The 115,343-nt window shown below is 54.4% G+C and carries 89 protein-coding genes and 1 tRNA gene (1 of these 90 running past the window's edge); 67 read left to right on the top strand and 23 right to left on the bottom strand.

The window, feature by feature from the left end:
- The 13 genes from JSS75_12835 to JSS75_12775 all read left to right on the top strand — a co-directional run.
- Positions 1 to 429, top strand: partial view of a T9SS type A sorting domain-containing protein gene (locus JSS75_12835; GenBank protein MBS1904586.1) — the 3' end only. Its footprint begins 2,262 nt before the window's first position; 429 of the gene's 2,691 nt are visible here — the last part of the coding sequence; the start codon falls outside the window, past its left edge; its stop codon occupies positions 427 to 429.
- Between the two features lie 36 nt (positions 430 to 465).
- Positions 466 to 1,140: an SDR family oxidoreductase gene (locus tag JSS75_12830; protein MBS1904585.1), complete on the top strand. Its 675-nt coding sequence runs from the start codon at positions 466 to 468 to the stop codon at positions 1,138 to 1,140.
- A gap of 38 nt (positions 1,141 to 1,178) precedes the next feature.
- The gene (locus JSS75_12825; protein ID MBS1904584.1) at positions 1,179 to 1,637 is read left to right on the top strand and encodes a GatB/YqeY domain-containing protein; all 459 of its coding nucleotides are present in this window, start codon (positions 1,179 to 1,181) and stop codon (positions 1,635 to 1,637) included.
- Positions 1,638 to 2,153, top strand: a complete 516-nt coding sequence (locus tag JSS75_12820; protein ID MBS1904583.1) for a CvpA family protein — start codon at positions 1,638 to 1,640, stop codon at positions 2,151 to 2,153.
- On the top strand, positions 2,143 to 4,632 hold the full coding sequence (locus JSS75_12815) for an endonuclease MutS2 (GenBank protein ID MBS1904582.1): 2,490 nt from the start codon (positions 2,143 to 2,145) through the stop codon (positions 4,630 to 4,632). The genes JSS75_12820 and JSS75_12815 overlap by 11 nt, the downstream gene beginning before the upstream one ends.
- Positions 4,633 to 4,638: 6 nt before the next feature.
- Positions 4,639 to 6,405, top strand: coding sequence for a prolyl oligopeptidase family serine peptidase (locus JSS75_12810; protein ID MBS1904581.1), 1,767 nt, complete (start codon positions 4,639 to 4,641; stop codon positions 6,403 to 6,405).
- Complete coding sequence (locus JSS75_12805) at positions 6,402 to 7,874, top strand: acetyl-CoA carboxylase biotin carboxylase subunit (GenBank protein ID MBS1904580.1); 1,473 nt, start codon at positions 6,402 to 6,404, stop codon at positions 7,872 to 7,874. Before JSS75_12810 ends, JSS75_12805 begins: the two co-directional genes overlap by 4 nt.
- The gene (locus tag JSS75_12800; GenBank protein ID MBS1904579.1) at positions 7,864 to 8,283 is read left to right on the top strand and encodes an OsmC family protein; all 420 of its coding nucleotides are present in this window, start codon (positions 7,864 to 7,866) and stop codon (positions 8,281 to 8,283) included. The genes JSS75_12805 and JSS75_12800 overlap by 11 nt, the downstream gene beginning before the upstream one ends.
- A gap of 66 nt (positions 8,284 to 8,349) precedes the next feature.
- The gene (locus JSS75_12795; protein MBS1904578.1) at positions 8,350 to 9,129 is read left to right on the top strand and encodes an outer membrane lipoprotein-sorting protein; all 780 of its coding nucleotides are present in this window, start codon (positions 8,350 to 8,352) and stop codon (positions 9,127 to 9,129) included.
- Complete coding sequence (locus tag JSS75_12790) at positions 9,126 to 10,340, top strand: ABC transporter permease (GenBank protein ID MBS1904577.1); 1,215 nt, start codon at positions 9,126 to 9,128, stop codon at positions 10,338 to 10,340. The genes JSS75_12795 and JSS75_12790 overlap by 4 nt, the downstream gene beginning before the upstream one ends.
- Entirely contained in the window at positions 10,337 to 11,554 is a 1,218-nt protein-coding gene (locus JSS75_12785) for an ABC transporter permease (protein ID MBS1904576.1), read from the top strand. Before JSS75_12790 ends, JSS75_12785 begins: the two co-directional genes overlap by 4 nt.
- Positions 11,555 to 11,557: 3 nt before the next feature.
- Positions 11,558 to 12,247 (top strand): ABC transporter ATP-binding protein, encoded by a 690-nt coding sequence (locus JSS75_12780; protein MBS1904575.1) that lies wholly within the window; start codon positions 11,558 to 11,560, stop codon positions 12,245 to 12,247.
- Positions 12,244 to 13,392 carry a hypothetical protein gene (locus JSS75_12775; protein MBS1904574.1) on the top strand — a complete coding sequence of 383 codons (1,149 nt, stop codon included), beginning with the start codon at positions 12,244 to 12,246 and terminating at the stop codon, positions 13,390 to 13,392. The genes JSS75_12780 and JSS75_12775 overlap by 4 nt, the downstream gene beginning before the upstream one ends.
- Before the next feature lie 6 nt (positions 13,393 to 13,398).
- Here the strand turns inward: JSS75_12775 and JSS75_12770 are convergent, their stop codons facing one another.
- On the bottom strand, positions 13,399 to 13,950 hold the full coding sequence (locus JSS75_12770) for a glycoside hydrolase family 108 protein (GenBank protein ID MBS1904573.1): 552 nt from the start codon (positions 13,948 to 13,950) through the stop codon (positions 13,399 to 13,401).
- 197 nt (positions 13,951 to 14,147) lie between these two features.
- Here JSS75_12770 and JSS75_12765 point away from each other — a divergent pair, with 197 nt between their 5' ends.
- The 15 genes from JSS75_12765 to JSS75_12695 all read left to right on the top strand — a co-directional run bounded on the left by JSS75_12765 (position 14,148) and on the right by JSS75_12695 (position 32,775).
- On the top strand, positions 14,148 to 14,984 hold the full coding sequence (locus tag JSS75_12765) for a hypothetical protein (protein ID MBS1904572.1): 837 nt from the start codon (positions 14,148 to 14,150) through the stop codon (positions 14,982 to 14,984).
- Between the two features lie 310 nt (positions 14,985 to 15,294).
- Complete coding sequence (locus JSS75_12760) at positions 15,295 to 18,183, top strand: valine--tRNA ligase (GenBank protein MBS1904571.1); 2,889 nt, start codon at positions 15,295 to 15,297, stop codon at positions 18,181 to 18,183.
- Entirely contained in the window at positions 18,183 to 18,593 is a 411-nt protein-coding gene (locus JSS75_12755; protein MBS1904570.1) for an HIT family protein, read from the top strand. Before JSS75_12760 ends, JSS75_12755 begins: the two co-directional genes overlap by 1 nt.
- Entirely contained in the window at positions 18,580 to 19,239 is a 660-nt protein-coding gene (locus tag JSS75_12750; protein MBS1904569.1) for an HAD-IA family hydrolase, read from the top strand. Before JSS75_12755 ends, JSS75_12750 begins: the two co-directional genes overlap by 14 nt.
- Before the next feature lie 135 nt (positions 19,240 to 19,374).
- Positions 19,375 to 19,863, top strand: coding sequence for a hypothetical protein (locus JSS75_12745; protein MBS1904568.1), 489 nt, complete (start codon positions 19,375 to 19,377; stop codon positions 19,861 to 19,863).
- An 86-nt stretch (positions 19,864 to 19,949) separates the two neighbouring features.
- The gene (locus JSS75_12740; GenBank protein ID MBS1904567.1) at positions 19,950 to 20,447 is read left to right on the top strand and encodes a hypothetical protein; all 498 of its coding nucleotides are present in this window, start codon (positions 19,950 to 19,952) and stop codon (positions 20,445 to 20,447) included.
- 178 nt (positions 20,448 to 20,625) lie between these two features.
- Positions 20,626 to 20,997, top strand: coding sequence for a 30S ribosomal protein S12 (locus JSS75_12735; protein ID MBS1904566.1), 372 nt, complete (start codon positions 20,626 to 20,628; stop codon positions 20,995 to 20,997).
- Between the two features lie 120 nt (positions 20,998 to 21,117).
- Positions 21,118 to 21,588 carry a 30S ribosomal protein S7 gene (gene rpsG / locus JSS75_12730; protein ID MBS1904565.1) on the top strand — a complete coding sequence of 157 codons (471 nt, stop codon included), beginning with the start codon at positions 21,118 to 21,120 and terminating at the stop codon, positions 21,586 to 21,588.
- A gap of 146 nt (positions 21,589 to 21,734) precedes the next feature.
- On the top strand, positions 21,735 to 22,145 hold the full coding sequence (locus JSS75_12725; GenBank protein MBS1904564.1) for a hypothetical protein: 411 nt from the start codon (positions 21,735 to 21,737) through the stop codon (positions 22,143 to 22,145).
- A 9-nt stretch (positions 22,146 to 22,154) separates the two neighbouring features.
- Entirely contained in the window at positions 22,155 to 24,578 is a 2,424-nt protein-coding gene (locus tag JSS75_12720) for a hypothetical protein (GenBank protein ID MBS1904563.1), read from the top strand.
- Between the two features lie 87 nt (positions 24,579 to 24,665).
- Complete coding sequence (locus tag JSS75_12715; protein MBS1904562.1) at positions 24,666 to 25,988, top strand: AAA family ATPase; 1,323 nt, start codon at positions 24,666 to 24,668, stop codon at positions 25,986 to 25,988.
- Between the two features lie 69 nt (positions 25,989 to 26,057).
- Positions 26,058 to 27,473, top strand: a complete 1,416-nt coding sequence (locus tag JSS75_12710) for an aldehyde dehydrogenase family protein (GenBank protein ID MBS1904561.1) — start codon at positions 26,058 to 26,060, stop codon at positions 27,471 to 27,473.
- 288 nt (positions 27,474 to 27,761) lie between these two features.
- On the top strand, positions 27,762 to 30,281 hold the full coding sequence (gyrA, locus tag JSS75_12705; protein ID MBS1904560.1) for a DNA gyrase subunit A: 2,520 nt from the start codon (positions 27,762 to 27,764) through the stop codon (positions 30,279 to 30,281).
- 322 nt (positions 30,282 to 30,603) lie between these two features.
- Complete coding sequence (lipA, locus tag JSS75_12700; GenBank protein MBS1904559.1) at positions 30,604 to 31,479, top strand: lipoyl synthase; 876 nt, start codon at positions 30,604 to 30,606, stop codon at positions 31,477 to 31,479.
- Positions 31,480 to 31,500: 21 nt separating this feature from the next.
- Positions 31,501 to 32,775, top strand: a complete 1,275-nt coding sequence (locus JSS75_12695) for a hypothetical protein (GenBank protein ID MBS1904558.1) — start codon at positions 31,501 to 31,503, stop codon at positions 32,773 to 32,775.
- Here JSS75_12695 and JSS75_12690 read toward each other — a convergent pair.
- The 3 genes from JSS75_12690 to JSS75_12680 form a co-directional block, all read right to left on the bottom strand.
- Positions 32,760 to 33,548 (bottom strand): N-acetylmuramoyl-L-alanine amidase, encoded by a 789-nt coding sequence (locus tag JSS75_12690; protein ID MBS1904557.1) that lies wholly within the window; start codon positions 33,546 to 33,548, stop codon positions 32,760 to 32,762. The genes JSS75_12695 and JSS75_12690 overlap by 16 nt on opposite strands.
- A gap of 67 nt (positions 33,549 to 33,615) precedes the next feature.
- Positions 33,616 to 34,113 (bottom strand): YajQ family cyclic di-GMP-binding protein, encoded by a 498-nt coding sequence (locus JSS75_12685; protein MBS1904556.1) that lies wholly within the window; start codon positions 34,111 to 34,113, stop codon positions 33,616 to 33,618.
- A 48-nt stretch (positions 34,114 to 34,161) separates the two neighbouring features.
- On the bottom strand, positions 34,162 to 34,830 hold the full coding sequence (locus JSS75_12680) for a phospholipase (GenBank protein MBS1904555.1): 669 nt from the start codon (positions 34,828 to 34,830) through the stop codon (positions 34,162 to 34,164).
- 219 nt (positions 34,831 to 35,049) lie between these two features.
- Here JSS75_12680 and mtaB point away from each other — a divergent pair, with 219 nt between their 5' ends.
- Genes mtaB through JSS75_12660 form a run of 4 tightly spaced genes read left to right on the top strand, consistent with a single transcriptional unit; the run spans position 35,050 to position 39,106 of the window.
- A complete protein-coding gene (gene mtaB, locus JSS75_12675) occupies positions 35,050 to 36,408 on the top strand; it encodes a tRNA (N(6)-L-threonylcarbamoyladenosine(37)-C(2))-methylthiotransferase MtaB (GenBank protein MBS1904554.1) in 1,359 nt (452 codons plus the stop codon).
- A gap of 2 nt (positions 36,409 to 36,410) precedes the next feature.
- Entirely contained in the window at positions 36,411 to 37,685 is a 1,275-nt protein-coding gene (locus JSS75_12670) for a glycosyltransferase family 39 protein (GenBank protein MBS1904553.1), read from the top strand.
- Positions 37,678 to 38,445 (top strand): exodeoxyribonuclease III, encoded by a 768-nt coding sequence (gene xth, locus JSS75_12665; GenBank protein ID MBS1904552.1) that lies wholly within the window; start codon positions 37,678 to 37,680, stop codon positions 38,443 to 38,445. Before JSS75_12670 ends, xth begins: the two co-directional genes overlap by 8 nt.
- A gap of 58 nt (positions 38,446 to 38,503) precedes the next feature.
- Complete coding sequence (locus tag JSS75_12660) at positions 38,504 to 39,106, top strand: hypothetical protein (GenBank protein MBS1904551.1); 603 nt, start codon at positions 38,504 to 38,506, stop codon at positions 39,104 to 39,106.
- On the opposite strand, the gene JSS75_12655 is transcribed toward JSS75_12660, so the two are convergent.
- Positions 39,045 to 40,310, bottom strand: coding sequence for a M28 family peptidase (locus JSS75_12655; protein ID MBS1904550.1), 1,266 nt, complete (start codon positions 40,308 to 40,310; stop codon positions 39,045 to 39,047). The genes JSS75_12660 and JSS75_12655 overlap by 62 nt on opposite strands.
- Before the next feature lie 264 nt (positions 40,311 to 40,574).
- On the opposite strand from JSS75_12655, the gene JSS75_12650 reads away from it, so the two are divergent.
- The 7 genes from JSS75_12650 to JSS75_12620 all read left to right on the top strand — a co-directional run bounded on the left by JSS75_12650 (position 40,575) and on the right by JSS75_12620 (position 46,411).
- Positions 40,575 to 41,279 carry a Bax inhibitor-1/YccA family protein gene (locus JSS75_12650; GenBank protein ID MBS1904549.1) on the top strand — a complete coding sequence of 235 codons (705 nt, stop codon included), beginning with the start codon at positions 40,575 to 40,577 and terminating at the stop codon, positions 41,277 to 41,279.
- 91 nt (positions 41,280 to 41,370) lie between these two features.
- Positions 41,371 to 42,147 (top strand): enoyl-CoA hydratase/isomerase family protein, encoded by a 777-nt coding sequence (locus tag JSS75_12645; protein MBS1904548.1) that lies wholly within the window; start codon positions 41,371 to 41,373, stop codon positions 42,145 to 42,147.
- Between the two features lie 172 nt (positions 42,148 to 42,319).
- Positions 42,320 to 43,108: an enoyl-CoA hydratase/isomerase family protein gene (locus JSS75_12640; protein ID MBS1904547.1), complete on the top strand. Its 789-nt coding sequence runs from the start codon at positions 42,320 to 42,322 to the stop codon at positions 43,106 to 43,108.
- Positions 43,109 to 43,116: 8 nt separating this feature from the next.
- Positions 43,117 to 44,358: a hypothetical protein gene (locus JSS75_12635; protein ID MBS1904546.1), complete on the top strand. Its 1,242-nt coding sequence runs from the start codon at positions 43,117 to 43,119 to the stop codon at positions 44,356 to 44,358.
- A 61-nt stretch (positions 44,359 to 44,419) separates the two neighbouring features.
- Positions 44,420 to 45,274, top strand: coding sequence for a 3-hydroxybutyryl-CoA dehydrogenase (locus JSS75_12630; GenBank protein ID MBS1904545.1), 855 nt, complete (start codon positions 44,420 to 44,422; stop codon positions 45,272 to 45,274).
- A 3-nt stretch (positions 45,275 to 45,277) separates the two neighbouring features.
- Entirely contained in the window at positions 45,278 to 45,838 is a 561-nt protein-coding gene (locus JSS75_12625; GenBank protein MBS1904544.1) for an NAD(P)H-dependent oxidoreductase, read from the top strand.
- A gap of 120 nt (positions 45,839 to 45,958) precedes the next feature.
- A complete protein-coding gene (locus JSS75_12620) occupies positions 45,959 to 46,411 on the top strand; it encodes a peroxiredoxin (GenBank protein MBS1904543.1) in 453 nt (150 codons plus the stop codon).
- 75 nt (positions 46,412 to 46,486) lie between these two features.
- Here JSS75_12620 and JSS75_12615 read toward each other — a convergent pair whose 3' ends face one another.
- The 9 genes from JSS75_12615 to msrA all read right to left on the bottom strand — a co-directional run bounded on the left by JSS75_12615 (position 46,487) and on the right by msrA (position 56,037).
- The gene (locus JSS75_12615; GenBank protein MBS1904542.1) at positions 46,487 to 47,344 is read right to left on the bottom strand and encodes an enoyl-CoA hydratase/isomerase family protein; all 858 of its coding nucleotides are present in this window, start codon (positions 47,342 to 47,344) and stop codon (positions 46,487 to 46,489) included.
- A gap of 22 nt (positions 47,345 to 47,366) precedes the next feature.
- The gene (locus JSS75_12610) at positions 47,367 to 47,693 is read right to left on the bottom strand and encodes an EthD family reductase (protein ID MBS1904541.1); all 327 of its coding nucleotides are present in this window, start codon (positions 47,691 to 47,693) and stop codon (positions 47,367 to 47,369) included.
- Positions 47,694 to 47,787: 94 nt separating this feature from the next.
- Positions 47,788 to 48,117 carry a DUF3467 domain-containing protein gene (locus JSS75_12605; GenBank protein MBS1904540.1) on the bottom strand — a complete coding sequence of 110 codons (330 nt, stop codon included), beginning with the start codon at positions 48,115 to 48,117 and terminating at the stop codon, positions 47,788 to 47,790.
- A 52-nt stretch (positions 48,118 to 48,169) separates the two neighbouring features.
- Positions 48,170 to 49,651, bottom strand: coding sequence for a tetratricopeptide repeat protein (locus JSS75_12600; GenBank protein MBS1904539.1), 1,482 nt, complete (start codon positions 49,649 to 49,651; stop codon positions 48,170 to 48,172).
- A gap of 75 nt (positions 49,652 to 49,726) precedes the next feature.
- The gene (locus tag JSS75_12595; protein ID MBS1904538.1) at positions 49,727 to 51,850 is read right to left on the bottom strand and encodes an OmpA family protein; all 2,124 of its coding nucleotides are present in this window, start codon (positions 51,848 to 51,850) and stop codon (positions 49,727 to 49,729) included.
- On the bottom strand, positions 51,847 to 53,874 hold the full coding sequence (locus tag JSS75_12590; GenBank protein MBS1904537.1) for a WD40 repeat domain-containing protein: 2,028 nt from the start codon (positions 53,872 to 53,874) through the stop codon (positions 51,847 to 51,849). Before JSS75_12590 ends, JSS75_12595 begins: the two co-directional genes overlap by 4 nt.
- Positions 53,875 to 53,939: 65 nt before the next feature.
- Positions 53,940 to 54,713 (bottom strand): hypothetical protein, encoded by a 774-nt coding sequence (locus JSS75_12585; GenBank protein ID MBS1904536.1) that lies wholly within the window; start codon positions 54,711 to 54,713, stop codon positions 53,940 to 53,942.
- A gap of 47 nt (positions 54,714 to 54,760) precedes the next feature.
- Complete coding sequence (locus JSS75_12580) at positions 54,761 to 55,273, bottom strand: hypothetical protein (protein MBS1904535.1); 513 nt, start codon at positions 55,271 to 55,273, stop codon at positions 54,761 to 54,763.
- A 71-nt stretch (positions 55,274 to 55,344) separates the two neighbouring features.
- A complete protein-coding gene (msrA, locus tag JSS75_12575; GenBank protein ID MBS1904534.1) occupies positions 55,345 to 56,037 on the bottom strand; it encodes a peptide-methionine (S)-S-oxide reductase MsrA in 693 nt (230 codons plus the stop codon).
- 93 nt (positions 56,038 to 56,130) lie between these two features.
- Here msrA and JSS75_12570 point away from each other — a divergent pair, with 93 nt between their 5' ends.
- Entirely contained in the window at positions 56,131 to 58,239 is a 2,109-nt protein-coding gene (locus tag JSS75_12570) for a WG repeat-containing protein (GenBank protein ID MBS1904533.1), read from the top strand.
- A 2-nt stretch (positions 58,240 to 58,241) separates the two neighbouring features.
- A complete protein-coding gene (locus JSS75_12565) occupies positions 58,242 to 59,708 on the top strand; it encodes a WG repeat-containing protein (GenBank protein MBS1904532.1) in 1,467 nt (488 codons plus the stop codon).
- A gap of 59 nt (positions 59,709 to 59,767) precedes the next feature.
- Here the strand turns inward: JSS75_12565 and JSS75_12560 are convergent, their stop codons facing one another.
- Positions 59,768 to 61,285, bottom strand: a complete 1,518-nt coding sequence (locus JSS75_12560; GenBank protein ID MBS1904531.1) for a leucyl aminopeptidase — start codon at positions 61,283 to 61,285, stop codon at positions 59,768 to 59,770.
- 131 nt (positions 61,286 to 61,416) lie between these two features.
- Between JSS75_12560 and JSS75_12555 the strand changes: the two genes are divergently transcribed.
- Positions 61,417 to 62,283, top strand: a complete 867-nt coding sequence (locus JSS75_12555) for an alpha/beta fold hydrolase (GenBank protein MBS1904530.1) — start codon at positions 61,417 to 61,419, stop codon at positions 62,281 to 62,283.
- Here JSS75_12555 and JSS75_12550 read toward each other — a convergent pair.
- Both JSS75_12550 and JSS75_12545 read right to left on the bottom strand, forming a co-directional pair.
- Positions 62,270 to 62,728, bottom strand: a complete 459-nt coding sequence (locus JSS75_12550; protein MBS1904529.1) for a hypothetical protein — start codon at positions 62,726 to 62,728, stop codon at positions 62,270 to 62,272. The two genes, JSS75_12555 and JSS75_12550, sit on opposite strands and share 14 nt — an antisense overlap.
- Complete coding sequence (locus JSS75_12545; GenBank protein MBS1904528.1) at positions 62,725 to 64,251, bottom strand: T9SS type A sorting domain-containing protein; 1,527 nt, start codon at positions 64,249 to 64,251, stop codon at positions 62,725 to 62,727. The genes JSS75_12550 and JSS75_12545 overlap by 4 nt, the downstream gene beginning before the upstream one ends.
- A 368-nt stretch (positions 64,252 to 64,619) precedes the next feature.
- On the opposite strand from JSS75_12545, the gene JSS75_12540 reads away from it, so the two are divergent.
- From JSS75_12540 to JSS75_12510, 7 genes are all read left to right on the top strand, one after another.
- The gene (locus JSS75_12540; protein MBS1904527.1) at positions 64,620 to 65,960 is read left to right on the top strand and encodes an insulinase family protein; all 1,341 of its coding nucleotides are present in this window, start codon (positions 64,620 to 64,622) and stop codon (positions 65,958 to 65,960) included.
- 35 nt (positions 65,961 to 65,995) lie between these two features.
- Positions 65,996 to 68,083 carry an insulinase family protein gene (locus tag JSS75_12535; protein ID MBS1904526.1) on the top strand — a complete coding sequence of 696 codons (2,088 nt, stop codon included), beginning with the start codon at positions 65,996 to 65,998 and terminating at the stop codon, positions 68,081 to 68,083.
- A 238-nt stretch (positions 68,084 to 68,321) separates the two neighbouring features.
- Positions 68,322 to 71,228, top strand: coding sequence for a hypothetical protein (locus tag JSS75_12530; protein ID MBS1904525.1), 2,907 nt, complete (start codon positions 68,322 to 68,324; stop codon positions 71,226 to 71,228).
- Between the two features lie 1,409 nt (positions 71,229 to 72,637).
- Positions 72,638 to 73,480, top strand: coding sequence for a T9SS type A sorting domain-containing protein (locus tag JSS75_12525; GenBank protein ID MBS1904524.1), 843 nt, complete (start codon positions 72,638 to 72,640; stop codon positions 73,478 to 73,480).
- A gap of 154 nt (positions 73,481 to 73,634) precedes the next feature.
- A complete protein-coding gene (locus JSS75_12520; protein ID MBS1904523.1) occupies positions 73,635 to 74,468 on the top strand; it encodes a M48 family metalloprotease in 834 nt (277 codons plus the stop codon).
- Between the two features lie 93 nt (positions 74,469 to 74,561).
- On the top strand, positions 74,562 to 76,631 hold the full coding sequence (locus tag JSS75_12515) for a hypothetical protein (protein MBS1904522.1): 2,070 nt from the start codon (positions 74,562 to 74,564) through the stop codon (positions 76,629 to 76,631).
- A gap of 6 nt (positions 76,632 to 76,637) precedes the next feature.
- On the top strand, positions 76,638 to 77,216 hold the full coding sequence (locus tag JSS75_12510) for a 5-formyltetrahydrofolate cyclo-ligase (protein MBS1904521.1): 579 nt from the start codon (positions 76,638 to 76,640) through the stop codon (positions 77,214 to 77,216).
- Here the strand turns inward: JSS75_12510 and polA are convergent.
- Positions 77,213 to 80,080 (bottom strand): DNA polymerase I, encoded by a 2,868-nt coding sequence (polA, locus tag JSS75_12505; GenBank protein ID MBS1904520.1) that lies wholly within the window; start codon positions 80,078 to 80,080, stop codon positions 77,213 to 77,215. The two genes, JSS75_12510 and polA, sit on opposite strands and share 4 nt — an antisense overlap.
- A 314-nt stretch (positions 80,081 to 80,394) precedes the next feature.
- Positions 80,395 to 80,616 (bottom strand): hypothetical protein, encoded by a 222-nt coding sequence (locus JSS75_12500; GenBank protein MBS1904519.1) that lies wholly within the window; start codon positions 80,614 to 80,616, stop codon positions 80,395 to 80,397.
- A gap of 122 nt (positions 80,617 to 80,738) precedes the next feature.
- On the opposite strand from JSS75_12500, the gene JSS75_12495 reads away from it, so the two are divergent.
- Positions 80,739 to 81,443, top strand: coding sequence for an MtnX-like HAD-IB family phosphatase (locus JSS75_12495; GenBank protein MBS1904518.1), 705 nt, complete (start codon positions 80,739 to 80,741; stop codon positions 81,441 to 81,443).
- Positions 81,430 to 82,176 carry a peptidoglycan editing factor PgeF gene (gene pgeF, locus JSS75_12490; protein MBS1904517.1) on the top strand — a complete coding sequence of 249 codons (747 nt, stop codon included), beginning with the start codon at positions 81,430 to 81,432 and terminating at the stop codon, positions 82,174 to 82,176. Before JSS75_12495 ends, pgeF begins: the two co-directional genes overlap by 14 nt.
- Before the next feature lie 109 nt (positions 82,177 to 82,285).
- Here pgeF and JSS75_12485 read toward each other — a convergent pair whose 3' ends face one another.
- Complete coding sequence (locus tag JSS75_12485) at positions 82,286 to 84,157, bottom strand: hypothetical protein (GenBank protein MBS1904516.1); 1,872 nt, start codon at positions 84,155 to 84,157, stop codon at positions 82,286 to 82,288.
- Positions 84,141 to 85,859 carry a hypothetical protein gene (locus JSS75_12480; protein MBS1904515.1) on the bottom strand — a complete coding sequence of 573 codons (1,719 nt, stop codon included), beginning with the start codon at positions 85,857 to 85,859 and terminating at the stop codon, positions 84,141 to 84,143. The genes JSS75_12485 and JSS75_12480 overlap by 17 nt, the downstream gene beginning before the upstream one ends.
- Positions 85,860 to 86,245: 386 nt before the next feature.
- Here JSS75_12480 and JSS75_12475 point away from each other — a divergent pair, with 386 nt between their 5' ends.
- The 15 genes from JSS75_12475 to JSS75_12405 all read left to right on the top strand — a co-directional run bounded on the left by JSS75_12475 (position 86,246) and on the right by JSS75_12405 (position 112,500).
- Positions 86,246 to 86,695 carry a hypothetical protein gene (locus tag JSS75_12475; GenBank protein MBS1904514.1) on the top strand — a complete coding sequence of 150 codons (450 nt, stop codon included), beginning with the start codon at positions 86,246 to 86,248 and terminating at the stop codon, positions 86,693 to 86,695.
- Positions 86,696 to 87,013: 318 nt separating this feature from the next.
- On the top strand, positions 87,014 to 87,910 hold the full coding sequence (locus tag JSS75_12470) for a hypothetical protein (protein ID MBS1904513.1): 897 nt from the start codon (positions 87,014 to 87,016) through the stop codon (positions 87,908 to 87,910).
- A 438-nt stretch (positions 87,911 to 88,348) separates the two neighbouring features.
- Complete coding sequence (locus JSS75_12465; GenBank protein MBS1904512.1) at positions 88,349 to 89,491, top strand: metallophosphoesterase; 1,143 nt, start codon at positions 88,349 to 88,351, stop codon at positions 89,489 to 89,491.
- A 112-nt stretch (positions 89,492 to 89,603) separates the two neighbouring features.
- A complete protein-coding gene (locus JSS75_12460) occupies positions 89,604 to 92,759 on the top strand; it encodes a VWA domain-containing protein (protein MBS1904511.1) in 3,156 nt (1,051 codons plus the stop codon).
- A gap of 36 nt (positions 92,760 to 92,795) precedes the next feature.
- Positions 92,796 to 94,160, top strand: coding sequence for a DNA repair protein RadA (radA, locus tag JSS75_12455; GenBank protein ID MBS1904510.1), 1,365 nt, complete (start codon positions 92,796 to 92,798; stop codon positions 94,158 to 94,160).
- Complete coding sequence (rdgB, locus tag JSS75_12450; GenBank protein ID MBS1904509.1) at positions 94,157 to 94,756, top strand: RdgB/HAM1 family non-canonical purine NTP pyrophosphatase; 600 nt, start codon at positions 94,157 to 94,159, stop codon at positions 94,754 to 94,756. Before radA ends, rdgB begins: the two co-directional genes overlap by 4 nt.
- Positions 94,757 to 94,800: 44 nt before the next feature.
- Positions 94,801 to 94,872, top strand: a tRNA-Glu gene (locus JSS75_12445).
- Positions 94,873 to 95,206: 334 nt separating this feature from the next.
- A complete protein-coding gene (locus tag JSS75_12440; protein ID MBS1904508.1) occupies positions 95,207 to 95,758 on the top strand; it encodes an RNA polymerase sigma factor in 552 nt (183 codons plus the stop codon).
- A complete protein-coding gene (locus JSS75_12435) occupies positions 95,755 to 96,813 on the top strand; it encodes a hypothetical protein (GenBank protein MBS1904507.1) in 1,059 nt (352 codons plus the stop codon). Before JSS75_12440 ends, JSS75_12435 begins: the two co-directional genes overlap by 4 nt.
- Before the next feature lie 193 nt (positions 96,814 to 97,006).
- Positions 97,007 to 99,916, top strand: coding sequence for a hypothetical protein (locus JSS75_12430; protein MBS1904506.1), 2,910 nt, complete (start codon positions 97,007 to 97,009; stop codon positions 99,914 to 99,916).
- A 24-nt stretch (positions 99,917 to 99,940) separates the two neighbouring features.
- A complete protein-coding gene (locus tag JSS75_12425) occupies positions 99,941 to 102,022 on the top strand; it encodes an OmpA family protein (GenBank protein ID MBS1904505.1) in 2,082 nt (693 codons plus the stop codon).
- A gap of 542 nt (positions 102,023 to 102,564) precedes the next feature.
- Positions 102,565 to 103,980, top strand: a complete 1,416-nt coding sequence (locus JSS75_12420) for a hypothetical protein (protein ID MBS1904504.1) — start codon at positions 102,565 to 102,567, stop codon at positions 103,978 to 103,980.
- Between the two features lie 60 nt (positions 103,981 to 104,040).
- Complete coding sequence (locus tag JSS75_12415; GenBank protein ID MBS1904503.1) at positions 104,041 to 106,803, top strand: hypothetical protein; 2,763 nt, start codon at positions 104,041 to 104,043, stop codon at positions 106,801 to 106,803.
- 25 nt (positions 106,804 to 106,828) lie between these two features.
- The gene (locus JSS75_12410; GenBank protein ID MBS1904502.1) at positions 106,829 to 107,674 is read left to right on the top strand and encodes a hypothetical protein; all 846 of its coding nucleotides are present in this window, start codon (positions 106,829 to 106,831) and stop codon (positions 107,672 to 107,674) included.
- 89 nt (positions 107,675 to 107,763) lie between these two features.
- Positions 107,764 to 112,500: a hypothetical protein gene (locus tag JSS75_12405; protein MBS1904501.1), complete on the top strand. Its 4,737-nt coding sequence runs from the start codon at positions 107,764 to 107,766 to the stop codon at positions 112,498 to 112,500.
- On the opposite strand, the gene JSS75_12400 is transcribed toward JSS75_12405, so the two are convergent.
- On the bottom strand, positions 112,497 to 113,630 hold the full coding sequence (locus tag JSS75_12400; GenBank protein ID MBS1904500.1) for an FAD-dependent monooxygenase: 1,134 nt from the start codon (positions 113,628 to 113,630) through the stop codon (positions 112,497 to 112,499). The two genes, JSS75_12405 and JSS75_12400, sit on opposite strands and share 4 nt — an antisense overlap.
- Positions 113,631 to 113,636: 6 nt before the next feature.
- A complete protein-coding gene (locus tag JSS75_12395; GenBank protein ID MBS1904499.1) occupies positions 113,637 to 114,701 on the bottom strand; it encodes an ATP-grasp domain-containing protein in 1,065 nt (354 codons plus the stop codon).
- 93 nt (positions 114,702 to 114,794) lie between these two features.
- On the opposite strand from JSS75_12395, the gene JSS75_12390 reads away from it, so the two are divergent.
- Positions 114,795 to 115,142, top strand: coding sequence for a tRNA-binding protein (locus JSS75_12390; protein ID MBS1904498.1), 348 nt, complete (start codon positions 114,795 to 114,797; stop codon positions 115,140 to 115,142).
- The last annotated feature ends 201 nt before the right edge of the window (positions 115,143 to 115,343 follow it).

The raw sequence follows: 115,343 nt of genomic DNA, 5'->3' as shown, positions 1-115,343 counted from the left end.
GGCGCAAGCGCATATATTTCTGTGCGGTTCACACCCACGCAAACCGGTAATGACAGCTCGTTCTTCACTGTCCACTTTACCGACGGCACGACGCTAACGTTGCTGGTGTATGGTTGCGGTCTCGAAAGCGGAGTAACGCCGGAATATGGCTCGGGGAATTCGCTTGCCATTCGTGAGGTCTCGCCGAACCCGGCGCATCGCGGACAATCGCTCGAATTCTCGTACACACTGCCGACGAGCGGCGTGATGGAACTTCAACTTCTGAACGCACTCGGACAAGTAGTTGCAACTCCGATCATGCAGCACCTCGAGCAGGCAGGCGAACACCAGGTGCGATACCAACTGCCTGCGTCATTAGCGGCCGGTGTGTATTATTACCGCTTCGTCTTTGGCAACGAACATCGTAGCGGCATGGTCGTCATTGAGTGACGAATGGGCGCGGACGCCGCAACGCATATACACCATATGGACACGCTTTTTCTGACGGGCTCTTCCGGCGGTCTCGGTCGCGGTATCCGCGAGTCATATCTCGCAGCGGGATGGAATGTCGCGGGCTTCGATGTGCTCGACGACGGTTTCACGCACGAGCGCTTCGCATTCGCGAAGATCAATAGTACGGACGAGCAATCCGTTCGCGAGGCGTATGGTGTGCTTGCCGCGAAACTCGGCGCACCGATGCAACTGATTGCAACCATTGGCGGCCTGAAGCCCTGGGCGGCGCACGAAGAGATGCCGATCGAGGATTTCCGTTTTGTGCTTGATCTCAATATTGTTTCCACATTCGTCACCGTCAAAGAGGCAACCAAACTCATGAAGCCGCTCGGTCGTGGTTCGATCGTCACGATCGGCGCCGAGACGGCGCTGCATCCCGATCCGAAGAAGTCGGCGTATGTCGCGGCAAAATCCGCAGTGATCGCATTTACCCAGACGATCGCTCTCGAAACAAAGGAATACGGCGTCACTGCGAATTGTATCATACCGACCGTTATCAACACCCCTGCCAATCTCTCGTGGGGTTCACCCGAAGATATTCCGCGATGGACAACGCCGGAGGACATCGCGGCCCTTTGCCAGTTCCTTGCCAGGGATGCCGGACGAGCGGTAAACGGTGCGCAATTGCGGGTACCTAACAAGATGTGATCTTGTTATAGGGCTCTCAATACCATTCTGCAATCGTTATGTCGCTGAAGGAACGTATCACGACCGAACTCACGGCCGCCATGAAATCGGGCGAGAAGCTTCGCACCGAAACACTGCGCAGTCTGCGCGCACTCATCCTCGAGTTTGAAAAAAGCGGCGCAGACCGCGAGATGAACGCCGACGATGAGATGAAGCTCTTGATGTCGGCCGCAAAGAAGCGCAAGGACGCCATCGAGATCTATCAGACAAATAACCGTCCGGAGCTTGCCGAGAAGGAGCAACACGAGCTCGTTATTATCCAGGAGTTTCTGCCGAAGCAGCTTTCGCGCGAGGAGATCGCTGCGAAAGTGGAGGCGATGATCGCAAGCACCGGTGCCGCAGGCCCTGCCGATACGAACAAGGTCATCGGTCCGCTGATGAAAGAACTCAAAGGACAGGCTGACGGCAAGACCGTACAGGAAGTCGTCAAAGAGAAGCTTGCAGCGCTGGCGTCGTAAATGACGATCGACATCGTGATCGGTATCTTGCTCGCCTTGGCGATCTACAAAGGCTACCGCCGCGGTGCGGTGGATATCGTAGCATCCTTCATTCTCTTTGTCGCGGCATTGTTCGTGGCTTCGGCCATCGGGACTGTCGTCGGCAAGGCACTGCTGGGCTCGTCGTATCTGCACCCTGTGATCGGCTTCTTCATCGTGTTTCTGGTGTTGATGGTGATCGGCTCGTCCATCATTAAGCGCATCAAACCGAAGAAAGGTGTGATCTCTGGGCTCGACCGGATCGCCGGGGCCGGCCTCGGCGGACTTCGGATGCTGCTTGTGATCGGCTTGGTCGCCGCATTCTTCCGTCTGTTCCACGTGCCGTCGAGCAGCACGATGAAAGGTGCGGTACTTTATCCGGCCGCACTACATACTACTTCACTTGTCGTTGCACAGATCAAACCGCTGGCAACGAGCACATCGGACGAGTTCTTCAACGACCGTCCTGTTCAGCCTTCCACCCAGAATGACCACTGACGTTTCTCCCGAGACGATCGCACAAAGCGAATCTACAGAGTTGCACAGCGCATTCTTGCGCCGCATTCCGCCGTCGTTCCGCCATGCCGCCGAGAAGTTGGAATTCCAACTAATCCTCGACGCGCATCTGCGCCACTCTTCTACAGTGTTCGGACGTCTTGCACTTTCTAATGAACTCGTGCCGTCGCTCGACCGTGAGAAGATCGAGCGGTCGTTCTCCGAGATCTCGGAATTCCGCGGACTCATCGAAGCAGGGGAGATGCCGTCGTTCGCCGGGCTGAGCGATATCCGAACGACACTGCACAAGGTGGATATCGAAGGCAGTACGATCTATCAGGACGAGGGATTGCCGCTCGTGCAGTCGATGAAGACGATGCGACTGCTGCGCGAGTTCTTCGCAAAACGCAATGCAGGTGTCCCGACGCTCTGGCGTTCGGCTATTCATCTCTTCGAAGACCGCCTGCTCGAGATGGCCTTCGATGCCGTCTTCGACGAGAATGGGAATGTGCGCGACAATGCGAGCTCAGAGCTGCATTCGATCCGCCGCGAGATCGTCGCGACGAGCGAGCGGTTGCGCAACAGGCTTGCCGCGCTCATCAAGAAATATAGCGAAGAGGATATTCTGCAGGAGCAGATCATCACGCAGCGCGACGGAAGAGCCGTCATTCCGGTCAAGGCCGAGAATAAGCGCAAGGTGCAGGGGATGATCCACTCCGTTTCGCAGACGGGGCAGACGATCTACATCGAGCCTTCGGAGACCATCGACCTCAACAACGAGATGCGCTCGCTCGAGTTTACCGAGCAGCGCGAGATCGACCGGATCCTCAGAGAATTGACCGAACGGCTCCGTAACTCGGTGCGTCCGTTGATGAAGTCCACCGAACTCTGCGGCCATCTCGAAGCAGTGTACGCAAAAGCTCGCTATGCGAACAGTATCTGGGCATCCACGCCCGCATTACCCGAGCAGAAGCGACCGAACGATCTGCGACTCGTGCTCAAAGAAGCGCGTCACCCGTTCCTGATCGCGAAACTTGGTAAGGAGAAGACCGTCCCGTTCTCGATCGAACTTGATAACGAGAAGCATACGCTGGTGCTCACCGGCCCGAATGCCGGTGGTAAGACAGTGCTGCTCAAGACGACCGGGCTGGCGCTCTTGATGGCGCAGGCTGGGTTGCCGATCCCGGTGGAAGGACCGTCCGAAGTGCCGAGCCTCGACGGGCTCTATGTTGATATCGGTGACTCGCAGTCTATTGCGGACGATCTCTCAACCTTCAGCTCGCATGTGAAGTCGCTCAAAGAGATCCTTTCACGAGTGAACGAACACAGCGTTGTGTTGCTCGATGAAATAGGATCGGGTACAGCACCGGAAGAGGGTGGCCCGCTTGCTGAGAGCATCCTCGAGCATCTGACGCGTGCTGCAGGTTTTACGATCGCAACGACGCACTACGGCCGTTTGGCCGGTTTTGCGGAGTCGGTCGAAGGAGCGGTCAACGGCTCAATGGAATTCTCCGCAGAGACACTACAGCCGACGTACCGCTTCCGTATGGGCGTGCCGGGGTCGTCGCATGCGTTCGACATTGCCGAACGCTACGAACTTCCGAAGAAAATCATCGCCCGCGCTCGCGAGCTTGCAGGCGGCAAGACGAATCGTCTCCAACAACTCATCGATTCGCTCAGCGAGAAGGAGCAAGAGCTTGCGGGGCGAAATATCGAACTTGATAAAGAACTTGGCAAAGCTCGCTTTGAACGACTGGAGTTCGAGCGACGCAATGACGAGATCTCATCGGAGCGAAAAAAGATACTCTCGACCGCATCCCGTCAAGCCGACGAAATCTTATCGAAGGCGAACAGCTATGTCGAGCGCGCCATCCGCGAAGCGCGCGAAGCTGCCACGCCGAGCGGGCCGACGCAGTCCGAGCAGGATCTGGCGACACTGCGGGTGAAGCAGAAGACAGAACTGAAGGCACTTGCGGATTCGCTCGAAGAACACATTGACAAGAGCGTCGCGAAGACAAACGCCGACCTGAAGCTCGAGGTTGGTGCGAAAGTCAGGATGCTCTCGAACCCGTCGCAAGCGGGCGAGGTGCTCTCGATCGATGGGAAGGATATCGAAGTGCTGTTCGGTTCGCTCAAGATGCGCACGAAGGCGTCGCAATTGGAAGTTGTCTCGAATGCCGATGCACGGCGCGAGGAACGGAAGCAGATCGCAAAGGTCGGTACCTACTTCGACGAGATGTTCAAACCTCGTATCGATCTGCGCGGGAAATATGGCGACGAAGGTGTGATGGAGGTCGAGAAGTTCATTCACGATGCGAACGCGCGTGGGTTGAATAAGGTGGAGATCCTCCATGGCACCGGAAGCGGCGCACTCGGACGCCGCATTCAGCAGTATCTTCGTACCGAGCCCATCGTCGCCTCGTTCCGATTTGGCGAACGCACCGAAGGCGGTATGGGCGTGACCATCGTTGAGCTGAAATAGCACCGCGTGAGACGAATACTCATACTTCTGTGCTTGCTCTGGAGTGCCGACGCCGCATTCGCATCGCGCATTGATACCGTATTCGTTACGAGCGATTCCGTCTCGCTCGCACTGAGCTACTACGTGCCGGCGAGCGCCATGCCCGCGAGTGGGTATCCGGCGATCCTGTGTGTGCATGGCTTCGGTGGCTCGAAAGCCGACTACGATGCTGTTGCGACGGTCTACGCGAATGCAGGCTACTTCGTCGTTGCCTATACCGTGCGAGGCGAGGGTATTGGCGCGCCTGCAGGCAATCAGTCTGGTGGACAGTTTAATTGGTTCACCGGCGACAGAGAGCTTCAAGATGTGGCGGAGATCATCGACTGGATGCGCCGTCTTCCGGACGTTGATAGTACTCGTGTTGGCATGGAAGGCGCATCGCAGGGCGGCCTCACGACGTGGGGTGCGATCGCAAAGCACGTGCCGGTGAAGTGTGCGGTGCCGATCATCGCCGTGCCGAACTACGCCGAGACCTTCACGTTCAACGGCTGCATGAACTATGCGTTCGTGGCTGCGGTGAACGGGGCGCAACAGTTGGGGCGCGTCAATCTGGGGAAGTATATCACCGACACCATCATCCCGACGATCAGCGCGGATAATTATTCGAGCCTGACCCAACTGCTCGGTAAGCGCGACCTCGGCGCAAAGATCCGCTCGGTGAATATTCCGATCTTTCTGCAATGCAGTTGGTATGATCAACTATTCGGGACGGGAGCAGTACTTCATGCATACGATTCTATCCGTACACCGAAGAAGCTCCTCATTTGGGCAGGAGACCACTCCGTACCAGGCGGAGCGATCGGCGATGAACGTCTGGCGCTGACACTTCGCTTCTATAACAGGTGGCTTCGGGGCGATACGACGGAGAACATCATGAACCCCGACTCCGCCGTCACGTTCTACGAGACGGATAATTCCTCATCGTTTGCGACATCGAACGCACAGCTGCACGCGAACCTTGAGCCACAGACATTCACGAAGCGTTATTTCTTCGGACCCGGCGGGTCGCTGATGGAGCAGCCGCAGTCACAGCCGCTAGTGGCATCGTCTGCGTACATCCAAAATCTGACGAATGATCTTACCTACTATTTCACGACCCCACCGCTCGATTCCGACCGGACCTTCATGAACGCCGGTGCGTATCTTCAACTCGGTTCGAGTGGATTGCGATATCAGGCAAACATACTTCTGTGGGATGTTGACGATACAGGACATACTGTGATGTTCACGCGGGGCGCATCGGAAGTACGAACGGATAAGGCCGGGCGTGCGACGATCGCGTATCGGTTGAACCCGGTCGTACACACCATACGCAAAGGCCACCGACTTCGCGCATCGCTCAAGTTCGGGATGCCGCTGCTGGTATCGTCCGATGAATTCGGGCAATCGGCGTTCGCGCCGCAGGAGAGTGCGTTCGATACGCTCTTCAGCCAGAGCCAGCAGTACAGTTATCTCGTCTTCTCGGCGTTTCAACTCCCCGATCCTGCCGCTGTGCGGCCTGAAACTGTGGGGGTGACGCAGCCGACGAGTTCGATCGTTGTCTTGCTGGGCGAACCGATACTGGCCGCGAGCAGCGAAACGGTGTTATATGATCTTCGTGGTGTGTGCGTGTCGCATGCCGATGTGAATCTTCTTATTCCTACCGAGCATCTAACTCCCGGATTGTACTTCCTGCGTGACAGACGCAGTAGCGGGGTTGTGATGCGGAAGGTACTGATCCTACGAGACCATTGAAACAATTCAAGACGATCTTAGTCGCCAATCGTTCGGAGATCGCGCGTCGCGTGATCCGTTCGGCACATGAGTGCGGGTACCGTGCTGCAGCAATCTGTTCGCCGCATGACGAAACGGCGCTCTATGTCCGAGAGGCCGACGCGTACACGCGCCTCGCCGGAAACACCCCGCGCGAATCGTATCTCGATATTGAGCAAGTACTCGATGCTGCCTTGAAGATGAAGGCCGATGCGGTGCATCCCGGTTATGGCTTCCTCTCAGAGAACGCGGCGTTCTCGCAGGCATGTGTAGACCGCGGGATCGTGTTTATCGGCCCCACGCCCGAAGCGATCGACCTGCTCGGCGATAAGACGAAGGCCCGCGTGATCGCGCAGAAGCTTGGGGTCCCGACGCCGGGCGGTACGACGGAAGCGCTCAACGACGCCAGCGAAGCAAAGGCGGTCGCGAAGCGCGTCGGATATCCCGTCCTGCTCAAAGCCGCAGCAGGCGGTGGCGGCAAAGGAATGCGCGTGGTCGAGAAGGAAGAGGACATCGAAAGCTCGCTCGCTCGTGCACAGGGCGAAGCGCTGAGTGCATTCGGTGATGACAGAGTGTACGTCGAGAAGTATATCACGAGGCCGCGACATATCGAATTTCAAGTGCTCGCAGACACTCACGGCAACGCCGTCTATCTCGGCGAGCGCGAGTGCTCGATCCAACGTCGGCATCAGAAGCTTGTTGAAGAAGCGCCGTCGGTCGTCCTGACGCCCGAACTTCGCAAGGAGATGGGCGAAGCAGCGATCTCACTGGTGCGAGAAGCGAAGTATGAAGGCGCCGGGACTGTTGAGTTTCTTGTCGATGAGAACGGGAAATACTACTTCCTTGAGGTGAACACTCGTCTGCAGGTGGAGCATCCGATCACGGAGTTCATCACCGGGTACGATCTGGTGCGCGAGCAATTCCGTATTGCCGAAGGCGCGAAGCTGCCATTCAAGCAGAAGGATATTGTCCTTCGCGGGCATGCGATCGAAGTACGCATTCAGGCAGAGGATGTTTGGAACGAGTTCTTGCCGAGTCTCGGGACGATCTCGCATGTTCGCCACCCTAGCGGCGCATTCGTTCGCAACGACAGTGCGATGTATCCGGGCCTCGAAGTATCGGGATACTACGACTCGCTGCTCTCGAAGCTCATCGTCTGGGACATGACCCGCGACGGGGCGATCGCCCGCATGAAGCGCGCACTCGAGGAGATGCGTGTGGCCGGCGTGTCGACGACGATCCCGTTCCACCGCTTTGTGATGGGTAACGACACATTCAAGAGCGGAGCTCTCTCGACAAAGTTTGTAGAAGAAGAATTTACCGCTGAGCGCAAGGATGCGATCTATGGCGCATTGCTCCAGGAGCAAACGCCTGCGTTGCTTGCCGCCGCTCAGCATGCACAGATGAACAGGCAACGACAACTATTTGTAGGAGTGAACAATGCATCATGAAGCGACATGTGAATGGAAGGGCGGCTTCGAGTTCGACGGCACCATAGAGGGATTTCACATCACCCTGGACGGCGCCCATAAGGACGGCAGCCCCATGAAGGGTCCGACACCGAAACCATTACTACTGCTTGCGACCGCAGGCTGCACGGGAATGGACGTGGTGCTCATGCTCGAGAAGATGCAGGTCAAGCCGGACTCGTTCTCCATTGACGTCAAAGCCGACGGAGGCGATGAGCATCCGAAGGTCTATACGGATATGAAGATCATCTACCGTTTCACCGGCGAAGGGCTCGAGGCCTCGCGCGACAAGATCGAGCGTGCGGTCTCGCTTTCGCAGGAGAAGTACTGTGGGGTTTCGACGATGTTGCGCAAAGCAATGGAAGTCTCAACCGAAATCCTGATCAATTAGCATCATCGGCGTGCCCACCGGAGCAAGTTTGCCACAGCGTCGGCTCGATTGCCGTAAGTTTGTGCTATGTTCCAGTCAAAACACAGACGCCAGTCATTGGTAACGGCGATCGGTGGCGCACTGCTGATGCTTCTCTCCTCCGCATCGGGTCTTATTGCCCAGAACGCCACAGAGATCGTCCGGCAAGCCGACCAAAAACAGCGCGGCAAAAGCTCGGAGGCCACCCTCACGATCCGTATCGTCCGCCCAAGCTATTCTCGGGAGATGATGATGCACACCTGGTCGAAGGGAAGCGACCTTGCGCTGGTGCTGGTCACCGCCCCGGCCCGCGAAAAGGGGACGGTCTTTCTCAAGCGTAAACGTGAAGTGTGGAATTGGCTACCGAGCATTGAGCGCACGGTGAAGCTCCCGCCTTCGATGATGAGCGAGTCGTGGATGGGTACCGATTTCACGAATGACGATCTCGTCCGCGAAGCGAGCGTTGTGGACGACTACACGCACACGCTGCTCGGTGAAGCGTCCATCGAGGGTGAGTCTTGCTATAAGGTTCAGCTGATCCCCAAGAAGGAAGCGGCAGTCGTGTGGGGGAAGGTCATTCTTTGGATCGAGAAGAAAGAACTACTGATCCTCCGAGCCGAGTACTACGATGAAGACGGTTCGCTTGTGAATACGCTCTCCGGTTCGGATGTGAAGAAGATCGGCGGCAGAATGGTCGTCACACGGCTGGAAATGGTCCCGGCCGACAAACCCGGCAACAAGACGATTCTGAGCTACACGGATTTGAAGTTCGACCTGCCCCTCAAGGACGAACTATTCCGCACTGAGTCAATGCAAACGGTGAAATGATCGGCCGTCTGGTATGGCGAAACATCTGGAGGAACAAACGCCGTGCGTTCATCACGATGGCGTCGGTACTCTTCGCCGTCCTTCTTGCGATCGTCATGCGTTCGTTGCAGCAGGGGGCGTTCGAACAACTGATCCGAAATGTCGTGAGCTTTCACTCCGGTTGGATACAGGTGCACCGTGCCGGCTACTGGGACGAGCAAACGATCGATCATAGCTTCGCACTCGATAGCAACGTAACCCGTGCGATCCGCCAAGACGCCCGCGTGAAGGTAGTACTGCCGAGGTTGGAGTCGTTCGTGCTTGCGACCGGCACCGGCGATACCAAAGGATGTTTGTGCGTGGGTACCGATCCCACGGGTGAGGACCAGCTTACCGGTCTTCGCAGTCGGGTCGTCGAGGGACGGTATTTCACCGTCGATGATCGCGGCGCACTCGTCGCTGCCGGGCTTGCAAAGAAGTTATCGCTGCATGTCGGTGATACCGTGGTGATGCTGAGCCAAGGATATCAGGGTGTGCAAGCAGCCGCAAAGTATCCGGTGATCGGGATCGTGTCCTTCGCGTCCCCGCCGCTGAATGCGTCAACGTTGTTCCTGCCGCTTCCCGCGATGCAAGATTTTCTCGGAGCAGATGGCCGGGTCACAGCACTCGCGTTGTCTCTGAGCGATGAGCGAGAACTATATGAAATCGACTCCTCGCTGCAGCATACGCTCGGAAGCTCGTACGAGGTGATGACGTGGGAGACGCTCATGCCGGAGATCAAGACCCACATGGAAGCCGATGGTATGTTCTATTGGATCATGATCGGTATCCTGTATTGTGTGATCGCCTTCGGCATCTTCGGTACCGCCCTCATGATGATGAACGAGCGGACATACGAGCTTGGGATGCTTGTTGCAGTCGGGATGAAGCGACGGGCGATCGCGATGATGCTCTTTGGCGAGACGCTTGCGACTTCGTTGCTCGGTGCGCTCGCCGGAGCGATCGTTAGCTTACCGGTCGTGTGGTTCATGCACGACCACCCGATCCGCTTCACCGGGCGGATCGCCGAGGTGTACGCACAATTCGGCTTCGAGCCGGTCATGCCGACGACCGTCGAACTTCGGATCTTCACCGAGCAGGCGTCGATCGTGTTCGTCGTGTCGATCCTCATCGGGCTCTACCCGCTGTTCAAAGCACGCCGTATTGACCCTGTATTGAGCATGAAGCGATGACGAGGCTCCTGACCATAGCGTGGCGCAACGTGTGGCGGCATCCTGCCCGGAGCATGGTCATTATCATGTCGGTCGCGCTCGGACTCTGGGCCGGGATGTTCGTTATGAGCTTCTATGTCGGGTTCGGGGAGGAGCGCGTTGCCAGCGCGATCGAGACCGAGATCTCCCATATCCAGATCCATCATCCGAAGTTCAAGGACGATGAGGATGTTCGCTTCAGTATCCCGAATGCTGCTCGGGTGACGTCCGTCGTTCGATCGTTGCCACAAGTGGCGGCGATCTCTCCGCGGCTGATCGCGCGTGGAATGATCGGCTCGGCCAACGGAAGCACCGGCGTGGAAGTGAATGGGGTAGACCCGCAGGACGAAGCGCGGGTGACGAAGCTGCCGACCAAACTCATCGACGGGAAATATTTCCCGGGGCAGAAACACAACGAACTGCTCGTCGGGCAGAAGCTTGCACAGAAACTGAAGGCGCGGATCGGTTCGAAGCTGGTGGTAACGCTGCTCGACACGAGCGGGAACATCGTCGCGGGTGCGTTTCGCGTTGCGGGCATCTTCCGAACGAAAAACGAACCGTACGACGAGCGAAATGTCTTTGCGCTTTCGAGCGATCTGGACGGACTTTTCGGCGTCGATTCTCTGTGCACGGAGATCGCGGTCTTACTACACACTTCGACGCAAGTGGATACGGTCGCGCCCGAGCTCGCCAAGAAATTCCCGCAGTTGCTCGTGCAAGACTGGCGGAGCATTTCGCCGGAGCTCGACCTGGTCGTTTCGTCGATCGATATGACGATGTATATCTTCATGGGTATCGTGCTGCTGGCGATGGCGTTCGGGATCGTGAACACAATGCTCATGGCGGTGCTCGAGCGCACCCGCGAGATCGGGATGCTGATTGCGCTCGGAATGAACCGTCGGCGCGTGTTCGGGATGATCGTCTCCGAGACGTTCTTTCTTGTGCTCGTCGGGTGTCCGGTCGGGATGCTAATGACGTTCGCGACGGTCAGTTATTTCGGCAAGTATGGGATCGACATCAGCGCATTTCAGCAATCGTTGCGTGCGTTCGGGTATGAGGACGTCGTGTACCCGAAGCTCGGGGCGGAGCATTATGTTCTGGTGCTGGTGCTCGTGGCCGTCACCGCATTTCTGTCGGCGATGTTCCCAGCGCGAAAAGCGTTGAAACTTCAACCGGCGGAAGCAATTCGGAAATGAACTATGCAAACAGTCATTGATACGCACAACGTCTCGAAGGTCTATCAGGAGGCTGTGCCGGTGCATGCGGTGAACAACGTGCATCTGCATATTGAGAAGGGAGAGTTTGTTGCGTTGGTCGGTCCGTCGGGTAGCGGGAAGACGACGCTGCTGAACATGATTGGAGGACTTGACAAGCCTACCACTGGACATGTGGAAGTCGGTGGGGTGAACATCACGGGGCTCAAGGATAATGAGCTGATCGATTTCCGCCTCAAGAACATCGGCTTTGTGTTCCAGTCGTACAATCTTATTCCTGTCCTGACCGCAGGGGAAAACATCGAATTTATCATGTTACTGCAAGGCCGCGGGAAGAGCGAGCGTACGGCGCGTGTGGTGGAGCTATTGCGAGAAGTAGGTATTGAGGACAAGCGGGACACACGACCTTCGGATCTGAGCGGAGGACAGCAACAACGCGTTGCGGTCGCCCGGGCGCTCGCCTCGAAACCACAGTTCGTGCTTGCCGACGAGCCGACAGCGAATCTCGATTCGAAATCCGCCTCGACGCTCCTGGACATGATGCTCACGCTCAACCGTGAGGAGCAAATGACGTTCGTGTTCTCGACGCACGATGCACGGGTGATCGAACGGGCCCGGAGGGTAATCACGCTCGAGGACGGACGTGTGGTCTCCGATGTCCCGAACGCAGCATGATCCGACGGTTCGGAGTTCTCGCATTCATCTTGCTGTCACTGAGCGGCGTTGCTCGGGCGCAGGATGATAGTTCGCGACGGGATATTTCGGTCCATGATTTCCGCGGCTATCTCAAGCAACTGACGATCTTCCAGTTCGCGAGAAGCATCGATACCGTTGTCACACTCGGCGAACTACATAATCGTCTTGGGCTCTCGGTCTCGATCGGGTCGAGACTTGAGTTACACGCCGAAGCGCGCACCAGACTTTACTACGGTGAGGGAGTTCGCTATGTCAGCGATGCGTCGCAGTTGGTCGGCTCATCGAATGAATCGATCATGTGGGCACATAACCGCTCGTTGATTCTTCATACGATGCTAGATCGATTGTATTTGGACGAAACGGATGGCGATCTTTCCGTTCGTGCCGGTATTCAGAGGTTGAACTGGGGGATCAATACCATTTGGACACCAAACGACATTTTCAATTCGTACAATGTCTTCGACTTCGATTACGAAGAAGGGCCGGGGGCCGAGGCCGTGCGAGCCCGCTATACGATCGAGCCAGGCTTGTCAGTCGAAGGGGCGTTCGAGAACAGAGCGTGGAGAGATATGACGGCAGCGGTTCGAGCGATGTGGAATGTCGGCGGATACGATCTGCAGGCACTTGCAGGGGCCTTTCGCGGAAGCCCTGTTGCGGGTGTCGGCTTTGCGGGCAATATAGGCGATGCAGGTTGGAAGGGGGAGGCAAGCTACTTCGGCGCCAGTTCCGGGCACACTTCGGCGGTGACGGCATCCATGACGTTCGATCATGTGATCGGCGGTTACTTCCTCACACTTTCAGGTCTGTATTGCAGCGACGTGCCTGCATCGGCGGCTTCCGGGGGGGAGCTCTTCGACGCGACCCGCACCGCACGGCAGTTGATGCCGTTTCGATACACGGGGTATCTATCGGCTTCGAAGGCCTTCACACCGCTCTTCACCGCGACGGCTGCGGTTCTCTACTCGCCGACCAACGGATCGCTCATCCTGTTCCCAAGCATTGCGTATTCGCTCGCGGAGAACGTCGATGCCGATCTTACGCTCGAATCCTTCTTCAATAATGCGACGGGGCCATACGCCGCCGCGGCAAACGCGTTCTTCCTTCGTCTGCGCTGGAGCTTTTAAGCGGGGTTACGCCGGTTGGGATGGCTGATAGTTGGCCAGATACGTTTTCAATGCTTCGACACGGTTGAGCCAGCCTTTGAGGAAGACTTGCAGTTTCGGGTTCTGTGTCGCGAGCGTTCGGTAGTAGTTCTCTCGGGCATTGAGATAGTTCGTTACGAACGCAGATGTATCGGCGGCATTCGATGTTTGCGCATTGAGTGCTCCAAGACTGCCTGGACCGAAGATCCCGTCGGCAGTGACGCCGAGCGTGCTCTGCAACATCTTCACTGCGCGACCGACGCCGCCGTTGACGGCAAGGTCGAACACGGCAACTCCGACCGGTGCGGGCATCGACTGGCAATGCGACGGAGACCAATACTCGGATGCATAAATGTCGTTGAGCTGGTCGTCGGTGATGTTGCGCACGTCGGTATTCGGTAACCCGTGTGATTGCAGGTATGCCGTATATACTCGCTGTGTGACGCCCTTCATCGTCGCCCCACCCGGATCGTTCGGATTGTTGGAATAGCCGCCCTCCCACTTCAGGGTAAAGGCAAGTGCATCGTTGAATGCTGACATTATGTAGGTTCCTTTCTGTCAGCAAAGATACGAAACGATCGAGGCATTTACGTATGGTCATTACCAGCCTCACTGTTTCAACATGATTGCCGGTTGCCGGTGCAGTAGAATGAATCCTATTTCATAATTCGCTGCCCATCTCGCTTGTAACTATGCACCGTTGTGAGTGTTTCCTATCAAAGAAGCTACAAGATCTCGTGAAACTTACGCTCGTACTCATATTCCTTGCATCGCTTGTTGTTGGCAGCTCCGTTGCACAAACTAAGCATGGTACTTGGAGCCTCAGAGTGACCGATATCCCACTCAGCCATTCCTGGACCGAAAAGACCGATTACGGCGAAACAGGAAACTGGACTGTTACTACAGGCAGCGATACTGTGAATGAAAGCACGTCCTACTGGCAATTGTTCAGCACGGTTACCGTCAACGATACAGTAGCGATGTTCGATCGTTTGCGCGGCGGCTCTATCATTACCCTTGGACTCGATCGTCTGACGCACACCATCGTCTCAGTCTCACTCTTCGACAGGGGCAACGGACCCGCCAGCGAAATTGCGATCAATCTCGAAGGGCTGCACATGCAAACGACCGACTCGACGTATGTTCTCTCGCTCACCGGCGATGCTCTCAGAGGTCATATAACGCGGCTGGATTCTTCGTATAGCGACCACAGTGGCTCCGGCTATCAGATCGATGTGACCGACACGATGCTTGGCACGTTCCTGCCGAGCAGCGCCGTCGAATTCGAGATATCAAGGGTTCTGTTCGATTCATTAGATGTAAGCGGCGCCACGACGTCCGATGCAACGTTCCCACTAAGAACATCGCTTGACGGAAACCGTCTCGATGTTACATTCCCAGCAGTCGAGACGCAGTGTCATCTTCTTTTTTCCGATCTACTCGGACGCACGATCGCCGATGAGGTTGTTCCTGGGGGTGCGTCGCATACCGAGATAAGCCTCGCGACGATCCCCAACGGCTGCTACCGTTGCCGTATAGAGAACCGATCGACAAAAGTCCTGGTCATCCGATAGCACAGGTCGACCCTCCGTCTCTTAGTCGTTTCTGAGCCGATGATGGTCGAAATAAGTCATTACTTCATTCCGAGGTACTGTCATTTTGAGCACATTCGCTGTGCTCAGTGTAAACTCCGCGAAAAATCCCTCGATGAAACACAGTGAGGCTCCGCCGCAGGGATTCTTCGCTCTGCGCAGAATGACCGTTGGGTAAATATCTTTCTCGCTCAATTCAGAGTCGTACTGGCCTGTAATTTCTCCGCTACGCCGTCGAACTTCCCACCCGTATATGCGTTATCGTTTGACAATTACTACGTTACGATACTGAATGTCTGAATCCGCAAAGCGAGAGTTAGCGAAGGCCTATGCCCCGCAGGAAGTAGAGAAGCAATGGTACTCGAACTGGGAGTCGGGCGGGCTCTTCTATGCCTACCGTCCCGACCAGGCACCGCAGGACCCGACCGGTCGCCGCGCGATCGATAAGTCGCCGTTCGTCATCTGCATGCCGCCGCCGAACGTGACGGGTATTCTGCACATGGGTCACGCTCTCAATAATACGATCCAGGATACCTATATCCGCTATCACCGCATGCTTGGCCATGAATCCCTCTGGATGCCCGGGACGGACCATGCCGGTATCGCGACGCAGACGAAAGTAGAAAAGCAACTCCGCGAGCAGGGCAAGACCCGTTACGATCTCGGCCGCGAGGATTTCATCGCCGAGGTCTGGAAGTGGAAGCACAAGCACAACGACTTTATCGAGAAGCAGCTTCGCGCGCTCGGCTGCGGACCCGATTGGCGCCGCTTCGTCTTTACGATGGACTCAGGCTATTACAAGGCCGTGACCGAGGCCTTCGTGCGCCTCTACAAGAAGGGTCTGATCTATAAAGGCAAGCGCATCATCAACTGGTCGCCACTCGCACAGTCGGCCCTCAGTGACGAAGAGGTGATCTATAAGGAGACGCAAGGCAAGCTGCACTTCTTCCGCTATCCGCTCATTGATCGCAACGCAGGGGAGCCGGAGTGGATCATCATCGCGACCACGCGCCCCGAGACGATGCTCGGCGACGTGGCGGTCGCCGTGAATCCGTCGGACGAACGCTACAAGAATCTCGTCGGACGAAAGCTTCGCCTTCCTCTGATGGACCGCGAGATCCCGATCATCGCCGATGACTATGTTGACAAGGAGTTCGGTACCGGCTGCGTGAAGATCACGCCGGCGCACGATCCGAACGACTTTGAAATTGGCTTGCGTCACAACCTCGAGCAGCTCAATGTGATGCATCCGAACGCAACGATCAACGAGAACGGCGGGAAGTATGCCGGTCTCGACCGTTTCGTTGCGCGCAAGAAAATCATCGAGGACCTGACGGAGCTTGGGCTTGTCGAAAAGATCGAGGACTACACGAATTCCGTCGGATACTCAGAGCGCGGCGGCGAGATGATCGAGCCGTATCTAAGCGATCAGTGGTTCGTCAAGATGAAGCCGCTTGCTGAGCCTGCGTTGAACGTTGTCGAGGATGGACTGATCAAATTTCATCCGGAGCGGTGGATCAATACCTACCGTCACTGGATGACCAATATAAAGGATTGGTGTATCTCACGCCAGTTGTGGTGGGGGCAACGCATTCCCGCGTGGTACGGCGAGAACGGCGAGATATTCGTCGGTCGCGACCTCGGCGAGGTCGAAGCTGAGGCGAAGACGGCCGGTTATACCGGACCGCTCACGCAAGACCCCGATGTCGTTGACACGTGGTTCTCGTCGTGGCTCTGGCCGTTCGCCACGTTCGGATGGCCGGAGAATACGGTCGATCTTCAGACCTTCTATCCGGGCAATTTGCTCTCGACTGCGCCTGACATCATTTTTTTCTGGGTTGCCAGAATGATCATGGGCGGCATCGAATTCACGGAGGGGATGCCGAAGGCAGACGGTTCGCCGCGCGTGTCGATGGAAGACCGCATCCCGTTCCGTGATGTGTACTTCCATAATATCATCCGCGACCAGCAGGGACGCAAGATGTCGAAGTCGCTCGGCAATTCGCCCGACCCGATCGACTTGGTGCAGAAGTACGGCACCGACGCCGTCCGCTTCACGCTACTCTATCTCGCGCCGCTCGGACAGGACGTTCGCTTCGGCGAAGAAAGCTGCGAGATCGGCCGCAACTTCGCGAACAAACTCTGGAATGCCACGCGTTTCGTCATCATGAAGCGCGACGAGTATCGTTCGACGCATCCGGAACCGAAGTTCGAGTCTTCCGATACAGAGCTTCAAAATGTCATTGCGAGCGAAGCGAAGCAATCTGGAATGATTGGGAAAACCGAGAGTTCTCAGATTGCCGCGTCATCCGCTTCGCGGACTCCTCGCAATGACACCAAAGGTTTTGCCTCTGCACCGGCTTCATCCCTCGCCGACAAGTGGATCCTCTCGCGCGCCAATCGCGCCGCGAAGGAAATCCGCAAGTCACTCGACGGCTACCTCATCAACGACGCAACGAAAATCCTCTACGACTTCATCTGGAAAGATTACTGCGATTGGTATCTCGAGATCGTCAAGCTGCAGCCGGAATCCACTCCGCTTGCCGTCGAGATCCTCGAGGGCATCCTGCGGATGCTGCATCCGGTGATGCCGTTCGTGACCGAAGAACTCTGGCATGCGCTCACGGGTACGGACGATGCGATTCTCATCGGCAAAGACGACTACATCAGCGCCGATGAAGGAAAGATCGACGACGCTGCCGAAGCGAACTTCGAGTTTATTCAGAAGATCGTCGAAGCAGGCCGCTTGCTTCGCGCGAATGCGAAACTCGCACCGAGCAAGCCGGCGGAGTTCGTGCTGCGCATGAAGTCGGACGCCGATCTGAAACTTGCTGATTCTGCACGAACGATCATTGATAGGCTGTGTCGCGCTGAAGGGCTGGCGATCGAACTCGACGGAGGCGCGGAGCTTTCTCCGAAAGAATATTCGACCGAGCTCATCGGTGGCCGAGGTCAGCTTTTCATGAAGCTCGAGACGCTCAATGCCGAAGAAGCAGCCAAGGAGAAAGACCGACTGAAAAAGGAGATCGAACGCCTGGCCAAGAGCGTCGAGCAGATCACGAACAAGCTCGGCGACGCCAATTTCATCGCTCGCGCACCGGACCACATTGTCGCAAAAGAGAAAGAGAAGCTCGAAAGCTTCAAAGCGCAAATGGTGAAGTTGGAGCAGCAGGTATGCTGATGGACGATTGTATCTTTTGCAAAATCATCCGTGATGAGGCGCCCTCCCACAAATTGTGGGAGAATGACGAGTTTCTGGCATTCCTCTCAAATGGACCCATCAATCCCGGTCACGTCCTGCTCGTCCCAAAGCAACACATTGACTATGTGTTTGACATGGAAGAGCCGCAATACTCTACAATTTTCCGGCATGCTCAGAAATTATCTGCCGTCATCAAGAAGACATTCGATGCTCCGCGAGTTGGATTAGTGATTGAAGGGTTTAGTGTTCGTCATGTTCACTTACATCTCGTGCCCGTATATAACGTCGCGGAGCTTGACCCGAATCGCCTTCGTCCGGCCACACTAGATGATCTGGCACCTATTGCAGAGCGATTGGTCTTAGCAATGAACGATCTTGAAACGGACTGACTACACTGCCATCCTCTTCGACTTCGACTTCACCCTTGGCGATTCGTCGGTTGGGATTTGCGAGAGTGTGAACCATGCGCTCCGTTCGCTGGGGCATGATTCGGTTGCCGATGACGCAATTCGCGCGCTGATCGGTCTTCCGTTGCAGGTGATCTGCAAGTCGTTTACTGACCGCGACGATGACGAATACGTCCGGCGGTTTCGGACGCACTTTTACGAAGTAGCATCCACCCGGGTAGTTGAAAGCAGCAGCCTCTATTCAGGGGTGGCCGATATGTTGGAGCGGTTTGTGAACAATGGTGTACTTCTTGGCATCGTCTCGACCAAATCGCGCCAGCCGCTTCTCGAGATTGTTCGCAAGCATAACGTGGAGCGTCATTTTAGCGTCATCGTCGGCGGCGACGATGTCGTTGTCCATAAGCCGCACCCGGAAGGCCTCCTGAAGGCGATTGCGCAATTGGGTATTGCCCCGCAACACGCACTCTATACCGGAGATACGATCCACGACGCTCAAGCGGCCCAGGCCGCAGCGATTGATTTTATTGCGGTAACGAGTGGCCCGACCCTGGCTGGCGCATTTGCACAACACCCACATCGAGCGGTTATCCCTACCGTTTCACAACTCGATACAGTAATCTTGCAGTAAGGAAACAGGAGCCAGGGAGTTTGTACTGAGAATCAAAATTCCGAAATAGGTTTCTAAATTGTTATATCTTTGCATATTGATTCGGGAGCTACCCGGTCAAATCGTTTTTGTTCATCATCACTAATTTCAATCAGTATGACAAAGAATCTCAAACTGCTCGCCATTGTCTTCATTCTTGCAGGCTTCATCGGCGGCTGTACCCAGCGTATCGGTGACTTCACCGTGATCTCGACGAAGAACTGTAATGTCGAGACGGGCGGCAAGTTCGTCAAGAAGGGCTCCTTCGAAGGCGACGATATCGCATGGATCATCATCTTCATTCCGACGGGCTCACCGAATCTGAAGACGGCTGTCGATCGTTGCATCGAAGCCGGCGACGGCGATCTGATCACGAACGTCGTGCTTTCGGCTACTAATTGGTATTTCTTGGTCGGTCAGGTCGGCTACACCGTAAAGGGAGACGTGTGGAGAGCCGCCAGCCGCAGCGATATCGATAATCCGAACGTCGAGAAGTTCACGCTCGTCAATACGAACGATGGCAAGCAGCTTGTCAGCGATAAGGATCCGTCGGTCCATTGCATGGTCGCGGATGCCTCGAATCCGAAGTCGATTCGCTACGAGTAAGCAAATCGTATTTCCATTTCTCGTATTTCGATTCTATGAAGGCGGCAGGGAATTCTTGCCGCCTTCTTCAGTTATAGTGGGTACCTATGACACCGAAGGAATTCCTCGAAACCCTGCCGCCGGAACGGCGCGCCGTGATCGCCAAGCTCCGGACGATGATCCTCAAGGGTGATCCGCTGGTCCGCGAGGTCGTCAGCGTGTTCATGGGTCGCGAGGCACTCGTATATTTGCAGGGCGATATCTTCAAGTATGCCCTCGCCGTTGGCAAAGAGCACATGAGCTTGCATTCGATGGTCCTCTACGGCAGCAAGACACTGCACGAGAACTTCCGGAAGATGATGCCGAAGGTCAAATTCCAGAAAGGCTGCCTGAACTTCAAGAGCACATCGCAGCTATCTCTGCCGCTGGCCGAGAAGCTGATCAAAGAAATGGCCGCCTGCGAATTCCCACCGGCTCAGTTCAAAGAGCGCATGGAAAAGCTCGCCGTTCAAGCGAAGAAGCGAAGAACTGCCGAAGAGGCGGAAGAGGGGAATCTTGCCAAGCCTGAGAAACCTACGTTGCGTACGAGCACTAAACGCAAGTAAAACAAACGCTTAGATTGGATCATGTGCGTATGCTCCCTCGCATGCTCGTTCCGAAGAATGCCTGGCCAGCGCATGCGTTATTGCCCCCAAGACCCCATTTTCGTTGAACCTAAATAGTGGGGTACTCGTTTACACCTCGCTTAAAAATAATTGCATCCAGCAAGAAAACAGTTATTCGATGCCAACGATCAATCAATTGGTACGCCTCGGTCGCGAGGAATTGGTGTTCAAGAGCAAGTCGCCCGCGCTGAAAAATTCACCACAGCGTCGCGGCGTTTGCACACGTGTCTATACGACCACTCCGAAGAAGCCGAATTCGGCGCTTCGTAAGGTTGCTCGTGTGAAGTTGACGAGCGGGATCGAGGTTACGGCCTATATCCCGGGCGAAGGACACAACCTGCAGGAACACTCCATCGTGATGATCCGCGGCGGCCGCGTGAAGGATCTTCCTGGTGTTCGCTACCACATCATCCGTGGTACGCTCGATACGCAGGGAGTCCAGAACCGCAAGCAGGCTCGTTCGAAGTACGGCGCAAAGCGTCCGAAATAACCTGCACGAAGTAGTTTAACGGAGTTCGTCCGGGGGCGATCCTTGGGCGAACGGTGACAAGAGGGCTCCGCGCCGATCTTGTTCGTTCACACAAAGAACTAAAAATCGCATCAAAATCCAATGAGAAGAAAATCCGCACTAAAGCGCGAACGCGTTCCCGATCCGAAGTTCAACGATACACTCGTCGCTCAGTTCATCAACGTGCTGATGTACGACGGTAAGAAGGCAGTCGCTCAGCGCATCGTTTACGATGCCATCGATGCAATCCAGGAGAAGAGCGGCCAGAACGGTCTCGAAGTTTTCAAGAAGGCTATTTCGAATGCATCGCCTGCAGTCGAAGTCCGCAGCCGCCGCGTCGGTGGTGCGACCTACCAGGTTCCGACGGAAGTCCGTCCGGAGCGTCGCACGGCGCTCGCGCTTCGCTGGCTCATCGGCTATAGCCGTGCCCGCGGAGAGAAGTCGATGGCCGGCCGCCTTGCCGCCGAGCTCTTGGCTGCAAGCAACAACGAAGGCACGACCATCAAGAAGCGTGACGACACGCACCGTATGGCCGAAGCGAACAAGGCATTCGCTCACTTCAGCCGCTTCTAAGCGCCCGAAGGCCAATCGAAGTTATCGCTCATCAAAGCCGTCAGCAATGACGGCTTTGTTGTTTTGTGGATAGTCCACGGCTTTTTCCTGAATCAAATCGCGTACGGATGCCGTTCTATAATGGCTTTTACTATCATAGGTTTAGGATGGTAAGAAGAAGCATTGTACTCTTCGTGTTTGCTCTCTGTGCGCTCCCGCAGATGCTCCAGGCGCAGCCGACATCCGGGACGCAGGACTCTGTACTCGGTGGTCCGTTGCGTCCTCGTCGCGATACATATATCATTGTTCCGTTTCCGTCGCCCGCTCGTCAGGGCGTGACGATGACGATCCAATACTATAATCACAACGCAGAACGTACTTCGCTGCGTATCGTCGATATTAACGACCGAACCGTCGTCGAACTGCAACCCGACGAAACCGCACCGAACGGCATTCATTCGTTTCCGTTCAATACGGCCACCGTGGCGACCGGCACGTACTTCATACGGCTGACTCGGTACGGAGTGGACGGCTCGCAGGTCGAAGTTCAGGACGAGCGATTTATTATCATCCACTAAGCGTCCCCGATGCAGATCGTCCGACCCGCCGGAGTACTTCGTTTACTGTTGCTCACACTGCTGACCGTGTCGGCTGCGATGGCGCAGCCCGATGCCGGCCGAGTGATCTCTCAGGAATCGCGAGGGAAGGATTTCTGGGTGTGCTTCCCGCAGAACGCGCGGTTCGAACGCTTTGCCGGATTGAATTTCAGGCTCTTCATTACCGGCGACAAAGCCACGACCGGACAGATTACGGTACCTGGGCTCGGGATTACAAAACGTTTTGCCATCGGACCGTCTGAGATCCTTCCGATCGATATTGACTCCGTCGTTCAGGTCCTTGGCAGCGATCAGATCCAGAAGGTGGGTATCCACGTCGAAGCCGATAACCCGATTGCAGTGTATGGGCTGTCGCATCGTCCCGCGAGCACGGATACATACCTTGCATTGCCGACGAATACACTCGGGAAGGTGTATCGCGGCGTCGGATACTATCCGCTCAGCGAGCAGGATATGTACTCATCGCAGATGACGTGGGTTGCCACCGAAGACGGTACACTCGTGACGATCACGCTTAGCGGGGAAACGCGCGGAGGACATCGCGCCGGAGAGACCTATACGGTCAAGATGCAGAAAGGCGATGTCTATCAGATCCAAAGCATCAATAATACCGCGAAACGCAGCGACCTCACCGGCACGCTCGTCGTATCGAATAAGCCGATTGCGTTTTTTGCCGGTCACACGTGTGCCCAGGTGCCGACCGATGTGTTCTATTGCAACCAGCTCTTGGAGCAAGAGCCGCCGGTGCCAAGCTGGGGGCGTCAGTTCTATGTAGGGCGTTTGGAAGGAAAAGCGCAATACGTGATTCGTGTCGTTGCCAGCGAACCGAATACGCAGGTGTTCGTGGACAATCACGTGGTTGCCAAGCTGAAGAATGCCGGAGAGTTCTATGAGAACAATCATCTCAAAGAGAATACGTTCATCACGGCCAATAAGCCGGTGATCGTCGCGGAGTATGCGCAGGGATCCGATGCTGATTCGATCAAGATAGGCGATCCGAACATGTTCTTCATTACACCGACCGAGCAGTTCCTAAACTACTATCGGTTTGCGACGCCGATCAAGGGTTCGTGGCACCACTTTATCAATCTGGTCGTGCCGACCGATGCCTTAAGTTCGTTGCGCCTCGATGGGCTGACGTTGTCACCAAAGTATTTCAAGACAATCGGCATCTCGCGCTATGCGATTGCCCAGATTGAGGTTGGCTACGGTTCGCACAGCATCCGGTGCGAGCAACCATTCGGACTCTACTCCTACGGCTTTGGTGTGGCGGAGGACAATTTCGATTCGTATGGCAATAACGGCGGTCAATTGGTACAAACTATCCCGGACGTACCCGATACGTTGCATCCGGTCCTCGACCTCGTCTCGGACGATGCGAACGGCCCGCTGGCAATGATTGCGCGAGACGACCGGCTCTTCGATGCGGGCCTCGAGTCGATTACGGTGATCGATAGTTCGAATTTCAAATCTCCGGTAATGATCCCGCCATTCGATGCCGGGACGCCCGAATTGCCGCTCTATTTCAAGGTGCGCGATACCGCACAATGCGGGTTTATGAGTTTGAAGGTTGTCGATGTGGCGAAGAACGAGGGGTATTATGTGATCTGTCGCACGCAGGTCAACAACGTCTGGACATACCAAGTCTACGAAGGGAAGGGCTTGCTTTGTCCGAGCTGCAAGTCATGGACGATCCAGCTCACGGCGACTCCGTCGGCGACAATTTCGAACGTGACGTTCAATCCGCCCAGCTATTTGAAGGGTGGCGATGTGTTCAACGATTTTACGTCGCAGATCTCCGGCAGTATCGCATTGAGCTATATCTACCCGTTCAGCAAGAAGTTTATGCTCTCGGGCGGTATCGGCTTCAGTAACTATAACGGAACGGCGAACGCCTTACATAGCTCGTTCGCAAACGATTCGATCTACTATGGCGGCGACACCGCCGGTGCACGGAAGATCAAAGTGGTCGAGCAGTTCTCGACGAATATTTCGCTGAGCTATCTCTCGCTCAAAGGCGGGTTCTACCATTATTTCATCCCCGAGAAGCTGTATTTTTATGGCGGACTGTCGGCGGATATTTTGCTCAGCGCTTCCTACACGGAGACTAGCGAGATACTCTACCCGGCGACTCTCGATTACAACACGAGTATCGACCCGGAGCGCAAAAGCACCGGCGTTCGCTCACTCACAGTTGCAAGCGGATCGCTGCCAAATCCGACGCATTTCCAGCTTGCGCTCGAACTCTCGCCGGGTGCCCAGTTTAAGCTGAACAAGAATTTCTCGTTACTTACCGGACTGTATCTGAATATGCCCCTCTTCGATGCCGTGACCGATCTAAACTGGCATCTTTCCACCTTCGGGGCGCGGATCGGTTTGATCTATCGAAATTAAGTCCCGTTCGGCAGCCGGCATCGCCCGCGAGGGCGGAAACTGACTGTCGGCAACTTCGTATATCGTAGTCAGTAAGGAATACGGACTATGCCATCATTGATCGAATCCACAAAACTCCGTCTCGCCGAGATCGAGAAGGAGCTCGCAAGCCTCGTCGAGGAGCGCTCGCAACTTCGTACACACTGGGAGCTCGAGAAGAACCTCATCAAAGATATTCGCGCCCATAAGCAGGAGATCGAACAAGCACGACTCGATGCCGAGCGCTACGAGCGCGAAGGCGACCTCGCCAAAGTCGCCGAGATCCGCTATGGCCGCATCGTCGAGCTCGAGAAATCCATCCGCCAAAAGCAGGAAGAACTGGAGAAGATCCAGAAGGACGAGCAGCTTCTCAAGGAAGAAGTTGGCGCAGAGGACATCGCTGAAGTCGTTTCGAAATGGACGGGCATACCGGTCTCGAAAATGCTCGAAAGTGAGCGTGTAAAGCTATTAAAAATGGAGGATAACCTCCATGAGCGTGTCGTCGGTCAGGACGAAGCGGTCATCGCAGTCTCGAACGCGATCCGACGCTCGCGAGCCGGTTTGCAGGACCGCAACCGCCCCATCGGGAGCTTCATTTTCCTCGGCAGCACCGGTGTCGGCAAGACGGAGTTGGCACGAGCTCTTGCCGAATTTCTTTTCGACGACGAACGTGCGATGGTCCGCATTGATATGAGCGAGTACATGGAGAAATTTTCCGTCTCGCGTCTTGTCGGTGCGCCTCCGGGATATGTCGGCTATGAAGAAGGTGGGCAACTCACAGAAGCGGTTCGTCGCCGACCGTACAGTGTCGTCCTGCTCGACGAGATCGAGAAAGCACACCCCGACGTATTCAATATCCTCCTTCAGGTACTCGACGACGGGCGGCTGACCGACTCGCAGGGTCGGACGGTGGATTTCAAGAACACGATCATCATCATGACCTCGAATATCGGTTCGCAGCTCATCACCCAGCAGATCCAGGGGATGACGGAGTCGAGTCGCGAGCAGATCATGGCTGGGCTGCGTACCACGCTCATCGGAGAACTACGAAAAGTGATGCGTCCGGAGTTTTTGAACCGAGTGGACGATATCGTGATGTTCCAGCCGTTGATGCAAAGCGACATTCGCCGCATTGTCGATCTGCAGCTTGCTTCGGTCATCGCGATGAGCGAGAAAGAAGGTCTGAAGATCGAAGTGACGGACAACGCCCGCGATTGGCTCGCAAAAACGGGCTACGACCCGATCTATGGTGCCCGCCCGCTCAAGCGCGTCATCCAAAAGCACATCGTGGATAATTTGGCGCTGAAGATACTCGCAGGCGATTTCATGAGCGGTGACACGATCATGGTTGACCATACCGATGCGGGACAGTACACCTTCACGAAGCGCTGACGCCCTTCGTTCGCGGCAATGCCTTTGTGCCATTTCTTGTTTGACTCTGCAAGAAATGGCACTTCTGTTATGAACAGGCACCCCCTTATCGGAGACAGCGAGATCATTGGCAATGCCGGTGAACGGGCTGTTATTAACCCCTACGATTCCTCTACAATCGGCAGCGTTACCTACGCAGACTCTGCGCAGATGAGTGCGGCAATCGGTGTTGCCGCCGACGCACCGAAGCAGTACTCGCTCACCGCCCAACAGCGAGCAGATATCCTCACGAAGGCCGCACGCCTGCTCCAAGAACGCAAAGAGGAATTCGCGCGACTCATCACCCTCGAGGCAGGGAAGCCCATCACGTATTCGCGGGTCGAAGTGGACCGAGCTGTGTTCACGATGTCCGCTTCGGCTACGGCAGCGAGCACGTGGGACGATGATCGTCCGGTCGATACAATGGGTGCGCCAAATGCAGCCGGTCGAAGCGTAACGATGCGCTATTTCCCCGCAGGTCCCGTCGCTGCGATCACTCCCTTCAATTTCCCGCTGAATCTGGTGATGCACAAGGTTGCCCCGGCAATCGCGTGTGGGTGCTCGGTCGTTCTCAAGCCTGCCCCGCAGACGCCGCTGACGGCCTTTCTTCTTGCCGATACTCTCACGGAGGCCGGCTTGCCGCCCGGATGGCTCAATATAGTGCCGTGCGAGAACGATGTCGCCGAAGAACTCGTCACGGATGATCGGATCAAAGTGGTGTCATTCACGGGCAGCGCAGCCGTTGGTTGGAAGCTCAAGTCACTGGCGCCGAAGAAGAAGGTGACGCTCGAACTTGGTGGCAACGGTGCAGTCATTGTGGATGAAGTAACCGATTGGGAGAAGCTGATCCCCACGCTAGCCTCGTCTGCTTTCTACTACGCAGGCCAGGTGTGCATCAGCCTACAACGCCTATTCGTTCGCAGAGAGCTCTACGGTGAGCTTGTAAAGCGCATCGTGCGCTACGCTGGAACTGTGACGGTTGGCGATCCGATCGACGCCGCAACAGTCGTCGGGCCTCTCATCAGCGAAGCCGCAGCATCGAAAGCCTGGACGTGGGTGGAACGCGCAGTTGCCGCAGGGGCAAAGAAGCATACGGGGGAGAGACTGTCGCCGCGGATGATCTCGCCGACGGTCTTGACCGACGTCCCAACCGATTGCGAGATATCCTGCGAAGAAGCGTTTGCACCCGTGGTAATCGTCGAACCCTACGACGACTTCGACGCGATGTTATCCCGGGTGAATTCGAGCAGATACGGTCTGCAAGCAGGTCTCTTCACAACCGACCAAACAAAGACCCGTCACGCCTATGAAACACTTGAACTCGGCGGCCTAATCATCAATGATACCAATACCTTCCGAATCGACACGATGCCCTATGGCGGCGTGAAAGATTCCGGCTTCGGTCGCGAAGGGGTCACGTGGGCAATGCAGGAAATGTGCGAAGTGAAGGTGTTGGTAAAGCCATGATGCTGGAGGCTCACGGCTTGCCTTGCAGATAGCAACAGATGGTAATCCTATCCAGGGTAGTGTTCGGAGTGAGGAGGCAGAGGTCATGGGTGGAATCAGCGCCGAATGCCTTGAAAAACTACCTACGGAATACGCTCGAAATCCGCATGATCCGGTAGTCTCTAAAACGCTTTCCCAGAGGGGCAATTTTACCAAAAAAGGCCTTGCAAATCGGACTTTTTGGGTGGGAAATTGTGTTGTATGCGTACTTCAAGAATCGCTGTATTTTCAAGCGTTTAGGACCCCTGAATGTCAACTATCACTGAGAAGATTCAACCTCGCGGACTCGAAGACGAGATGCGCGAGAGTTACATCGATTATTCGATGTCGGTCATCGTCAGCCGTGCGCTGCCGGATGTACGAGATGGCCTGAAGCCCGTACATCGTCGCGTGCTCTATGGCATGAACGAACTCGGTATGGGCCCGAACCGGCCATACAAGAAAAGCGCGCGTGTTGTGGGTGAGGTACTCGGTAAGTACCATCCGCACGGCGATTCGGCGGTGTACGATACGATCGTCCGCATGGCACAGGATTTCTCGATGCGCGTGCCGCTGGTTGACGGTCAGGGTAACTTCGGCTCGATGGACGGCGACTCCGCAGCCGCCATGCGTTATACCGAAGTCCGGATGACGGCGCTGGCGACCGAAATGTTGAAGGACCTCGACAAAAACACGGTCAACTTCGGTCCGAACTTCGACGATACGCTGCAGCAACCGCTCGTGTTGCCGGCCGCATTCCCGAATTTACTCGTCAACGGCGCAACCGGCATCGCCGTCGGTATGGCGACGAACATCCCGCCTCATAATCTTGGGGAAGTGATTCAGGGATGCCTGGCATATATTGAGAACCCGAAGATTACCAGCGAAGAACTCGCAAAGATCATCATTGCCCCCGATTTCCCGACGGGCGGGCTGATCTACGGCTACGACGGCGTGCGCGATGCCTATGCCACGGGTCGTGGTCGCGTGATCGTCCGTGCGCGTGCGACGATCGAAACGCAGAAGAACGACCGCGAGTCGATCATTGTCACCGAGATTCCGTACATGGTCAATAAGGCGACACTGCAAGAGAAGATCGCCGAGCTGATCCGCGACAAAAAGATCGAAGGCATTTCCGATATCCGCGATGAGTCGGACAAAGAGGGCGTCCGAATCGTGTTCGACCTCAAGCGCGATGCCGTTGCAAAAGTGGTACTGAACAACCTGTACAAGCACACGCAGATGCAGACGACGTTCGGCGTCATCATGCTTGCGCTTGTCAACGGCGTGCCGAAGGTGCTGAACCTTCGCGAGATCATCCATCACTACGTGACGCATCGCAACGAGGTCGTGCGTCGTCGTACGCAGTTCGACCTCGATGCTGCCGAGAAGCGTGCGCATATCCTCGAAGGCTACATCATCGCGCTCGATAATATCGACGAGGTGATCCAGGTCATTAAGAAGTCGAAGGATACCGAGACGGCGTCGACGAATTTGCAGAAGCGATTCAAGCTTTCGGAGATCCAGGCGAAGTCTATCCTCGAGATGCGACTGCAACGTCTGACGGGTCTCGAACGCTCGAAGATCGAAGCGGAATACCGCGAGGTCATTCAGTTGATCGAAAAGCTCAAAGCAATTTTGGCATCCCAGACGCTTCAGCTCAAGATCATTGCCGACGAGCTGAAAGAAGTGATGGAGCGCTTCGCCGACAAGCGCCGCACCGAGGTGATCTACGACACCAAAGACTTCACGATCGAAGACATGATCGCCGAAGAAGATGTCGTGGTCACGATCTCGCACACCGGCTTTATCAAGCGATTCCCGGTATCGGGCTATCGTCGACAGGGCAGAGGTGGCAAAGGCGTGACCGGTGCGGGAACGAAAGAGGACGATTTTATCGAACATATGTTCATCGCCTCGACGCACCACTACATCATGTTCTTCACGAATAAGGGCAGATGTTATTGGCTGAAAGTGCATGAGATCCCCGAGGCAGGCCGCGCATCGAAGGGGCGTTCGATTGCAAATCTGCTCGAGAAGCCGGCGGATGAACACATCACGGCGTTCATTACCGTGAAGGAATTCGACGACAAGCATTACGTCAGTATGGTCACCGAACACGGTACGATCAAAAAGACGGTGCTCTCGGCCTATGGCAACGTCCGCCGCACGGGTATTCAGGCGATCACGCTCGACGAGAAAGATACGCTCGTCGACGTTCGCATGACCGACGGTACGCAGGAAATTATTATCGGCACGCGAGAAGGTATGGCCTGTCGCTTCAACGAGCGCGACGTCCGCGACATGGGCCGTACAGCCGGTGGTGTTCGCGGTATTACGCTTGAAGAGGGTGACCGCGTCATCGGTATGATCTCGCCGAAGCGCACCGGCACGACAGTGCTTGTCGTGAGCGAACAGGGCTATGGCAAGCGCAGCGACGTCAGCGATTATCGCCTGACCAAGCGCGGCGGCAAAGGCGTCATCACGCTGAAAGCAACCGAGAAGACGGGCAAGCTCGTCTCGATGCGCGAAGTCGTCGATAATGACGATCTGATCGTCGTGACGAAAGAAGGCCTCGTAATTCGTGCGCACGTCAGCGAACTTCGAGTGATGGGGCGCAATACGCAAGGCGTGCGCGTCGTTCGACTCAACGATGGCGACCGCGTTGCAGCCGTTGCAAACGTCCCGGCTGACGAGGACGAAGAACTCGAAAAGCTGGAGGCCACAACTCCGCCGAAAACCCCGAAGGGTCCGCCGCCGCCGAAGCAGACGGGCATCTTCGAGGCGTAAGAGCAGTACCAAGCTCATGAATGAACGGGACGCATCCAAACGGATGCGTCCCGTTTTTTTTTTCACATTCGCATGAGGGGAAGCCCACACTCAAGTCCCGTCGCTGATGAATGGGGCAGTTACTTAGTATCGTTTTCTTAGAATGCTAGTCATTTCGTCATTCTGAGCAACGCGAAGAATCCCTGCGGCGGAGCCTCACTGCGTTTCATCAAGGGATTCTTCGCTTCGCTCAGAATGACGTTGGTGTAAAAGTCCGTAGGGATTCACTATGTACAGAGAGCTCCCAAACCGAACCTTCCTGCCGACTGTTTACAGCCCCAGTATGGAATTCGATCTGCCGGTACTGGAAACGTCGCAAGCGCGCAGCCCTCGGCCCGAGTGGCTGAAGGTGCGCATGCCTTCGGGTGAAAATTATTCTCGCCTATCGCACATCATGCGCGACAACGGTCTGCACACGGTATGCGAGGAAGCGCGATGTCCGAACGTGGCCGAATGTTGGAATAGCGGCACGGCGACGTTTATGATTCTCGGCGATACGTGCACACGTTCGTGCGGCTTCTGTGCTGTCAAAACGGGCCGCCCGATGACACTCGATACCGACGAACCGAACCGAGTGGCCGAAGCGACACGTCTGATGAATCTGCGGCATATCGTCATTACAAGTGTCAACCGCGACGAGCTTCCCGATGGCGGAGCCGGTGTGTTTGCCGAGACGATCCGCAAAGTCCGCGAGGTCAACCCGCAGACACGCATCGAGGTATTGATCCCCGACTTCAAGGCTCGTCCCGAGTCGCTGCGTGTACTCTTCGACGCGAAGCCCGACATCTTGAACCATAATACCGAGACTGTGCCGTCGATGTATCGTCAGGTACGTCCGCAGGCCAAATATCACTGGACGCTTGGCGTGCTCTCGCAGGCGAAGCAGGAAGGCTTTGTGACGAAGACCGGCATCATGCTCGGTCTTGGCGAATCTCGCGAAGAGCTCCTCACGGTGATGGCCGACCTCTGCGAAATCAAGGTCGATATTCTCACGCTCGGTCAATATCTCCAACCGACGAAGAACCACTTACCGATCGCACGGTATGTGTCGCCCGACGAGTTCAACGAGCTGCACGATATCGGCATGGAAATGGGCTTCCGCAACGTCGAGGCGGGTCCGCTGGTACGAAGTTCGTACCATGCCGCCGACCATATTTAGGACGTCCGAAGTCAGAAGACCATGCTCGCGCTGTATGGATTGTTGATGCGATTCGTTACGGCGCTGCTGCCGCTCGTTGCGCTGTTCGATCAGAAACTCAAACGATCGGTTGACGGTAGAAGAGGGCTTCTTGAAACCTTGCGTTCTCACTACCGGGCGGTCGATGCAGGTCGCAAACGGATTGTCATCCACGTCTCATCCTTCGGCGAACTCGAACAGGCAAAGCCGATTATCAAACGTCTGAAGAACGAGCATCCGGAGTTTCATATTCATCTCACATTCTTCTCGGCAAGCGGATATGACAATGCAAAAGGGAAGTATGCCGAGCCCGATCTTATCTCATATCTGCCCTTCGATACGCGCCGCGCCATGCGGTCATTCGTCGAGATCGTACGGCCCGATCTGTTCATCTTTGTACGCTACGATGTCTGGCATACGCTGGTCGATGAACTACGCAAGCAGCGGATCAGGACACTGCTGATCTGCGCGACGTTTGACGAACGGAAGGTACACACAACAGGCATTTCGTCGCTCTACCGAGTAACGTACTCGAAACTGGATGCGATACTTGCTATCCGCGCGAGCGATGCTGCTGCGATCAAAGCGCTGGGTGTGAACGAAGGGCGTGTTCGTGTTGCCGGCGATACACGCTTCGACCAGGTGATCGAGCGCAAGGATTTAGCTGCCCAGACAGAACAAGCGATTCCATCGAGGATCATCGAATCGTGGCGCTCCCGGGGCAAGACGATCGTCGTTGCAGGAAGCACGTGGGAGCCGGATGAAGAACTCATTCGGTCAGCATTCGCATCGGATGGGCTTGGGGAGAGGTTGGCGCTGATCGTGGTGCCGCATGAAATTGGCGCCGAGCATATCGCGTCGCTGCAACGAAGCTTCGTCAATCGAGCGGTATTGTTGTCGAATATCGAAGCATTCGCAACCCACGATGTTATCATTGTCGATAGCATCGGAAAATTATTTGCACTGTACCGATCTGCAGACATTGCATACGTCGGTGGTGGCTTCGGCGCCGGAGTACATAATACCCTCGAAGCGGCAGTGTGGGGTGTGCCGGTGCTGTGCGGACCGCGTATCGAACGCTCGCGCGAGATTGCAGAAATGATTCACGCCGGCGGTGCGATGGTTGTTCGCACAGCGACCGACCTCACGAGCGCATTGCGTGATTGGGTCAGTCATTCGGATCAACGGCAGGATGTCGGAGCTGCCGCAGCAGAGTATGTGTCGGCGAGCCGAGGCGCGATCACCCGAGTAATGGAGGCGATCTACGAGGCTTCGTAGATCACTTTATATTGTTTGATAGCTTCGAGGATTGCTTGCGCGAATTTCTTCTGCCCGTCTTCACTCTTTAAGAGCGCTTCTTCCTTCGGGTTCGAGATGTACGCAGTCTCGATCAGTGCATTCGGCATCGACGCGCCGACAAGCACGAAGAAGCCGGCCTGTTCGACGCCGTTACTTTTGAGGCCGACGCCGCTCTTCAACGACTTCTGAACCTGAGAGGCGAATTTTTCGGAGAAGCGAACGTCCTGCGCGCGTGACATCGAGGTTAGAATGAAGTCGATATCGGAGAGCGCATCGTAGCGCGACTTATCTTTCTCGAACGAGATCACTGCATTTTCTCTGGCGGCAACACGAATCGCAGCATCGGTTTTTCCGGGTCGGAGAATGTAGGTTGCCATCCCTCCGGCCTTGGTCGGTTTTTCCGGGGTCGAGTTGCAGTGAATGCTGACGAAGAGTTTGCCCTTATGCTCGTTGGCGATTTCACCACGACGATAGAGCTCGATGAACTTGTCTGTCGCACGGGTATAGACGACCTTCGTGTCCGGCAATTCCTTCTCGATCAGTTTCCCGAGTTGAAGAACGATCGCAAGCGTCGCTTGCTTTTCTTTGTAGCCGTTGGTGCCGATCGCGCCGGGGTCTTTGCCGCCATGCCCTGCGTCGAGGACGATCACATCGAGCTTCGGGTGCTTCTTCTTCGCAGGTTTCGCGGCCTGAAGGTCGTCATCCGACGTCGTGAGCCGAACGCTTCCCACGAACAATACCAGTGAGATCATACTGCCCGCAAGCAAGAGCCAGCGGTCGTACGGGGTGCCTCGTCTGAACGCGGGGAGCTGCAGAGGATTACCGATAGTTCGTGAACTGGATCGGGAACGGGAAGTCCTGCGACTTCAGCAACGCGATCGCAGCCTGGAGGTCGTCCTTGCTCTTCCCGGTGATGCGGACGGCATCGCCCTGAATCTGCGCCTGGACCTTCATCTTCGTATCTTTCACATACTTCGTGATCAGCTTCGCCTGGTCGCTCTCGAGCCCGCTCTTGAGCTTGATGACCTGGCGCAGCGACCCGCCGCTTGCGGCCTCGGCCTTGCCGTAGTCGAGCGATTTCAGCGAGACGTTACGTTTGATCATCTTGCCGTTGATGATCTCTGTGAGCGCCCGGAGCTTCATGTCGTCCGAGGTTTGGATCGTAATCGTCTTGTCCTTGAGGTTCAGATCGATCGTCGTGTTCGATCCCTTGAAGTCGTACCGCTGTTCGACTTCTTTCTTTGCCTGATTGATCGCATTATCGACTTCCTGTTCGTCGAACTCGGAAACGACATCGAATGAAAACTGACTTGCCATGATCGAAGATCGATTGGTGTAGTGATTCGTGCAAAAATACGCTGCCCGTTACTTCTTGGCGAGCAGTTGTGCTTTGAATGCGACGAGTGCAGCCGACGGAATGGCGTGGCCGCCCTCAAAATCGAATCGCGTCGTCGCGAGGCCCTTGTCGGCGATCAGCTTGATGCTGAGGTCGTTGACGGGTTTCGCGATGACCTCGTCCGAGCTCCCGATCGCGAGATACGTCGTACGATCCTTCATCTTCTCGGTGTATCCCTCGAAGTCGAGATCGGTCGGCGTATCGCCGCACCACAGCACCACCTCGTCGGGCTGCACCGAGCCAAGCGCCGTCCAGCGTGTGATCGTTGGACACCCCTGCGAAAAACCGAATGCCGTAATCCTCGCTGGAGGTGCTTCCATCCGTTCGATAATTCCTTCGGCAATCCGATCGAGATACTCGACATAATCGTAGATCTCGAATTCGCGGTCTTCTTTCGTCATCCACGACGCGCCGACCCCGCCGGCAAAACCCTTCGTGTAAAAACGCGAGAGTCCTTCCGGAGCGACGACGAGCGTGCGGTCGTCGACGATGGGTTCGAAACAGGTGATGAAATCTCGGGCTAAGCTCGCATACCCATGGGTCGCGATCCACAAATGCTTGCCTTTCCCTTCGAACGAGCCGAGTGTGTAGAGACGGGCGGTTCGAACGGACTTGATGTGATGCTCTTTTGGGGTCATGCGAGGCTAACAGCAATAGGGCGGCTCTGGTGTCCCAACAACATATTCGTGTCATGGTTATAGAGTAGGACGGACTCTTCGTTCGTCCTCTTTGGGGTGACAGGATGCCGAAGGAGTGCTCGCTACGCTCGCGGACGGACTAAGTGTCCGTCCTACTACCGCCAAAGAAGGCATCTGGCCGACGGGACAAAACGTGCTACAACACTGTTTTCCCGCCTTATGCAGATATCCGCTCACACGCTGGGATGCAAGCTCAATAGCGCCGAGACCTCGACGATCGTCGAGCAGTTTCGCGTGCGCGGCTGGCAAACGGCGGGTTCGACCCGCGAAGCGGACGTCTATCTGCTCAATACCTGTTCGGTGACATCGAACGCCGAACGCGAGTGCCGTCAGATTGTACGGCGTGTATTGCGAGAAAACCCGGATGCGTTCATTGCCGTAACAGGCTGCTATGCGCAGCTTCGCCCGGAAGAGATCGCGAGTATCGAGGGCGTCGATGTCGTGCTCGGCGCAAAGGAAAAATTCGATCTTTTCTCGTTCGTGCAATCGTTCGAGAAGCAACAGACGGCGAAGATCTTTTCGTCGCCGATCGATGAGGCAACCGACTTCCATCTTGCAGCGACCGCCGATACCTCGGAGCGCACCCGTGCATTCCTGAAGGTGCAGGACGGGTGTGACTATACGTGTTCGTACTGCACGATCCCAATGGCTCGCGGCGCTTCGCGTTCGACCCCGATCGAGAATATTCTCGCCGAAACTCGTCGCCTCTGCGCCGACGGGTTCCGCGAGATCGTGCTGTCCGGGGTGAATGTCGGAGACTATGGCAAGGCGCTGGGTCTGGAGTTTGTCGATCTCGTTCGCGCCATCGACGCCGACCCCGAGATCACAGCCCGTATCCGAATCTCGTCGATCGAACCGAATCTGCTCACCGACGAGATCATTGCCATCGTTGCGGCCAGCTCGAAGTTCTGCCCGCATTTTCATATTCCGCTGCAATCGGGATCCGACGCGGTGCTTCGGATGATGCAACGCCGTTATACCACGGCGATGTATCGCGAACGGATCGAACGGGTGAAGACGATGATGCCGCATTGCGGAATCGGGGTGGACGTGATTGTCGGTTTCCCGGGCGAGACGGACGAGCTGTTCGCCGAGACACACCGATTCCTCTCCGAGTTGAATATCAGTTATTTGCACGTATTCTCGTATAGCGAACGGCCCGATACGAAGGCTGTAGCGCTTTCGGGCCGCGTTGCAAACGATATCCGCAAGGAGCGAAATGCCGCGCTTCGGATCTTATCCGAAAAGAAACGTCGCGCATTTTACGAACACCAGATCGGGCAGCTCCGCACCGCACTCATTGAAGACGAAACAGCCTGCGGCAGAGACGGAAGTCTTGTTGCAGAAGGATTCACCGAGAATTACGTCCGTGTCGCGATCGCGCGCAGCGAGATCGGGCCGGATGCGATCGCCGCGAAGGTGCGGCTCGATGCGGTGGGCGATGAACAGGTCACCGCATCGATCGTCGAAGTACTGGAACGACGTTCCGAACCCACACTCTTACCCATTCTGCGATAGCATTGTCGGCAGACTTCTTTCACTTTCTGCACTCACCGAAGACCGAACGCCGGACGCTCGCAGTCATTGCTGTCGTCGTGCTGTTGGTGCAGATCCTGACGATGCGCAGCACGGTTGTCTATGGCGAACCCTATGCTATCGCAGAGTACATGCACAAGGGCATGGGCTTTGTGTATATCTTTCCGTGGGACCTCACGCCTTCGCCCACGTGCTTCATCCCGCCACTCTACGCCTATTTCTTGTACGCACTGCTACAAGCGGGCATCGGGACATTCGGGATGCGTATCGCGGGGTTGCTCTTTTTCCAGATATCCGGTTTCTTCCTCTACTACTTCTTTAAGCGCTACACGAAGCCGTCGCTCGCGCTCTATGGCTACTTGCTCTATGTCGCGTATGTCCCGTTGTGGCTCCTATCCGAGAAGATCGACCCGGACGGGTTGAATATCTTATTGGTGACGGCAACCGTGTTCATCCTGGACCAATTGCGCGAAGCGCCGAGTTGGAAGCGGTGGATTACCCTCGGACTGTTACTCGGCATTCAGATCCTCACGCGGCCGGATATCCTCGTCGGCATCGTGATCTTCGGCGTATGGTTGTACTATAATCTCAGCGACCGTCGCGCCTTTGTCAAAGGCTATGCGGCCGCGATCGCGATTGCGCTCGTGATGGTCGCACCCTGGACGATCAGAAACTATCGACAGTTCGGACGCTTCGTCCTCGTCAGCTCGAACTCGGGTTATAATCTGTTTCTCGGCAACAATCCTGCCGCAACCGGAGAATTTCAACAGGCCGATGAAACGCCCGAAAGCAAGGCGATCGACTCTGCACGTGCCGCATATTTCAACTTGCACCCCTCCGGCGTTGAACGCGATTCGTATCTGTTTCATGTTGCTGTCGATTGGGCATTGGCCCATCCGTGGGAGGTGGTGAAGCTCTCGGTAAAGAAGTTCTATTTCCACTGGTGGCTGCGCGAATCGGCTGGGGTGTATATTCAGGCTCCGGAATGGATGATCGCCGCGTATAATATCGGCAGTTTGCTGCTCGTCTTGCTTGGGATGATCGGGCTGTGGTCGATCCCGCGCGAGGCACGGAGCCTGCTTGTCGCATTGTTCGTGTATTCGACGGCGATCGCGATGATCTTTTTCGTACAATCGCGTCATCGCGCATTGAAGGTCGATCCGTACCTGATCATGCTGTCGGTCATTGGAATCCATCGAATTGTGTCGCCGAAGCGGCATGAGCTACATCATTCGCGCAAAGGAGAACTCCATGCTTAAGATCACATCGTGGAATGTTAACGGCATTCGTGCCGCAGAACGCAAAGGCCTGCTCGAGTACATGAAAGCAGAGAGCCCGGATATCCTCTGTCTGCAGGAGACAAAGGCACAGGTGGACCAGCTCCCGAAATCGCTGATCGATGTCGATGGATACTCTTCACATTTTGTCAGCGGGGAGAAGAAGGGGTATTCCGGCGTCGCGATTTATACGAAAAAGGAGCCGAAGGATGTGGTCGTCGGCTGCGGACATCCGAAGTTCGATGTCGAAGGCCGCGTCGTCCGCGCCGACTATGACGAGTTCACGCTCTATAATATCTACTATCCGAATGGCGGCCGTGGGCCGGAGCGTGTGCAGTACAAGCTCGAGTTTTACGAGATGATCCTCGAACAATGGCAGGCGCTTCGCGAAGAAGGGAAGAGGCTGATCCTGACCGGGGATTTCAATACGGCTCATAAAGAAAACGATCTTGCGAGACCGGACGAAAACTCGAATGTCACCGGCTTCCTCCCGATTGAGCGTGCATGGCTCGACAAGATCGAAGCGCTTGGGTATGTCGATACTTTCAGAGCATTCAACCGCGATCCCGAGTGGTACACATACTGGGACCAGATCACACGTGCCCGCGAACGCAACGTCGGCTGGCGCATCGATTATTTCTGGGTTACACCGGATGTGATGCCGTTCGTCGTCGATTCACCGATCAAAATGGATGTCATGGGCAGCGATCATTGCCCAATCGAGCTGCATTTGGAGCTGTGACGACCTGGAACCTCCGAGCCTTCAGCGCGTTAGATACTGCAAGAAAGGAACCTCATGCATGAATAAGATTACACAGTGGACGGTGAATCTTCTGACCGTTCTGATCCTCGTCTTTCTTCCGTCGTATTCCAACAGCGATTCCGCACTCTTCTCCAATGTAGCTGACGATGTCACGCTCCAGTGGCACGAGGGCTATCGGTATGTCGGCCAGCATATCCTGTTTCAGCAATCATTCGACCGACTTGATGTCGAAACGCTGCTGCTTGAACTCATCGTCGTCGGCTGTGTGATGTACTGGCTGAACGGAGCCATGGGATCTGCAACCAAGCGGCGACAGATCGTAGCGACTGCCGTGCCGGTGCTGCTCACTGCGCTCATGGTGTTCTTTGCACCCATGCAGCGATTCGCAGCGTTCGATCTCACCCACGGAGGGATGGTGTCGGTAGGGTATGGAATCCTCAGCCCAAATGCGATTGTGGATATGCGGATCCTGTGCGTCGAATTCTGCGGGCTCTTCCTGATTGCAGGCTTCGCAATCAGACGATATGACCGGCTGTTCACGATGCCGCAAACCGACGTGCCGAGTAGCGCGCCGGTCGTTAATGCGCCGGACGATTCCCGAGCGTCACATTCAACGCTACGGTATCTCGGCCTCGCTTGACGGTAAAGAGAACGGTTTCGCCCGCGTTGTGCTTCGAGAGGGCCTTCGTGTAGTCGTAAATATTTTTGATCTGCATATCGCCGAACTGGATGACGATGTCTTCGGCCTTCAATCCGGCCGCAGCAGCAGGTGAGCCGGGCGTGATGTCGCTGATCTTCAACCCCTCGCCGTCATACCCGTAATCGGGGACGCCGCCGACGTATGCGTGAAACGTTGTCGTCTTCTTCGATGTGTCAATCGGCACGATAGTGTAGGGGAGACGCGTGGCAAGATTGGCGGTCTTTACCACGATCTTTTTTATGATCGAGAGTACCTGCTCCTCGCCGTTGTAATTGATCTTATCCCGGGTATCGCTTGCCTTGTGGTAATCTTTGTGCAGCCCTGTAAAGAAGAACAGGACCGGAATATTCTTGCGGTAGAACGACGCATGATCGCTCGGACCTTCGCCGTCGGGCTTCAGGTGAAACGCGATGGGGAGCTTCTTCGTCAGCGACGGATCTACGATCTTCTTCCATTCGGGTGACGTCCCCATTCCCTCGACGATCAAGACGCTATCCTTGAGACGGCCAATCATATCCATGTTGATCATCGCCTGTGTTTGATCGAGCGAGTAGAGCGGATGCTTGACGTAGTTCGCACTCCCAAAGAGTCCTTCTTCTTCTCCGCTAAAGCCGATAAAGATGACCGAGCGCTTGAGCTCTTTGCGATGTTTGGAAAAATACTCGGCGAGCTCGAGCATGCCTGCTGTGCCGCTGGCATTGTCGTCGGCGCCGTAGTGAAAACTTTTGACGGTATCGAGCGCATTATGTCCGCCCATACCGAGGTGGTCGTAATGTGCGCCGATAATCACAACCTCGCGGGAGAGATTCTTGTCCGATCCTTTGAGAAATCCGACGACATTGGCAGCCTTCGTCGGCGTCGTTTTTGTCGAGTCGAATTGGTGTTCGGAAAATTCGTACTCCTGCAAGTACGTCTGGGTCGGATCGAGGACTTCGAGACCAAAGCGTTTGAATTCTCCCGCGATGTAGCGCGCCGCTTTATCGCAGCCGGGTTCGCCGGTTCTGCGCCCGGCAAGCGAGTCGCTGGCAAGAATATTGAGCCGTGCGCGAAGGTCGGCTGCTGTGATCGCCGGCGTTGTTTTTTGAGCAAAGGTCGTGCCTGCACATGCAAGCAGAAGACAGAGAGTGGCGAGTCGGTTCTTCATTGATCGGTACGTGTAGGCTTATACAATACCCCTGTTAGATGGATTGTTCCACAATTTGGGGGTGGTCTGCTTACGAGTTCAACCCGACGTCATTCTGAGCGAAGCGAAGAATCCCTGGAGGGAGCCTCACGGGGTTTCATCAAGGGATTCTTCGCTTCGCTCAGAATGACAGCCGACACCATCCAACCGGAGCTAGTATCAACCGTATGCTTCCGAAACCAAAGCATACGTCAATTCGTATCATAAGGTCGAAAACCAATACTCATGTCACAATTCGCTCAAGCATTTCAATTTACCCCCGATGCACTCGCTCTTGTCGGCAAAGCCCGGCTTGCGTATGTGCGTAAGGTGTACTCGTATTTCACGGCAGGTATTCTTGCTGCGATTGGCGGTTCGATCCTGGCGATGAATTCCAGTCTCGTATTCATAGCCGCTCAACACCGGATTATTCTCTTCATCGTCTATATCGGTGCGTTTTTCCTCGCGCAAAGCAGCGCGGACAAACCGGCACGTGCGGTGCCGACGATGATTCTCTTCACGTTTATCAGCGGGGTAGTGCTCTCGCCGCTACTGTATGCGATTGCGCATTCGCTGATTCCGGGTACAGGCCCGGGCGTGATCTATAATGCGCTCATCCTGACCGGGACCGTTTTTGCCGGCCTGACGGCGTATGTATTCGTCACGAAGAAGGATTTCAGCTACCTCGGCGCGACCCTGACGGTAGGCTTGTTCGTGATCATGGGGGCGATCCTGCTGAATATCTTCATGCACTCGTCGAGTCTCGACTTCGCGATCTCGATCGTCGGGACGATCATCTTCGCAGGGTTCGTGCTCGTCGATACGTCACTGATCCTTAAACGAGCCATCGAGATTCCGCCGACATCGGCTGCATTGAAGTTGTATCTTGATTTTCTGAACCTGTTCCTGTTTATCCTGCGTATCCTGATGGGTTCGCGCAGCCGCGACTGACCGACGTCGTTCGTTCGGAATTTCACGCCCCTGTTCCTTCGCGGAGTAGGGGCGTCGTTGTTTGGTATCTTTGTAGTCTATTTGTTATTCTATGGCTGAACTGAAGAATTTGATTCTGGAGCGTGACGGCTTCGTAGCGATCGTCCGCCTGAACCGACCTGCGGTGCTCAATGCACTCAATCTTGAAACGATGAACGAGCTCGTCTCGACGTTCGACGAACTCGATCAGGACACCGATTGCCGTGCCATCGTGCTCACCGGCAACGAGAAGGCGTTTGCGGCCGGCGCCGACATCAAGGAAATGGCGAACGCAAGCGCAGTCGATATGCTCTACCGAGATCAGTTCGCGAAGTGGGATCGCATCCGCAAGTGCAAGACCCCGATCATTGCGGCAGTCAGTGGTTTCGCCCTGGGCGGCGGGTGCGAACTCGTGATGCATTGCGATATCGTCATCGCAAGCGAGACGGCGAAATTCGGGCAGCCGGAGATTAACATCGGCGTCATGCCTGGCGCCGGCGGCACGCAGCGTCTGACACGCGCGATCGGTAAGGTGAAGGCAATGGAGATTGTGCTGACGGGACGCCCGATCACAGCCGAAGAGGCGGTCGCCGCCGGACTTGCGAACAAGGTAGTGCCGGTCGAGTTCTATCTCGAAGAAGCGATCAAACTCGCCAAAGAGATTGCGTCCAAGCCACCCGTCGCGGTGCGATTGGCGAAAGAGGCGGTGCTCAAGTCGTTCGATACGACGATCGAGATGGGGCTTGAGTTCGAACGGAAGAATTTTTACCTCCTCTTCGCCAGCGAGGATATGAAAGAAGGAATGGCAGCGTTCGTCGAGAAGCGCAAACCGGAGTGGAAAGGGAAGTAGGAGTTGAGGAGAAATAGATGTCATTGCGAGGAAGTCGCGTAGCGACGACGAAGCAATCTTAGAAGTTGATCATGTATTCATCTTCACAATTTCAAATTGCTTCGTCGTCCGCCAAAATGGACTTCTCGCAATTACCCTGTAGATTGAGCGGATTACTTTTATAACGATTTCAATGGCAGAGTATCAAACGATCCAATATAGTGTAGCAGACGGTATTTGCACCATCGCGCTGAATCGCCCGGAAGTCTATAACGCGTTCAACGAGCAGATGACGACCGATCTGCAGGCAGCCTTCAAAGAGATTGCGAAAGACGATGCAGTCCGCGCTGTGATCCTGACGGGGAATGGCAAAGCATTCTGCTCGGGGCAGGATCTCAAAGATGCGCCAACCGGCGGCGGCAAGCGCTCGCTACGCGATTCGCTCGAGCGCAGATACAATCCGCTCATCCGCGCAATGCGCAACCTGCCGAAACCGATTATAGCCGCTATTAACGGTGTCGCAGCAGGTGCGGGTTGTTCGCTCGTGCTGGCATGCGACTACCGCATCATGGCAGAGCAGGCAAAGCTCATCGAAGTATTCGTGCGGATCGGCTTGGTGCCGGATTCCGGTTCAAGCTGGTTTCTGGTACATAATATCGGTGTTGCACGCGCATTCGAACTGGCCGCGACGGGCGAGGATGTCACCTCGGCAAAGGCGTTGCAGATTGGGCTTGTCAATGCGGTCGTTCCGGCAGAGGGACTGATGACCGAAGCGATCAAAACGGCAACAACGTTCGCAACAGGTCCCACGAAGGCATACGGATACATCAAGAAAATGATGGACCGTGCCGCATCGACCTCGCTCGACGAAGCGCTCGATTACGAAGTCTATATGCAGGAAGCCGCGGGCCGCACGGAGGATTATACCAACGCCGTCGCTGCATTCCGCGAGAAACGCAAGGCTGAGTTTACGGGCAAGTAACGTTCTCCATGAAACGGTCCTGGTTCGTAGTGTTGGTTGTGCTTCTTACAAGCACCTCTGCGGTTGCGCAGTATGATTACGGGATCATCTATGATCCGGTTCTTTCCATGCGAATGGGTACAACCGATCTGGTCACAGCGCACAAATTGATTTTCTCAGCGGAAGATCTGCTGCTCCCGGCGAAGCTGTTCAACGAACGAGGAGTGCTCAACAAGGCCGGAGGCATCGCCTACCGTCTTGCCAAACTGGTGCTTATCGATATGCCAACCGACAATTTGATCGGTGTGGTCAATCATGAAGTATTCGGCCACGGATGGCGTCTGCGTGAGTATGGTGCCACGAGGTTGACATACCAAATCAATATGCCGCCACCCTACGGAAATGGGGGAGGATCGACCAATTGGAAACAAGGCGAGATATCGTACACCGACGATGAAGACATCGCCATGCGGATCGCCGGCATGGGCGCCAACATTACGATCTCGGACGAACTCCGGAATGTGTTTCTCGAGACGGGGATGATTCACTACCGCCAGGCGTATGCCTACATGGGTGGAATTCTGGATGAGACACTCTATATCCTCGGTACCGATAAAGCGGAGTACACATCGAACGATGCAGCGTACTATATTGCCGCGATACAGGACAGATCGAACCGTATCGATCTGCACACACTGAAACAGTACGCACTGCTGAACTTTGTGAATCCCGCCTTTTGGCTCTCGGCCAACTCGTTCTTTAATCGGTATCTTGTCGGTGGCACCGAGGAAGTGAGTTTCCCGATGCTGGAGTTGTTCGGAGTACATTACATGCCGTCACTGAGGCTCGATCTTACCCCGTTTGGTGCGGAGGTACGGTTCACCAATCTTGTGCATACCGGAAAGCGCATTTGGAATGTGTACGTTTGTTACGACGGATTCGGGGGCTATACGTCGTCGAGAGTAGGGGTGGATATTTCGCATCTCTATCGAACATCGTTTCTCGATCTCGGCGGCCTTGTAGAACTCTGGGACCAGCCCGAGATTGAGTTGGGCGATCACGCCCCGGGAGTGATCTATAACGATGTTTGGGCTCATCGGAAGATGGCCGGAGGAAGGGGAGCGATGCTGCTACTCAGCGCCAAGCTCCATCCCATCGCCGACACATGGGGCCTCAGAGTGGATGCAGGATTGAAGTCGGCCGGATTCACCCAATCGGAACAGCTTGACAACGGCCCGATCATTCGGGGTGGACTCTTCATCCGGATGTAGTCTCCGAACTTAGCCGAATCAACCGCCGTTTTCTTATTCTCAATTTTCCTATTACTACGTAATGAAATCGATCGGAGTGATCGGGGCGGGGACGATGGGCAGCGGCATAGCGCTTGCGTCGGCGCTCGCCGGATATGATGTCGTCCTCAACGACTTGCATGATAAATACCTGCAACTTGCTTACCGCAATATCGGCGAGATCATGCAAAAGATGAGCGACCGAGGGAAGATCACGGTTGCAGAATCGAACGCTGCCGCCCTTCGCATTCGCACCACCTCGCACTTCGAGCACTTGAAGACCTGCGACCTCGTGATCGAAGCCGCGGTCGAGAACCTGAAGATCAAACAGGAAATCTTTTCGCGGCTGGACGAGCTCTGCGGTGAAGAAACGATCTTTGCGAGCAACACTTCCTCACTCGCGGTCACGGCGATTGCCAGCGCCTGTAAGAAGCCGCACCGTGTCGTCGGGTTGCACTTCTTTAATCCGGCCCACATCATGAAGCTCGTCGAGATCGTTCGCGGCTCGGAAACGACCGACGACGTCATGTACCGTGCGGAAAGTTATGTCAAGCAAATCGGCAAGACGCCGGTGCTCGCGAAGGATACGCCCGGCTTTATTGTCAACCGCGTGGCGCGCAATTTTTATGGCGAAGCATTCCGAATCGTTGGCGACGGGATCAGCACAGTCGAGCAAACGGATCGGATCATGAAGGCGAACGGCTTCGCGATGGGGCCGTATCAGTTGATGGACCTCATCGGGATTGATGTCAACTTGGCCGTGACGCAATCGGTCTATGACCAATTCTTCGGCGAGCCACGCTTCCGCCCGCATTTGTTGCAACAAAAGATGGTCGAAGCAAACCGGTTGGGCCGCAAAACTGGTAAAGGATTTTACGACTACATGGAGACGAAGTAACGAATGCGCGTACTCGGAATCTGTGGCAATATGAGACCGCACAGCGGGACGGCGGCCGTCTTGCGGCTGGCGCTGGCTTCCGCCGAGCGTATGGGCGCGCAGACGACGCTCTATGATATTGCTGCCGAACCGTTGCCGTGGTGCGACGCACGACCTGACGATACAACGTATCCGCCGTCGGTGCACCGATTTCGCTCGCTCGTGCGCGAAGCACAGGGGATAATCCTGGCGACGCCCGATTATCATAATAGTTTTAGCGGGTCGCTCAAGAACGCACTCGACCTTTGCAATTCGGACGATTTCGATCATAAGATCGTCGGGATCATCGGGGTTTCGGGCGGCTCGACCGGAGCGATCAACGCGATTACCCAATTACGCACGGTGATGCGCAGCCTCGGAGCCTGGGCGATTCCGCATCAGGTCTCGATCGCCAGCAGTGGGAAGCTCTTCGCAGGGCCGGATGTGATTGCCGATCCGGCTGTGGCGCAGCGGATCGAAAAGCTCGGTACCGACGTGGTAAAATATGCCACGCTCTTCGCGAATGGGTTGTTGCAGGAATTGTAGTTTGTTTTCGTGACTCCACCGCCGGGCTCAGTTGCGCCTGGCGCGTACTGTGATAGAGGGATCTGCACTAATCGCTCATGTGCTATGCTGACATTTTTACTATCCGTATTAACGACACTCATGGTTACACTGCATGTCGGAGATGTTGCTCCGAATTTCTCGACGATCTCGACCGATGGCTCGAAGATCTCGCTCGCTGATTACAAAGGCAAGTCGAATGTCATTCTCTATTTCTATCCGGAGGATATGACGAGCGGCTGCACGATAGAAGCGTGTAATTTCCGCGACGATAAGTCGCTCTTCGACGGACTGAACACCGTAATTCTCGGTGTCTCGCTCGATTCGCAGGAAAAACATAAACAATTCACCGAGAAAGACCATCTAAACTTTCCGTTGTTAGTGGACACCGACGGCAAGATCTGTGCGGAATATGGTGTGCCGGTGGATGACAAATGGCCGGCACGCTGGACGTTCCTGATCGACAAGAACGGCAAGATTGCAAAGATTTATCACAAGGTCGCTGTCAGGGAGCACAGCGCCGAATTGCAAGCAGACATTAAGGCTCTGAAGTAGCCAGTAGTTTGTAGTCAGTAGTCAGTACCAGCCTTTCTGGCTACTGGCTACTAACTACTGACTACGAACAAAGAACTACGCTTTCTTCCGCCTGATCTTCTTATAATTCACTCCGCGCTTTTCGTTGAATGCCGAGATGCCTTCGGTGACCTCGTCGGAGAGGTTATGGATCGAGAGCCAATCGCGCGCATGTCCGATCGTCGTATGCCAGCTCAAGTCCTTCCAGAAGTTCAGGTTCTGCTTCGTGTAGCGTAGGCACTCAGGCAGCTTGTTATACAGCTTTTCGCACAAGATGGCAGTAGCCTCGTCGAGCTGTTCTTTCGGAACGACCTGATTCACCAACCCCCAATCGAGCGCTTTGGCGGCCGGAATCTCCTCGCAGAGGAAAAGAATCTCGCGTGCACGACGGTCGCCCACCATCAGCGGCAGCCACTGCGTTGCGCCCGCTGCGGCAACCGAGCCACGGGCGGCACCGACCTGGCGGATATGGATGTGGTCGGCAGCAATGGCAAGGTCGCATGAAATATTGAGTTCGTTGCCACCGCCGACGACGATCCCGTTGAGCTTGGCGATCGTCGGCTTGCCGATATTACGCAGACGCTCGTGCATCTCGATAAAGACGCGCATCCATTTGTAGTAGTCGTTCGGATTGCCGAGAAAGAACTCCTCCTGCTCGCGCAGATCTGCTCCGGTGCAGAAAGCACGGTCGCCGGCACCGGTGATCACGAGCACCGCAATGTCGTCGTCCCACGAGACGTCCTCGAAGGCGATCAAGAGCTCCTGCAGCGTCGTGAGGTTCAAGCAGTTGAGTACCTCTGGGCGGTTGAGCGTTACGGTTGCGACGTAATCTTTCTTCTCGTAGATGATATGCGAGAAGTCGAACGATCGCTTCTCCTGGTACGGATTTAATTCATTTGTGTCTTTCTTCGGCATGATCGTACGGGGTGGTGGAGTATTAGAGCGCGATGTCGTCGTGCTTGGCGACACACATCGAAACAAGCGGAGCCGCAAAACTCATCAGGTCTTTACCGGCCGCTTTGTTCTCGTCGGATGCCATGGCGGCCTTGAAGGCGTCCATGTCGGCAAAGTACATATTGCACTGCAAGTACGGCTGCTCGGCAAGCAACGCCGTTGCCGGTGTGAGCATTTTAGAAAACTTCAAGACTTCGAGTTTTTTGAGTCCCGGGATCTTCTTGACGAGCGGGGTATGCACATCGTTGTAGTGTGCATCGAATTCTGTCGGATTCTCGGGCGTCTTATAGAGTGCGGTCAGAACTACCATTGGAAGAACGGATGAAGGATAAATACAAAAGGATGAAGGTCATGATGAAGGAGTTCGTCCATCATCGCCGATCCTTCATCCTTTTACCGATTAATTAGTGTACTTTTTCGCCGCCGGTCGGGCCGGTACGGAAGCCGAAGGGGTGTTCGTTGCCGCCTTCGACACGGATCTCGCCGTATTGCGATTCATATCGCTCGACATTTTCGCGCATGGCATTGACGAGCAGCTTCATGTGCTGCGGCGTCATGATAATGCGCGAAAGCACGCGTGCCTTCGGGACGCCCGGCGTCACGCGCGTGTAATCGATAATGAACTCGGCGGGCGAGTGGGTGATGATCGCAAGATTCGAGTAAATGCCTTCGGCTTCTTTCTCGCCGAGCTCGATCTGGAGTTGCTGACCCTGTGGTTCGTTATTGGTATCCATGGAAGATTAGTGATTAAGAGTAGCGTGCGCGGCGCGATGCCGCGCAGCGCGGTTATTTGTTCAAGCTATCGTAATGCTTCATTGCGTCGTCGGCCTCTTTGGCTTTCTTCGCGGTCGCGTAGAGCTTCATCATGGTATTCCAGTACCATTTATCATTCGCGACGTCGGTGGACTTGAGCGATTCCAGCGCAGAAAGCGTCTTCGCCTGCTGATCTTTGTTGCCAAGCACATCGTATAATTGGTACAGGTTCGAGAGCGTGTTGTACTCTTTAGGGTTGACCGAATGTACGCGCTCGTAATACCCGACGGACTTCTCGAGTTTGTCCTTCACGTCCGCCTTCTTGTCTTTCTTTTGAATTTCGGCTGCCCAGTTCTGGTACGCGACGCCGAGATTATAAAGCGCGTTCTCGAATGCGGGGTCCATGCTCAGTGCCTTCTCGTACTGTTCGATGCCGCCGGGGAAGTCCTGCGACTTCAGGAGCACCGCACCGTACGCAGCATACAGCACCTTCGACGGATGTTCGTTGAGCATGCGCTTGTACATTGCCTTTGCCTTCTCAGGCGCATCGAGCTTGGAGTAGATGTCCGGGATAATGTTCGTTGCGTTCTCGTCGCTCGGATCCAGACGCTGCACCGAGATCAAGAGCGGCACCACTTTATTATACATATCCTCTGCGCCAGACTTGTTGCCAGCGGCCAGAAGAGTATTGCCCTTTGCGTAGTAATAGCCCGCGAGGTTCAGGTATGTATTGATCGAAATGCGCATTGGCTGCAACCCAACCGCATCGTAGGGCGTGAAGCGCCAGCCGGTAAGCTGCCAGTTATGCGGGGCTTTCTCGGCCTTCTCGAAATAGAAGTAGCCTTCGTTCGAGGTGTATTTATAGATCATCGCAGAATCCGTCTCGGTGGTCGGCTCCATGATCTTCTTGCTCGGATCGCCGCCGATTGCCTTGACGACCGACTCCGGCGACATGCGAAGTGTCAGACCGAGTGACGTACCCTGATCGTGCGACGTGCGAACCTGTGCAAGCGCATCCTCGTACGTCGAGATTGCCTTAGCGGTATCCGACGTAGCCGAATACACATCGCCGAGCAACTCGTACGTCTCCGGCTGTTCCGGTGCCAAACGCTTTGCCGCTTCGAGATACTGGATTGCGAACTGTTGCTGCTCTTTGCTGTCCGGATTGTCGCGGTAGGATTTCAGTCCGGCATTATAGAGTTGAATCCACGTTTCGTGGCGGATATTCTCGACCGTCGCGCGATTCTTGATTGCGTAGAGCTTCGCCGAGTCGATGACGCTGGCGATCTTCTCGTACTGGTTCAGATCATAGAGGTTCGTGACGTAGAGCGCCCAGCCTTCGTCGCTATGCGGGTCGTTCTTGAGCGCTTGCAGCAAAAGCTCGTTCGCTTTATTGTAATTGCGCTGCTGGCGATAGAGCTTTGCGCTCGAGAGTTCGGCGCCACCGCAACCGATGTACTGGATCGAAAGGGCGAGAGCCGCGACTACGATCGCTACGCGAGTCCGATTTTTCATAGGGGTCAAAGAAGTCATGAATTACGAGCAGGGTACAACAGTTTTTCCCGTAGTTGAATTTCGACCCACTCATGCTTATTCTATCGGTGTTCGGACGGTGATCTGGACCGTCCGGCATAGGAATCGCCCCTCCGGGGTATCGTTGGGGTACAATAGACGATCCTCGCCAATTCCCTTGACGGTCGCATCTCTGCGGCCAAGACCGGTCGACGTGGAGGTTGCACGGTCAGTCGCCAGCCGCTTATTCGATTGCGCAGATCCTGACCGGTCCGTATAGCCTTCGATCGCAATCGCCGAAGTCGGTTTGAGCTTCGAGCGCACAAGTGTGAGCACTCGTTCTTGCGCAGGCGTCATCGCCGACGTGCCGAATGCAAACAGCACAAGGTTGTACCGATCGATGATCACGTCGCCTGCATGGCGAGACTTCTTTTGCTCCACAGTGAGTACTTCCGTTGGGAGAGTAGCGGAGTCGATCGCAACGTCGCCTTTGGTATTGGCAGTTCGCAGGAATATTCTCAGTGGCTCGCCGTAGCGGGGGATCGATGCTTGATCGTGTTCGAGGTCCCAGTCATGGTAGGCCGGGACTGCGCCTGTGCCCTCGGCATGATGGAGTCGCCGGTTGCCCTGAAGAACATCGAGTTGCCATGATGCCACGCCAACGGACGAGGAAGATTGCATTTTGATCCGAAGTTGTGGCGGGTTTGGAGTCCGAACGGTGTCATTCGCGAGGAATACATCCAGTACCTCAGGGACATCGCAACTCAACTCAACCCGACGATTCTCTTCCTGTCCGTCCGGTGTTCGAGGGTTCGAAGGATGGTCGGGCAAATTTCTATGTTGCACGATCAACCGGTTCTCCGAGATGCCCCAAACCGTGCGGAAATATTCGAACACTGTTTTCGCACGAGCAGCAGATAATGCAATGTTTTGCGATTCAACCGACTGGTCCGAGTTGCAACCGAGGATCGTAAGGTGTGCATTCGGATATTGCTGCAATCGTTTTCCGATGATATTCAATCCCTCGTGGTGGATTCCGAGCGCATCGAGCGAGAACAGCGACCGCAATTCATAGTGGGCCGCTTCGTCCCGTCTGAGCGTGTGATAGCGTGTCGGGAGAACACTATCGCCTTCCGAGAAGAAGACGAACCCAAGGAGTGGATGAGCATTCGTCGTTAGAAATTCTTCGATCCGAAGTGTTGCGACCGGATGTTCCGCATTATTCTCGTCCAGTCCCACCGCCTGTGCACTGCAAGTGATATCGTGTCGATCGGGGATCTGCAAGAGATAGTGCTCGCGGTGGACCGTCGTGGTCAAGATTATATTCCCATTCGTCGTCACCGATCGCGAGTGATCGGTCGTGACAAGTGAGAGTTGCTCTTGTGCGAGCGTACGTTCGTAGCGCACCGACGTGTCTCGGAGTATCGTCGTATCAAACTCATACTGCCGTCTATCCGGGACGGGGGAGAAGGTCAGCCCGATCCCGGCACGAAGTCCGCTCGGCTTCCACGTAACGGTGGTCAGATTGTTCAGCGCAAACGCGTACGATACTTGCGGCGCAAGGAAGATGGAGTGTTGGCTATTGAGGGGAAGCTCATACCCGACTCCAACGGTTGCAGCGAACAATACTGATGCAGCGTCGGGGATCTGTCCTGCGTTCTGATTGCGAACTTGGCTGTGCGTGTCATTGCCAAGCGAATCAAGGAACGTCCCCGTGCCTGCGGGCTGGACGATACGTTCATCTTGCGAATAGTTTTTCGATATAGCAAATCCGGCCCGCACTCCGACCGAGAGCATCAGACTTCCGATTGCATTCCATGACAGTGTTGGTTCGAGCCCGACGGTACCGATGGTCGCGCTCACCGTATGGCGATCAACGCCGTCCTGCCCGACACCGTCCGAGATGATATAGAGCGGTTGGTCATTGGTCAGCGTTGCACTCTGATCCCAGTACGATGCTGCGACTCCGAAGAGAAGTGAATTCGACAACGGCCAGGCCGCGAACACGCCTCCCTGGATCCCGCCACCCGATCCGTTGGTGAATTGCGGGCAACAGTTCGGTACTCCGGGCAATGCCCGAAAATCGGCGGTATGCAGATTAGCCCCCCACCCGGCTTCGAAGCCATAGCGCATCCTGAGCGAATCCTGCGCAAACGAGGATGTGGCCAGAAGCAACATGCACAGAAGAAGGAGTTGCTTCATCGCTGGACCTCCACTTGCGTTACGATCTGATTATTCGGAGTCTGGAGGACCAGGTAGTAACGTCCGCTTGAGAGCGACGACCCGGACAGCCGCAGGCGCCTCGTCCCATGTCGAACGTCGGCATTGAGCAGGACTGCAACAGTTCGGCCGAGTGGATCGCATAGGGTGAGCGTTGTTCGTCCGTCTTCGATCAGCGACAGATCTGCGACAATATCGTCTGTCGCCGGGTTCTGTACGACGTTCATCGATACCGTCCCATTAGGATTGAGCAGTCGGGTACCTGCGGCATAGCAGAGATCGAGCAGCTTGAAGACTCCGTCTGCGTTGGTCGCTGTCACCGCAGGTGCGTCTGTCGCCGGCGAGATCACGGCCATTGTTGTTTGCGAATCATTCCCAAGAGCGACTTTGAAGTGAAGTGTCGTCAATACCGTATCGGTCGCGACGATCGGCAAGTTGAAGTTCATAACCCGCGTCCCGGCAGCAACGCTTCCTGCCGGTGTAGAACCGACCGGCCCCAGCATGGTGGCATTGAACGCGAGAGAAAAGGAAACGTGGGTCGCCCCGCCTGCAATTGCGCTGCCGGGATCGTCGATGAGCACAGGGACGTCGATGAGATCGTTGACACGGCCGCCCCGATCAGGAGTATAGACGACGACGTTGCCACCGGTATTCGGGTTGATGGTGAACGGTGCATCGGACACATCGCTTTCGATGCCGCCGACCGGGTTCTGAAAGATAGTATTCGCTGCATTGCCCGAGACCAGGATCCGGGCGTCGTCGGGACTGAATTCGATTGTCTTACTGGCAAAACCGACCGAACCAACCCAGCGGATGAACGCGCCTGTAGCAGCATCCCAGAGTTTGACGTTGTAGGAATTCGAACCGAGGGAATCGTACCCGACAGTGACGACGGTTTTTCCATCGTGTGAGAACACTGCATCCACAGAGCCACGCAGCCCGGGCTGAATACGCCAGAGGATGGCGCCAGAAGCAATATCCCAGACACGCACCGCAGTATCGTCGCTCGAAACAACGAACTTCGACCCATCGGGGGAGTAGTGGATCATTCTGTTCTCGCTGAAGAACGGCAGTTTCGTATCGAGTTTGAATGTCTTAATGGTATCGCCGAGCGCAGCGTTCGCGATCACATAGCTTGGCAGCGAATCCTGGCGAATACCCTCGGCGCCGATGATCTGCGTGCCATCGAATTTCCAATCGAGCGAAGTCGGGATCCCGTAGACTGAGCCAAACGCATACGATCTCGCAAAGCCTGAAAGTCGGGTGACAAGCGAACCGGAAGCGATATCGAAGACGTAAATCGAATCCTGACCGGTGGTCGCGATGCGCGTGCCATCCGGACTGAAACGGCTCATCGCGTTCGTGTGAGAGCTGTCTGGCAAGCTGGTCAGATGCCACTCCTTGAGCTTGGATCCTGATGATACATCCCAGATGCGGATCATGTTGCCGAACGGCTTAACATCGGTTGACGGCGATGCGGTGACGAACGTCTTCATGTCGGGACTGAACTCGGCCCACCAGTTCAGCGCCTGAGAACCCGGCACGCCGACTCCGGATTCTGTCGGATAGGTCCTCGTCAATGTTGCGCTATGCGAGTCCCACACATACACGTTTCCGTCGGAGCCGGCGCTGATCACCTGGTTGCCATCCGAACTGAAGCTCGCATTCATGATGCCGTTCCCGCCGAACAGCAGCAGCGTCCCAGGCGTGACTGTGACCGATCGGCTGGCGCGGATCAGACAGGTCGTGCTCGGCGAGTTGGGAATGCCGACCCACGTGTACGTGAGTCCGGTGGCAGCAGTCGTGATGGTAGACCATGTGCTTCCGTTGTCACTGGAGAATTCGAGTGTGACGACATCGGCGGCGGCCACGCCTGCCCACTGGATCGTGATCTTTGAACCGGCTTTGAACGATTCGCCGCCGTTTGGGTAGGTGACTCGCAATTGTGCATCCGCACGCCCAGCAACGCAGGCACATAGTAGCAGCAGAATGATCCGTGGCTTCATAGCGATTCGGCTCGGAATGAATCAACAAGTAACCGAATCGCACTTCAAGAAAGTGCCGAGAGGTGTCACACCGGGGTAGCCGGCAAGGAGTCCAGGCTGCGTTTTCGCAAGAGAAAGACCACCACTGCAAAACCGAGCACTATGATCGAGCCGATGGTGTACCCAAGGTCCAGCCCGTCCGGTTTAGTCAGGAAGTCCCCGCTCGTCGCGCCGATGGTGCTGGCGGCCACGAGCGCAAGCCAGTAAAAGACCATGCCGGCTGCGCTGCGGCGGTAATCGAGCAGCACCAACACGGTAAAAAGACTCAGAAGGAAGATCGACCCGCCTGCGAACCCGAGACCAAGGGCATCAGCTACGAAATCACCCATGGTAGTGCCGAACGTGCTGGTGATCATGATCGTCGCCCAATAGAAGATGTCGGTGTTGGGTACACTACCTGTCGCTGTATCGCTTTTGGTGTAGTTCAAGATTTCCACCCCGGCGCGCCGCAGCCTCCCGTGATAGAAATGCCGCACGACATAGACAACGCCAAACAGCCCCGTCAGGAAAAGCGAGCCATACCCGTACCCAAGGCCCATCGTGCGGGTGATGTAGTCGGCGAATGCGGTACCCGCTGTGCTCATGATGACGATCTTCGACCAGTACCGAACCTCGCTTCTCTTGCTCAGACGGGAGTCGATTACCAGCGAAATAGCCAGTGTGCCGCCGAGGATCAGCGAAGTCCAGCCGTAGCCCCAGTTCAGTCCGAACGAGAAGTAGTCTCCGGCAGTCTCGCCCATCGTACATGCGCCGATGATGGCCGCCCAGTAGAGTATGTAAGGACTACGCTTGGCAGACATAGGCTTCGTTGGTTGGTGATCGAATGAGCGTGTGAGAGTTCGATCGGTCAATGTTCGCAGACCATCGAGCCATCCTGAGCAAACGTGGCTTCCTTCGTTTGTTTGCCCTTGGAAAGGTCGAAAAGATACTGGATGCTGCCCGAGGCCAGTGTGATCCGCTCAACAGTTCGAGCGATGTGGTAGTTGTGGTATTTGGACGTGGCGGCAGTTTGCACTACCGACGGTGCGGAAGGGAAGGGGATATCCTCTTCGAGCTGGACAAACATACCTTGCGGTGTGAAGATCAGTGCAAGTGGTTCGTGCTTGTGTCGTGAAAGTACTACCTCGAGCGCGGGTGTGCCGTCACACATCGGGTCCGGAGAAATTCGTTTGATGCGCCAGCCTGCGTAATGGGTATTCGTGTAGTCGTTGATTCGGGTGCGAACACTATCGGGCGTCTTGTGTGCAAGAGCAGAAGCAGGTGTTGAACCGAACAAGCAGACAAGGCTTCCAAGAACGATCAGAGTCGTGATCCATTTCTTGAGAGTGAGCGAGCTTGGTGAGATAGGCTGGAAATTCATATAAACTCGGTACGCGCCGCACATGCACATGTTTCAGCAGAGACATTTGTCACGTGGCCGGCGTAAGCAGATTAATCCTTTCGTAACAGGTTCGCAAACCTGTTTCGGAACGATAATATTTCGGGCAACGTAACATGCCTGATGTACGAGTGGTCCGGATGATTACGGAAATACCGCAGATGATACTCCTCCGCGCGATAGAATTTTCTAAACGGCGCCACTTGCGTGACGATAGGCGAACTGTATTTATGTGAGGATGTAAGGGTAGCAATGTATTCATCGATCTGCTTCTTCTGCTCGGCGTTACGATAAAAGACAGCGGAGCGATATTGCGGACCGGAGTCGGGTCCCTGACGATTCAGTGAGGTGGGGTCGTGCTCGGCGAAGAACACTTCCAATAGTTGGCGGTAGGTGATGATGGTCGGGTCGAACGTGACGTTTACCGACTCCGCGTATCCCGTCGTCCCGCTGCTAACGGTTTCGTAGTCAGGCGACGGTTCCGAGCCGCCACAATAACCTGGAATTACGTCAGTTACACCCTTTAGCTCAAGGAACATCTCTTCGCTGTGCCAGAAGCAGCCCATGGCAAAGGTGGCGTGTTGCAGACCCGAAGGCTGCGTAGGCTCGGCAATTTCGACGACACCCGCGTGGGTGGCACCGTTCTTGATTGAAGTGGTATTGTGACCGACAAGGGTGTATGCTCCGGCAAACACTGCGGCGACCACTGCGATCAGCAGGAGGCTTTGGTTCGATAGGCGTTGCATATGGACGTATTTTCGTTCTGTACTCATATACGTAACCACCCCCCGGTTGGATTCGCCGAAAAACAAGTTCGTTGTTGTGGTGTTGACTCTACTATGAAGGTGTACCCCAACATAGCATTGCTTCTGTTTCTAACGTTACTCGTTTCGGTATCGGCTGCCCGGACGAATGGTGGAAACGATCTACTTCGCATCCAGGTCCACGGCAAGATCGGCTTCATCGACACGACGGGGAAGGTGGTGATCGAGCCGAGGTTCGCGAATGTGGGGGCCTTTCATGAGGGGCTTGCGCCGGCGCGAGAAGGTGGGTTGTTTGGCTATATCGACCAGACGGGGAAATTTGTCATCGCACCGATCTATGATTTTGCGACGGAGTTTCACGAAGGGTTTGGGATCACCTATGTTGATGGCAAGCCCTCATATATCGCGCATGACGGGCAGAGGCCCTTCGAGTGTTCTTTCGAATGGCTAAATCCCTTCGAACACGGACGCGCTATTGTAAGAACTACCGGCAAGCATGAAGGTGTCATCGACCGAACCGGCCGCCTGGTTGCGGATACCATCTACAATACGATTCATCCGTTTGAAAATGGGCTAACGATCGCGATCGTTAACGGTCCGACACCCGAGGATGAGCAGCAGTCGCTGATCGACCGCAATGGTCGCGTGATTCGCGCACTCCCGATAACACAGTACTTCGAGGATGTGGGCCCGAACTGGATGGTAATCGCAGAGCCAGCCAAGAATGATACGGATTCGGGGTACGTAGGAATCTATGATCTCAAGGGCAACTGTAAGCGCAGGCTCGCGGATCGCGGATCGAACTACCCGCCTCTGCACTTTACTCAAGGACTCTCGAACATCCCTCTCTCCCCGTACAACGGTTATGAGGACTACAAAGGACTAATCGATACGGAAGGGCACATTGTCCTCAGCGAAGAGCGCTATGTAGTGATCTCGCCATTTCATGAAGGGCATGCCATCGCAATGAGACCGGATGGTGTGAATGAGATCATCGATCGCAAAGGGAGAATCGTTGCTGAGTTGCCAAGCCCGGTAAGGTTGTGGAAGCCCGATGTCTCATTGTTGGCATTCGACCACGGCACGTTGATCGTGTTTGATGGGGTGGCGACTTGGCGGGGCGCAAGCAGGTGCGGGTTGTTGGATACGACCGGCAAGTTCGTCATACCACTCTCCGATGACTATTTGAGGAGGACTCCGAATCCGCGCTACCTGTGCGTTTCACACAATCCAACCGTTGAGAGCGTCTTTCCCTCAAAGAGCATACTCCACGGAAGTATTCTCGACTTAGCCACGGGAAAGGAGACTCAACCGTTCATGGACCAAGACCCTGACGATGAGCTGAGTACTCCGGATGCGCTTTACGTTGAACTCGGCAGCCGGGTACATTACGCTCGATACGACGGCACGATTATTTGGAGCGGGGAAGCACCGCGAACGCGTCCTGACGAGACCGCGGATATTGACTACGTCGAGAACGCCCATTATGAACATGTATGCGCTCGAGAACCTGCTCGCATAGTCGCCACAATCCGAGATACATCGAAAAACACACTGATCCAGAGCGCAGTGAAGCCGCTGCCGATCTCGGAGGTCAGTATCACCGACGCTGGCGTGTTTCACGACGAGGCGGCGGAAGCGGAGACCGAACCGGTCGCTGACAGGTCGTGTCAGGGCGTTGCGTTGGTCGTTGATCCGAGCGACACCGTAGTTTGCCGCTCCGCGTTCCCCTCCGCAGACGGATCGGATTCGTCGATCCGCATCGACGACAAACGCCTTCGGATCACCCTCTCGAATTGTACGGCCGATACTCTTCGGCTATCTTCCCTCTGGGGACGCACACCCCAAGGGATACCTCGGCCGTGGATGGAGGCGCTCGACAGACATGGAGTGTGGCGGCCGATCGACGGGGGTGGCCCTGGGTACGATTATCAAAAGAACCTGGATCTTCGAATGCATCCGTTCACGAAGTTTGAATTGATGGGGCCATTGTATCGCGGATCGTTTGCTACGAAGCTTCGAATCTGCGTGCAGATAGACGACCGCGACGGCAGTTCTCACGTTCTCCACAGCAATGAATTCAGTGGCTCGATCAATCCCGCACAATTCTGGCGGAGGAAGAACTGGGGAGTATATGAGTATCCAATGCTGGAAACCGAACCGCGGGAGCCCGGGGTCTATTGATGATGAAGCGGTATCTGATTATCCTCGCTCTACTGTTTGCGCGGGCCACACTCGCGCAAGAGTCGCCCCTGCTTCGCATCAAACTCCACGGCAAGATCGGCTTTATCGACACGACAGGGAAGGTGGTGATCGAGCCGAGATTTGCGAATGTGGGGAAGTTGCATGAGGGGCTGGCTGTCGCCCGCGAGCCGCGAGGGCTCTATGGGTATATCGATATGAGCGGGAGGTTTGTTGTCAGACCTACATTCGAATTTGCATTGCCATTTAGTGAGGGGTTCGCAATTGGCTATCAGCACGGCAGGGGGCATTTCATCCGTCGCGATGGCTCCGATGCATTCGGCTTTACGTTCGTACGGGCTTCCAGCTTCGAGTTCGGAAGGAGCAGGGTTGAACTTGAGAAGGATAGATGGAATCTGATAGATAGCGGCGGGAAAACACTCATAGACTCGAATGTAGAATATATCCACGAGTTTCACAACGGGTATGCCGTTGTTGGTCGTGATGACTTTCGTACTCAATTTACGAGAAAAGGAGTAGTAGATCGAAATGGCCGCATCCGTTTCTATTTGGATAGCGTCGAGGAATTAGGGCCATTTAAAGAAGGATTCTTTTCTTGCATTTTTATAAAAGTGGCACGCGATGCAAAGGGGAGAGTCAAGTCTACAGTATCGGCCGCAGACGTTGACCCAGACGGGCACATGTTTCCGATCCCCGATGATCAAATTGATAGGTATATCGCTCTGCATGATGTGCATGTGGTAGATGATCCACGTGCATACGCACATCCAAATGGGAGCGTAAACTTGAAAGGAGGGGACGAGTCTGCAAGTGCGCAAGCGAACGGACGCGATATTACATACAAGGAGATCGCGGACTATAAACCGATTACTGTCGACGCTCAACCAATTAACCCGATATTGAGACGAATTGGCGAAGAGAGCTACGGAGACTCGTTTCCCATTGACCCTGGCTCCGGCAGCTCTTTCTCGGGCATAAGAATTATTGTTGATGCCTCCGATACCATTCGTGGTGCGGTACCGGATGCTTATCGACCTTCTGTCACAGAGTCGTTTATGGGACTACGTGTTACGTTAGAGAATCGCAGCAAGGATACGATACTACTCTCGGGTCCTTCTAAGGACGAGTTGTTTATCCTCCAAGCGAGAGACAGTTCGGGGGAGTGGAAAGATATAGAGCAGATCATCGAAGGAGATGTTTCCGACGCAATACGTATCGCTCCGAATAGAATGCATCTCACTGCCTGTCCGGTGATGCATGGCTACTTCAACACGACACTGCGAGTGCGCTGCGATATCTATACGATTTCCAATGGAAAAGAAGATGCAAGCTATCCCTACCGTGAGTGTCATCCCACCTGCATTTACAGCAATGAATTCGGTGGATCTGTAAACCCGGCGCAGTTCTGGAGAGATAGGTTTGAAGAATTTATAGCAGGGGACGACGACTAAATCAAAAAGGGCAGCCTCTCGGCCGCCCTTTTACATGTTACATCTTACATTTTACATTCTCACTTCCCGGCTTCTTCCATCAACATGTGGGTCAGCAGTCGGACGCAAACGCCGGTGCCGCCTTTGTTGATGTAGTCGAGCTGTGCTTCGCCGCGCGCGGTGCCGGCGATGTCGAGGTGGATCCACGGGTAGTTCGTGAAACGCTTGAGGAACATCGCCGCCGTGATGGCGCCGCCCCAGCGTCCGCCGACGTTCTTGATGTCGGCAACGTCGCTCTTGATGAGCTCGTCGTACTCGTCGTAGATCGGCAGTTCGCACACGCGCTCGTAGACCTTGTCGCCGATGCGCTTGAGCGTTGACTTCATCTTCTCGTCGTTGCCCATCATGCCGGTCGTGACGTGACCAAGCGCGACGACGCATGCTCCGGTGAGCGTTGCGAGATCGATGACGTGCTTCGGATCGTACTGCTGCGCCCAGATGAGAGCGTCGGCAAGCACGAGGCGGCCTTCGGCGTCGGTATTGTCGATCTCGGCCGATACGCCGTTCGGGTAGGTAATGATATCGCCCGGACGCGTTGCCGTGCCGGACGGCATGTTCTCGGCGCAGGAGCAGAGACCGATGACATTGACCGGAAGCTTCAGATCGGCGACCGTCTTGAGCACGGCGATCACCGTTGCGGCGCCCGACATATCGCTGATCATATCGCCCATGCCGGCACCCGGCTTGAGCGAGATACCGCCCGTGTCGAACGTGATGCCCTTACCGACCAACACGATCGGCTTTGCGCTCTTGTTCTTTGCGCCCTTGTACTCCATGATGATGAAGCGTCCGTCGCGCGCCGAACCTTGTCCGACCGCCTGAATGCCGACCATCTTGTGCTTCTTCAGCTCTGCACCGGCGAATGCGGTGACCTTGATGCCATTGCCCTTGGCCGCACCTTGCGCCCACTTGACCATGACCTCGGGGTACTTGTTGTTCGACGGCTCGTTCTCCATGTTGCGAGCGAAGATCACGTTCTCGCAGATGGTCTCGGTCTGCTCGACGGCCTTGCGGATCTCCGGATGCTTCGATCCGCCGATCTCGGTCTCGTCCGAAAGGATCGTGAGCGTATCGAGCGAAACGCCGTTGTCGTCCTTCTTCTTATACTTGTCCCACTTGTAGAGTCCGAGCATCACACCTTCGACCATCGCAGCGGCAACATCGGCGCCTTTGGCACCTTTGACGCTCGGAAGATACATCGCAAGCGAACGGCCTTTGAGCGCGACCGTCTTCTTCGCGGCCTTTGCTGCGGAGCGGCGTACGGTTTCGAGCGTCGTGCTCTCGGGCTTACCCAAGCCGACGAGGAGCATGCGCTTCGGGCGAGCTTCACCCTTCGCAGGGTAGATCACGATCAACTCGTCTTTCTTGCCGGTCATATCGCCGGTGGCAAGCAAATTCGCAGCGGTCTGTCCCATCTGCGATCCTTTCGGATACCAGCGCATACTCTGGTCCAGCCATTTCTTATCTTCCGGCTGAAAAAATGCGACCGCGTCGCATTGAAAGGTCTCCCAATTACCCTTTACAACATTGATGTTCATCGTTGGAGTGGATTTGTGATAGTGCAACGTATTCTTTCGTGGCTGAGGAATGTTACACTCCTCGAATACACCGCATCGGAACTACGCGCTGATTTCGGTTAAATTAGTATGCAAAATTACGGAAAATGAGCGTGACCCACACAGAAATCATTTTACGCAGTCGCGACGGCGAGCCGTTGCGCTGCGACATCCGCTACCGTCCGACAGGCAAAGCCAAACCGGTGGTGCTCTTCGTGCACGGCTTCAAAGGGTTTAAGGATTGGGGACCGTTTCCGTATGTGCGCGAACGCCTTGCCGAGGCAGGCTTCGTTGCCGTCGGATTCAACTTCTCGCATAACGGCGTCGGCGAGGATTTGCACACATTCTCCGAGCTGGACCGGTTTGCACGCAATACGTTCACCCGCGATCTGCACGAGATCGAAGACATACTGGAGATCGTCAGTGCAAAAGACGAACTTCCGATCGAGGCATGCGAGATCGATAGCAACCGAATCATCCTCTTCGGCCATTCTCGCGGCGCATCGGAAGCGATCCTCTCCGGCGCAGATACCAGCGATATTCGTGCCGTCGTTGCCTGGGCTCCGGTCGCGACATTCCACCGCTATAGCGAGCGGCAAAAACAAATCTGGCGCGAGCAAGGATACTTCGAAATCGAGAATGCCCGCACCGGGCAGATCATGCGCTTGAACGTCTCGCTGCTCGATGACATCGAACAGCATGCCGAACGGCTGGATATTCCGGCCCATGCAACACATCTCGGCGAACTGGGGAAACCGCTACTCGTGATCGCAGGCAGTGAGGACCTCACGGCGCCGGTAAAAGAATCGCAGGAGATCGCTGCAGCATACGGACCAAGCGTGAAGCTCACGATCATCGAACGCACCGGCCACACATTCGGCGCCGAACAGCCCTACCGAGGTTCGACACTTCAACTCGAACAAGCGATCGACGAGACGATCGCGTTTATGCAGCATTCGCTCGGCATCATGGCTGCTTGACAAACCACGATTCGAAACCGTCGGCAACGTTGCGGTCCCAGGTGAAGAGCGTATCGTTCGAACGGCCGACGCCGATCTCGAAGGAGGTGTTTGCCAACACGACATTCGGCAGCACCAGTTGCACGACTCTGGCCAGAGTATCCGGTCTGACGGATAGATTCGTCGTGCTGTCGGTAGCTCCGACGATCGGGTAGGGCATGTTGCACACAACCGAGTCGTTACGAAGAATAGAGGAGAACGCGTCGTCTGCATCGATCCTTAGTGTGCAGGTATACCCAACCCTTTCGGGCGTATAGGTCATGCCTGCAATGCCGCCGTAGGTGCGAATCCATTTCCATTCGCCTTCCCATTTCGTCGGAATGCGTCCTTCGGTCGGCGTCGTGTTGCTCGAAGCGCAGCCGATGGCGAGTATTGAGAGAACCAGAACGATCGAAATATATCTCACCGTTGAATCAGAAGAGTAGAGCGGAAGATCCCGTTCGGTGTTGTACATGCGATGATGTAGCTTCCGCGTTCGAGAGTGTGAACGTCGAGCGACGCGGTCGTCTGGAGCACGTCAGAACCTGCGAGCCGCATTCGAATCCTTCCCAACTCGTCGGCAACGACGAGTTCTTTGCATTCTTGCGGCAGAGAGACACGTGTCGAAGTCGATGCGGGATTGGGGAAAAGGCGGAGCTCTTGGCGGCTCGCATCGGATTTCGCAACGCCACCTCCCATCGGGCCGTAATAGATCACAAAGTTCGGGCTTGGTTTGCCGCCTGCGTTGGTGAATGTTCCCCCAATGTACACAGGATTGCCATAACCTTGCAACAAAAGCCAGATCCAATCACCTGCGAGTACATATGCGGGGCCGTCAAGCGTTGGCAACGTTACAGGATAGAGTGGGGCAACCGAGGCAAAATATGGGGAAATGAACGTGTCGATCATGGTAAATTCACCTACGACATAGCCGAGCTGTGCGTCTCCTTTGGCAAAGTGCGTGGTCCCATTGAAGTGAGGATGATTCGGATCCCACGAACTACCGGTACTGCGCCACAGCGCGAAATTCCCGGCGGGTTCACCCCCGGCGTCGGAGAAGTTGCCACAGACACTATACGTGGAGGAGGAGTAGTATGGTTGGATGGCAGTCACGAACGAGTTCGTGCCTTTAAGACCCGAGCCGAGTGCGAGCCATGACGTGCTGCTGCTCTGCGAGAGTAACGCGATCTTATTCGCGCCGACGGTGCCCGCATGTTCGAATCCGCCTCCGACATATAGGCCTTCATCCGTCGCAAGCAGTGCAGCAACACCTCCGTCCACGCCGTTCACGCCGGAGTCGAGTATTGGTTTCCACGATGCAGCCGACGAATCCCACACGGCGATGTGGTTCGCAGTGACACCGCCAATTGTAGTGAAGTTACCACCGGCATAGAGTCGTCCGTGGTACCGTGCAAGAGCGAGTACGGAGCCGCCTGCGGCAGAAGCCATCGACGTCCAGGTGTGTCCGTCCCACTTCGCAACAGAGGAAGCCTCGGCCATCCCCTCCAATGTGAAGTTACCACCCGCATACACCCCGCTGTCTGATTCGAAGATCAATGTATTTACCACACCAGCACTGATACCCGGGGCATACGCCACTACCGTATCTCGATTCGGGTCGTATTTCGCAATGGATGTTGCCGCAACCGCCCCGACGCTATCGAACTGACCTCCAAGCAGGACGGCGCCCCAGTAGGTATGTGACATTGAAGCGATCGCGAACACTGCGCCGTTCACGCCATAGTCGCGGTAATCGCTGCTCCACGGACTGAAATTATCGAGTATCACCGGTGAATGTGGCGTCACCGGAACAGCGCGCGCGTCATTGGCGAAGTTGATGGTGGGATTCGCAATAATCGGTAGTTCCTTCCTGCCCTGGGACTGAGCGAAGCAGGCGGTAACAAATGCTACCGACAGAAATGCGAAGATGGTGTATGTGACCTGTTTCATGATGATGACTATTCTGCGATATCTAAAGATACGCACACCTACGTACCCATGCGAACATGAGTCGTTGCCGTGAGTTATCAGTGAAACACCGATCACAGGATGAAGTTGCCCCAGCCAAACGCGGACATTGTAGCGGCAGGTGGAGTGGGGCAGGGTAACACTCTTAGAAGAAGTCATTCTGAGCAATGCGAAGAATCCCTTGATGAAACGCAGTGAGGCTCCGCCGGAGGGATTCTTCGCTTCGCTCAGAATGACTGTATACCAATTGAGCCAAACCTGAGTCACTACCCGGCCGGCGGAGGTGAAACCTTCCTACCGCGACGGCGTTACAAACCAATTCGTATCGAATTCTTACCAATCTCTCGAGTATGAAGAAGCTAATCCTATCTATTGCTCTGGTTACGGGCCTGGCGTCGTCGTTGTGGGCGCAGGGGTCGACCAAGGAGCTGTTCCATCCGGTAAAGTTTGAGGAATACGACATGCCGAACGGCCTGCATGTCATTCTCTATGAAGATCATAGCGCGCCGCGAGTGGCGGTCCGCGTCTATTATCATGTCGGTTCGCATAACGAGCGTCCGGATCGCACGGGCTTCGCGCACTTCTTCGAGCATTTGATGTTCGAGGCGACCGACCACATTCACCGCGGCGAGTATGCCAAGCTGATCGAGTCGGTCGGCGGCGAACTCAACGCCCATACCTCGTTCGATCGCACCTTCTATAATGACGACGTCCCGTCGAACTACCTGCGCCAGGCACTCTGGCAGGAGTCGGAGCGGATGCACTGGCTCCACGTGGATTCTGTCGGTGTCGAAACCCAGCGAAAAGTCGTCAAAGAAGAGCGCCGCAACCGCTATGAGAACCAACCGTACGGCTCGTTCTTCTTGCACCTGATGTCGTCGGTCTTCAAGACGTCGCAGTATAGCTGGACGCCAATCGGCGCCGCGCAGTATATCGACCAGGCCACGATCAAGGAGTTTCAGGATTTCTATCACACCTATTATGTGCCGAACAATGCCACGCTCGTGATCGCGGGTGACTTCAAGCATGACGAAGCAGTAAAGGCAGCGAAGGATTATTTCGGCGACATCCCGAAGGGCGCCGACATCGTCCGCACGTTCACCGAAGAAGCACCGCAGACGGCGGAGCGCAGCGAAGAAGTGAGCGAAAAGATCACGCCGCTGCCGGCCGTTGCGTACGGTTGGAAGACCTGCGCAGAAGGACAGAAGGATGCGTACGCGCTCGATATGCTTGCCGCCGTGCTCATGCAGGGTAACAGCTCGCGTATGGTCAAGCGCTTGAAGGACCAGGACCAGTTGGTCGTCGAAGTCAGCCCGATCGCCATGACGCTCGAGAAGGATGGCGTCTTTGGTGTGCTTGCCGTCGCGAAGCAGGGCGTCGAACTTTCGAAGATTCGCAAAGAGCTTGACGAGGAAGTCGCAAAGATCCAGAACAGCGGCATCTCCGACGAAGAATTCCAGAAGGTACGTAACCAGACGACGAAGGATATCGTCCAGCAGGCATCGAGCCTCGGCAGCATCGCCTTCGGGTTGTCGCACCAGTACACACTCTTCCACGACACCAAGCGCTTCAATTCGGAGATCGATCGCTACATGGCGGTCTCGAAAGCCGATATCCAGCGCGTCGCGAAGAAGTATTTGACCACGCAAGGACGCTCGGTCATTACCTACACTGTTCCGTCGAACCAATAATCTGCAGCAGACTCCAGACCATGACTTTCAAGAATATGAAAACAATCACCACGTTCGTCGCCGCAGTGCTCATGCTTGGCGCGACTCTTTCGTATGCGCAGGTCGATCGCTCGCAGAAGCCGGCTCCGGGACCGCTCCCGAAATCAGCCGTGCCGCCGTTCAAGGAGTTCACGCTCAAGAACGGTCTTCGCGTTGTGATCGTCGAAGATCATAAGCAGCCGCTCGTCTACTTCCGCACGCTCATCCTCAGCGGCAACGCGCAGGACGGCGCGAATAACGGCGCAGCCGCAGCGGTGTCGGCATTGCTCGAAAAGGGCACGAAGAAGATGTCGGCTGACGAGATCGCCAAGAAGCTCGACTTCTACGGCGCGTCACTCGGCGCCGGATCGTCGGTCGATGACATCAACGTCTCGATCGGCTGTATGAAGCGCGATATGGACAACGTGCTCTCGATCTACGCCGACGTCATTAAGAACCCGACGTTCCCGGCGGACGAACTCGAGAAGTACAAGTCCGAGACGCTCTCGGGCCTGAAGGCGTCGCGCCAGAGCCCCGTGGAACTTGGCCGCAAGATGGGCCGCTTGCTCACCTACGGTTTGCATCCGTACGGCATGTTCCAGACTGATTCCACGGTGAAAGCACTTACCGTCGATGCGATCAAGCAGTGGCACCAGATGCATTTCTGCGGATCGAACGCGATCATCGCTGTCGTCGGCGATATTACTGAGAAAGAAATCAAGCCGGTGCTCGAAAAGCAGTTCGGCGATTGGAACAAAGGCACGTATTTCCCGCCGTCGTTCCCGATCGTGCAGCCGACAAAGGGCACCACGATCAGCCTCGTCGATCGTCCGGGCTCGGCCCAGTCGACCGTTCGTCTGCAGCACCTCGGCCTTGCAAGCTCCAACCCGGACTACGACCGGGCGAGCTTGGTGATGTCGATCTTCGCCGGCAATGGCGTGATCGGTTTCCAGAACCGCCTCTTCCAGAACATCCGCGAGAAGCATGGCTACACCTACACGCCGGGTGGTTCGCTCACACGCTCGATCGATCCGGGTGTGATGGTTGCCGTTGCCGAAGTTCGCAACTCGGTGACGGATTCCGCTCTCGACCAAATGCTCATGGAGTACAAGCGCCTTTCGACCGAGCCGATCAGCGAGTCCGAACTCAATTTTGCGAAGGGACTCATCGCCGGTAAGTTCATGATGGATCTCGCAGAGCCGCAGAACACCGCAGGCCTCGTGCTCTCGACGCTCGAATACAATCTGCCGAAAGATTACTATTCGACCTACCCCGAGCGCATCTCGAAGTTCACGTCGGCGGAGTTGATGGATGTTGCAAAGAAGGTCTATCCGCCGGAAGACCTCAGCATCATCGTCGTCGGCGATGCATCGCAGGTGCTGCCGAAGTTGCAGCGTTTCGGGAAGGTCGATGTGTATGATCTCGACCTCAAGCCGAAGAAGAACGTCGAAGTGAAGATGCACTCGACGAACGTCACGGTCGATGAAGTGCTCGAGAAACTGTATCAGGGTCTCAACAAGCCGGCGTATGCTGCGCTGAAGAATCGCAAGATCGAAGGCACGCTCAGCGCCGACATCGGCGGCATGACGCGCAAAGCGAAGTTCGAGGAGATCGATGCCGCACCGAAGCGCGTGTGGAAGAAGATCGACTTCGGCGCGCCGATCGTCATCGAGACCCGCGTCGACGGCGAGCATGTCTATGGCTACGCTCCGGGGCAGGGTGGCGAGGTCGATCCGGAAACGGCGCACTCCGAACTCGGCGGTGCGGTGTTTAACGAAGAGCTTCATCTGAAGGACCCGGGCTACGAACTCAAAGTGCTCGGCATTCAGGCAGTGCCGGCCGGCGATGCGTACGTACTCGACGTGCAGAAGCCGGGCAAGTACCACGAGAAATGGTACATCGACGTCAAGACGGGCTACCGCACGCGTCTCGAACAGATCGAAGGCGACAACGTCTCGACGCAGGACTTCAGCGATTTCCGTCCGGTCGATGGCATCCCGTACGCATTCAAGATCGCCATCCACGGCGGCGGCGACCAGACGGTCGAGCTCACCTCGATCACGCACAACGTCACGGTGGACGATAAAATGTTTATGAAGAAATAACACCGGTTGCCCCTACGAATTACTGAGTTGACGGAAAGAGACGGCGTTACAACCGTCTCTTTTTTTATGCGGATGAGAACTTACTCATAATGTCCCTTTCAGTAAAACATTTTGCCTTCTACAGTGTCTTTCATTATGGCGAACTATTTAATAATAAACAACTATGCTCGTATTTCGTCGTTCTTGGCTTCTTGTTGCGCTATTGCTTCTTATGTGTGCTGGACAGTCTAGATCGCAAGTGCCGAAGCGATCCGAACCAACACCCGAACGAGCTGTCTACAATCGAACCGCCGAACGAATCTCAACCACCTCGGGTGGGGTATTACGACTGGTATCCTGTGCCGACGATGGGAGTCCTCGATTGATTATTGCCGATCCAACCAAATCAACGCCGTTGCTCGACGAGGATGCACGCCAAGATGAGCAGCAAGTTTCGACCGCAGCCGAACGGTACGTGAGGAGCATTGCAACGAATGCGCTGTTGCTTCCAACAGAAGCGATACTTATTACCAAAGGGACGGTTCTCGTCGGGAATTCATGGCATGTACTGTTTGACGTCACTTACGGTGGCATTCCATTACGCGACCGTCATGTACATGTTCATATTGGGGCACTCAATGGTTCGGTGATGGTTCTGCGGTCGTCTATCCCGTCTGCAAGCCCCGTCCTGGGAGGGGAGACGATTACCCCTGAGCAAGCCTTCGATGTTGCAGAGACCGATTACTCCGGTGGTCGGCCCAAGCCATATACGATCACACAGGAACCGACACTCGTTTATGTCAATCTCCCGACCCCAACGGACCTCCGTCTTGCCTACGAAACGATTATCAGTGACGGCTTCCACCAGTTGCGATATACGATTGACGCGAGGACAGCAGACTTACTCGAGAAGCGAGATATGGTCGAGTGTAATTACACTTCGGATCCAGGCGAGATTGCTCCGGACATCAACAGGGCTAACTCCAATCGCGGTCTCGCGGAGGAGCAGAGCTCGGATAGCACTGGTGTAGCAATCCAGCAATCGACTGAAACGGTTCAAGGCCGTGTGACGGCGGCCGTCCATCTTCATACACCGACGGATACGTTAACAATTGTCGGTCTCGGATACGTTACTGTCACGGTGAATAACAAATCACTGACTACCGATTCACTCGGATATTGGTCTACGGACGCAACATACCCTGTGAAAGTGGTGAGCACACTAAGCGGTCCATACTATTCGGTGTCGAGACAGGATGGTAAGCCCAACGGTATCATCAACTCTACGTTCGCCTCCGGGTCGTGTGATATTCGTTGGGACGATTCGAATGCGGATCCTGCAGAGCGAGATGCAGCATACGCCGTTGGTGAGGCACGCGCGCATGTGGCATCGGTTGATACAGGGATAGTCCAGCGTCTCAAGCAACGCTTACTGGTTAAAGTGAACGAGAGCAATACCTGCAATGCATTTTATGATCCAACGTCGGTTTCACTCAACTTTTTTGCTGCAGGATCGGGATGTGTGAATACCGCACAAATTGCAGATGTTGTCGCCCACGAATTCGGCCACCGGGTTAATCACGCCCGATATTTGGTTGCCGGCGCCCAGTATATGACTGATCTCTCCCTCAACGAGGGCTTTGCGGATCTCTCGAGTAATTTCCTGCGAGACGACCCCGTGATCGGCAAAGGCTTTACCGGGAAGAATTCTACACTTAGAACGAGCGACAACAAGAAGCAATGGCCAAAAGATATCTCGCCCGATGCGCACATGACAGGCACAATCATTGCGGGCGCAATTTGGGATTATCGTAAACTTGTAGGTCACGATATCGCCGAGCGTGAATTCAATCTTTGTGGCTATCATACACCGGACGGAACCGGTTTTAACGACCCCGCATCAATTCGGGATGTATTTCTCGAGGTGTTGACGGCGATGTTTCTCGTCGATGACGACAACAACAATCTCAATGATGGGACACCACATGCGGCGGAGTTGCTCAAGGCATTTCAGCTCCATAATCTCGGTATCCAGAATTATGGCAACATTGAGGTCGACCCGATCGCAGATGGAAAGGCCGATGATTGGTTTTACCCTGTTACCGTCAGGGCTTCGTTTGAAGGACCGGTAGGAACGCTCAATTCAGACTCGGTGAAGTTGTACTACTCGACCGATGCGAAGACGTATTCCTCCGTTGCGTTGGCAGCAGCAGGCAATGGTACATTTACAGGTAGCATCCCAAGGCTGCCCCAGCATTCTCTGGTTCGATATTATGTCTCTGCGTCTACCAATTATGTCGATGCAGGGAGAGCGACATTCCCGATGTACACGACACAGCCGTTCGAGTTTGTCGTGAGTTACGATTCGAAATTCGTCGACAATTGCGAGACGGACAAGGGCTGGACGTTTGGACTTTCTTCCGATGCCGCGACAAACGGACTCTGGACGTTCGGCACACCTGACGGCTCAGTGGATGTCTACGATGACCATTCGGTCGACGGATCAAATTGCGTCCTGACGAGTAGCCCGGTCTCAGGTGGTGCAACGACTGCCACAACATACAAGCTTGACCTCGCCGGGATGTCCGATCCTGTTGTTCGATTCTGGTTCTATTTTAGCAACGACAAGGGGACCAACGGTGGGGCTCCGGTATTCAAATCTTCATTTTCGACGAATGGATCTTCGTATAAGACGCTCCAAACAACCAGTCTTTCATCCAATGGATGGAAACCCTATGCATTCCGAGTCAAGGATGTGACGAGCACGCTCAACTCATCGTTCACATTACGCTTCGCTGTCAGTGACTATGTCGCACCCTCGCAATACCCTCAGATGAATCCGCCACCAGGCACAATTTCCGAAGCCGGAATTGACGATATTGAGATCCTTGATGTTGCTCCGCTGGGTGTCAATGAGGCGTCTGTTCAGAATGACATTCACGTTTGGCCTAATCCGGTTGATCATGGTGCGGAGGTGACCCTATCGGGCCAGCAAATACATGCGCAAACCGCAACACTTGTTGACATCCTGGGTACTTCCATTTCGGTGTCACTGCGTTCACGCCCAGGAGGATGCTCTTTTGTAATTCCAGGCGCTGCCGAACCCGGAGTCTATCAATTGATTGTGTCTGGATTTGATCGACCGGTGAAAGTTATTGTTCGGTAGTCCTACTTGCATCTCTCCCCAGCGCTTCGCGTTCGGTGGGAGCCATCCTCCGGTGGTGAATGTATTCACTCCATGAAGTCACGGGCGGCAGCAATGCCGCCCGTTTGCGTGTTGTGGTGGAGTTCAACATAAGATATAAAGATAGACAGCGCAACAATGTGCCTCGTGCCGGTCTTTATGGCTGTCACGTCTTCGGTATATGTTTCATTCGTATCTTAGCTGAGTGGCGATGTAGTGCACAAGCAACCAATATCGTGTACAACGTTTGTTATCATGGTCAGATGGAAACAAAGGATAATTTGCCACTGTGCGGTTACCGTTGTTTTGCCGTAGCGTTATTTTCTGACAGGTTGTAAATAAGTGTCATGTTAACGTCTGCGGAAGAATAGAGTATATCTACCTCAGTACAAGTGTACTGGATCAATCAATATTACGGACTGTTAGATCGGGTGCCTCAGCGAAGGCTAATATGGTACATGGTTCTTCAACTTTTGGTGGGCCTGCTACCCACTCAGTCGTTGCATGCCCAATGGAGGAAAATCGGCACCTTCCAACTTCCAGTCTCGACAGTGATAGTCGTTGATTCCGGCAACGTTTCACCACCCACGATTCTTGTGGGGACCTCGATGAGGGACGGGATACAGAAGGAATGGGCTGGAGTATGGAGAACCAATGATGGTGGCAAGACCTGGCTTGAAACCTATTTCCTAAACGGCTGCATCAACTGCAGCATTACCGAGTTTGCAGTAAGAGATGAACATCATGCCTGGTTTAGTGCTGGAGATGGATCTGTATCGGGTGGGAGTGGTGGATGTTTCTCAACAACGGATGGTGGCATCACTTGGAAATCTCTGTTACCCGCCTCCACGTCACAATCCTCGAATGCAGTCACTTACATACCGTCATCAGCCCGGTTAATATTATCGAGGTGGGGTGATTATGCTCTGGTGTCTTCGGATGAAGGAGCTTCGTGGAATACATTCGGCATCCCATCGCTTGCATTTGACTTAAGCGGCGGCATAGTGTTAAATGAGGCTGATGTGTTCATCGTAAACAGCGGATTGACTGCGGGACCTACCTTCTTTCCTAATTACTCGAGCAGTGATGCTGGGGTAACTTGGAACATGATGTCTACAACAACGGAGTCGATTCAACCGGCATCGTTTCGTGGGAGCATATTTATGCTTTCAGGTTATCCGCGTCGGGGCGATTCAGATAACCTGGATACACTATTTCGATCGACTGACTTGGGCAGTACATGGCAATTTATCTATGCATTCGACCCACCATTTAACTTAGTTGGAACCGTAGGCGCAGACGATTTCTCACTCTTTGTCCAGACAGTACAAGGCGTTTCTCCAAATCCGTTTCCTGGCTTTCTACACTCATTAGATTCAGGTAGGTCATGGATGCCCATCTGTGGTCCGGAGAACTATGGTGAATCACGCTTCTTCGTATCCAACTATGGAATTTGGGCTGGTAATTACGACGGGAGCCTGTGGTACAACCGCACGAAGAAAGCGAATGCGGACCGGCTACAGTTCGTGACGGATGGGTCGGGGCAGCTCGTTGTACCGACCGGGAAGACTGTCAGCGTGCCGATCCATTATACACATACTGCATACTACGAACCGGTCGATTCACTCAGCTTCATACTCAATTATTCCGATGCATTAGTCTTCGATCATGATTCCGCATCGGCTGGGTGGGATGTGATTCGGCGCGAGGTTGGTCAATCGAGTGTGAAGATCATTCTCGGCAGAACCGATCCCGCACCTGCAACGCCCGATTCGCTGATCGCGACACTATTTTTCCATACTCTCGTCACCACAGAACGTAGCGCAACCGTTGCCCTCGACGAAATAAACTTCAACCAAGACACGACCTTCCGCGAATGCATGGTTGCATCGCTGACGAAGAATGACACGCTGTTTATTGATCTCACGGATGCCTGCGGCGATAGCCTTATCCGGGAATACTTGCGGCATGATGGGATGCTGCAGATCGATGCCATTCGTCCGAATCCATCGTCGGGTGCGGTTCGGCTTTCGGTACGCTCGGCGGCAGATGGCGTGGCCGCGATCGAGGTGGTCAATGCGCTTGGGGAAGTGGTGGCATCGCACGAACGGGGACTGACTTCCGGCATGAATGAGATCGAACTGCCAACATCGACGCTGCCGAACGGAGTATATTACGTCCGCCTGCGTTCGCACGGCGACACCGTCGGCGCAAGTGTGGTGATCGAGCGATAATCATTGGGTAGGATAGTCTCAACGATCTCTGCGGCCCAGATTCCTCGCCAATGGCTCGGAATGACAACGTTTGAAACTCGCTTCGCCCGAGCAAAGGAACATTGCGAGAGGGAGGTTGTTGTGACTCTATATCATTCAATCTGCGCTTGTGGTAATGAAACGACTTGTTGTAACCGTTGCGGCGGTGATGTATTCGGTGTTTGCGGTGGGGTGCGGTTCGAGCATTAATTTGTTCTCGAAGTCGGAGGATGTGAAGCTGGGGCAGCAGATGACCTCGCAGATTGCATCGGACCCGAAGGATTATCCGGTGCTCAATAATCCAACCGTCACAGGATATGTCCAGGGGATTGTGAATACGGTGCTTCGCTCGCCGAACATCAAGAACCGCGATTTTCAGTACAAGGTCACGATCATCCACGACGACAAGACGATTAACGCGTTCTCGATTCCGGGCGGCGGCATTTATGTCTACACGGGGCTGATGAAGTTCATCGACAACGAGGCGACGCTGGCGGGGATTCTCGCGCATGAGATCACGCATGCCGATCATCGCCATTCGACGGCACAGATGTCGAAGCAGTACGGCTTGCAGATCGTGGCGGGTCTTGCCGTCGGTCAGGCCGGTGGTTCGACGACTACGGCGGAGTTGGTGCAGTACGTGACCGGTGTCGGTGGTTCGCTCGCGATGCTTCGGTTCTCGCGCGACGACGAACGCGATGCCGATGCAACGTCGTTCGAGGATCTTCGTACGATCCCAGGGCAGCCGTACTATCCTGCGGCGATCAAATACTTTATGCTCAAGACGCTCTCGTGGGACCCGAAGGGCGCGACGGCGTCGCTCGAAAAGAACCTCGCCACGCATCCGCCTTCCAAAGAGCGCCTCGATGCGGTCGTCAAGCAAGCCATCGATGCGCATCTTCCGTCCGAACCGCCGGCAAGCCAGCTTCGGGCAAGCGAGTACCAGCGAGTGCGCGCGATGTTACCGTAACTTTCAGCGCATTCGTGTGTTTGAAATGATGTGAAGTACCCTCGGCTTAGAACACCACGTCCTCGGAATCCGTATCGTTCGATACGCTGGGTCGTGTTGTTGCTTGCAATTATTTGTGCCCACGTCGATGCGAGAGCGACGATCAAGGTTCTTACCGACACCGTCAAATTCCAACCGGTCAAGCTCGGTTTCTCGCGCGATGCTTATGGGGTGATCACAAACACTGGCCCGGGCGACGAGACGCTGACCGATATCCGTCTCTTCCCGTTATTCTCCGGAAGCGGAGAATTTCAGATTCTTACCGGCGCGCAGACGCCGCTCGTGCTTGGGGCCGGGCAGAACGATCGAATCCTGATCCACTTTCAACCGCAACTTTCCGGCACACGCACGGCATTCATCCGCTGTATTAGCGCGAACGATACGGTACTGATCCAACTGGTCGGCGAAGGGGCGATGACGGCGCCGGATGTCATTACGGTGCCCGATAGCATCGACTTTGGTACGAGGCTGCCGGGGGAGATTGTGGACACAACTGTGCTCATGATTGCACAAGGCCCGGACAGCGCGACGGTGAATACCTTCGTCGTTACAAACAATAATGCCGTGCTCGTCTTCGATGCAGCGCCGCTCGACCAAACACAGAGCTTCCCGGCCGTGCTGCATGCGGGTGATACGCTCAGGTTTCGGCTGCGCTTCTCGCCGATCCTTCCGGCCGGAACATACACCGGCGGCCTGACAGCAGTCGGGACCGTAACGGGTTCGCCGTTCTGCGTATGCAAGGGAGCGGTCGAGGTGCCGGAATTCGAGTTGCATCCCGGCCTCGTTAGTTTCGGGATCGTACCGCAAGGAGAGAACCACGACACCACGATATTTCTCGTCAACACGTCACGCATTACCGATCATTTCGCAGCGTTGACGGCCCTGAATCCACCCTTCTCATACGTGAATGCACCGACAGGCGCATTCGATATCTCCGCTGGCGATACGCTCGTTCTGAGAATTCATCTCGATGCATCGAAGGCAGGACAGTTCAGTAACGGGATCGACATTGCGCAAGTCTCGCCGCCCTATCCGACGTTCGATCGGCTATCGCTCGTCGAAGCGACCGTCGTCGCCGGCGCGCTGCATTCGTCGTCCCTCGCGCCGCTGGATGTGACCTGCGGGATCGACTCGACATTCCACGGCACATTCACCATTCGCGATACGGGAAAATATCCGGTGACGGTGGACGCACTCCGTGTAAGCGATCCGAACCTGACAATTAGCGGATTCTCGGCGCCGACGACGTTCGCACCGAGCGACGTCCAGACAATTGACTTTACGTATCGTCCCTCGCAGCCGCTTGTGCACGATACGACGATCTTCGTTCGGTTGTTGTGGAAGAACACGCTCGTGCTGCTCGATAGTATAGCGATCCATGTGCATCCGCTTGAAACGACGGTTATACTTAGTGCCGAGTCGTCGCCGACCGAGCGCGCTGTGACGGTGATGCCCCAGCTCGATCCGCAGATTGTGCGGTATGCGATGACAACGCTCGTCTTCGATGTTCGTATCACCCCTACAACGCTCGCGCAGCCGGATATTGCGTCGCTGATCGCGTCGCTTGCGCCTGCAGTGACGGTCGATACTGCGACGATCGGCAGTGGGGAATACCGGATCACACTTACGAGCACATCCGGCCCGCTTCCGGCGTCGATCGACTCGATTATTCGACTCACCCTACGCTTTGTCGTTCTGCGTGATAGCGTCGCGACCATCGTCATGAAGACGACCAGTCCGGAATTCGACGGTTGTTTGTCGTTTGCCGACGATTCGATCACCGTGACGGCACCGAACCTCTGCGGCGATCCGGAAATGCGATGGTATCTTCGATCTGTGCGAGCAGGTTACACGGCGATCGTTCGCGAAAATCCGGTTATGAGCGATCGTGTCGTTGTGGATTGCTCGCTTCCGGTCGCATCGACCGTGACGGCATCCGTCGAATCACTCGAGAACGGCACCGTTGTCGGTGCAACAGATCCTTCGACACTCTCTGCCGGAGCACGGACGCTCACATTTGACACGCGTCGTTTACGCTCCGGTGCGTATGGGATCGTACTGAATTTTGTAGATGATGCTGGCCGTCGTACGACGATTACAGACCGATTTACTCTCGTGAAATAGTTGCGGATGGAACCTACCAAAGAACTCCGCGAGACCTTACGCCGTCAGGCCTTGCAGCGGCGCAACGACATCCCCGAACATCTTCGCTCCGCATTCTCGCACATGATCAAGAAGAGCGCACAGGAGATTATCGAAGAACTTGGCGCACGAACGGTTCATTGCTATCTGAGTTTTCGAAGCGAAGTCGATACGAGCGAACTCATCCATGCCTTGCGGGCCGACGGCATCCGGATCGTCTCGCCGGTAACACTTGACGACGGACGAATGGAATCGTACGAACTTACCGAGAAGCGCACTGTAGGTTCGTTCGCCGTGCCGGAGCCGGAGCGAGTGCATCGTGTGAGTCCGAGCGAGATCGATGTGGTGATTCTCCCCGTCGTATCGTATGACGGAGCGGGGACACGACTCGGCTATGGCAAAGGATTCTACGACCGGTTTCTTGCCGAGCTTGCTGCAAGTGTACCGAAGATCGGTCTTGCATTTTGCGCACAGGAATCGGATGCGATCCCACGCGAAGCGCACGATATCCCGTTGGATATTATTATCACCGAGCAGGGGCTCGTCCGCCCCGATCATGTTATTTAGTGGGCGTCGAACCAGGTTGCTCCGAACCCTGAATCTACTTCGAGCGGCACTGCCATCGGCAACGCATGTTGCATGCGATACTCGACGATCTCTTTGACATCGTCTTTTTCGCCGGGGTAGACATCGAAGACGAGTTCGTCATGCACCTGCATGATCATCAGCGATTTCATCTTCCTGCGTTCGAGCTCGCGCTGGATCGTGATCATCGCCAGCTTCATCATCTCCGCCGCGGTACCCTGAATAGGCATGTTGATTGCCGCGCGTTCGTCGGCAGCGCGCACGGTCTGGTTAGAGGCGTTGATGTTCGACATATATCGACGGCGACCGAGGAGCGTCTGGACATACCCCGTATGCTTTGCGAATGCGATTGTCGAATCGATGAAATCCTTGATCGATGGAAATGCGGCGAAGTAACTTCGGATGATCTCGCTGCCTTCTTTCTGCGAGATGCCGAGACGAGTAGAAAGACCAAAGGCGCCGATGCCGTACATGATGCCGTAGTTCACTTCCTTCGCTTTGCGGCGCATGTCACGAGTCACGTCTTCGAGCTTGACACCGAACACACGTGCTGACGTTTGTGTATGAATATCCTCGCTGTTGGCAAACGCGCGGATAAGGCCGTCGTCTTTGGCCATGTGCGCCATGATGCGAAGCTCGATCTGCGAATAGTCCGCCGAAAAGATCTGTCCGCCTTTGAAGCGAGAGACGAATGCCTTTCGGAGTCCGCGGCCCATTTCGGTGCGCACCGGGATGTTCTGCAGGTTCGGATCGTTCGACGACAGGCGTCCCGTTGCTGCGACCGCCTGGTTGTAACTCGTATGGACAAGTCCGGTGTCGGGATTAACCATCGTCGGCAGCGCATCGACGTAGGTCCCGCGCAACTTCTGGTACTGACGATAGTTGAGAATATCCTCGGCGATCGGGTGATGCGCTTTGAGTTGTTCGAGCACCGACGCATCGGTCGAATAGCCTGTCTTCGTCTTCTTCACGGGCGGCAAACCCATTTTCTTGAACAGGATCTCCCCGAGTTGCTTGGTCGAGTCGATATTAAACTGCTCGCCGGCATGCTTATAGATACTATTGCAGACAGCGTGTGCCTCACGCTCCATTTCTTTGCTCACTTCCGCCAGCAGTTTCGTATCGATCTTTACGCCGTTATATTCGACGGCGGTCAGCACTTCGATGAGAGGAAACTCGATGAAGTTCGCAATCTTCGTGAGCTGTTTCGATTCGATTTCCTTACGGATCGCATGCTTGAGTTGCAGCGTAATATCCGAATCTTCCGCGCCATATTCTGCAAGCTGATGCGTATCGACGGCCGCCATGACTTCGGCCGACGTCTCTTTCTTGAGCTTGCCTGCAATATCGCTCAGCGGGACGGGCTGATAATTCAGATAGTGCAGCGACAGATCGTCCATCGAGAGTAAGCCGTCGGATTGCAAGAGGCTCGATGCGATCATCGTATCGAACGTGATCGGCGTAACCTTGATGTCGTACTTGCGAAGTACGAGCGCATCGTATTTAATGTTCTGACCGACTTTGTTTATCCGCTGGCTTTCGAGGATCGGTTTCAGCAGTGCGAATACGTCGGTTGCCGCCAACCCCGTGTTTGTTGCATTCGCTTCGGCCGGTTCGCCCTTCGTGTTCTCGCCGAAGAGCGACGACAGATCGCTCGGCGGCGTTTCGAGTTTGAGCGGGATGTAATATGCTTCGTGCGGTGTGACCGAGAAGGAGATGCCGATTGGTATGGCGCGCATGGCGTTCGACGAGGTGGTCTCGAGATCGAAGCACAACTCCTTGGCTGTTTTTAATTTTGATACCAAACTTCGCAACTCCTTGAGCCCGAGAATGGTCTGGTATTCGTGCTTGACGGATCGGATCGTCTTCACGGCGCCTCGGTCCTGTACTTGGGGCGTTTCGGCGGCGGGTTCGGAATGCGGGGCAAGCGCACTTGGCGCTTCGTTGCCGAGGAATATCTTCTCTTCGGCATGAAGCTTTGCCAGAAGCGACTTGAATCCGAGATCCATCAGCATCGCTTCGACCTTTCGGAAGTCGGGCAGTTTGGTGTACTTCAGGTCATCGAGCGTAACATCCACCGGCACGTCGCGCTTGATCGTCGCGAGTGTGCGCGAAAGGTACGCGTTCTCTTTGTCGTTCGTCAGCTTTTCCTTGAGCGCTTTCTTCGTGATCTTGTCGAGGTGTGTATACACGCCGTCGAGATCGCCGTATTCTTGGATCAGCGGAGTGGCGGTCTTTTCGCCCACGCCTTTGACGCCCGGAATATTATCGCTCGTATCGCCGACAAGCGCGAGATAGTCGATGAACTGTTCGGGTTTCAAGCCGTACTTCTCTTCGACGGCTTTTTCGTCCATGAGGTCGAGCGTATTGGCGTCCTTCGGGCGCAGTAACTTTACATGCTTGGAAACGAGCTGGCAAAAGTCTTTGTCGGGGGTGATGATAACCGTTTCGATCTTGTTCTTATCGGCCATGAGCGAGAGCGTACCGATGAGATCGTCGGCTTCGTAGCCGCTGAGTTCGAGTAACGGAATTTTGTATGCCTGCGTGAGCTCTTTGATCTCTTTAATCTGCGGACGCATATCTTCCGGCATTGCCTCGCGTGTCGCTTTGTACTCTTTGTACATCTCGTGGCGGAATGTCGGCTGCGGCGTGTCGAAACAAACGGCCGCGTAATCCGGCTTATGCATTTCGAGCGCCTGATGCAGGCCGGTCATGAAGCCGAACACGGCACTGGTGTTCTGGCCTTTGGAATTCGTCAACGGACGAGAGATAAAGGCAAAATAGGAGCGGTAGGCAAGTGCCATGCCGTCAATAAGCAGCAACAACGGTTTTTCGCGTTCGGCCATACGAAGTTTGAGCGTGAAGATTATCGAACAAAGATACTGCACGCGGAGTGCGAGCAGACCGCAGGGGGAGGAAGCTCCGTATGCACGCTTTACTACGACGTCATTCTGAGCGAAGCGAAGAATCCCTTCGGGGTTGCCTCAACGGTTCGTGCAGACCGAAACGGGGACGGACTGAGAGTCCGTCCTGCTGGCGTCGGTATGCTGCGGCTCCGCTGAAGGGATTCTTCGCTTCGCTCAGAATGACGGGTGGAGAAAGGGCATTGCGTCTTTGCGCATTGAGTCCGGCAGGACGGCCACGTTCGTAGCCCACGAATTCATTCGTGGGCGGGGTTCGGGGCGAACCCACTGTTCGTGGCTGCCGAAAGAGCACGGACTAAGAGTCCGTGCCACCGGCCTTGGGCATGCTGCGGCTTCGCCGCATAGAGTCCGGCAGGACGGCCACAGACGTAGCCCACGAATGTATTCGTGGGCGGGCTTCGGGGCAAGATCGAAAGTTCGTGGCCGCCGAAAGAGCACGGACTAAGAGTCCGTGCCACCATTCTTGGGATGCTGTGGCTGCGCTGAAGGGATTCTTCGCGGAGTTTACACTGAGCGAAGCGAACGTGCTCAGAATGACGTTACTGATTACGAATTACGAACGACTGATTACGACTACCGAATGTACCGTATCTATTGCGACTTCGACGCGACCGTAACGGTGAACGACGTCTGGGATTCTCTTTTCCGTACGTTCGGGAAGCCGAATGCATTTACGGTTTGGCAGAAGCTCAATACAGGCGAGTACACAGCCGCACAGTGTATTGCCGAGGCCTGTGCGACCGTCGAGAATGGCGATCCCGCTATATTCGCCGAGATGTTCGGCGCGCAGCCGTTGCGTGAGGGGTTTTTAGAATTTGTGCACTTCTGCCGACAGCAGGGCATCGAGATCCGAATTGTCAGCGATGGGTTTAGTATGTACATTCGACCGATCCTGGAGCGCAACGGGCTCGACATCCCGTTCTATGCAAATACGGTCGAGCTTACGGATTCAGGTACGCTCTCGGTCGCGTTCGATAACGGACGCGAGTCGTGCTGGCGCTGCGGCGCGTGCAAGTGCGGGGCCATTGCGACGACCAGTGCGGATGAGGATACGATCGTGTATATCGGCGATGGGTACTCGGATGTTTGTCCGATCGACATTGCGGACGTCGTCTTTGCCCGCGATATGCTTCGAGGTTTTTGCGGACGCAAAGGCATCCCGTATCATCCGTTCGAAGATTTTCATACGGTGACAGAGATTTTAAAAACCTATCTCGTCGAACGGCCGAAGTACAAACGGAAAGAAGCAGAAAAGAACCGACGCAAATTATATGTCACTGAGTAACGAGCTCCGGCCGATCATCCCTACTATCTTTGCAGACGGCATCGTCGCTGCACAAAGTACCCGCGAGGGCGGCGTGTCGCCATTACCGTACGGCCTGAACCTGTCGAGCCATGTCGGCGACGAGTTGGAGAATGTGCTGGAGAATCGTCGGCGCTTCTACTTGCATATCGGCATTCCCTCGGATTCGCGGATAGTATATCAGAATCAAATACATAGTGCGAACGTCACAATGGTCAGTGGCAGCGAAGGCATTGTGCCCAACTCCGATGCGCTGGTTACGAGCGAGCAAGGGGTCTTTCTTGCCGTAAGCATTGCCGATTGTACGCCGGTACTCTTACACGATCCCGTCACGAATATCATAGCAGCCGTGCATGCCGGTTGGCGCGGGACGGAGCAGCTTATCGCATTAGCAACGGTTCGCAGAATGATCGAGCTCGGCGCCGAGGCGGAGCATATCCGTGCGTTCATCGGCGCGTCGGCGTCGGGCGAGCGATATGAAGTCGGTTCGGAAGTTGCGACACTCTTCGAAAAGAGCTATTATACCGAGATGCCGAACGGGAAGTGTATGCTCGATGTGAAGAAAGCCAATCGCGATCAACTGCTCATTGCCGGGTTGCTTCAGGAGCATATCGAGATTTCTCCGCGCTGCACGATCGGCGACGATGCGCTCCACTCCTATCGCCGCGACGGCAAACGTTCGGGAAGGATGTTTGCCGTGATCGGAAGAGTGTGAAGCCCGCCGTATGTCATAGCGATCAATACGAGAAATCCCCTGAAGTCTGCCCGAAGCTTGCGGCACATTTCAGGGGATTCCTCATTTCACTCGGAATGACGGCAAGTCCTTACGGCTTCGTCACGATCGGTTTGATCGGGAAGGCTTGCGACTGCTTTTTGTGGACTTCGAGTTCGGTCGCGAGAATTGCATTCGGCGCGATGAGCGTGGCCGGGACTTTGCTCGCAAAGCCGAAGAGCCCTGCGCCCGAGCCGGCAGGCAGCTGAACGTTACGGATGCTGCGCTCAGACGAGAACTTCAACTCTTTGAGGTCGCGGATCGTCGGGAAGCCGATTTCGACACCTCGCAGCAGTTCTTCTTTGCCGTCGGGATAGACTTTGTACACGAGCGACGGACGAATCGACTTTGCACCTTCCATCAAGTCGCTGACGTTGCTAAGGCCTTCGGTGAAGTTCAACAGTCCGGACTGCGTCGAGCGAACGACGATGCCGAAATTGTATCCGTCCTCTTTTGCGATCTTGAACATTTCGCTGCGAAGCTCCGACGTTTTCTTTGCCTTCGAGTCGGTCAGCTCGACGATACCGGCGCCTGCCAGCGTACCGCCGCCACCTCCAGCGCCGGGGCGAGCATGACCGTTCGGTTCTTTCACTTCCTTCGTGGGCGTGCGGGTCATGTAGAGGGTTTTGAGTATTCCGTCCTTGACGAGTTCGAGTCGGCCCGGGACGATCCCTTCTTCATCGACCGAATAGCGGCCAAGAGCGGAGAGCAGCCACTCGGGCGCTTTCTTGGCGTTTGGATTCGGATCGTCGATGACAGAGACCGATGCGGGCAGTACTCTGGTGTCGAGCTTCTTCTGAAAGGTCGGTCCTTTTGCACCGGTCATGAAAAACACATCGCCGCCGCCGAGGACATCCTCACGCTTGGCAGAAAACTTCGAGATGATTTGCTCGGAAATAAAATCGGTGCCGGCGCCGTCTTCGAACAGAACGGGGCCGCTATATTCTTTGCCGTCGAACTTCTTCGACGCTGCAAGTGCGGCGAGGTTCTTCGCGAGCTTTTCCGTCCGATCCAGGAGCGCGGCTTCGGACGGCATTGTTGCCGGTGAGAGTTCGCTGACGGTGAACGCTAACGAAAGCGGTTCGCCGTCGTCCTCGGCCTGAGCCGTCGCCTGAACGTTGAGATCGCACTCGGACTGCGGCGTACGCGTATGCGAGCCTTCCGAGTTCATCATGATCGAATAACTGTTCGAGTACGAGAGCGTGACACTGCAATTTTGTATCGCCTTATATTGGAGGAAGACGGCCGAGAGCTTCTTCACCAACGCTTCGAGCGCGGGGACGTTCGCATTGAAGGGGATTGGCTCTTCGAGTACTTCCACCTTCGGGGCTTTGGAAAAGTCCGGCAGATTGCGGTCTTCATCGGAAAGCTGCTTGCGTTCGAGCGCGGCTTTCTTTTTGGTGAACGTCTCGTTGGCGTCTTTGAAGAGGTTATCGGTCGCAAGCCAGAAACCGCGGCGGACAAGATTATAGTCATCGTCGAGCGGCAGATTCATATCGCTCGACGCACCGCCGCCGCCGAACATGCTCGACGCATCGTTGAAGTTCTCGTCGTTGAACTGATAATTATTGACGAGCAACCGAAGTCCGAGTGCGCGGTTATGATTCTGGTTCGAACGAGTGAGCGCTCCGAACGACGCGGCAATATTCACTTGCTCGTTATCGTCTGCGGTATACGAGATAAAGAACGGATCGACAAGTCCCGAAAGATGGAGCTTCTCCTGCGAGCGTTTGAGCTCGTCGGTCATGGCGCGCTCGATGACGGAAATCGCTTCAGGCTTCATGCGCTGCGCCATCGACGCGAGCGGAGCCAGGAGTGTCGCTGCAACGAGTGCGAAGGCGAACGTGCGGCGGGTAGTATGCATGGTGATCGTGGTCATCGTGCGTTGAAAATCGCTGATCGGTTGCTTAGTTGGTATGTACATCGGGGGCGGAAAGGATCGGCAGGCGCTCCTGCGACTTATCCTTTTTCTGGACTTCGATCTCGCGCACAAGCAGACTCGGTGCGCTGGCGCTAACCGGCACCCAGCCGGATTCCGCTCCGCAGACGCCGTTGAACGTCTCGGGCTTGTTGCTGGCGGCGATGATCCGCTCGAACGTCGCAAGCGGCGTGCCGATCAGATCGACGCCGCGCACGAGTTCGTCGGGTCTGCCGTCGGCATAGACGCGATAGACTAGAATCGGCAGGACGTTGAACGAGTTCGGAATCGTGCGGCCCGTGAGCGTAAAGCCGCCTTCGACCTGTTGGAAGTACAAGCCGTATGGCTTGCCTTGTTTTTTACACTCGGCGATGAGCATCTGTCGGAGCGAATCTTCCGAGACCGTATTCTTGGCGGTCACGATCAGATTCGATTGTCGTGCGACCGGACGCTTGCCCGGGGAAGCGCGGCCGTGACCGTTCGATTCGGGGAAGCCGTCGATGGGCGAGCGGCCCATCAGAAAGTTCTTGAAGATACCGTCATCGACGACATCCACGCGGCGAGCCTTCGTGCCTTCGTCGTCGAACTTGTAGCAGCCCATGAGCTGCGAACCGGCGTATGTCTGTTGCAGCGGATCGAAATAGACCGACAAGAACTTCGGCAGAATCTCCTGGCCGACTTTCTTCTTGAACGTCTGGCCCTCGTTGACATTCTTTTGACGATGGCCCTCGATGCGGTGGCCGAAGATCTCATGAAAGAACACGCCCGAAGCCCCGCCGCTTAAGATTGCCGGACCCGTGTACGGATCCACGATCGGCGCAGTGCGCATCTTCTCAAGCGTCGAGAGCATTTCCTTCGTATCGGCCAGCACCGTCTCGGGTGAGGGCAGATCTTCCGGCTTGAGTGCGAAGTAGCTCTTGTAGAGCGGCAGTTCCATGCCGTCGTCGGCCTTGGTCATCGCAAGGATCATCAGGCGGCAATAGATCTGGTTCGAAGCCATCTCGGCGCCTTCGGTCGAGACGAAGTACTTGCGGACGATGCTCGCCGTCAGCACAGCTTTTGCTTCGTAGATATTCGGCTGCCCTTTGAAGACCCCGGAGAATTGACGGAGGCGCTGCTCCCACTCTGCACGGTTCTTGAAATAGTCCGACATATCCACCGGCGGCTCGTAGAGCTTTGCCGGATCGCCGACGGGACGCGAGAAATCGGCGGACGTATCTTCTTCCTCGACTTTCACGGTCTTATTCGTCTTGACTTGTTCAAGACGCTCTTTGGCTGCTTTGTATGCCGCATCGGTCTCGCGCCAGAGGCTTACTTTCATGGCTTCCGGATCGTTCTCGATCGGAGCCTGACGCGAATTGGCTGCAGCAAATCCGCCGCCGCCGAAGATGCCGCCACCGCCACGAATCTGGTGGGTATTGTCGAGCGCATAGTCGCCGACGCGCAGATCGATGAGGATGGTGCGGTTCTTGTTTTCGGTCGAGCTCAGCAGCGAGCCGAAACTTGCCGTCATCGAGACCTGCTGATCCTCGCCGAGATTATAACTGATGAAGTATGGCGCGACCGGTTGTTTTGAGAGTACTGCGTTCTCGCGGTCGAGTTCCTGACGTAAGATCTGAAGTAGGTTGTCCTTGCCGGCTTGTGCGAAGGAAGTTGTTGCAAGGAACAGGCTTGCGAGCACTGCAAGCATCGAAAAGAGTCGTTTCATCTATAGTCTGGTTGGCGTAGAAGTGGTACAAAGGATTTCATACGAAGAGGGTTCCGATTTGTTTTGCAGGGGAGTGCTCCGTACCAACGGTCATTCTGAGCACGTTCGCTTCGCTCAGTGTAAACTCCGCGAAGAATCACTTCGGCGGAGCCTTGCAGGGTTTCATCAAGGGATTCTTCGCGTTGCTCAGAATGACGGATGGTTGAGTGGTTCAATGGGGGGGCTACTGTGTTTCATCAAGGGATTCTTCGCTTCGCTCAGAATGACGTTTTCTTGAACCGTTCAAACTGAACCCGACCGAAACCAAAAGCAACTATATCCGTTGGGGTAAAGACGACGGCATTCCCCAAAACGTCCGCTCCTTCAACCATCATCATCGTACGTCTATGAACCTCGCTTCAAGACTCGCACTGTTCCTCGTGCTCGGTGTCATTCTCTATGGATGTTCCAGCAGCAATGCACCCGGTAGCGGTACCAACTCTGTCCCAATCGTCTATCACGGCATTACTCAATTCGAGGCGTTCGACTCTGTCGTCACCTCGCTTGGCAAAGGACATGACGTGCTCTATGTGTATCGTTCGGACGAACTCTTCAGCGCCGTGCAATACGATACGATGGTTCGTAACGGCCAAACAACGATTACCCGCGATTCGGTATGGGGACATGAGTCCACCTCAGGCAACCCATATATGTATGCCTTCCAGAATACGCATTGGAGTGCCGGATTTGTGCTCTATACCACGAACCCCAAAGATTCACTCTCGATCTATTTCAACGTCGATACCGGCGGTGTCACGCCGGATGGTGTCATGCGAGTGAGTTACTTTTGGAAGTAACGGCTCGACCTTGAGTGTTCGCACACCCCGACTTGCTCCGACTGAAGTCGGAGCTACTTCGTGGTGAGATCATTTGGCAAGGGTGGTGCTTCGAATGCGCGTTCCTCCAACCCCTTCCGTTACGGGAGGGTCGGGGAGGGGCTTTCAGTCGTGCGTCGCTCGAATGTTGAACGTGCCTCCCAGTACGCCGAAAATGGAATGGAAAGTCATTACACAGGTGCTCGCAATATTAAATTTTGCGTTCGTTGGCATTTTATATGAATAATTATCCGCTATTAGTGTTGATTAGTTTGCTTTAATATGTCCTAATTAACAACTATGAATACATCATCTGTCATTAACTCATTAGCTCTCAACCAAAAGAACTTGGTGCTCATCATCGGCGATTCTATCGGCGAGAACATAGATTCGAGCCTGGTACTGGCTCGGCGTTTGCAGTCCGAGCAGACGTACGGGCGGCGTGTGCTGTATATCAATACGGTGCAGTCGGCTCAAGTACTCGGTCAGCGCGGGAAAGAGGTGATCGGTCCGGAGTTTCGCTATCGCGATGAGCAAGGGATGGATTGCCGTACACTTACTCGCGGGAGCCTGTCCGCTGTCGATGAGGAAGTCCGAGCCATGTTCTTTGGGAAACATGCGGTCCGCACCGTGGTGATCAACTCCTGGGAGTTCTCGGCCGAGGACTACCGCACGCGAAATCGGGTTGTCTCAATGCTTCGGCGATGGGTGGTCGAAGACGGCGTGCAGGTGGTCGTCTTCGCGCAGTTTCGCAGCGCGGTGCCGACGGTGATGAAAGTGCAGATCGGCGGGATCGGAAAGCTCGCCGGCCTCGCCGATGGTGTCTTCGACATTCGTGAGAGGCCGCTTGATGCAGAACAGGATGAACCTGCAGTAGAGCCGAAGCCGATTACTCGTATTGAAACAACTACCAAGCCTCAAAAAGAGAAGGTCATTTATGTAGACGATGAATGCAACTTCGGACGCAGTATCGCAATCGTCGAAGAGGATGCCGTCAATCCCGGCTCACAAATGATTAACTTCATCACGGAGGAGAGCCATGAGCTGCCCGTCCCGTGGCCGACGCGCGAGAATCCGATCCGTGGCAAAACGCTTACGTCGTTCCTCAAAGAGATCGAGCGGCCTGCGCGTGTGGTGGACGATGTTGTTGCGGACAACGCAGTTGAGCAGGGGGTGACGCTTGGTGTCGCGGCGTGACGCTTCACTTCACGACGATCTATCGAGAATGTAAAATGTAAGATGTAAAATGTAAGATGAAGAGATACACGACGCTTGAAGACGCCGCTTCGTCACCGCAGCAACTAACGTTTCCGTACATACTCTGCATTGAGTCACGCTTTCGGTAACTCGAAACTCGTGCTTCGCTACGGGCATGTCGAGGTGTGATGTTAGAAGCTGTGTGCGCGTCCAAAAGCCTGCGCCATACGTGCGAAGTCGATCGGCAATTTCCCTCGTTCGATTGGGGTCGTGGCCCGAGTATGAGACGAAGATGTCAGTCATCGTCCATGTCGTATCTATACCAAGGCTCGCTGTAACGTATAGTGATTCAAAACATTTTCGGGCAGAATTCGTAATGTAGTTAATAGGTATGTATCGGGCAGTTCAAGCTGGTATCGGAAGGAAGTAATTATTGCGATGAATAAACGAGCGATTGCGATCTTTTTTTCAGTGTTTTTCAGCCTCTACGGGCTTATCAATTATTATATCTTCATACGTGGTTGGCAAGCATTAGAAGTAGTATCTACCGCTCGGCCATACTATCTCGCACTGTTTCTGCCGATCTCGTTAAGCTACATCGTTGGGAAGTTTGTCGAGCGGCGAAAAGTGTCACTGTTTACGGATATTCTCATCTGGGTCGGATCCTTCTGGTTTGCGTTCATATTGTATTATTTCCTCTCGATCGTGCTCCTCGATGTCGTTCGAGGAGGTGGGCGGTTGATCGGAATGTTTGGCACAGATGCAATGATGTACCCGATGCTCAAACTATGGGTCTTCGCTGCGGTAAACCTGATTGTATTTGCGGTCATCGGATATGGGTACTGGAACGCGAAGCGCATCAAGATCAAGTCATTCGATTTGGAAATAGAGAAGCCCAATGCGGTCGCGCCAACGCTGAATATTGTGATGGCGAGTGACATCCATCTCGGCACACTTATCGGCCGCAAGCCGACGAGAAGGATCGTTGAGGCCATCAACTCGCTCAAGCCGGATGTTATCCTACTACCCGGCGATATCATTGATAGTGAGGTCGAACCCGTCGTCAAGCAGGATCTGGGTAAAGTACTCAAAGAGTTACGTGCGAAGTATGGTGTATACGGTGTAACGGGGAATCACGAATACATCGGCGGTGTCGAGGAAGCGGTCGATTACATTCGTGCACACGACGTTGATCTGCTCCGGGATGAAATTCGTGAAATCGCAGGTGTTGTGATCGTCGGTCGCGAGGATCGTTCGGCGGGCAAACATCGCAAGCCGCTTCGTGAACTGCTCGAAGCCGTCGATCGATCGAAACCGATCCTCCTGATGGATCACCAACCCGCGAAACTGCACGAACCGGTCGAGAACGGTGTCGATCTGCAAGTATCGGGACATACGCATCGTGGTCAGTTATGGCCGTTGAATTTTATTACTCGACGTGTGTACGAACTTGATTGGGGATACAAGCGAAAAGGGAAGACGCATCTCTATGTATCAAGCGGGGTTGGCACATGGGGACCGCCGACCAAGGTTGGTAACGATGCGGAGATCGTGCAACTGCGACTCCGTTTTGTCGGCTGATCTGTCGGATTTTGGGGTGAAGTTTGTTGAAACTCACACCCCCTTTTTCTGTTGTCAATTGTGTGTGTGCCCACCCCCGGGAAAGAAGCATGTTTTGTGTGTGAGTGTGACCGTGAAACGCAACCCTAACATTCTCAGTAGGTTACTCTTTATTCTCGGATCGTTTGCACTATTTGTGCTTCCGACCCGCGCTCAGCGTTTGAACTTTATTACTTCCACCCCGAAGGTGGAGGCGTATCCGATCGTTCGCTTCCACATGACGGCCAGCTATAACGGCTCCGTCCCTACTCCCGGCGTACTTCCATCCGATATTACGATCAATGAAGATGGCGTCCCAATGACGCCGGAATTGCTTGACTGCGATGAATCGAACACCGCAGCGGTTGCCTTCTGCGTCGATGTCAGTACGTCGATGCGTTCGAGTGTGGGTGACGGATTCGATCTATCCTATAAATTCTTCCAGGCATTCGGACCGTGTATTTCGCAGTTACAAGCACCGTCTCGCTACGCACTCATTACATTCAACGACTCCATCAACGGCGTCTATCCGAGTCCGTCGCACCCGACCGGTTTTTTCCTCGGAGGGAATGCGGCCGATTCGCAAGCGTTCGGCGATGCGTTAGCGCTCCAACCGTATTTCGGGGGGACGTATGTTGACCATGCAATCGATAAAGCAATGTCGATGCTTGAATATCAACCCTTTCAGCACAAGGCAATCGTATTGGTCACCGACGACGCTATTCTCGATTTTGCGAAGTACGACAGTCTATTCGAAGCAAACCATATCACGCTCTATGTGATGGAGGTGGGCTCCGATAATTCGCCGCATAACGTTGCGCTTGCCCATTCGACCGGAGGAGTGTATTACCAGGCGCAGGACTCGAACGACTGGTCCCCGGTCATGAAGCAACTCGGCGAACTCGTTACCTCGGAGCATTGCACGCTCCGCTACCACTCGAACAACCCGTGTCCGTGGTATGCAAACCATATCGTCGATATGTCGCTGACCTATAAAGGCCTCACGCGCACCTCGACCGAGTACTTTCAAATGGGTGTCTGCCGTAATGATACGGATGGGCCGGAAATCATCGTCGGGCAGCCGCTCTATACCTCTCGGCTTGTAACGGTCTACGAAAATTTCCCATGTGGACGAGGCTTGATGTATGCCTCCGATTCTGCGGTCTCGAATTTCATCTTGCTTAAGCGTCGTCAAACGTTCGTTCACTTTTTCCCGAAGATCAACGGAGTCTATCCGGATAGCAGCTATATGTCGATGACGGACAGCCTGATCGTTGCAGATTCGATGTCGAATGCTCGCGTGATCTATGTCGCTCGCGATTCAGCAGGGAATAAGAGCGGAGTGGAAGTGCTATACTCACCGGCACCCGATACTCTGCCGCCGGTCGTAACGGTTTCGCAGTCGAGCGCGGGGAAGTATGTGCTCAATATCTCTGAAATACGTCCGTGGGATCGTGGCATTAAGCAGATCCGACTCGCGGCTGGAGCAAGCAATATCGTTCTTGACCAGACACAGATATTTTCCAAACGATTGGGCAATGCCTGGGTTCATATCATCGATCCAACCTTGCCGGTGTATGGATGCATCGAGGCGATCGATTCAGCGGGTAACATGGGACAGTATTGTATTGATCGTTCCGGTGGTGCACAGGATACGTTACCGCCGGTGATTGCACAGTATCCTGTTGTATCGCCCATCAAGACGATCACCGGACAAGTGACGGAATTGCGACCGCGCGATAAGGGAATTCGCGACATCGTGATCGAGTCGGTACCGAACATTGGGTCGCCGACGTATGCTTTTATATCGCCCTATCAGGCGAATTTCTCAGTCTCCATCATCGATTCCTTGCAACCCGTTCGCGCCCAAATCACATCGTCAGATAGCCTTGGAAACGCGGCGCTCGATACATTACGATACGATCCACAGGCGGATACTAATGGTCCGAACTGTCAGATCTCGGTATTGTCCCCGACGTCGAGCAAACTCCGTGTTACCGAGTTTGCCCCGTGGGACCGCGGGGTCGCATCAATTACTGTGCTCGGCACACCAACGAATATGTCTGTTGGCCCGGTGACGTTTGTTTCCGTGCTGGAGGCCGAACAAACCTTTACTGCGATCGACCCTACACAGACGGCAAGTCTCGTCGTTAAGGCAACAGACAGTGTCGGACATGAATGTGTGAACACGATCACGATCAGCCCGTCCATAATTCCGCTGTACTCATTTGCGTCAAGCGGGGATGTTGATTTTCTCAGTCATATAGCGCCGTTTGATTCTACCGCAACCATTGTAATCACGAATCCGAATGAAGTACCGGTGATCGTGACGAAATTGATCCAGACGGGAGACCAAGGTACGATCACGAGCGATTTGAAGAATCCGATTGTGTTTCAGGGGCTTGAGCAAGTACCGGTCCATATCCGCCTGAATACCGGGCTCATCGGTCATTGGCAAAGTACATTCTCGCTTGCGAACGATACCATGCCACTGGTTAAGATCAATGTTGCCGGGACGACCACGGGTATGGTAAATGTTCATGTCGATACTGCGTTCACAGCGCATTCACAGATGCCGGGGATGCTGCATATTACGATTACTGCGCAACCGATCCCGATCAATATTGATACGTTGTCCTTCGGTCTGACCTACGATGGAGATTTTATCCAGACCAGTGCGCCCACATTCGATTGTTCCGGAAACAACCCACTGTGCAATTACAATGTACAGTTCTCGAATCCCACCGACGGCACGATGAATGTTACTCTGATCCGTCAGGATCGTAATATCCTTTCGGCATTTGAGGATACGGCGGCGACGATCGACCTGCCGTTCACGACATTTGTTGCGCGTAATAATTCATCCGTTGTTTCGGTCGTCGGAGTTTCAAGTCCGTTGACGGATCCATCGGTAGCAAACGGATTTGTCTCGATCGGCGATCTGTGTGGCGACCCGACACTTCGCGCATATCTAAACGATCGATTGCTTGCTGCGATTGGAGGGATCGTCCCGAACCCCGCTTCGCACAGCGCGACGGTTTCGATCGTTGCTTCACAGGCAAATATCGATGCGACGGTGAGTGTCATCGACGGGCTCGGCAATTTCGTTCGTCGAATTCCGGTGCATCTCGCAAAAGGGACGAATGCAGTCGCGATCGAAGTTTCGGACCTTCCATCCGGCAACTATATTCTCGCACTGAATGCCGCCGGTTCGAACTGCGGTTCTATCCCGCTCGTGATCTTGCGGTAACCGGTGTCCGGGCCTGCGTAAGTTTGCGGTTCAACTATGGCCAAATCCAAAACTCAATTCGTCTGCTCCAGTTGCGGCTATGTATCTCCGCGTTGGATCGGGAAGTGTCCCGAATGTTCGGCGTGGAATACATTTGAGGAAGAAGTTACTTCTACAGCATCGACAGATTCTGCAAAAGCAAAAGGTGCACGCGCTTCCGGTACCGCGACGCGACCGCTTCGGCTTTCTGAGATCAGTACCGAGACCGAGGACCGTCTGCAAACCGGTATCGCCGAGCTCGACCGCGTTCTCGGCGGCGGCATCATGCGAGGCTCGCTCGTACTGATCGGGGGCGATCCGGGGATCGGGAAATCCACGTTGCTGCTGCAAATGTCGCGAGCATTTATGACGGCCAAGACACTCTATGTCAGCGGAGAAGAATCGCCGCGCCAACTCCGTTCTCGAGCAGAGCGGCTCGGGATGAAAAACGAGGAAGTGTATTTCCTTGCCGAGACCAATATCGAGCAGGTCATCGAGCATGCACAACAGATGCAGCCCGATGTACTCATTGTCGATTCGATCCAGACTACGTATCGTCCTATACTCGACTCGGCACCGGGAAGTGTGGCACAGATTCGTGAATGCGCAGCGCTGCTACTGCAGTTCGCAAAGTCATCGAACACGCCGGTGTTTATCGTCGGGCACGTCACGAAAGAAGGCTCGATCGCAGGTCCGAAAGTTCTCGAGCATATTGTCGATGCAGTGTTGCAGTTCGAAGGCGAACGTACGCATGCATACCGCATCCTTCGTGCAGCGAAGAACCGCTACGGTTCGACCAACGAGATCGGCGTTTTCGCAATGGCAAGCGAGGGCCTTGTCGAAGTTCCGAACCCAAGCGAAGTGTTCTTGAGCGAGCGTCAATATGGCACGAGCGGTTCGTGCGTGAGCGCAGTATTGGAAGGCTCACGTCCGGTGTTGCTTGAAGTGCAGGCCCTCGTATCTGCGACGCATTACAATACCCCGCAACGAACCACGACGGGCTATGATTACCGACGTGTTGCAATGCTTTTAGCAGTGCTTGAAAAACGGATCGGCGCTCGGTTGCGTGAAAACGATGTGTTTATCAATATTGCAGGCGGACTGACAATCGAAGAGCCGGCCATCGATCTGGCAATCGCGCTGGCGGTGCTTTCAAGTCTGCGGGATGTGCCGATCGACTCAACATCCTGTCTCATTGGCGAGATTGGTCTCGGCGGGGAAGTGCGTGCCGTGCCGCAACCTGAGCAGCGCGTGCAGGAGGCATTGCGCCTTGGCTTCGAGCGAGTAATCGTCCCGAGGCCAAACCTTAAGTCGCTCGGCGATTTCAAGAAACAGGTCATCGGCGTTGACAAAGTACAGCAAGCCATCGAACAGATACTATGAGTAGGCATACGATCATACTGGCAACTCACAACAAACACAAACGCGACGAGCTTGCGGCGATGCTCGGTGATGGCGGAGAGTTTGACGTGCAGGTGCTGCCCGATAATTTCCCCGATATCGAAGAGACAGGCACGACGCTTGAAGAGAATGCCATCATCAAGGCAGAGGCCGTCTTCGCGAGACTAAAGCTGCCAACGATTGCCGATGATACCGGTCTCGTGGTCGAAGCGCTCGACGGCGCACCCGGAGTGTACACCGCGCGGTATGCCGGCGAACATGCGACGTATGCCGATAATTGTCGCAAATTGCTCGATGAGCTTGAAGGCGCGACCGACCGTGTCGCAACGTTCAAAACAGTGCTCTGCTATATTGATGCCGCAGGCAATCGGCACCTCGTTGAAGGGCGTGTAGACGGAGTGATCAGCAACACCGAGCGCGGTTCAAACGGCTTCGGCTACGACCCCGTCTTCGAGCCCGAAGAGGGGGGGGGTAAGACTTTTGCCGAACTCACTTCTGAGGAAAAAAACCGGATCAGTCACCGTGCACGGGCTGTTTTGGCATTCTCTGAGTGGATGCGGAACCGAATGAAATCCTAACTGTTTTATTGCCGCGCGCTCGGGAAACCGCCTCGCGCGTCCACGGCCCGTTCGACTAGTGGTTAGGTCACCACCCTTTCACGGTGGTTGCACGAGTTCGAATCTCGTACGGGTCACAAATTGGTTACTTGTGACAGTCCAGTATCTTACTGTCGAAGAATCGACATTGATACTCATTTTCTGCCTCGATACGGTTCCATCCAGGCATCCAACGGTTGAAGCTTCAGCACTGCTATCAAGCTTCGCATGATACTCTTCCTGGGTTGCATCCATATTGATCTTTACTAAGACAATGACCGCTCTGTAATTATATATAGAATTTCTCCTTGAGGGATTTCACAAACGGGGGTAGATCGGTGTCATATTCGCATCTCATTCGAGGGATATGAGCTGGAAAAAAGTTTGCGTAGGGTCGCAACCTTTTGAAGGCTGGCGACACTAATACACGAAATGCAGAATTCCCCTGACATATTTTGGCAACTCATCGAGGACTACCGCCCTGCATTGTGGCGATATGCTTACGGATTGACGCGCTCACGTGACGATGCGAATGACTTGGTCAGCGACACCGTCGTAGCCGCATTCCAGAGCTTTCCGAACCAGCGCGATCTCGGGGGCTTTAAGAAAACACTCTACACGATTGCACGGCGTCTGCATACGCGCAAACTGTGGCGCCGACGCCTCTTCATGGGCAATGACGGGATAGAGCACATCCCAGCAGAGGAACAGCGCGAATCTACGCACGACCTTGAGTTATTGCTTACTGCCTTGGACCGTCTGCCGCTGAAGATGCGCGAGGCGCTCCTGCTCTTTGAGATATCGGGCTTTTCGCTCGAAGAGATCCGCCAATTACAGGGCGGGACTCTGTCAGGCGTGAAGTCGCGCCTGAAACGCGGACGCGAAGCACTACGCGATATGATTGTCGATCGTCCTGTAGAATCGACAGTCGATGAATATAACGATCAGCTTGTCCCATTCGTATTTGAAATGCAACGGTTATGAGTAACCCGACCAATAACGACGCTTCCACACGATCACTATTCGACCCCTTGCGGTCAGCAACGTCGGATGTGACACTCGCGCAGTTACAGCGCGCTACGGCTGCGGCTTCTGCAGCGCCAACGTCGTGGCGAATGTCGTATACCCTGTCGATGCTTGCCGCCGTAGCACTCAGCGCCGGTGCAGTGTATCTCTTCCACAGTCGTGGACCGATCGGATCGACGGCAGAGTTTGCAGCATTCAAGCACACGGTGCAGAATCTGACGAACGATGCGCCTGCCCACGAACAATTTCAGAATGTAACCGCCAATACTGTCCTACAGCCGGCTACCGCCGTCACGACCTCGAATAACGGCGCAGACTATTCAGTAAGCAGGCGAAGCGAAGACGCCAATGCCGCACTGCAACCAATTCCTGTTCATTCGTCGAGCATGGACGAACAGATTCCACTCACGCCAGTTGCTCAAATAGTGAATGCGCCCCATTCCAATGACGATATTCATGGCGTACACAGTAATATGAGTGAAATCAAGAGTCGGCGCGAACTCCAAGCCGAGGATGCTGGGGACGTATATCGCTTTAGTGCAGGAGTGCAAGCTGGAGTTATTTACGGATCACTCAACACTCTCGGGGGGGGGATTATGTTCGGTCTTGAGCACGACTGGCAATATATTGGTATGCGCTATACCAGTACATTCGGCACCAAGACGAACTCTGACCAGCTCTTCGGAAAACTTTCAGATGCGAACGGGGAGTACTTGCAGAAGGTAACGGAGTATGGCATCTTGATCGGGGCTTCTATCCGGCAGGGAAATTTCAACGCGGTGATAGCCGGTGGCCCTACCTATACCCGTTCCATGGAACAGACGATCGTCGGTGGCATGCAGCCGGCGGTATCCATTCATCAATGGCAGGGTATCGGATTCTCGGCACAAGCCTCTTTTGGTGCAACAGTTACAGGTGGCCTTGGGCTAGATCTTACAGGCCTCGTGAGTTTCCATTCCCAGGTAATGTATGGTGCCACATTCCTAACGCTGAAGTACACGATCACGAACTGATTACCGGTAATATTTTCTAATCTATCTTAGCTCGGCGCGATTTCTGTTTGGAATCGCGCATTTTGTTCGTATATTTAAGCTCGAATTTAATGGCAGAAGCCAAGCCTAGTGAGTTGTAGCCCCCTCACGCTTGCGTAGTTTGGACAAGCGAATCGAAAAAAGAGCGGGCGAAATGCAGTTTGCAATGAAGCCTATGAAGCGATCGATCGATGGTCTGTATTTCCTTGCGCTTGTCGCAAGCATGTTGCTATGCGTTACCCCAGTTAGCCATGCGCAGACGATCTCCGGAGACATCAATGACTTTTCACAGGTACTGAGTATCGATACCTGCCATAATACCGTACTCGTTACCAACAGCTCAATCTTTAATGTTGGGGATCGTGTGTTGCTCATCGAAATGAAGGGAGCTAAAGTCGATACGACCAATACTGCGAATTTTGGGAAAGTCCTTGACTATGGAAATGCTGCTCACTACGAATTTTGTAATGTCTCGGGTGTCGACGGTCTGACGGTAGCATTAAAAAACAAGTTGATGCAATCCTACGATGCAACGGGAAGTATTCAGCTTGTCCGTGTGGCGGTCTATACAAATGCGACAATCCAGGATACGGTCCGGCCCAAAGCCTGGAGCGGCACTGAAGGTGGTATTACGGTCATGGAAGTTGCCGATACGTTGACCTTCGACGGGGGGACAATCGATGCGACGGGCCGTGGATTTAAGGGCGGCGATTACTCGGGGCGCCGAGCAACCCCTGGCCGTCTTGGATATTATTATTCAGAAGCTTCCTACGACGGCGGTAAAAAGGGCGAGTCAATCGCTGCGTATATCTATGGCTTCGAGGCCGGTCGTGGCCCACTTGCTCATGGCGGCGGTGGTGGAAACGACCAAAATGGCGGCGGCGGTGGCGGTGGCAATGGTGGCGCCGGTGGGCAAGGCGGTAAACAAACGTCACAGGTAGGTATTTTGGATAATGGCGGGTTGGGTGCTATTCCGCTTGACTATGTCGGACATAAAGGATTATTGACGCTCGGCGGCGGCGGCGGCGGCGGACACCAGAATGACGGAACCGGATCGAACGGAGCTGCTGGCGGCGGCTTGGTGATTATCCGCGCAGGGGCAATCGTCGTGAAAAACAAAGGGACGATCCAAGTGGACGGAGACAGCGCACTCCTTGCAGGTGTCGATGGAGCAGGCGGCGGCGGTGGTGGTGGTACTGTAGCGATCGACGCACAGAAGATCGTCGGTAATCTTACTATCTATGCTCGTGGCGGTAAAGGCGGCGATAACGATGCATTCAAACTTAAAGACTACTGTTTCGCACCTGGCGGGGGTGGCGGAGGCGGACGCGTGATTACCAGTGCCGCAACCCCGCTTGCTGCTACAGTTACAGCCGGTAAATCAGGAGTTGAAGTCTCATCCTTAGTATCTTGCTACGGAACAAGTTATGGCGCCACGGATGGCCAGCCCGGCATCTCGCAGACCGGACTTGTCTTAGCAGAAAGCAAGACACTCTTTACATATCCCAGAGCGATTAGCAGATACGATACAATTTGCCTCGGGGATACCATTGTTATCGGTATCAATGGTGGACAAAACTTCAGTTGGGCACCGACATATTTCCTGTCTAATCCAACCGTCCAGATGCCGAAGGCGCGACCCGATACATCAATCCAATATATCGCTACGTACCAAGATATGCGTGGCTGTACGTTTACCGATACGGTCGATGTAAAAGTGAACTTCCGCCCGACCCCTGTCATCAACGGATCCTTCGAAGTTTGTGGTGACGATATTGAGAAGTATTACCTGACGAATGCTCCGAATTCGACCTATCAATGGAGTATCATCGGGGGTAGTGTCACCGCTGGTCAGGGGAGCGATACGGTGTATGTCCAATGGAACGACACGACCGATGGTGTGATCCAAATTGACGCAACAACGATCGGCGCACCGTGTATTGGGACTACGACCGAGCATGTCATTATTCATTGGGCAAAGAAGCCGCTTGTGCAAGGAGGTGGACAGTTGTGCCAAGGAGATAGCATGACGCTCTCGGTCCCAAATACTTTCCTTGCCTATAAATGGAATAATGGCGATACCACAGCGACGACGAAAGTATTTACGACAGGCAAGTACAATTGCATGGTCACCATTCCCGGCGGCTGTGCGATGAGCTCTGACACCGTCAGTGTGTTGGTGAATCCGCTCCCGAATATTAATATTACAGCATCCCCGCCGAACCTGCCGGACTCCGGTGGTGTGGACACCCTCGTCGTTGGCGGTAACCTCAATAGTTATCTATGGAACACGGGAAAGATCGGAGATACATTAACGGTATTTGACTCTGGCTACTTTAGCGTTGCCGTCGTCGATTCGAATGGATGCAGTTCGACGACAACGATTCATATTATTCGTGACCTTGCGACACCGCTCGTATATGTTGCGACGGATACGATTACGGCATCGCCCGGAGATCGTGTCGTCTTTCCTCTAAAGATCGTGTCATCTCGAAATCTATTACCAAGTGGAGACACGTCATGGGTTGCTACCATGTCGTTCAATAAGACATTGCTCGCGCCGGAAGACCAATCGATACCATCGACGATAACAGGGGATATACGAACGTTAACATTATCCGGCTTCCGACCTCAAACGTTGGACGTTGGTACACTCCTACCGATCCCATGTAATGTGTACTGGGGCGATTCGGCGGAGACGGTCGTGTCGATCGACGCATTCGATTTCACTTCCGGGAAGAAGGCGGTTATCCTGCGCTACAGCGGCTTACTGAAGGTTAACGTCTGCACGGCAGGTGGCCAGCGGCTCTTCAGCCAAAGTGGCAATGTCGGTATTACGCAGAGCAGGCCGAACCCAACCGCCTCATACGCCCAAATCGACGTCGATCTTATTGAGGATGGACATACCAATCTCTTCCTCACAGATCTTGTGGGACGAAAGATCCGAGATGTAATGAGCGGCGATTATAAGCACGGCCATTATTCGTTTGATCTCGATCTTCGCGAATTGCCCCGCGGTAATTATTTGTACGTGCTGCAGACCCCCTCACAGCTCTTCTCACGCATTCTGACCATTGAACGGTAAGAACATACACACCCGGACGATCCAGTGACGTTTCATCATAATACTCTCGTTCGTGCGGTGAGGGGCATTCTTGTGTCGTTCGTGTTGACGGCACTTGCATGCACAGCCGTCTATTCGCAGCCGCTTTCCGATAGCGAGCGCGCGGTGCTTCCGATCTACGGCGGTATGCTCGGCGCGGGATTTGCGAAGCATGTTTCGTCTTTCCCATCCCTTCCAGGCATCCCAAATTGCTGTTGGGAATTCCGCGGAGGCAGCGGTCTTGGACTGAACATCGGCGGGTTCTATGTGTTGCCCCTGACGCAGTTCATGTCAGTCGACATCAAACTCCGCTACGACAACTTCAGCGCGACCGATAACGAAGACGCACAGATACCGGTGAATCTCGATCTCGGCAACGGACACACCACCCAAGGTTCACTCGCGACGGTACGTAATACGCTCGTCTCGCATCTCGCATCGATCAATCTGGAGCCGTCATTGATGTTTCGAATCACACCAAAGATCAACTTCGGTGTTGGGGTGTTCGGTGGTCCATTAATTCAAAAAAGCTTTGACCAGCACGAGGATTTAATCGATCCTTCGAGTGCGACATTCAATGATTCGGGAAATCATACGCGTCAACGGAATGTCGTTGGTGGGAAAATACCCTCTGCGGCATCGTTCATTTTCGGTGCTCAAGCGTTGTTGCGCTACCGGCTTCCACTCGATTCATCTGGGTCGCTCAATGCATATCCCGAAGCATCATTTGCTCTGCGCTTTACGCCTCTTGTGCAAGGGTATAATTGGAATGCGACATCGTATCGCTTAGGTGTCGGCGTAGGATATACGCCGATCCCTGTACGTGTGATTCCGCCTCCTCCTCCGCCTCCTCCTCCGCCACCGCCACCCCCACCGCCGCCGCCGGAGGACAAGAAGCCGAAGATTGCAGCAAATTTGCAGGTCTTTGGCGTGGATAAAGATGGCAATGAAATCCCGTTGAAGTTTACGATCGAGGAGTTCATTTCGACACAGCTTCGTCCGCTATTGAACTATGTATTCTTTGCGGAGAATAGTAGCGACATGCGTCCGGAGTATACTACGCTGACACCCGAAGAAACGAATAACTTCTTCGTGGATAAGCTCTTTAACTATGAGACGCTGCAGCTCTACTACCAGATCATGAACATCGTCGGTAGGCGTATGCTCGAGCATCCGAAGGCAAAGCTCACGCTCATTGGCTGTAATCAGGATATGCGTGACGAGAAGGGGAATACCGGCTTGTCGAAGCGTCGTGCAGAAACGGTTCGCGATTACTTCCTCAATGTCTGGAAGCTCGATCCATCTCGTGTTGCAATCGAATATCGCAATCTGCCCGAGAAAGCATCAGGCGAAACGACAGAGGATGGTATTGCAGAAAATCGTCGTGTGGAGATCACCAGTAACGATTGGGAAGTGCTCGCGCCGGTGTTGACCGTGGACACCTTGCGTGTACCTCGTCCGCCGATTGTTCGCTTCAAGCCGCTCGTACAGGCGCAAGCGGGTGTTGCAAGTTGGAAGGTGACGGCTGGTGATCAAATCCATGAACTAAAGAAGTACGATGGCACGAATACGGTGCCCGATCACATTGACTGGAAGATGGAGAAGGAAAAGCAGCGCACGCTTGCAAACCTCCGTGCCTTTAAGTACGGAATGACCGCCACCGATCAGGTCGGTCAGACGGTGACAACCCCAACCGATTCCGTGCCGGTGTATCAGCTTACGCTCGCGAAGAAACGTGAGCAGCATATTGCCGACACGGTGTTTTCGACGTACAACTTGATCCTGTTCGATTTCGGCAAGTCTGCGCTCAGCGGCGCAAACCAGCGTATTGCAGATTTCGTGAAGTCGCGAATCCAGCCCACCGATCTAATTACGATCAAAGGATACGCCGACCGTATCGGCACGATGGAGTATAACCGTAACCTCGCTGGATCACGCGCGAAAGCGACTTCTGCTGCGATCGGCACGCCGAATGCGACGATCCAAGGGATTGGCAGTTCAGAACTTTTATACGATAACGATGTTCCAGAGGGGCGTTTTTACTGTCGAACGGTGACAATCTTTGTCGCAAGTCCCCAGATACAATAGTGTGGTTGAAATATATTTTGTGCAAAATATAAGTATCAACTTGTATTGGAACAAAATCTATCGTATATTAGAAAACGGTAATAGCCGTTCAAGGTTGATAAGTTGTTGTTTTTGCACCGCTAAGTAGTATGCCAAGTGGTGCTTCGATCAGGGAAAGATGAGATAGTTTTGCTGTCTTTCCTGACCAAGCTGATAAAAGCCCCCTTTGAATGAGGCTCTCCGTTGAGAGTCTCTGCAATGATATGCTGCTGTTGCAGTATGGAATATCGCCCAACGACCAGTCGGGCTGTAACAAACAGCCGTCACCTGAGTTATTGAAGAGCCCCTGTGGTGTTTCCTGTCAAAACAGGGGACATTGTGGGGTTTTTCTTTCGAGAGACCGCATTTCTCTCATGCTAAAAGGATTGTGGTGCATTGTTGGCAGCGTGATAGTATTGGCAGCATTCTGCTCGAATTCTGTATTTGCCCAGATTCCCCGACAGATCAGCTACCAGGGTCTGATTGTGTCGCCGAATGGGAATCCCATCTCGGACGGGCAACACGTGATTAAGATCGCCCTATACGATGCGCCGACTGGTGGCACGGAGCTCTTCGCCGAAACACAACCGACCAATACCCTCAAAGGACTATTCAATCTCATTATTGGTGCAACCGGTGCTATTCCTAATTCTATCGACTTCGGAAATCAATATTGGCTTGGAGTAAGTGTCGATGGCGGGGCAGAGATGACGCCACGAACGGCGCTCACGGCTGTGCCGTATGCGCTGCATGCACAGACTGCAGATCGTGCAAGTTCCGTTTCCGCAGATGCCCAAGGTGTCGTCACAAGTATTAACGAGGTGGACGGTCCGATCCGTATCATCGGCGATTCGACCACGAGCGTCGTGCAGAACGGGCGAGTAATCACGATCTCCGCCAACCCCCAGGGTATTCGCACCATTCAAAATCTTGACGGAACGATCGATATCATCCAGCCCCGTGGCCCGACAGTGACGATCGGAGTGGCCGATACGTCGATCTCGACGCGCAAACTTGCGCGCAACGCTGTCACAACAGAAAAGATCACCGATCAGGCTGTGACCGGTGAGAAGATTAATCAAATGGGTGCCTTGACGGGGCAGGTTCTCAAGTGGAACGGTACGAAGTGGCTCCCGGCCGGTGACGATACGACAGCGATCAAGCCGGGGACCGGTATTGTGATTACCACCGACGCTCAAGGGAATAATGTTATTTCGACGACACTCGTCGGCCTTCCCGCCGGTACGCAGGGTGCGACTCTGCGTCATGACGGTACGCAGTGGGTCTCGAACACATTTTTGTATAACGACGGTACCCGTATCGGTATCGGTACGACGTCGCCGCAAGCGCGACTCGATGTTGCAGGCAACGTCTTCCTGAGTAACTCGAGCGAATTGCGCATTGGCGATCCCCAGGGGTTGCATTATTCTGCCTTTAAGGCGGTCAATCAAGCGAATGACCTGACGTATTCATTGCCGCCGCGACTTGCAGTGACCGACGCATTGCTGACATCCGATCCGAACGGTGTCATGAGCTGGGTCAACGTTATCCCCACGGCGGTGACCATTCCGTGGAATCAGGTAACGAGTGGTATTAATCAGAACCAAGATATGAAGGTGGGCGACGGTTCGTCGCTGCGCCTTACCGGAACAGGAACGATCGAATCGAATTCGTTACGAGGAGCAACCGTGGGGGGTAACTCCTATGCGGGGCGCATTGCCATCCCGCAGGGAGCCACGACGTTCACCGTATCGCTGCCGCCGACGGTCGGTTGCAGTGCAAATTCGAGCGTGACTATTTCCCAGTTCGATGCACAAGGATTCGAGAACATCGTGGGCTATATGGTCACGAACGTTGCGACGAATCAGTTTACGGTGCAATTTTCCGCATCGTATCCTACAAACACCGGATTCCTGACGTATCTCGTCGTGAATCCATAACAATGATTGTGTTGATACGACACTAATTCTAGCTAGAATTAATCACTAACCCATACAACAATGAAACGAATCACACTCCTCAGTGCCAAGCTGGCAGCCGTGGTAGCGGTTGTCGGACTGGCAGGGGTCGTTTCCGCTCAAGTGCCGTCGTTGGTTACCCAACAGCTCAGGCTCTCGACCGGAGGGACGACTCCGAATTACGTGCAGTTGCGCGCGATCACCGGCGCAGGTGCATCGACAAACTTCTACCAACTCGACCAGGCGCCGACACCGACGGCTGGACAGAACTACTCGCTCTGGCTCAATGACCAGAACCAGATCGTGCGTTCTGATGCCTTCGGTCCGGCTCAATCTCACTTCCTCTTGCAAGTGAACACAGCCGGTAACGGACTACAGTGGGTTGATCCTTCGGTGCTGACCACACTCGATGGTGATATCAAGGGGCCTGTAGATTCCACATTGGTGAACGTTGGGCACAGCGGTTTGAATAATCGCTTGATCCAAGGTATCAACGATGCAACAGGATATGACAATGTCAGCCTTCTGCATATTGATCGTGGTGGTACGAATAGCAATGCCGTGCCTACGGCAGGCGCTGTTGCGTATGGCGATGGAACAGCCTATCAGTTCACTGCTGTCGGTACGAACCGTCAGGTTCTCACTTCGACGGGAATTACCGCTCCAGTGTGGCGTGATATGTTGGGCGGAATGTTCGATGTGAACAACGGCTTGACCCGTGTTGGTGATTCGCTCATTCAATGGGGTGGGACACTCATAAAGAATACGTCGATCGACCAGGCTGGCTTCAATGTCGCATTTACCAGCGGCAGCAATGCCAACTTCAACCTCGGTAACGGTTCGGCACAGTTCAACGTCAGTGTTGACGTCGGAACTGGCGGTAACTTGAATATCAAGAACCTCACCGCGACGACCGATACGACATTGTTGATCATCGACGGTACCGGCAACGTGCATACACGTGCCTTGACGTCACTTGTCAGCGCCGATAACGGTTTGACGATTACAAGCAATAACGTCGTCGAACTCGGTTCGGGCGCTACTGGTGGTGCTCCGTTGCTCGGCAATCGCTTCGTATCACTCAGTGGCCACGACCTCACATTCGAGGGTGCAGGTAACTTTTCGATCGGCGATGGTACGAACTCGCAGAACATCACTCTCGATCACGGTGCGACCGGACAGCTTACACTCAAGAGCCTTACCGCAACCACCGACACGACTATCCTGATCACTGACGGTACCGGAAACGTACATACGCGTTCGATGAACTCGCTCGTCAGTGCAGATAACGGTCTTATCGTAAACAACATCAGCGGCACGAGCACGGTTGAACTCGGCTCTGCTGCGACGGCAGGTGCAAACCTTACGCGTAACAGCTTCGTCACATTGGCTGGCCATGACCTCAATTTCGACGGTAGTGGTAATGTCAATATCGGAAGCGCAGCAGGCGTCCAGAACATTACGATCGATCATGGCACAGGAGGCCAGTTGACGTTGAAGAGCCTCACGGCTACGACCGATACCACGCTTGTAATCGTTGACGGATCAGGAAATGTTCATACACGTGCACTGAGCTCACTTGTCAGCGCCGATAACGGTTTGACGATCACGAGCAATAACGTCGTTGAACTCGGTTCTGCTGCAACCGGTGGCGCGCTCTTGTTGGGCGATCGCTTCGTTAACCTGAGCACGCATGCCCTCAATTTCGAGGGATCCGGCAGCTTCAATGTTGGCGGAGGTGCGGCAGTACAGAACATCACGCTCGATCACGGTACGGGTGGCAACTTGACCTTCAAGAGCCTGACCGCTTCGACCGACACGACCATCCTCATCACCGACGAGAACGGCAACGTTCATACTCGTTCGATGAACAATCTGGTCGGCGCACGAAACGGTTTGCTGCTGACGAACGTCGCAGGTACCCCGACTGTCGAACTCGGTTCTGCAGCAACGGGTGGCGCAAATTTGTTGCGCAACAGTTTCGTCACATTGAACGGCAACGCGTTGAACTTTGACGGTGCGGGCAGTTTCAATATCGGTGACGGTACGTCGGTGCAGAATGTCAAAATCGATCCGGGTGTAACAGGAACGGTGGTCATCAATAACCTGACGACGACGACCGACACGACAATGCTGATCCTCGACGCGACCAACCATGTACACGTCCGTGCTCTTAGCTCACTCGTCAATGCCGATAACGGTTTGACGGTAGCGAATGGCAACACGGTCGAACTTGGTTCGTCCGCAACGGGCGGCGCTCCGATTCTCGGTGACCGTTTCGTGAGCATGAATGGTCATAACCTCAACTTCGAGGGTACGAGCGGTAATGTCAATCTCGGTAACAGCACCAGCAACGTAAATACGAACGTCAACACCGGTACGACCGGTAACCTGAATATTCAGGGTTCTACGTTCAATGCTGCAACGGGCATCAACAACTTCATGTGGGCTGACTCGGCAACGGGTAACGTTCGCATGACACGCACGAACCAGTTGTCGCGTGACGACAATCCGGCGTTGTACCTTACGTTGGATGCTGCGGGTAACGTGATCAAGTCTATTGGTAACAACAATACCCTGAAGGGCCATGTCGCGTGGACGAATTACATTCAGACGATCACTCTGCCTGCGGGCCAGACGATCACCTCCGGTGCATCGATCACGGTGTCGATCGAGAACCATGCAAGCGCCGGTACCGTCGCGGTACAGGTGACGAACGTGGGTTCGAACTCGTTCGATATCGAAGCGTCGGATAACCCGGTGGGTGCTACGTCGTTCATCAACTATGTCATCATCAATCCGTAATTGATGGTGCATTAACGAATGGGAAATGCGCCGGCAGTCTGGGGAGAGGCCGGCGCATCCGTTCGTTTCTGTGTTGTTCTACAGTCTCCCCACGAATAACCCAGCGATCGTGTTCGAGTTTGCTGACCGAAGATGGGTGATCGTTGCGATAGCATGCATTCTGTTGTGTTCTGCCGGCGTGGTTTCCGCTCAGCAGGATACGGCAGCACGTGTACCGCAGCCGAGGAAAACCTTTACCGCTCCTGATCCGGACGCGGCGAAGGCGGCGTACACCGAACGACGAGTTCTGCCTCTTGTCTATGCGGCAGGCGAAGAACTGACACCACCGGAGCATTCGAGACCGAAGGTCACGATCTACGAGCTTGATCGTGGGAATAACGCGAACATGGCGCCCGGATTCTACGCGGAGTTCAAACCCAGGGAGAACGACACACTCTTTCTCTTCGATAGTGCCAGTGAGCATTATGATGAAGTACAGATTCACGCAGGGAAGGAGATCATCCAGGGGGATTCAGCGACAGTCGTTCATGATGCATCTCAGCGCATGCGTGAATACGACGACCAAGGGAATTTGATCCACCCGGTGAAGAAGAGGGGGAAGACAAATTCGACGGTCATTCGCTCTGGCTTCATTCCGGCGCAGGGCTTCGGATCGAAGCGATATCGCTTCGCCGTTGTGCCCGGAAATTTTCAGATCACGCCGAATTCCATGATTTCGGCTTCTGTTCACATGATGCACTCGGCCAATATAGGCACGGTGCTCTGCTCAATTACGAAGATCGACTACGAAAAGAATATGTTTTTTGTGGAAGCGTCGAACGAGATCCCATCCGGCGAAAATATTAATTGGATCATCGTCAATGTTCCGTAACGGATGCCGTCTGTTGTGAGCGTATATTTGGTAGAATGAGATTCCCCGAAACCATATCACCCCCGGCTCCCGTCGGCACCGCACTACGAATGGCCATAGTGCTATTCGTGCTTGCGGTGGGATCAGCTCGTGTATATGGTCAGGCAAGTTTGCAGCGTGGGGTGAGGATCTCCAATGCAAATGGAAATATCATTACGATTCTCACTGGCACTAACCCGCTCAGCTACACACTTCTGCTTCCTCCGACTTCCAACCCATCGACGACATCTGCATCGTTGCTCTATGGGATTGGCAGCGGTCAACTCGGGTGGACCAATACAGGCGGTGTAGCGTCAGGGAACATCCTTACACTACAGCTTAGCGGCTCGAACCTTGTCCCGACCTGGAGCGATCCGGCCAGCGTCTTGAGTGGCAATTACTGGGCGCTGACCGGCAATGCCATTACTACAGCCTATAATGGGACGACCGGTAGTTTCATCGGTACTACCAACACGCAGCCGCTCATTATTGCCACGACGAATACGACTACCCCGCAGCCAATCGAATTTTATACGAACAATACGGAAGTCATGCGTCTGACTTCCGGCGGAGAATTGGGCATCGGCCTCACTCCAACCGCAGGACGCACTCTTCATGTTGCAGGGACGGCAGGGACGGCGGACGTTCGTCTGAACTCGCTTTCCGGTTCGAATGTATTCACTGCGATTAGTACGAATGACGGTCTTGTCTTTGCCGATGTAAACGGCGATCTAACGAAGCGAGATATTTCACTTCTGAATATCCCGCTTTCAAGCAGTTTCGTAAAATATGATGTGACTTCAACTCAGAATGTTGCTGTTACACGTACCGACAATTTATTTAACGTGTCATACGGTGCAAGTGCAAATGATGCAAATGCTGCTGGAGCAGTAATCACGTCTGCCGGCGGAGCGACGAATCGTAGCGCCACGGGCCTCACCATAACCACGACAGCTACAGGAAGCGGCACATCGACCGGACTGAGTGTGAGTGCTACCGGCGGTGCATCAAATACAGCAATCGCTGCGATAGGAAATATCAATGTATTGTCGAACGGTGGAACGGCTAGTCAACTTAGTCTGCAGAATCCCTCCGGAACATTCTCAAGCTCGTTTGTTTCGGGTGCACAGACGGCAAATCTATCCTATACACTGCCGATAACCGCTCCAACTGCAAGCCAAGTACTGATTTCAAGCGGAGGAGCGACAAGCTCGCTTTCATGGGCAGATGCCTCGACACTGTTGAGTGGTAATTATTGGAATCTTACTGGAAACTCAATCACTACAGGATATAACGGTACAACAGGTAATTTTCTTGGTACGACGAACACCCAGCCGCTCGTCATTGCCACAACGAACACAGCGACCCCGCAACCAATCGAGTTTTTTACTAACAATTCTGAACGGATGCGCTTGTCGTCTTCGGGCAAACTCGGTCTTGGGACGTCAGCGCCGAACGTGTCACTTGACGTTGCCGCTGATTTTGCAACCCGCGAATATAACTACACAACATCGTTGAGCGGTACGATCAATGATGTAAATTTTGATGGCGTCGGAAATCTGACGAGCTATGTCCGTGTGGGGAATGCAACCGCGGATTTTACACTGACCGGAATCGGGGGTGGACAGAATGGGAAACTGATTACACTCTACAATGCGACAACAAAGAATTTGATCCTGGCAAACCAAAGTGCATCGAGTGTTGCGGCGAACAGGATTGTCTCCGGCACTGGAGGAAACCTGACGGTTCCTCCGAACGGTAGTGCAAATTTGACATATAGTCCGACGGACTCGAGATGGTTTGTGAATTCGATCAATGACCTTGCAACGATCAACGCAAGCTTCTGGTCATTAAGCGGTAATTCCGGTACGACCGCCTATAACGGTACGACAGGTAATTTCCTGGGGACGACCGATGCACAGCCGTTAGTGATCGGGACTACCAATACTGTGTCGTCACAACCGATTAAATTCTATACAAACAATGCAGAAAAGATGCGCCTGTCACCGGCCGGAGAGCTTGGCATTGGCCTGACGCCAACGAGCGGTCGACTCTTGCAGGTGGGGGGTAATTCGGGAGATCTGAACATTCGTTTTAATGCACTTTCCGGTGCCGATGGCGCCACCGCGTTGTCATCCACGGATGGTTTTGTGATTGCAGATGCGAATGGGGACTTGACGAAGCGTACCTACACGACATTGGTATCGCCGTTGAGCGGCTATTTCGTCAACTACGACGTGACGACTCCGCAGAATTTGTCCCTCACGCGCACGGATAACTTATTCAACGTGGCGTATAGCGCTTCGGCGAACGATGCTGACGCTGCCGGTGCAGTGATTACGGCAACTGGTGGAGCCACGAACCGTAACGCGACAGGGCTTACAATCTCGGCGGCGGCAACAGGCACCGGTACTGCAACCGGTTTGAGTGTGAGTGCGACTGGCGGCTCAAAAGATTACGCTGCGTTATTTACCGGTAGTGTCGGGATCGGAACCACAACACCCACACAAGGACTCGAGGTAAAGAATGCAAATCTCTTACTTTCGAATAGCACTGCTACTGCATCGCAATTACAATTTCAAGGGACAAGCACTGGGATTACAGCATTCAAGGCAGGTGCACAGGGTGCGACAAATATTACATATACTTTACCTACCTCGCTTCCTGTTTCGTCAGGCTATGTGCTGTCTTCAACTACCGGTGGTACACTTAGTTGGGTAGCGAGCGGAGGGACGGTGACTGGTACCGGTACAGCAACCCGTGTTGCGTTCTGGGGGCCGGGACCGGGCGTGACATCGCAGTTAATGGATGATGCCGCTCTCTATTGGGATAATACGAATAAGCGGTTAGGAATCAACGTGGGTACTACTCCGAACACTGCTGTGGATATCGCGAAAGATCTGGCAACCAGAGAATATAGCTATACCACAGCGACAACGTCGACAATGAACGATGTCAATTTCGACGGGTCAAACAACCAGACGTCCTTCATTAGAATCTCCAATGCAGCAGCAGGATTTACGATCACCGGTATCGCCGGTGGGGCGAATGGCAAACATCTGCAAATTTATAATGCAACGTCTCAGACGATGACGGTTGCAAACCAGAGTACCAGTAGTGTGGCTGCAAATCGTGTGATCACCGGTACCGGAGTCTCGTTGGTGATCCCGGCAGGTGGTACGGCAAACTTTATTTATAGCGGTACGGATACCCGATGGATTTCTTATGCCGCATCGGTAGGTTCGAGCGCATGGCTGACTACCGGTAATTCCGGCCTTGTTGATAATGTGACAAACTTCTTGGGTACGATTGACAATACGAATGTTCGGTTTGTCACCGGTTCGGGTGGCCCAAACACACGAATGATGATCGACTTTAGCGGTAATGAACTGCTGGGACCTGGCGCGACCACCACTACATTCTCAAGTGGTTCGGGGCGCTTTGCATACGGAGATATGATGACGACGGCACGACTTAATAGTGTACCGACATACCTAAACCGCGTGTTTAATATGATCGATCAGAATGCAGTCCTTCGTGTGTGGCGCTTCAATTCCAATGCTGGCGGCACCGACCCTGCAATCGAATTGGTGGGTGGAACGAACGACAATCAAGGGAATTCGGCGAATCAATGGTGGGACGTCATGTCCACCGGTACGCCGGGTGTAGCGAATACGGGCACAGGCGGTGGTTACGGTGAACATATGACGTTTCGCCGACGATCCGGATCTTCCGATTCCGAATATTTGTCCATCTTTGCGGGAGGAAACGTCGGTATAGGTAACGATAATGCAACCGGGGTCCCTACTCCTGATACTCGGTTAACGGTACGTATGACGAGTTCGTCGACAAATAGTATCATACCGGTCATTAATGCACAAAGTGCATCTACCGGCAGACCGGTTGCCGGATTTGGCTCGGCAATCGATTTCAAAGCTGAGGACTCGACAACACTGAATCAACAAATGGCCCAAGTGGCAGGTGTGTGGACGAGTGTAAATCATACGAGTCGAACAGGAGCCCTCACGTTCTCAACCGTAAATTCCGGGACGTTAAGTGAAGCAATGCGAATATTGGGAAATAACAATATCGGCATAGGCTTGACAACTCCATCCCAACTTATTGAAGCGCGAAATGGGAATCTACTGCTCTCGAACAACAATGCAACGGCAAGTTCATTGATGCTACAAGGCACATCGAGTGGCGTGAGTTCGATTAAAGCCGGTGCACAGGGAACGACAACCATAAACTATACACTTCCGACATCACAACCGTCAGCCGGTCAAGTGTTATCAGCATCCTCGGTATCGGGGAGCGGGCCCTATAACGTATCACTCGGTTGGTCAACCTCGTCGGGAACGGGCACTGCGCCAGAATATGCAATCAAATCTGCCGACCAGTCCATTGCAAACTCAGCGACTCTTACCAACGATAATGATCTGTCTCTTGCCATTGGTGCGAACGAAACGTGGGAAGTGTCAGGTGAATTAATTGCAACATCCGCGAGCACAACACCAGATATAAAAATTGCATTTACAGTCCCTTCCGGAGCGACATTGAGAATATGGTTAACTGGAAGAGTGGAAGACGCGACAACCACGGAAGAATCTCGAACCTTAAGCAGCTCCGGCGTGGGAAAATCTATTTCCATAACTACAAGTGCAGCGACTCTGATTCATTTCCAGGGATGGGTACAAAACTCCAGCACATCAGGAAATGTGACGATGCAATGGGCTCAGAATACGTCAAGCGGAACGGCAGTGGTTCTGAAGGCAGACTCCTATATGAAGATGCTTAAATTGAATTAGCGCTCCTCTTTACGTAGTTGCTCAACTGCTGCAATAAATTGTGGATCTCGCTTGCGAAGCCTCTCGTGGTCCAGGCGCTTGCTTCGTGTCATCATCCGATATGCCATTTCAAGAGGGGATAGGTCTATCACATCGTGTAGATTTTCAAAGAGAACCAGGCTATCGTATGCATATTGTTGGTATTCTTCAACAATCGGTTTACGTGTTCGCTCGAACAGCGTTAATGCTTCCGACACATTCTGAGTCTGCTCAAACGCATGGTACAGAGCAATGGAGCTTTCCATGGCTAACTTAGTCCCGCTCCCGATAGAGAAGTGTGCTGTGTGCGCAACGTCACCGACGATTACCATATTCTCGTGTACCCAGTGCTGATTCGTGATCAGTTGGAAATTGATCCACTGCGAACGATTAGAAAGTAACCGGGCGCCTTGCAGATCATCCGCAAATACACCTTCGAGATAGGTTCTGCATGCTTCCTCAGTCATCGTATCGAGTCCGGCCGCCTTCCACGAATCAGGATCGCATTCAACGACGAATGTGCTCGTCGTATCGTCGAACTTGTAGGAATGGGAGGCAAAAATCCCGTGCTCGTTCTTATGAAATGTAAGTGTGAGTGCATCGAACAAATGATGTGTGCCATACCAGATGTATTTATTTGGCCTGACGCTAATGGATGGTTGAAAGAAATCGGCGAATTGCTTTCGGAAAATGCTATTGACGCCATCCGCGATCACGACAAGATCGGCAGAACGGCGTTCACCGAGTTCTTTAATATCACTATTAAATTCGACATCGATCCCAAGTGACTTGGCCCGGTCACTGAGGATGTTGAGCATCTTTAGTCGCGAGATACCGGAAAACTTGTTGCCATGAATACGGGTATGGACTCCTTGATGGACCACATCGACGTCTTCCCATGTAATTATCGCGTCTGCAAGGGTAGCATAGGAAATGGGATCGTGTTCGCGAAAATGTTCTAATGTTCGATCGCTAAACACAACGCCCCAACCGAATGTGTCGTTACGGCCGTTTCGTTCACTGACACGGATACTCCAATCAGGAAAGCGTTGCTTTGTTAGTATTGCGAAGTACAGGCCAGCAGGGCCTCCACCAATGATCTCGATTCGCATAATAGGTTATTGTGGTATCGCCCGTGACAGGGCACTTTCGGTGATCTCGCGCAAGAGGTCACTAAATGCCATCTTTGCAGCCTCAGCACTGCGGGCAATGCCTGTGCCTTCGGAAAGATTTGGGTTCGGATTGACTTCCAGAATAAAGAGCTCGCCGCGTTTATTCATCCGCATATCCACGCGCGCATAATCGCGCGTGCCCATCACCTCAGTCGCCTTTAGGGCATATTGTTGTGCAAGAAGCATTGTCTTCTGCGGAAGATCGGCAGGGCAGTTCGGGATGGTTGTATGATAGGCCGCGTGGTGAGGGTCCCATTTCGCCTGATAACTTACGATCTTATACAACCCCTCCGGCATCGTATCGAACACGATCTCGGAGATCGGCAATACACGCTTATTTGCGCCATTTCCCAGCACGGCAACGTTGAGTTCACGTCCTTCTATATATTCTTCGACCAGTGCAGGCATTTTGAAATCGTCGAGGACAAACTCGACGCGGGCTCTGAGAGCCCGCATGGTGCTCACGATGCTCGCATTCTCGATTCCCCCCGAGCCGTCCTCACTTGCAGGCTTCACGATCACGGGATACTTCAGGTTGTGACGCGTGGGGAAATCCTCCATCGTTCTGACGGTGAAAGACTTTGCGGTGGGGAGGCGGTTGGCACGGAGCAATTCTTTCGCAAGCGGTTTGTTCTGGCAATTTGCCAATGCAAGCGGTGGCGCACCGGTATAGGGGACTTGCAACAGATCGAAGAACCCTGCAACGAGCATTTCATTCTCCGGCCGCGAATGAAAAAACTCGATGAGATTGAAGATGACATCGAATTTACGTCGCGTGATGAAATTGAATAGTCGCTCGAAACGATCCTTTACATTAAAGGCGACAACCTTATAGCCGGCATCTGTCAGTGCCGCTTCGATGCTCGCATATTCCTGTTCGGCGGGTGTTTCTTCGACGTCGAAGTACGGAGTGAAGCCAAGTGCTTCAGGCGAGAGATCAATCTTCGATTGCTTCGGCGTCCCGTCAGGAATATCGTTATAGAGTAATGCTACGGTTGTTGGTCTCGCCATACGAATTGTGCAGTGGATATCGTCTGGGTGGTATATTGCCGATGCATTGCGGCACTACTAAAATACTTCATTTCTTTTCACGATACAAGAAAAATGGAGCGAAAATCTATCATTGATTATAGTACATTCGAAGAAGTTGACATTCGCGTCGGACGTATTATCGATGTGTCGCCATTCCCCGAAGCTCGTAAGCCTGCATATCAACTAACGATCGACTTTGGCCCACAACTCGGCGTGTTGCATTCAAGTGCACAGATCACTACACGATACTCACGAGAGTTATTGCTTGGGAGATTAATCGTTGCGGTAGTTAACTTTCTACCAAAACGTATCGCTGGGTATTCTTCTGAGGTGTTGGTACTGGGTGTTGCAAACAGCGAGGGGGAGGTTGTTTTGCTCGCCCCAGATTCAGACGTCCTGCCCGGATCGCCCATTTATTAAAGCTCTATAAAATAGAACCGCCCGCACATCGCTGTACGGGCGGTTCTATCGAAGGAATCGTATTCCGCTCTTACTTTGCGATAACGATCTGCCTGTTGAGTAGTATGTTGCCGCTCTGGAGCGAGATCACGTATGTCCCGCTGGCGAGTTCGTTCGCGTCGATAGAGACGGTGTGTTCGCCGGCCGAGACGCGTCCGGTGG

Source organism: Bacteroidota bacterium, assembly GCA_018266755.1.
Taxonomy (GTDB): Bacteria; Bacteroidota; Ignavibacteria; order Palsa-1295; family Palsa-1295; genus JAFDZW01.
Note: the sequence above shows the minus strand (reverse complement) of the source record. Positions and strands in the feature narration are given on the sequence as shown.

Excerpts from the sequence above, each read along its gene's own strand:
- JSS75_12830 (MBS1904585.1), top strand. The coding sequence starts at position 466 with ATGGACACGCTTTTTCTGACGGGCTCTTCCGGCGGTCTCGGTCGCGGT.
- JSS75_12825 (MBS1904584.1), top strand. The coding sequence starts at position 1,179 with ATGTCGCTGAAGGAACGTATCACGACCGAACTCACGGCCGCCATGAAA.
- JSS75_12820 (MBS1904583.1), top strand. The coding sequence starts at position 1,638 with ATGACGATCGACATCGTGATCGGTATCTTGCTCGCCTTGGCGATCTAC.
- JSS75_12815 (MBS1904582.1), top strand. The coding sequence starts at position 2,143 with ATGACCACTGACGTTTCTCCCGAGACGATCGCACAAAGCGAATCTACA.
- JSS75_12800 (MBS1904579.1), top strand. The coding sequence starts at position 7,864 with ATGCATCATGAAGCGACATGTGAATGGAAGGGCGGCTTCGAGTTCGAC.
- JSS75_12795 (MBS1904578.1), top strand. The coding sequence starts at position 8,350 with ATGTTCCAGTCAAAACACAGACGCCAGTCATTGGTAACGGCGATCGGT.
- JSS75_12790 (MBS1904577.1), top strand. The coding sequence starts at position 9,126 with ATGATCGGCCGTCTGGTATGGCGAAACATCTGGAGGAACAAACGCCGT.
- JSS75_12785 (MBS1904576.1), top strand. The coding sequence starts at position 10,337 with ATGACGAGGCTCCTGACCATAGCGTGGCGCAACGTGTGGCGGCATCCT.
- JSS75_12780 (MBS1904575.1), top strand. The coding sequence starts at position 11,558 with ATGCAAACAGTCATTGATACGCACAACGTCTCGAAGGTCTATCAGGAG.
- JSS75_12775 (MBS1904574.1), top strand. The coding sequence starts at position 12,244 with ATGATCCGACGGTTCGGAGTTCTCGCATTCATCTTGCTGTCACTGAGC.
- JSS75_12770 (MBS1904573.1), bottom strand. The coding sequence starts at position 13,950 with ATGTCAGCATTCAACGATGCACTTGCCTTTACCCTGAAGTGGGAGGGC.
- JSS75_12760 (MBS1904571.1), top strand. The coding sequence starts at position 15,295 with ATGTCTGAATCCGCAAAGCGAGAGTTAGCGAAGGCCTATGCCCCGCAG.
- JSS75_12755 (MBS1904570.1), top strand. The coding sequence starts at position 18,183 with ATGGACGATTGTATCTTTTGCAAAATCATCCGTGATGAGGCGCCCTCC.
- JSS75_12745 (MBS1904568.1), top strand. The coding sequence starts at position 19,375 with ATGACAAAGAATCTCAAACTGCTCGCCATTGTCTTCATTCTTGCAGGC.
- JSS75_12740 (MBS1904567.1), top strand. The coding sequence starts at position 19,950 with ATGACACCGAAGGAATTCCTCGAAACCCTGCCGCCGGAACGGCGCGCC.
- JSS75_12735 (MBS1904566.1), top strand. The coding sequence starts at position 20,626 with ATGCCAACGATCAATCAATTGGTACGCCTCGGTCGCGAGGAATTGGTG.
- rpsG (MBS1904565.1), top strand. The coding sequence starts at position 21,118 with ATGAGAAGAAAATCCGCACTAAAGCGCGAACGCGTTCCCGATCCGAAG.
- JSS75_12725 (MBS1904564.1), top strand. The coding sequence starts at position 21,735 with ATGGTAAGAAGAAGCATTGTACTCTTCGTGTTTGCTCTCTGTGCGCTC.
- JSS75_12720 (MBS1904563.1), top strand. The coding sequence starts at position 22,155 with ATGCAGATCGTCCGACCCGCCGGAGTACTTCGTTTACTGTTGCTCACA.
- JSS75_12715 (MBS1904562.1), top strand. The coding sequence starts at position 24,666 with ATGCCATCATTGATCGAATCCACAAAACTCCGTCTCGCCGAGATCGAG.
- JSS75_12710 (MBS1904561.1), top strand. The coding sequence starts at position 26,058 with ATGAACAGGCACCCCCTTATCGGAGACAGCGAGATCATTGGCAATGCC.
- gyrA (MBS1904560.1), top strand. The coding sequence starts at position 27,762 with ATGTCAACTATCACTGAGAAGATTCAACCTCGCGGACTCGAAGACGAG.
- lipA (MBS1904559.1), top strand. The coding sequence starts at position 30,604 with ATGGAATTCGATCTGCCGGTACTGGAAACGTCGCAAGCGCGCAGCCCT.
- JSS75_12695 (MBS1904558.1), top strand. The coding sequence starts at position 31,501 with ATGCTCGCGCTGTATGGATTGTTGATGCGATTCGTTACGGCGCTGCTG.
- JSS75_12690 (MBS1904557.1), bottom strand. The coding sequence starts at position 33,548 with ATGATCTCACTGGTATTGTTCGTGGGAAGCGTTCGGCTCACGACGTCG.
- JSS75_12685 (MBS1904556.1), bottom strand. The coding sequence starts at position 34,113 with ATGGCAAGTCAGTTTTCATTCGATGTCGTTTCCGAGTTCGACGAACAG.
- JSS75_12680 (MBS1904555.1), bottom strand. The coding sequence starts at position 34,830 with ATGACCCCAAAAGAGCATCACATCAAGTCCGTTCGAACCGCCCGTCTC.
- mtaB (MBS1904554.1), top strand. The coding sequence starts at position 35,050 with ATGCAGATATCCGCTCACACGCTGGGATGCAAGCTCAATAGCGCCGAG.
- xth (MBS1904552.1), top strand. The coding sequence starts at position 37,678 with ATGCTTAAGATCACATCGTGGAATGTTAACGGCATTCGTGCCGCAGAA.
- JSS75_12660 (MBS1904551.1), top strand. The coding sequence starts at position 38,504 with ATGAATAAGATTACACAGTGGACGGTGAATCTTCTGACCGTTCTGATC.
- JSS75_12655 (MBS1904550.1), bottom strand. The coding sequence starts at position 40,310 with ATGAAGAACCGACTCGCCACTCTCTGTCTTCTGCTTGCATGTGCAGGC.
- JSS75_12650 (MBS1904549.1), top strand. The coding sequence starts at position 40,575 with ATGTCACAATTCGCTCAAGCATTTCAATTTACCCCCGATGCACTCGCT.
- JSS75_12645 (MBS1904548.1), top strand. The coding sequence starts at position 41,371 with ATGGCTGAACTGAAGAATTTGATTCTGGAGCGTGACGGCTTCGTAGCG.
- JSS75_12640 (MBS1904547.1), top strand. The coding sequence starts at position 42,320 with ATGGCAGAGTATCAAACGATCCAATATAGTGTAGCAGACGGTATTTGC.
- JSS75_12635 (MBS1904546.1), top strand. The coding sequence starts at position 43,117 with ATGAAACGGTCCTGGTTCGTAGTGTTGGTTGTGCTTCTTACAAGCACC.
- JSS75_12630 (MBS1904545.1), top strand. The coding sequence starts at position 44,420 with ATGAAATCGATCGGAGTGATCGGGGCGGGGACGATGGGCAGCGGCATA.
- JSS75_12625 (MBS1904544.1), top strand. The coding sequence starts at position 45,278 with ATGCGCGTACTCGGAATCTGTGGCAATATGAGACCGCACAGCGGGACG.
- JSS75_12620 (MBS1904543.1), top strand. The coding sequence starts at position 45,959 with ATGGTTACACTGCATGTCGGAGATGTTGCTCCGAATTTCTCGACGATC.
- JSS75_12615 (MBS1904542.1), bottom strand. The coding sequence starts at position 47,344 with ATGCCGAAGAAAGACACAAATGAATTAAATCCGTACCAGGAGAAGCGA.
- JSS75_12610 (MBS1904541.1), bottom strand. The coding sequence starts at position 47,693 with ATGGTAGTTCTGACCGCACTCTATAAGACGCCCGAGAATCCGACAGAA.
- JSS75_12605 (MBS1904540.1), bottom strand. The coding sequence starts at position 48,117 with ATGGATACCAATAACGAACCACAGGGTCAGCAACTCCAGATCGAGCTC.
- JSS75_12600 (MBS1904539.1), bottom strand. The coding sequence starts at position 49,651 with ATGAAAAATCGGACTCGCGTAGCGATCGTAGTCGCGGCTCTCGCCCTT.
- JSS75_12595 (MBS1904538.1), bottom strand. The coding sequence starts at position 51,850 with ATGAAGCAACTCCTTCTTCTGTGCATGTTGCTTCTGGCCACATCCTCG.
- JSS75_12590 (MBS1904537.1), bottom strand. The coding sequence starts at position 53,874 with ATGAAGCCACGGATCATTCTGCTGCTACTATGTGCCTGCGTTGCTGGG.
- JSS75_12585 (MBS1904536.1), bottom strand. The coding sequence starts at position 54,713 with ATGTCTGCCAAGCGTAGTCCTTACATACTCTACTGGGCGGCCATCATC.
- JSS75_12580 (MBS1904535.1), bottom strand. The coding sequence starts at position 55,273 with ATGAATTTCCAGCCTATCTCACCAAGCTCGCTCACTCTCAAGAAATGG.
- msrA (MBS1904534.1), bottom strand. The coding sequence starts at position 56,037 with ATGCAACGCCTATCGAACCAAAGCCTCCTGCTGATCGCAGTGGTCGCC.
- JSS75_12570 (MBS1904533.1), top strand. The coding sequence starts at position 56,131 with ATGAAGGTGTACCCCAACATAGCATTGCTTCTGTTTCTAACGTTACTC.
- JSS75_12565 (MBS1904532.1), top strand. The coding sequence starts at position 58,242 with ATGAAGCGGTATCTGATTATCCTCGCTCTACTGTTTGCGCGGGCCACA.
- JSS75_12560 (MBS1904531.1), bottom strand. The coding sequence starts at position 61,285 with ATGAACATCAATGTTGTAAAGGGTAATTGGGAGACCTTTCAATGCGAC.
- JSS75_12545 (MBS1904528.1), bottom strand. The coding sequence starts at position 64,251 with ATGAAACAGGTCACATACACCATCTTCGCATTTCTGTCGGTAGCATTT.
- JSS75_12540 (MBS1904527.1), top strand. The coding sequence starts at position 64,620 with ATGAAGAAGCTAATCCTATCTATTGCTCTGGTTACGGGCCTGGCGTCG.
- JSS75_12535 (MBS1904526.1), top strand. The coding sequence starts at position 65,996 with ATGAAAACAATCACCACGTTCGTCGCCGCAGTGCTCATGCTTGGCGCG.
- JSS75_12525 (MBS1904524.1), top strand. The coding sequence starts at position 72,638 with ATGCCCATCTGTGGTCCGGAGAACTATGGTGAATCACGCTTCTTCGTA.
- JSS75_12520 (MBS1904523.1), top strand. The coding sequence starts at position 73,635 with ATGAAACGACTTGTTGTAACCGTTGCGGCGGTGATGTATTCGGTGTTT.
- JSS75_12510 (MBS1904521.1), top strand. The coding sequence starts at position 76,638 with ATGGAACCTACCAAAGAACTCCGCGAGACCTTACGCCGTCAGGCCTTG.
- polA (MBS1904520.1), bottom strand. The coding sequence starts at position 80,080 with ATGGCCGAACGCGAAAAACCGTTGTTGCTGCTTATTGACGGCATGGCA.
- JSS75_12495 (MBS1904518.1), top strand. The coding sequence starts at position 80,739 with ATGTACCGTATCTATTGCGACTTCGACGCGACCGTAACGGTGAACGAC.
- pgeF (MBS1904517.1), top strand. The coding sequence starts at position 81,430 with ATGTCACTGAGTAACGAGCTCCGGCCGATCATCCCTACTATCTTTGCA.
- JSS75_12485 (MBS1904516.1), bottom strand. The coding sequence starts at position 84,157 with ATGTACATACCAACTAAGCAACCGATCAGCGATTTTCAACGCACGATG.
- JSS75_12480 (MBS1904515.1), bottom strand. The coding sequence starts at position 85,859 with ATGAAACGACTCTTTTCGATGCTTGCAGTGCTCGCAAGCCTGTTCCTT.
- JSS75_12475 (MBS1904514.1), top strand. The coding sequence starts at position 86,246 with ATGAACCTCGCTTCAAGACTCGCACTGTTCCTCGTGCTCGGTGTCATT.
- JSS75_12470 (MBS1904513.1), top strand. The coding sequence starts at position 87,014 with ATGAATACATCATCTGTCATTAACTCATTAGCTCTCAACCAAAAGAAC.
- JSS75_12465 (MBS1904512.1), top strand. The coding sequence starts at position 88,349 with ATGAATAAACGAGCGATTGCGATCTTTTTTTCAGTGTTTTTCAGCCTC.
- radA (MBS1904510.1), top strand. The coding sequence starts at position 92,796 with ATGGCCAAATCCAAAACTCAATTCGTCTGCTCCAGTTGCGGCTATGTA.
- rdgB (MBS1904509.1), top strand. The coding sequence starts at position 94,157 with ATGAGTAGGCATACGATCATACTGGCAACTCACAACAAACACAAACGC.
- JSS75_12440 (MBS1904508.1), top strand. The coding sequence starts at position 95,207 with ATGCAGAATTCCCCTGACATATTTTGGCAACTCATCGAGGACTACCGC.
- JSS75_12435 (MBS1904507.1), top strand. The coding sequence starts at position 95,755 with ATGAGTAACCCGACCAATAACGACGCTTCCACACGATCACTATTCGAC.
- JSS75_12430 (MBS1904506.1), top strand. The coding sequence starts at position 97,007 with ATGAAGCGATCGATCGATGGTCTGTATTTCCTTGCGCTTGTCGCAAGC.
- JSS75_12415 (MBS1904503.1), top strand. The coding sequence starts at position 104,041 with ATGAAACGAATCACACTCCTCAGTGCCAAGCTGGCAGCCGTGGTAGCG.
- JSS75_12410 (MBS1904502.1), top strand. The coding sequence starts at position 106,829 with ATGCGCCGGCAGTCTGGGGAGAGGCCGGCGCATCCGTTCGTTTCTGTG.
- JSS75_12405 (MBS1904501.1), top strand. The coding sequence starts at position 107,764 with ATGGCCATAGTGCTATTCGTGCTTGCGGTGGGATCAGCTCGTGTATAT.
- JSS75_12400 (MBS1904500.1), bottom strand. The coding sequence starts at position 113,630 with ATGCGAATCGAGATCATTGGTGGAGGCCCTGCTGGCCTGTACTTCGCA.
- JSS75_12395 (MBS1904499.1), bottom strand. The coding sequence starts at position 114,701 with ATGGCGAGACCAACAACCGTAGCATTACTCTATAACGATATTCCTGAC.
- JSS75_12390 (MBS1904498.1), top strand. The coding sequence starts at position 114,795 with ATGGAGCGAAAATCTATCATTGATTATAGTACATTCGAAGAAGTTGAC.